The 115,343-nt window shown below is 73.6% G+C and carries 77 protein-coding genes, 2 pseudogenes and 1 riboswitch (1 of these 80 running past the window's edge); of the genes and pseudogenes, 40 read left to right on the top strand and 39 right to left on the bottom strand.

The window, feature by feature from the left end:
* Both ABFY07_RS23320 and ABFY07_RS23315 read right to left on the bottom strand, forming a co-directional pair.
* On the bottom strand, positions 1-1,363 hold the start of the coding sequence (locus ABFY07_RS23320) for a putative T7SS-secreted protein (protein ID WP_428836994.1). The gene continues 3,341 nt to the left of window position 1, outside the view; 1,363 of the gene's 4,704 nt are visible here — the first part of the coding sequence; its start codon is at positions 1,361-1,363; its stop codon lies off the left edge, out of view.
* Between the two features lie 115 nt (positions 1,364-1,478).
* Positions 1,479-1,967 (bottom strand): glutathione peroxidase, encoded by a 489-nt coding sequence (locus ABFY07_RS23315; RefSeq protein WP_346176351.1) that lies wholly within the window; start codon positions 1,965-1,967, stop codon positions 1,479-1,481.
* Between the two features lie 194 nt (positions 1,968-2,161).
* Between ABFY07_RS23315 and ABFY07_RS23310 the strand changes: the two genes are divergently transcribed.
* The 5 genes and pseudogenes from ABFY07_RS23310 to fxsT all read left to right on the top strand — a co-directional run bounded on the left by ABFY07_RS23310 (position 2,162) and on the right by fxsT (position 11,302).
* A complete protein-coding gene (locus tag ABFY07_RS23310; RefSeq protein WP_346176350.1) occupies positions 2,162-2,707 on the top strand; it encodes a hypothetical protein in 546 nt (181 codons plus the stop codon).
* A gap of 41 nt (positions 2,708-2,748) precedes the next feature.
* Positions 2,749-3,954: a phosphorylase family protein gene (locus tag ABFY07_RS23305; protein ID WP_346176349.1), complete on the top strand. Its 1,206-nt coding sequence runs from the start codon at positions 2,749-2,751 to the stop codon at positions 3,952-3,954.
* Positions 3,955-4,163: 209 nt separating this feature from the next.
* Positions 4,164-5,651, top strand: coding sequence for a VMAP-C domain-containing protein (locus ABFY07_RS23300; RefSeq protein ID WP_065966465.1), 1,488 nt, complete (start codon positions 4,164-4,166; stop codon positions 5,649-5,651).
* Positions 5,648-6,902 (top strand): annotated as a pseudogene (locus tag ABFY07_RS23295) (AAA family ATPase). Before ABFY07_RS23300 ends, ABFY07_RS23295 begins: the two are co-directional and overlap by 4 nt.
* On the top strand, positions 6,899-11,302 hold the full coding sequence (fxsT, locus tag ABFY07_RS23290; protein ID WP_346176347.1) for an FxSxx-COOH system tetratricopeptide repeat protein: 4,404 nt from the start codon (positions 6,899-6,901) through the stop codon (positions 11,300-11,302). The pseudogene ABFY07_RS23295 and the gene fxsT overlap by 4 nt, the downstream one beginning before the upstream one ends.
* A 15-nt stretch (positions 11,303-11,317) precedes the next feature.
* Here fxsT and ABFY07_RS23285 read toward each other — a convergent pair whose 3' ends face one another.
* Entirely contained in the window at positions 11,318-13,021 is a 1,704-nt protein-coding gene (locus ABFY07_RS23285; protein ID WP_346176346.1) for an HEXXH motif domain-containing protein, read from the bottom strand.
* A 671-nt stretch (positions 13,022-13,692) separates the two neighbouring features.
* Positions 13,693-14,415 (bottom strand): DUF4232 domain-containing protein, encoded by a 723-nt coding sequence (locus ABFY07_RS23280; RefSeq protein WP_346176345.1) that lies wholly within the window; start codon positions 14,413-14,415, stop codon positions 13,693-13,695.
* A gap of 365 nt (positions 14,416-14,780) precedes the next feature.
* A riboswitch (cyclic di-AMP (ydaO/yuaA leader) is annotated at positions 14,781-14,962 on the top strand.
* Positions 14,963-14,967: 5 nt separating this feature from the next.
* Here ABFY07_RS23280 and ABFY07_RS23275 point away from each other — a divergent pair.
* Complete coding sequence (locus ABFY07_RS23275; protein WP_346176344.1) at positions 14,968-16,275, top strand: transglycosylase family protein; 1,308 nt, start codon at positions 14,968-14,970, stop codon at positions 16,273-16,275.
* Positions 16,276-16,388: 113 nt separating this feature from the next.
* Here the strand turns inward: ABFY07_RS23275 and ABFY07_RS23270 are convergent, their stop codons facing one another.
* The gene (locus ABFY07_RS23270) at positions 16,389-16,658 is read right to left on the bottom strand and encodes a dsRBD fold-containing protein (RefSeq protein ID WP_065966461.1); all 270 of its coding nucleotides are present in this window, start codon (positions 16,656-16,658) and stop codon (positions 16,389-16,391) included.
* Positions 16,659-16,702: 44 nt separating this feature from the next.
* Positions 16,703-17,341, bottom strand: a pseudogene (locus tag ABFY07_RS23265) (phosphoribosyltransferase); the annotation flags it as partial.
* Positions 17,342-17,504: 163 nt separating this feature from the next.
* Here ABFY07_RS23265 and ABFY07_RS23260 point away from each other — a divergent pair.
* Together ABFY07_RS23260 and ABFY07_RS23255 are read left to right on the top strand one after the other, a co-directional pair.
* A complete protein-coding gene (locus tag ABFY07_RS23260; RefSeq protein ID WP_065966452.1) occupies positions 17,505-17,744 on the top strand; it encodes a hypothetical protein in 240 nt (79 codons plus the stop codon).
* Positions 17,741-18,499 carry a DUF72 domain-containing protein gene (locus ABFY07_RS23255; protein ID WP_346176343.1) on the top strand — a complete coding sequence of 253 codons (759 nt, stop codon included), beginning with the start codon at positions 17,741-17,743 and terminating at the stop codon, positions 18,497-18,499. The genes ABFY07_RS23260 and ABFY07_RS23255 overlap by 4 nt, the downstream gene beginning before the upstream one ends.
* A 15-nt stretch (positions 18,500-18,514) precedes the next feature.
* On the opposite strand, the gene ABFY07_RS23250 is transcribed toward ABFY07_RS23255, so the two are convergent.
* From ABFY07_RS23250 to ABFY07_RS23235, 4 genes are read right to left on the bottom strand one after another with little or no spacing between them, the layout of a single operon-like run.
* Complete coding sequence (locus ABFY07_RS23250) at positions 18,515-19,339, bottom strand: carbohydrate ABC transporter permease (RefSeq protein ID WP_346176342.1); 825 nt, start codon at positions 19,337-19,339, stop codon at positions 18,515-18,517.
* Entirely contained in the window at positions 19,336-20,244 is a 909-nt protein-coding gene (locus ABFY07_RS23245; protein ID WP_346176341.1) for a carbohydrate ABC transporter permease, read from the bottom strand. Before ABFY07_RS23245 ends, ABFY07_RS23250 begins: the two co-directional genes overlap by 4 nt.
* The gene (locus ABFY07_RS23240; RefSeq protein ID WP_346176340.1) at positions 20,241-21,671 is read right to left on the bottom strand and encodes an extracellular solute-binding protein; all 1,431 of its coding nucleotides are present in this window, start codon (positions 21,669-21,671) and stop codon (positions 20,241-20,243) included. Before ABFY07_RS23240 ends, ABFY07_RS23245 begins: the two co-directional genes overlap by 4 nt.
* A 41-nt stretch (positions 21,672-21,712) precedes the next feature.
* The gene (locus tag ABFY07_RS23235; RefSeq protein WP_428836993.1) at positions 21,713-22,843 is read right to left on the bottom strand and encodes a carbohydrate kinase family protein; all 1,131 of its coding nucleotides are present in this window, start codon (positions 22,841-22,843) and stop codon (positions 21,713-21,715) included.
* Positions 22,844-22,956: 113 nt separating this feature from the next.
* Here ABFY07_RS23235 and ABFY07_RS23230 point away from each other — a divergent pair, with 113 nt between their 5' ends.
* The 7 genes from ABFY07_RS23230 (at position 22,957) to ABFY07_RS23200 (ending at position 30,385) form a co-directional block, all read left to right on the top strand.
* On the top strand, positions 22,957-23,718 hold the full coding sequence (locus ABFY07_RS23230) for a DeoR/GlpR family DNA-binding transcription regulator (protein ID WP_065966447.1): 762 nt from the start codon (positions 22,957-22,959) through the stop codon (positions 23,716-23,718).
* Positions 23,715-25,067 carry a 6-phospho-beta-glucosidase gene (locus ABFY07_RS23225; protein ID WP_346176338.1) on the top strand — a complete coding sequence of 451 codons (1,353 nt, stop codon included), beginning with the start codon at positions 23,715-23,717 and terminating at the stop codon, positions 25,065-25,067. The genes ABFY07_RS23230 and ABFY07_RS23225 overlap by 4 nt, the downstream gene beginning before the upstream one ends.
* A gap of 284 nt (positions 25,068-25,351) precedes the next feature.
* Positions 25,352-26,113: a DeoR/GlpR family DNA-binding transcription regulator gene (locus tag ABFY07_RS23220; protein WP_065966445.1), complete on the top strand. Its 762-nt coding sequence runs from the start codon at positions 25,352-25,354 to the stop codon at positions 26,111-26,113.
* A 61-nt stretch (positions 26,114-26,174) separates the two neighbouring features.
* Positions 26,175-27,530 (top strand): ABC transporter substrate-binding protein, encoded by a 1,356-nt coding sequence (locus ABFY07_RS23215; protein WP_346176369.1) that lies wholly within the window; start codon positions 26,175-26,177, stop codon positions 27,528-27,530.
* Complete coding sequence (locus ABFY07_RS23210; protein ID WP_346176337.1) at positions 27,523-28,506, top strand: carbohydrate ABC transporter permease; 984 nt, start codon at positions 27,523-27,525, stop codon at positions 28,504-28,506. The genes ABFY07_RS23215 and ABFY07_RS23210 overlap by 8 nt, the downstream gene beginning before the upstream one ends.
* Positions 28,503-29,399 carry a carbohydrate ABC transporter permease gene (locus ABFY07_RS23205; protein WP_346176336.1) on the top strand — a complete coding sequence of 299 codons (897 nt, stop codon included), beginning with the start codon at positions 28,503-28,505 and terminating at the stop codon, positions 29,397-29,399. Before ABFY07_RS23210 ends, ABFY07_RS23205 begins: the two co-directional genes overlap by 4 nt.
* Entirely contained in the window at positions 29,396-30,385 is a 990-nt protein-coding gene (locus ABFY07_RS23200; RefSeq protein WP_346176335.1) for a zinc-dependent alcohol dehydrogenase family protein, read from the top strand. Before ABFY07_RS23205 ends, ABFY07_RS23200 begins: the two co-directional genes overlap by 4 nt.
* Positions 30,386-30,673: 288 nt before the next feature.
* On the opposite strand, the gene ABFY07_RS23195 is transcribed toward ABFY07_RS23200, so the two are convergent.
* The gene (locus ABFY07_RS23195; protein WP_346176334.1) at positions 30,674-31,441 is read right to left on the bottom strand and encodes an HpcH/HpaI aldolase family protein; all 768 of its coding nucleotides are present in this window, start codon (positions 31,439-31,441) and stop codon (positions 30,674-30,676) included.
* 233 nt (positions 31,442-31,674) lie between these two features.
* Here ABFY07_RS23195 and ABFY07_RS23190 point away from each other — a divergent pair, with 233 nt between their 5' ends.
* On the top strand, positions 31,675-32,505 hold the full coding sequence (locus tag ABFY07_RS23190; RefSeq protein ID WP_346176333.1) for a DeoR/GlpR family DNA-binding transcription regulator: 831 nt from the start codon (positions 31,675-31,677) through the stop codon (positions 32,503-32,505).
* Here the strand turns inward: ABFY07_RS23190 and ABFY07_RS23185 are convergent.
* From ABFY07_RS23185 to ABFY07_RS23175, 3 genes are read right to left on the bottom strand one after another with little or no spacing between them, the layout of a single operon-like run.
* Entirely contained in the window at positions 32,495-35,095 is a 2,601-nt protein-coding gene (locus ABFY07_RS23185; protein ID WP_346176332.1) for a family 78 glycoside hydrolase catalytic domain, read from the bottom strand. The genes ABFY07_RS23190 and ABFY07_RS23185 overlap by 11 nt on opposite strands.
* Positions 35,092-39,141 carry a hypothetical protein gene (locus ABFY07_RS23180; protein ID WP_346176331.1) on the bottom strand — a complete coding sequence of 1,350 codons (4,050 nt, stop codon included), beginning with the start codon at positions 39,139-39,141 and terminating at the stop codon, positions 35,092-35,094. Before ABFY07_RS23180 ends, ABFY07_RS23185 begins: the two co-directional genes overlap by 4 nt.
* Positions 39,138-40,442, bottom strand: coding sequence for an MFS transporter (locus ABFY07_RS23175; RefSeq protein WP_346176330.1), 1,305 nt, complete (start codon positions 40,440-40,442; stop codon positions 39,138-39,140). Before ABFY07_RS23175 ends, ABFY07_RS23180 begins: the two co-directional genes overlap by 4 nt.
* Before the next feature lie 259 nt (positions 40,443-40,701).
* Between ABFY07_RS23175 and ABFY07_RS23170 the strand changes: the two genes are divergently transcribed.
* Positions 40,702-41,763: a LacI family DNA-binding transcriptional regulator gene (locus ABFY07_RS23170; protein WP_346176329.1), complete on the top strand. Its 1,062-nt coding sequence runs from the start codon at positions 40,702-40,704 to the stop codon at positions 41,761-41,763.
* Positions 41,764-41,801: 38 nt separating this feature from the next.
* Here ABFY07_RS23170 and ABFY07_RS23165 read toward each other — a convergent pair whose 3' ends face one another.
* Positions 41,802-42,368: a snapalysin family zinc-dependent metalloprotease gene (locus tag ABFY07_RS23165; RefSeq protein ID WP_346176328.1), complete on the bottom strand. Its 567-nt coding sequence runs from the start codon at positions 42,366-42,368 to the stop codon at positions 41,802-41,804.
* 183 nt (positions 42,369-42,551) lie between these two features.
* On the opposite strand from ABFY07_RS23165, the gene recQ reads away from it, so the two are divergent.
* Positions 42,552-44,495: a DNA helicase RecQ gene (recQ, locus tag ABFY07_RS23160; protein WP_428836992.1), complete on the top strand. Its 1,944-nt coding sequence runs from the start codon at positions 42,552-42,554 to the stop codon at positions 44,493-44,495.
* A gap of 67 nt (positions 44,496-44,562) precedes the next feature.
* Here the strand turns inward: recQ and htpG are convergent, their stop codons facing one another.
* Positions 44,563-46,479: a molecular chaperone HtpG gene (gene htpG, locus ABFY07_RS23155; RefSeq protein ID WP_428836995.1), complete on the bottom strand. Its 1,917-nt coding sequence runs from the start codon at positions 46,477-46,479 to the stop codon at positions 44,563-44,565.
* A gap of 232 nt (positions 46,480-46,711) precedes the next feature.
* On the opposite strand from htpG, the gene ABFY07_RS23150 reads away from it, so the two are divergent.
* From ABFY07_RS23150 to ABFY07_RS23130, 5 genes are all read left to right on the top strand, one after another.
* Positions 46,712-46,852 (top strand): winged helix-turn-helix transcriptional regulator, encoded by a 141-nt coding sequence (locus ABFY07_RS23150; RefSeq protein WP_346176326.1) that lies wholly within the window; start codon positions 46,712-46,714, stop codon positions 46,850-46,852.
* Positions 46,853-46,980: 128 nt separating this feature from the next.
* Positions 46,981-47,955 (top strand): acetylxylan esterase, encoded by a 975-nt coding sequence (locus tag ABFY07_RS23145; protein ID WP_346176367.1) that lies wholly within the window; start codon positions 46,981-46,983, stop codon positions 47,953-47,955.
* 219 nt (positions 47,956-48,174) lie between these two features.
* A complete protein-coding gene (locus tag ABFY07_RS23140; RefSeq protein WP_174589100.1) occupies positions 48,175-48,651 on the top strand; it encodes an SPW repeat protein in 477 nt (158 codons plus the stop codon).
* A gap of 29 nt (positions 48,652-48,680) precedes the next feature.
* A complete protein-coding gene (locus ABFY07_RS23135; protein WP_170066603.1) occupies positions 48,681-48,836 on the top strand; it encodes a hypothetical protein in 156 nt (51 codons plus the stop codon).
* Positions 48,837-48,917: 81 nt separating this feature from the next.
* Positions 48,918-49,349, top strand: a complete 432-nt coding sequence (locus ABFY07_RS23130) for a TIGR03668 family PPOX class F420-dependent oxidoreductase (RefSeq protein WP_346176366.1) — start codon at positions 48,918-48,920, stop codon at positions 49,347-49,349.
* Between the two features lie 5 nt (positions 49,350-49,354).
* Here the strand turns inward: ABFY07_RS23130 and ABFY07_RS23125 are convergent, their stop codons facing one another.
* Positions 49,355-49,732 carry a DUF2267 domain-containing protein gene (locus ABFY07_RS23125; RefSeq protein ID WP_065966430.1) on the bottom strand — a complete coding sequence of 126 codons (378 nt, stop codon included), beginning with the start codon at positions 49,730-49,732 and terminating at the stop codon, positions 49,355-49,357.
* Positions 49,733-49,911: 179 nt separating this feature from the next.
* Here ABFY07_RS23125 and ABFY07_RS23120 point away from each other — a divergent pair, with 179 nt between their 5' ends.
* Positions 49,912-50,730 carry an HdeD family acid-resistance protein gene (locus ABFY07_RS23120; RefSeq protein WP_346176325.1) on the top strand — a complete coding sequence of 273 codons (819 nt, stop codon included), beginning with the start codon at positions 49,912-49,914 and terminating at the stop codon, positions 50,728-50,730.
* A 208-nt stretch (positions 50,731-50,938) separates the two neighbouring features.
* Here ABFY07_RS23120 and ABFY07_RS23115 read toward each other — a convergent pair whose 3' ends face one another.
* The 7 genes from ABFY07_RS23115 to ABFY07_RS23085 are packed head-to-tail and all read right to left on the bottom strand — an operon-like array spanning position 50,939 to position 59,186.
* Entirely contained in the window at positions 50,939-53,425 is a 2,487-nt protein-coding gene (locus ABFY07_RS23115; protein WP_346176324.1) for a SpoIIE family protein phosphatase, read from the bottom strand.
* Positions 53,426-53,477: 52 nt separating this feature from the next.
* Positions 53,478-54,263 (bottom strand): ABC transporter ATP-binding protein, encoded by a 786-nt coding sequence (locus tag ABFY07_RS23110; RefSeq protein ID WP_346176323.1) that lies wholly within the window; start codon positions 54,261-54,263, stop codon positions 53,478-53,480.
* The gene (locus ABFY07_RS23105; protein ID WP_346176322.1) at positions 54,260-55,060 is read right to left on the bottom strand and encodes an ATP-binding cassette domain-containing protein; all 801 of its coding nucleotides are present in this window, start codon (positions 55,058-55,060) and stop codon (positions 54,260-54,262) included. The genes ABFY07_RS23110 and ABFY07_RS23105 overlap by 4 nt, the downstream gene beginning before the upstream one ends.
* Entirely contained in the window at positions 55,057-55,911 is an 855-nt protein-coding gene (locus tag ABFY07_RS23100; RefSeq protein WP_346176321.1) for an ABC transporter permease, read from the bottom strand. The genes ABFY07_RS23105 and ABFY07_RS23100 overlap by 4 nt, the downstream gene beginning before the upstream one ends.
* Positions 55,908-56,873: an ABC transporter permease gene (locus tag ABFY07_RS23095; RefSeq protein WP_346176320.1), complete on the bottom strand. Its 966-nt coding sequence runs from the start codon at positions 56,871-56,873 to the stop codon at positions 55,908-55,910. Before ABFY07_RS23095 ends, ABFY07_RS23100 begins: the two co-directional genes overlap by 4 nt.
* Entirely contained in the window at positions 56,873-58,390 is a 1,518-nt protein-coding gene (locus tag ABFY07_RS23090; RefSeq protein ID WP_346176319.1) for an ABC transporter substrate-binding protein, read from the bottom strand. The genes ABFY07_RS23095 and ABFY07_RS23090 overlap by 1 nt, the downstream gene beginning before the upstream one ends.
* A gap of 55 nt (positions 58,391-58,445) precedes the next feature.
* Positions 58,446-59,186, bottom strand: a complete 741-nt coding sequence (locus tag ABFY07_RS23085) for a DUF1684 domain-containing protein (protein WP_065966423.1) — start codon at positions 59,184-59,186, stop codon at positions 58,446-58,448.
* A gap of 307 nt (positions 59,187-59,493) precedes the next feature.
* Here ABFY07_RS23085 and ABFY07_RS23080 point away from each other — a divergent pair, with 307 nt between their 5' ends.
* Both ABFY07_RS23080 and ABFY07_RS23075 read left to right on the top strand, forming a co-directional pair.
* Positions 59,494-60,675 carry an ROK family transcriptional regulator gene (locus ABFY07_RS23080; RefSeq protein WP_065966422.1) on the top strand — a complete coding sequence of 394 codons (1,182 nt, stop codon included), beginning with the start codon at positions 59,494-59,496 and terminating at the stop codon, positions 60,673-60,675.
* Positions 60,676-60,855: 180 nt separating this feature from the next.
* On the top strand, positions 60,856-61,863 hold the full coding sequence (locus tag ABFY07_RS23075) for a sugar phosphate isomerase/epimerase family protein (protein ID WP_346176318.1): 1,008 nt from the start codon (positions 60,856-60,858) through the stop codon (positions 61,861-61,863).
* Positions 61,864-61,995: 132 nt separating this feature from the next.
* Here ABFY07_RS23075 and ABFY07_RS23070 read toward each other — a convergent pair whose 3' ends face one another.
* The gene (locus ABFY07_RS23070; RefSeq protein ID WP_346176317.1) at positions 61,996-62,985 is read right to left on the bottom strand and encodes an extracellular catalytic domain type 1 short-chain-length polyhydroxyalkanoate depolymerase; all 990 of its coding nucleotides are present in this window, start codon (positions 62,983-62,985) and stop codon (positions 61,996-61,998) included.
* A gap of 27 nt (positions 62,986-63,012) precedes the next feature.
* Here ABFY07_RS23070 and ABFY07_RS23065 point away from each other — a divergent pair, with 27 nt between their 5' ends.
* Positions 63,013-64,170: a PucR family transcriptional regulator gene (locus ABFY07_RS23065; protein WP_346176316.1), complete on the top strand. Its 1,158-nt coding sequence runs from the start codon at positions 63,013-63,015 to the stop codon at positions 64,168-64,170.
* 37 nt (positions 64,171-64,207) lie between these two features.
* Here ABFY07_RS23065 and ABFY07_RS23060 read toward each other — a convergent pair whose 3' ends face one another.
* Together ABFY07_RS23060 and ABFY07_RS23055 are read right to left on the bottom strand one after the other, a co-directional pair.
* Positions 64,208-65,164, bottom strand: coding sequence for an alpha/beta hydrolase (locus ABFY07_RS23060; protein ID WP_065966415.1), 957 nt, complete (start codon positions 65,162-65,164; stop codon positions 64,208-64,210).
* A 183-nt stretch (positions 65,165-65,347) separates the two neighbouring features.
* Positions 65,348-67,351 carry a heavy metal translocating P-type ATPase gene (locus ABFY07_RS23055; protein WP_346176315.1) on the bottom strand — a complete coding sequence of 668 codons (2,004 nt, stop codon included), beginning with the start codon at positions 67,349-67,351 and terminating at the stop codon, positions 65,348-65,350.
* Positions 67,352-67,500: 149 nt separating this feature from the next.
* Here ABFY07_RS23055 and ABFY07_RS23050 point away from each other — a divergent pair, with 149 nt between their 5' ends.
* Positions 67,501-67,923, top strand: a complete 423-nt coding sequence (locus tag ABFY07_RS23050) for an ArsR/SmtB family transcription factor (protein ID WP_346176314.1) — start codon at positions 67,501-67,503, stop codon at positions 67,921-67,923.
* Positions 67,924-67,992: 69 nt separating this feature from the next.
* On the opposite strand, the gene ABFY07_RS23045 is transcribed toward ABFY07_RS23050, so the two are convergent.
* The 5 genes from ABFY07_RS23045 to ABFY07_RS23025 all read right to left on the bottom strand — a co-directional run bounded on the left by ABFY07_RS23045 (position 67,993) and on the right by ABFY07_RS23025 (position 75,645).
* Positions 67,993-70,059, bottom strand: a complete 2,067-nt coding sequence (locus tag ABFY07_RS23045) for an RICIN domain-containing protein (RefSeq protein WP_346176313.1) — start codon at positions 70,057-70,059, stop codon at positions 67,993-67,995.
* 75 nt (positions 70,060-70,134) lie between these two features.
* The gene (locus tag ABFY07_RS23040; protein ID WP_346176312.1) at positions 70,135-72,216 is read right to left on the bottom strand and encodes a beta-galactosidase; all 2,082 of its coding nucleotides are present in this window, start codon (positions 72,214-72,216) and stop codon (positions 70,135-70,137) included.
* Between the two features lie 54 nt (positions 72,217-72,270).
* Positions 72,271-73,617: an ABC transporter substrate-binding protein gene (locus tag ABFY07_RS23035; RefSeq protein WP_346176311.1), complete on the bottom strand. Its 1,347-nt coding sequence runs from the start codon at positions 73,615-73,617 to the stop codon at positions 72,271-72,273.
* A gap of 153 nt (positions 73,618-73,770) precedes the next feature.
* Positions 73,771-74,718, bottom strand: coding sequence for a carbohydrate ABC transporter permease (locus ABFY07_RS23030; RefSeq protein ID WP_346176310.1), 948 nt, complete (start codon positions 74,716-74,718; stop codon positions 73,771-73,773).
* A 3-nt stretch (positions 74,719-74,721) separates the two neighbouring features.
* Entirely contained in the window at positions 74,722-75,645 is a 924-nt protein-coding gene (locus tag ABFY07_RS23025) for a carbohydrate ABC transporter permease (RefSeq protein WP_346176309.1), read from the bottom strand.
* A gap of 297 nt (positions 75,646-75,942) precedes the next feature.
* Here ABFY07_RS23025 and ABFY07_RS23020 point away from each other — a divergent pair, with 297 nt between their 5' ends.
* The gene (locus ABFY07_RS23020; RefSeq protein WP_346176365.1) at positions 75,943-76,932 is read left to right on the top strand and encodes a LacI family DNA-binding transcriptional regulator; all 990 of its coding nucleotides are present in this window, start codon (positions 75,943-75,945) and stop codon (positions 76,930-76,932) included.
* Here the strand turns inward: ABFY07_RS23020 and ABFY07_RS23015 are convergent.
* Positions 76,929-78,551, bottom strand: a complete 1,623-nt coding sequence (locus tag ABFY07_RS23015) for an aminotransferase-like domain-containing protein (protein WP_346176308.1) — start codon at positions 78,549-78,551, stop codon at positions 76,929-76,931. The genes ABFY07_RS23020 and ABFY07_RS23015 overlap by 4 nt on opposite strands.
* Before the next feature lie 157 nt (positions 78,552-78,708).
* Between ABFY07_RS23015 and ABFY07_RS23010 the strand changes: the two genes are divergently transcribed.
* Genes ABFY07_RS23010 through ABFY07_RS23000 form a run of 3 tightly spaced genes read left to right on the top strand, consistent with a single transcriptional unit; the run spans position 78,709 to position 81,943 of the window.
* Entirely contained in the window at positions 78,709-80,199 is a 1,491-nt protein-coding gene (locus tag ABFY07_RS23010; RefSeq protein WP_346176307.1) for a four-carbon acid sugar kinase family protein, read from the top strand.
* Positions 80,196-81,257, top strand: coding sequence for a 4-hydroxythreonine-4-phosphate dehydrogenase PdxA (gene pdxA, locus ABFY07_RS23005; protein WP_346176306.1), 1,062 nt, complete (start codon positions 80,196-80,198; stop codon positions 81,255-81,257). Before ABFY07_RS23010 ends, pdxA begins: the two co-directional genes overlap by 4 nt.
* On the top strand, positions 81,254-81,943 hold the full coding sequence (locus ABFY07_RS23000; RefSeq protein ID WP_346176305.1) for a hypothetical protein: 690 nt from the start codon (positions 81,254-81,256) through the stop codon (positions 81,941-81,943). Before pdxA ends, ABFY07_RS23000 begins: the two co-directional genes overlap by 4 nt.
* A 203-nt stretch (positions 81,944-82,146) precedes the next feature.
* Here the strand turns inward: ABFY07_RS23000 and ABFY07_RS22995 are convergent, their stop codons facing one another.
* The 3 genes from ABFY07_RS22995 to ABFY07_RS22985 all read right to left on the bottom strand — a co-directional run bounded on the left by ABFY07_RS22995 (position 82,147) and on the right by ABFY07_RS22985 (position 100,725).
* On the bottom strand, positions 82,147-87,117 hold the full coding sequence (locus ABFY07_RS22995) for a beta-ketoacyl synthase N-terminal-like domain-containing protein (protein WP_346176304.1): 4,971 nt from the start codon (positions 87,115-87,117) through the stop codon (positions 82,147-82,149).
* On the bottom strand, positions 87,110-98,884 hold the full coding sequence (locus tag ABFY07_RS22990; protein ID WP_346176303.1) for an amino acid adenylation domain-containing protein: 11,775 nt from the start codon (positions 98,882-98,884) through the stop codon (positions 87,110-87,112). The genes ABFY07_RS22995 and ABFY07_RS22990 overlap by 8 nt, the downstream gene beginning before the upstream one ends.
* Positions 98,885-98,970: 86 nt before the next feature.
* Positions 98,971-100,725: an acyl-CoA dehydrogenase family protein gene (locus ABFY07_RS22985; RefSeq protein ID WP_346176302.1), complete on the bottom strand. Its 1,755-nt coding sequence runs from the start codon at positions 100,723-100,725 to the stop codon at positions 98,971-98,973.
* Positions 100,726-101,109: 384 nt separating this feature from the next.
* On the opposite strand from ABFY07_RS22985, the gene prcB reads away from it, so the two are divergent.
* Positions 101,110-101,952, top strand: coding sequence for a proteasome subunit beta (prcB, locus tag ABFY07_RS22980; RefSeq protein WP_346176301.1), 843 nt, complete (start codon positions 101,110-101,112; stop codon positions 101,950-101,952).
* Positions 101,953-102,013: 61 nt separating this feature from the next.
* The gene (locus tag ABFY07_RS22975) at positions 102,014-103,630 is read left to right on the top strand and encodes an FAD-binding oxidoreductase (protein ID WP_346176300.1); all 1,617 of its coding nucleotides are present in this window, start codon (positions 102,014-102,016) and stop codon (positions 103,628-103,630) included.
* A 34-nt stretch (positions 103,631-103,664) separates the two neighbouring features.
* Here the strand turns inward: ABFY07_RS22975 and ABFY07_RS22970 are convergent, their stop codons facing one another.
* Positions 103,665-103,946: a DUF1876 domain-containing protein gene (locus ABFY07_RS22970; protein WP_346176299.1), complete on the bottom strand. Its 282-nt coding sequence runs from the start codon at positions 103,944-103,946 to the stop codon at positions 103,665-103,667.
* A 363-nt stretch (positions 103,947-104,309) separates the two neighbouring features.
* Between ABFY07_RS22970 and ABFY07_RS22965 the strand changes: the two genes are divergently transcribed.
* The 5 genes from ABFY07_RS22965 to ABFY07_RS22945 all read left to right on the top strand — a co-directional run bounded on the left by ABFY07_RS22965 (position 104,310) and on the right by ABFY07_RS22945 (position 112,695).
* The gene (locus ABFY07_RS22965; protein WP_346176298.1) at positions 104,310-108,524 is read left to right on the top strand and encodes an FtsK/SpoIIIE domain-containing protein; all 4,215 of its coding nucleotides are present in this window, start codon (positions 104,310-104,312) and stop codon (positions 108,522-108,524) included.
* A gap of 123 nt (positions 108,525-108,647) precedes the next feature.
* Entirely contained in the window at positions 108,648-108,944 is a 297-nt protein-coding gene (locus tag ABFY07_RS22960) for a hypothetical protein (RefSeq protein ID WP_346176297.1), read from the top strand.
* 12 nt (positions 108,945-108,956) lie between these two features.
* The gene (locus ABFY07_RS22955) at positions 108,957-110,507 is read left to right on the top strand and encodes a hypothetical protein (RefSeq protein WP_346176296.1); all 1,551 of its coding nucleotides are present in this window, start codon (positions 108,957-108,959) and stop codon (positions 110,505-110,507) included.
* Between the two features lie 97 nt (positions 110,508-110,604).
* Entirely contained in the window at positions 110,605-110,886 is a 282-nt protein-coding gene (locus ABFY07_RS22950; protein ID WP_065966382.1) for a hypothetical protein, read from the top strand.
* A gap of 45 nt (positions 110,887-110,931) precedes the next feature.
* Positions 110,932-112,695: a protein kinase domain-containing protein gene (locus ABFY07_RS22945; protein WP_346176295.1), complete on the top strand. Its 1,764-nt coding sequence runs from the start codon at positions 110,932-110,934 to the stop codon at positions 112,693-112,695.
* Between the two features lie 64 nt (positions 112,696-112,759).
* Here ABFY07_RS22945 and ABFY07_RS22940 read toward each other — a convergent pair whose 3' ends face one another.
* Positions 112,760-113,425 (bottom strand): helix-turn-helix domain-containing protein, encoded by a 666-nt coding sequence (locus ABFY07_RS22940; RefSeq protein ID WP_346176364.1) that lies wholly within the window; start codon positions 113,423-113,425, stop codon positions 112,760-112,762.
* Between the two features lie 525 nt (positions 113,426-113,950).
* Positions 113,951-114,925: an AraC-like ligand-binding domain-containing protein gene (locus ABFY07_RS22935; protein ID WP_346176294.1), complete on the bottom strand. Its 975-nt coding sequence runs from the start codon at positions 114,923-114,925 to the stop codon at positions 113,951-113,953.
* A 153-nt stretch (positions 114,926-115,078) separates the two neighbouring features.
* Here ABFY07_RS22935 and ABFY07_RS22930 point away from each other — a divergent pair.
* Positions 115,079-115,343 (top strand): putative T7SS-secreted protein (locus ABFY07_RS22930; protein ID WP_346176293.1); only part of this gene is annotated, 265 nt, incomplete at its 3' end.

Genomic DNA, 115,343 nt, shown 5'->3' with positions numbered 1-115,343 from the left:
GGATCTCCAGGCGCTGGTCGGCCGTGCTGGACCACGAGGGGCCGAACCACCGCCCGGCGCGGTAGCCGGACTCGGCCCTGCGCCGGAACACCAGCGGCAGCAGGCCGGGCAGGGACACATCGGTCTGCGGGAGGTACATCTTCCCGGTGGCCAGGTCCACCGGGTCGGTGCCCCCGGTGGTCTTGGCGGAGTCGGGCACGCTGTGCGCCGCGGCGCCGTCCTTCCTGAGCTGCGCGTGGCCGCCGAACTTCCACTTCCAGCCGCTGGGCTTCCAGCCCCGGCCCGGTGCCCGCTCGGCGAGCTTGGCGAGGTCCTTGCCGGCGGTGGCGAGCGACCGGACGCCGCCGAGCCCCTTGGTGCCGACCAGTTCGGGCACCAGCCGGCCCAGGCCCTCCGCGGGGTCCTTCTCGAAGGACTGCCACATGGCCTTGAGCGCGGGGGCCGGGTCGTTCGCCATCCGGAGCAGGCCGGCGGCGGTGTCGTTGAGGCGCGTGGCGTATTCGGCGGGGTGGGTGAGGTTGTAGGGGTCCAGGGCGTTCATGGAGCGGGCGAAGTCCACCAGCCCCGCCGTGCCCTTGACCACGCCGCCGAGGACGTGGCTCCCGTCCAGCCGCAGCCCCTCCACCCCGTCCGCCACCCGGCGGAGGTAGGAGGGCTCGCGCGGGGCCTTGTCGCGCGCCGCCGCCACCGCCCGCTGGGCGGCGAGGTGCGCCACATCCCGCTGCCGGCGCGCCTCGCCGAGGATCTCCTCGGCCGCCTCGATGTCGGCGCGGCCCGGGTCGTGGCCGGAGGACGCCGCGCCGCGGTGGGCGGCGCGGGCCCCGTCGGACGCCTTCCGGCCCCTGCGGTAGGTGCGGACGGCCTCGTCGGCCTGCTTCTGGGCCCACTCCACCGTCTCGGCGAACTCGCGCAGCGCCGCGGCCGCCACTCCGCAGGCGTCGGCCGCCACGAACCACTTCTTCGGCTCGGCGGCCACCCGCCCGGCGAAGGCGGCGGCGGACCGTCCTCTCAGTGCGTCGAGGGCCTCGGGGCCGACCCCCTGGAGCCCCTTGCCGACGTCGTTGAAGGCGTTCTCGAAGGTGGTCAGGTGGTCGGCCGTGGACCGCAGCCTGGCGGGGTTCCCGTGGACGAGGTGCGCCGGGTCGTCGGTCCGGTCAAGACCCATCTCCGCCACGTCCGCGCCCAGCGCGTTCGCGGCCGAGTCGGTGGTGCGCCGGACCCAGTCGGCCCCGCCGTCCCACCCCATGTCGTCCAGCCGCTCGGCGGTGAAGTCGCCGGCCCCGTCGACCGCTTCGCCGAGGTGCTCCACCTGGTCCCCGACGAAGCGCCGCACCGGGTCAGGTATGAAATCCCCGAGTCCCACCGCGTGTACCCCCGTACGTGTGCTGGTGCCGCGGCGAGCCTACTGGCGCCGCGGGCCACCGGGAGCGTGCGGGCCACGGGTTTGAGGAGGTTCTGAGGAAAGCGCGTACGCGGCGTCAGCGGGGCAGCTGCGCCTCGATCCCCGCGACGACCTCCGCGGCCTCCGGCTCGGTCCGCGGCCGGAACCTGGCGACCACCTCGCCGCGCGGCGAGACCAGGAACTTCTCGAAGTTCCACTGGATGTCGCCCGCCTCGCCCGAGGCGTCCTCGGCCTTCGTCAGCTCGGCGTACAGCGGATGCCGCCCCTCGCCGTTGACCTCGATCTTCTCCATGAGCGGGAAGGAGACGCCGTAGGTGGTGGAGCAGAAGGTCCGGATCTCCTCGGCGGTGCCGGGCTCCTGGCCGGCGAACTGGTTGCAGGGGAAGCCCAGCACGGTGAAGCCGCGCTCGGCGTAGCGCTGCTGCAGCCGCTCCAGGCCCTCGTACTGCGGGGTCAGCCCGCACTTGGAGGCCACGTTGACCAGCAGCAGTGCCTTGTCCTGGTGGGCGCCGAGGGTGGTGGGCTCGCCGGAGAGGGTGTGCAGGGGGATGTCGTACAGGCTCATCGGGCAACTCGCCTTCGTCGTTCCGTCAGTGTCCGTTCGGATGCCCCGTCGGGTGTCCCGCCGGCGGTCCGTCGGCGGTCCCGCCGGTGTTCCGCGGGTGCTCGGCAAATCTACGCGTTTCCATCGCCCCGTCCGCGGTTACTCTCCGCCTGGCGGGTGCTCACGGCACGGGAGCCCGCCCGAAGGGGGGACGTGTGGCACGGGACGAGGAAGCCGTCGTCGGCAGGCTGCTCATCGTGGAGTACGAACAGGTGAAGGAGGAGCAGCGGGCGCGCATCGGCTTCCGGGACAATCTGCTCTACGCCACGCTCGCCTCGATGGCGGCCATCATCACCTTCTCGCTGCAGGGCGGCGGCCGCCCGGAGCTGCTTCTGCTGCTGCCGCCGGCCTCGGTGCTGCTGGGCTGGACCTACCTCGTCAACGACGAGAAGATCTCGGCCATCGGCCGTTACGTGCGCCAGGACCTGGGCCCGCGGCTGGCCGCGCTCGTCCCCGAGCGGCCCCGGGTCTTCGGATGGGAGACGGCCCACCGCGACGACCACCGCCGGATCTCCCGGAAGCGGCTGCAACTCGCGGCCGACCTGATGCTGTTCACCGTGGCGCCGGTCGCCGCGCTGGTCGTCTACTGGACCTCCGGCCCGGCCCGGTGGCCGCTCATGACGGTCTCGGTGGCCGAAACCCTGCTGATCGCCGTGTTGGCGGCACAGATCGTGGTGTACGCGGATCTGCACCGGCCCTGACACGATGGGATCGCTCCAGCCGGACGCGTACCTAGGGGGAGATGGTGTGGTCTGAGGAGGGCGGGTGGCCGGCCGGGGCCGCCGGGCGGGCGGAGGTGGTCATCCTCACCGCGCTCGAGGTGGAGTACCGGGCCGTGCGGGCGCACCTGGAGGAGGTGCGCACGGCGTGGGCCGAGCGTGGCTCCCTGTTCGAGGTGGGGGTCTTCCGCGGCGGTGACGGCGGCCGGTCCGTGGCGATCCATATGACGGGCCCGGGGAATCCGGGCGCGGCGGTGCTGGTGGAGCGGGCCGCCGCGCTGTTCTCCCCCCGGGCCCTGCTGTTCGTCGGGGTGGCCGGCGGCCGCAAGGACGTGGGCCTGGGGGATGTCGTGGCCGCGGACGCGGTGTACGACTACGAGACCGGCAAGGACACCGAGGACGGCTTCCTCCCCCGCCAGAAGACCCATCAGTCGGCCTACGGGCTGGTGCAGCTGGCCCGGCTGGTCGCGGCGGCGGACGAGTGGCAGCGGGGGATCCGCCCCGCCGGGGGCGACGCCGCGCCGCGCCCGCGGGCCCATGTCAAGCCGATCGCGGCGGGCGGCCGGGTGGTGGCGCACCAGCGCTCGGACGTCGGCCGCCGGCTGGCGGCCGGGGCGGGCGACGCGGTGGCGGTCGACATGGAGGGGTTCGGGTTCCTGGCCGGGGCGTACGTCAACCGGCAGGTCGACGCCCTGGTGATCCGGGGGATCTCCGATCTGCTCGCCGACAAGGACGAGGCACACGACGAGCGGTGGCAGCCGGTCGCCTCCCGGCACGCGGCGGCGTTCGCCTTCGAGCTGCTGCGGCACCTTCCCCGGAATGCCCCGGCCGCCTCCGCCGCCCTCGCCGAACCCGCCGCCTCCGCCGCCCTCGCCGTGCCTCCCGAACCCGCGGCCCCCGCCGAACCCGCGGCCCCCGCCGCCCCTGCCCGCCGCGCCGCGTCCGGGAGGCTGTCGATCCGGGAACTGGGCGCGCTGGCGGATCTGTTGCTCGCCGTCCCGGGCCTGGCCTCCCCCGCCCGCTGGCAGCTGCTCCTCGACGAGCTGCCGGCCGTCGGCACGCAGGTGGCCAGGCAGTCGGCGAGCCGGGCGGAGGCGCTGGCCCTGCTGCGCGCCTGCGAGGCGTACGGCGCGTGGGGAGAACTGGCGGACGCCCTGGCCATGATCGCGCCGGAGGCCCCGGCCACGGCGGAACTGACCGCGCGGCTGGCGCTGCTCGACCCGGGCTGATCCCGGGCGGCGGCCGCACGGCCGGGCAGCGCTCGACGCCGGCCGCCGCCGTGTGATGGGCATGACTCTCGTGTCTCACGGGGTGTCAGCTGGGGTGGGCGGGGCATACAAGTGGTCCGGAGCCCGCGCCCGGCGGCGCCCGCCTGTGGCAGGGTCTCCGGCGTAGATCACCGGCGGCGGGGACCGGTGATGGGCGGGGGAGGTCATGCATGGCGGCCACGGGGGAAGGCGGCCTGAAATCGGTCAACCATCTCGTCACGGCGCTCAAGGAGTTCCGGTGTCTGATCGACCCGGACTCCCGTGCGCTGTGTCTGGAACTGGTCGCCAGGGAGCTGGAGTCGGAGCTGCCGGTCCGCAACCACCGGGTGACCAACCACTTCCTGGTGGAGCTGGCCCGGGAGTGCCTGGACAACGCGCGCGTGATGCGGGCGCTGCGCGAGTCCCTGGAAATCCTCTCGCCGGGCGCGCCGGCCATGGAGCGGCTCGACTCGGCCATGGAGCAGATGACGGCCCGTCCGGCGCTGCCGCCGGACGCGACGGACCGGCTGCGCTCGCTGCTGGAGGGGCTGGAGGTGGCGCATCTGGCACGGCTGTGCCGGGGCGCGGCGGGGCCGCTGCAGGAGGTGCCGCCGGTCACCGGCCCGTGGGACGCCTTCGAGACCCTGGCCCGGATGAACGCGCGGCCGGACGGGCTGACGCCGGGCCTGGCCCTGGTCGAGTACCTGGCCGCGTCGGCCCGGCCGCTGGAGCTGGCGGACCGCCTGCGGAGCTGGGCGGACGAGCAGGCGCGCGAGCTGTCGCTGACCTCGGAGCTGAGGTCGCTGCGGCAGCAGGTGGGGCACGCCGCCCTCGCCGAGTCGGTCGACGCGTACCTGGTCATCCAGCTGTTGCCGCAGGACGAGCCCGGCCGGTACGAGCTGTCCTCGTGGCACGCCTACGACCCGACGGGCTGGTATCCGGTCCGCGGCCCGGTCAGCAAGGTCACGGCCGCCACGGCCGAGCGCGCCGTGCAGGACCTGGTGCACGAGGCCGCCGTGGAGTGGGAGGACGCGCGCTGTATCCACCTGGAGTTCGTGCTGGGCGCCGAGGACCTGGATCTGCCGGTGCACCTGTGGCGCCATGAGCTGGACAGCGACTTCGCCACCCCGCTGTGTTCGAGCTACCCGGTGGTCGTACGGAGCCTGGAGCGGAGCCAGACCAGGCGGTGGTACGGGGCCTGGAAGAAGCGGTGGCAGACCTTCCGCTCGCAGCCGGAGCGGTCCCGGCAGCTGGTGGTGGACGGGCCGGATCCGGACAGTCCGCGCTCGGGTGACCCGAGCGCCCTGGTGGCCCGGCTCAACACCGACCAGCATGTGTTCGCCCTGGTGCTGAACGCGCCGCCGGGCGCGAGCCTGGAGGGCCGCCGGCAGGCCTCGGCGGCCTGGCGGGCGGGCATTCCCGTGGTCGTGTGGGACCGGCGTCATCCGCGGGATCCGGACCTGGTCCATCAGTTGAGACAAAAACCCGTGGAGGCCAGCGGGGATCTGGCACGGCTCCGCGATGCCGTGAAAGAGTTGCGGATGGAGGCCCAAGCCATCGGGTCCGCCGAGCGCGAGCAACACCTTGGACAGCACGTCATGATCGTTTGGGACGATCCGACCCGTCCCGTGGAGACACAGGGGCGAGCGGCGGGGCCGGACGAGGGGGGCAGTCGATGACCGACGCAGGGCCGAGGCGTCACAACGGACACGCCAACGGTGATGCGGGCCCCGGCGCCCGACTCGGCCCGCCGTCGGGCGGCATACCCCGGCCCTGGTGGATCTATTCAGGGCACCGGAAGGCCGCTGCACGACGTCAGTCTGGAAGAGATCCTTCCGCCGCCGCCTCCCTGGCGCACCTTCAACGGCTTCTCCCCGGGGCCCGCGGACGGGTCCGAGGCCGGAGCGCGGGCGCTGTCCGACGCGGGGTTACCGGCCGAGGGGTTATCGGCCGGCGGCGCGTCGGGCCACGGGTCGCCGGAGGGCGACGAGGCGCCGACCGAGCCGCCCGCCCCGCCCGAGGACGAGCAGGACGCCGCCCGGCGGCTCGGCGCCGCGCCCCTGGGCATGCGGTCGGACCCCGAGGAGGCCGACGTCGTCAACGCGGCGCTCATTCTGCGCCGCCCCCTTCTGGTGACCGGCCGCCCGGGCACGGGCAAGTCCACGCTGGCGTACCGCATCAGCAGGGAGCTGGGCCTCGGCCGGGTGCTGCGCTGGCCGATCACCACCCGTACGACCCTGCGGTCGGGCCTGTACGACTACGACGCGGTCGGCCGCGTGCACGCCGCGGCGGCCGGACAGGCGGCGGACCCGGAATTCGGGGGACGCCAGGAACCCGGCCCGGAGGACATCGGGGACTTTCTCCAACTCGGCCCGCTGGGCACGGCGATGCTGCCGCACCGGCTGCCCCGCGTCCTGCTCATCGACGAATTCGACAAAAGCGATATCGATCTGCCCAATGACCTCCTCGACATCTTCGAGGCCGGCGAATACACCATTCCCGAGCTGGTGCGCATCCGCAGCCGCCGACCCGCCGTCCGGGTCCTCACGGACGACCCGGACCGCAGCGCCGTCATCGCCTCCGGGCGGGTGCGCTGCCGCGCGTTCCCGGTCGTCGTCATCACCAGCAACGACGAGCGGGAATTCCCGCCCGCTTTCCTGCGCCGATGTCTGCAGCTGCGGCTGCCCGACCCGGACACCGACCGGCTCGCCGCGATCGTGGCCGCGCACCTGGGCCGGGCGGACGATCCGCGCGCCCTGGAACTCATCCAGATGTTCGTGGAGCGCAGCCGGCTCGAAGGCGGCCTGGCGGCCGACCAGTTACTCAACGCGGTGTACCTGGTGACGTCCCAGGCCCGCGTGCCGGGCCCCGACTGGGAGGAGCTGCTGCACGCCATCTGGCACCGCTTGGACGCAGCAGGCCCGACATGACACAGGACCCGGGCGACAGGTCCTCCGAGCGCGGCAGGCCGGACCTGGACTGGCAGCAGATCGCCGACTCGTTATGGCTCGCGGTCTGCCGGGCGGAGACCGATCCCGGGGCCGGCCGCCCCGCCCCCGCACCGCCCTCCGCCGAGTCCACCGCCGAGGCACCGCCCCGCGCCCCGGACCCGCCGCCGGGATCGCCGCAGGAGGCGGAGGAGGACGAGGAGCCCGAGCCCGAGGGCGAACTGGTCCTGGTCGCGCCGCGCCATGTCGAGCTGGTCGGCCTCCCGGCCCCGCCCGGCGAGACCTTCGGCCAGGCGGTGGCCACCGATGTCGCCGTGCCCCTCCCCCGGCCGGCCGCCGTCTCCCCGCCGACCGCCGAGCGCGCCCTGTCCCGGGCGCTGCGGCCGCTCAAGCGCACCTCGCCCTCGCCGGTCCACACGGAGGTGGACGAGGAGGCCACGGCCGAGCGCGCCGCCCGCGAGCGGCTCTGGCTGCCCAGGTGCGTACCGGTGCCGGAGCGCTGGATGGACGTGGTCGTGGTCGTGGACTGCAGCAGCTCCATGGTGGTGTGGCGGCAGACGGCCCGCCGGCTCGTCACCGTCCTGGAGCGCACCGGCGCCTTCCGTACGGTGCGGGTGCGCCGCGTCAACGCCGACCGCCCGCTCCCGGCGGAACCGGCGGGGCGCCGCGAGGGGGCCGGGCGGGGCGGCGCGCGCTCGCCGGTGGACGGCATCCCGCCGCGCGGCAGGCGGGCCGTCCTGGTCCTGACCGACGGCATCGGCACGGCGTGGGGGGACGAGACCGGCAAGCGGGCGCTGGCCCGCTGGGCGCGGCAGGCCACGGTCGCCGTGGTGCACGTGCTCAACCAGGGCCGCTGGCACCACACCGGGATCGCCCCCGAGCGGGTGCGGGTGCGGGTGCCCGAACCGGGCGCGCCCAACGGCACCTGGCGAAGCGGCGACGGCGCCCCCTGGCCCGGGGGCGAGCCGCCGGTGCCGGTGCTGGAGCTCGAGGCGCGGTGGCTGGGCCGCTGGGCGCGGCTGGTGACCCAGCCGTCGGCGCACGGCCGGGACACGCTGGCGCTGCTGCCGGGGGTGCCGGCCGAGCGCTGGGAGCGGGAACCCGAGCCCACCGCCCGGGACCGGGTGTTCCGGTTCCGGGCCACCGCGTCGCCCAGGGCGTTCCGGCTCGCCTCGCGGCTGGCGGCCGCGCCGCTGAACATCCCGGTGATGGAATTCGTCCAGGGCATGCACGAGCCGCAGGGCAGCCCCGGCGAGCTGGCCGAGATCCTGCTGGGCGGACTGCTGCGCAAGGTCGGGTCGGCGGACCCGATGGACGAGACCGGGATCGGCTACGAGTTCCACGACGGGGTGCGGGAGTTGCTGCTCTCGGCCGGGATGCGCGACGAGTCGCTGTACGTCCTGCGCAGCGTCCTGGACCGGCTGGGCCACCGCTGGAAGCCGCTGCACGTGCTGCGGGACGCCCTCAGCCATCCCTCGGGAACCCTGCCCGAGCTGCCGGAGACCGAGCGGCTGCTGCCGTACATGCGCGTCCAGGAGCAGGTCTACAAGGCGCTCTCGGGGCCCTATCTGGAGGGCGCGCGGACCTTCCGCGCACGCGTGCTCGCACAGCAGGCGCTCGGCCGCTCGGGCGAACGCCGCCACGATCCCGTTGAAGACCCGCCGAATGGGGGAAGTTCGAACCCCGAGGTTGCCGTGACTGACTCCACAATGTCCCGAGGTTCCCGTACCGACCCGTCCTCCCCGAAGGACGATTCATCACCCCCGTCGGCGCACGGCGCGCCGGGCGCGGCGGGTGAGCACCCGAGAGGAAGTTTTGTGCCCGTGACCGCTGCCCGGTCCCTGCCCGCCGTGGAGGAGCGCCGCGCCGGGGATCCCCCGGCCATCTGGGGGAACGTACCGCCCCGGAACAACAACTTCACCGGGCGACAGACGTTGCTCGACACCTTGCACGAGCGTCTGAGCAGCGAGGGCACCGCCGCCGTGCTCCCGGAGGCCCTGCACGGGCTCGGCGGGGTGGGCAAGTCGCAGATCGCCCTGGAGTACGTGCACCAGCACGCCTCCGACTACGACGCGGTGTGGTGGATCCCGGCGGAGCGCCCGGAGCAGATCCGCCAGGCGCTGGTGCAGCTGGCCGACCGGCTGGGCCTGCAGGTCGGCATGGAGACGAACGTCGCGGTGCCGAGCGTGCTGGAGGCGCTGCGCACCGGCCGCCCCTGCCGCGACTGGCTCCTGGTGTTCGACAACGCCGAGGAGCTGGAGACGGTCCGCCCCTTCTTCCCCACCGGCGGCCCGGGCCGGATCCTGGTCACCTCCCGGAACGCCCAGTGGTCGCGGGCCGCCCGCACGGTCGAGGTGGACGTCTTCGACCGGGAGGAGAGCATCGAGCTGCTGCGGCGCCGGGGCCCGGAACTGCCGGACGAGCAGGCGGACCGGGTGGCCGAGGCGCTGGGCGACCTGCCGCTGGCCATCGAGCAGGCGGCCGCCTGGCTCACCGAGACCGGCATGCCGGTCGACGAGTACCTCCACGTCTTCGAGGACGAGCGGGCCGATGTCAGCACCCGGCGCGCCGAGTTGCTGGCCCAGGGCGTCCCGGTCGACTACCCGGAGCCGGTCGCGGCGGCGTGGAACATGTCGCTGCGCCGGCTCGCGGAGCACCATCCCGGGGCCCTGCAGCTGCTCCAGGTGTGCTCCTTCTTCGCCCCGGAGCCCATCTCGCGGCGGCTGTTCTCCGGGGTCCGAGGGGTCTCCCTCTCCCCCGAACTGTCGGAGGTGCTGCAGGACCCGATCAAGCTCGGTCATGCGATCCGTGAGATCAACCGCTACGCGCTGATCAAGATCAATCACCGGAACAACACCATCGAGATGCACCGGCTGGTCCAGGCGGTGCTGGTGGGCCAGATGTCCCCCCAGCAGCAGGCGGACATGCGGCACAGCGCCCATGTGTTGCTCGCCTACGGCGACCCGAACGACGTCGCCCCCGTCAACTGGCCGCGCTACGCGGACCTTTTGTCCCACGTCCGCGCCTCCCGGGCGCTGGAGTGCGACGACAAATGGGTGCGGCAGATGGTGCGCAACCTGATCAGGTTCCTGTTCGTCTGGGGAGACCACCAAGGTGCCAGCGAGTTCGGCAGTCAGGTGGTCGAGGCCTGGCGCCAGTCCCTGGGCGAGGACAGCCTGGAGACGCTGTCCGCGTCCCGGACCCTCGGCCACGCCATGACCTCGCTCGGCCACTACGAGGAGGCCCGGGAGCTCAACGCCAGGATCCTGGAGCTGCTGCGGGCCCACCCCCAGGCGGGCGAGAACCACGAGGACACCATCGCGACCATGGGAGCGGTGGCGAACAGCGCCCGGCTCCAGGGGGACTACGCCAAGTCCGTCGAGTTGGAGAAGGACCGGTGGACCAGGGCTCTCCGGGTTTTCGGTGAGGAGGACCCGTACACCGTCGGCGCCGCGAACGACTACGGTCTGGCGCTCCGCGCCGTCGGCGACTTCGCGCTCGCCCAGGAGATCCACCAGTCCGCGCGCGACACCGCGGCCATCGTCCTCGGGGAGGACTCCCTCACCACGATCCTGCTCGCCACCCACCTGTCCAGTGACGTCCGCGGCAACGGCCAGTACCACGCCGCCCGTGCCATGCAGGAGGAGACCTTCGCGCGCGCACTGCGCACCGTGCCACCCAACGCCCCCGTATTCGTCAACGCGATGCGCACCCTGGCCGTGGCCCGTCGCAAGGCGGGCGATCACGAGGGGGCGATCGAGCTGACCCGGCAGGCCCTGGAGAGCTACCGGCTGCGCTATGTCGAGCCCAACCTCGACATCACCACGGCGGAGATGAACCTCTCCATGGATCTGCGCCAGAACGCCGACCTGGCGGGCGCCCGGGAGCTCGGCAGGAAGTCCCTGGAGGACCTGCGGGTCATCCTCGGCCCCCGGCACCCCTACACGTCGAGCGCGGCGACCAACCTGGCCGTCACGCTCCGACTGCTGGGCGAGACCGAGGAGGCGCTGGCGCTCAACAAGGAGACGCTGCCGGTCTTCGTCGAGACGCTCGGGGCCGCCCATCCATCGACCCTCGCCTGCGCCATCAACCTGGCCAGCGATCTGTACACGCTGGCGGACTACGAGGAGGCGCACAGCCTGGACAGCGAGAGTCTCGCCGTCTGCCGGGAGCGGCTGGGCGAGGACCACCCCACCACGCTGGCGTGCGCGGTCAACCTGTCGGCGGACCTGCGGGCCCTGGGCGAGAGCCGGTCGGCCGAGGAGCTGCACAACGACGCCATGGAGCGGTTCCGCCGGGTGCTTGGCACCCAGCACCCGGCCACCATCGCGGCGGCCCGGGGCATCCGCGCGGACTGCGACCTGGAGGCGTACACGTTCTGACGGGACGCCCCGCGTTCAGCGGCGAGTCCCGATCCAGCGCGCGAGAGCGACCGGGTCGGGACCTCCGCCGACCGGGCCGCTCAGCGCCCGGTGCACCGCGAGCACCACTTCCGGGCAGTCCAGCAGCGCCTCCTTGGCCGGGCCCGCGGGCAGGGTCAGGGCGAGCCCTGACCAGGCGGGGAGGTCGTCGGGGCGCTCGGTGAGACGGTCGTGGTAGCCGCGCAGCGCGGCCGCGGTGTCACCGGCGGCCCAGTCGAGGTCGGCCCTCAGCGGGGCGACCGTGCCGTCGAACGGGTGCTCCTCGGGGTTCTTCCGGAGCAGGGCGAAGTCCTCCGGGTCGCGCAGACGCAGCCGGATCAGGGCCGGGCGCGCCGACGCCGCCGTCCGGCACGCCCGCAGCACGGTCGCGGGAAGGACGTCCGGCGCGGGCCGGCCCAGCCGCCACGCCTTCGCCCACTGCTCGGTCCGCTCGGGGTCCGGTCGCAGATGATGCAGCCGGTAGAGCAGCCGGTGATCGAGGTTGAGGTCCTCGGCCGCGCGCAGCGGACCCTCCGGCACGGGCTCTATGAGCCACGCGGCCAGCCGGCCCTCGATCCCCCGCACAAATCGGTCGCCCAGGGCGGTGAGTTCCGCATGTGCCTGGAGCGTCCGCAGCCCGCGCGAAGTCTGCGCGCGCCGCAGCGCGAACTCGAAGTCCGAGACGGCCCGTACCCTCTCGTCCGCCACCACCTGCCGGTGGGCCTGCCAGAAGGCTGTGACACCCAAGAAGGCGTAGACGCCGTGCAGCAGACCGCGCAGCGGCCGGGGATCCGCGCGCCAGGGCGCGTAGTGGTTCTCCTCCATGCCGCCGTGCATCAGAGGCACCAGGTCCAGCAGAGCGCTCAATTTGATGTGCTGGGCCTCATGGATCAGCGAGGCGGCGAGGGTGGCCGAATCGGTCGGAGGGTTCAGCAGCACACAGCCGCAGGCCTCGGGCGACGACGCGCTGAACGGTTCCGCGCGAGCGGGATATCGCACGGGAACGACGGAGACCAGACAGCCAGCGACCCCCGCCGGATCCACGTTGCTCTGCCGGGCGACGAGTGCCCAGGCGCTGTCGAAGTGGTCCTGCCACCGCCGTAGCTCCGGCGCGCTCAACCGCGCGGGTGCGGCGGGCCGCAGAAAGTCCCGGTAGGGGTCGAGGTCGTCCAGGTACGGCGAGCAGGGATGATCGGGGTGCCGACCGTGCAGCCGTCTCAGTGGGTGCCAGCCCTCGGCGTCCCGGGTGAGGTCGGAAGGCAGCGGCACCGTGTGCGAGCCGGCCCGTACGGCTCGGCCGGCCGCGTGGTCGGCGACGATCTCCGCGACGGGGGAGTCGTGGCCCGGGAGGTCGGCGAAGCCCAGGGCGGGCAGCATCACCCCGCCGTCCCGGACTCCGACCGCGATCCGGAAGTCGATCCCCGCGAGCAGGGCCGCCGAGGCGGCCACGGTGTGCAGATAGCCGGTCTCCAGCCACAGCGGGACCTCGTCGGCCGCCTCCTCGGCGACGCCGCGCAGCCTGCGCAGACAGCGGCTGAGCCAGGCGCCGGCCTGGGGGTGCAGCAGCAGGCGCGCGACGCTCGACGGGCTGCGCCGCTCGGCCCGGATCAGCAGCCGCCACGCCTCGCGCGGCGCGGGCAGCGGGCCCGGCACCTGGGGGTGGGTGGAGGCGAGCTGGGTCAACGCGCGTAGCAGCAGCATGAGACGGCTGCGCTGACCCGCCCGTAACTCGGCGATCGCGGCCGCTCCCCCACCGCCGTGTGCCAATTCCCCGAAGCAGGCCGCGGACAGCCGGTGGTGACGGCTCTCCGGGGGGGTGGCCGGCGGCGGGCCGCGGTGCGGGGCCGGGAGCGGGGAGGGAGGGCCGGCTGAATAGTCCGCCGGCATGAACGCCTTTCTCGGTGGGGTGAATTCCGTCGGGCCACCCCCGGATTCCATCAACAGTCCGATGAGGACGCGGCGGCGGTCGCGAGTGTCGGCGGGGACTGTACGCGTTCGAGCAACCGCCGGGTCGCGAGGGTGAACTCCTGACCGTCGCCCAGTTCTTCAAGCGTCGTTTCCGAGAGGTCCACCAACTCCGTCTCGACCCCGGTCGCCGCTCGCTCCATGACATCGTCCCCCTCTGGACACTCCGTGCCGGCTCAGGCGAGGCCCCTTCACATGGTGGCCCACCCGATAATGATTGCGGAAGGGCGAAAGGGGCCAGTGGGTGTCGGGCCCATCAAGATTTTCGGCCACCTGGGGGCGTCATCTGGCCGCGCTTCCCGGCCAATTCATTTCCGGCGCGTCGGGCCGGGCGCGGGGAGGCCGGGCGCGGGGAGGCCGGGCGCGGGGAGGGGGCAGCGGGCCCGCGCCCGGCCGGGGGTGCCGGGTCAGGGCCGGGAGCCCGGTTCGACGGCGGTGACTTCGAATACGCCGCCGCAGACCTGGAAGGAGCGCGCCGAGGTCTTCATGGAGCCGTAGGAGTCCGGCGGGTAGACGCGAATTTCGGACGCGGTCCGCCAGCAGGGCTTGTCGGACACGCCTTTGTTCAGGGTGTGCAGACTCGCGTAGGCGCTGCCGCCGGGTTTCAGGACGACCGTGGGTCCCGCCGCCCCGCGGCGCTTGGCGGGTTCGCCGATAGCGGTGCCGGGGCCGTCGAGCAGCGATACGCCGGGAAAGCCGGTCAGGGTGCAACTGGCGTCACCGGTATTGGTGAAGGCCAGGGGGACATAGACATTGCCCGCGCCGATATCCGCCCGGCCGGTGGACAGGTTCAGCCGGTCCTTCGAGCAGATGCGGCGGGCGGCGGGGGCGGCGGACGCGGCCTCGGTGGCGACGGACGGCTCGGCCGCCTTCGGCGCCTTCGTGGCGGCCCGGTCGGTCGAGGCGGGAGCGGCCTTGTCGTCCCGGCCTCCGCCGGGCGGGGCGGTGGGGTGCCGGGGGGCGCTCGCGGCCGAGCTGGGAGCGTCGGCCGAGCCGGGTGGCGCCGGCGCCCCGGACTTCGTATCGGCGCCGCAGGCCGTGACGGTGGCCAGCGCGCCGACGAGCAGTGCGGATACGGATAAGGCCGACGGCCGACGCCTCGTGGGCGCCCCGCCGTTCCGCTGTGCCATGGACAACCTCCTGTAGGTCGGGCATCCGGCGGCTCATCTGCCACCACGCCGAGTGCCCCGGCAGCCCCCGTCCATTCCCCTTCGGGCTCCCCTTCCCCCCATGAGCACCCTTATGTCCCCCACGGCATTAATCGCATAGCGGCGGTGATTCGGCATTGCGGATGCCCCGCCGCGATCACCGTCACAATCGCCCCGTCCGAAGCACGGTGACGCGGATCGCGGTGCATCGCCGGCCTGATCGATTTCCGGCCACAGGTCCGTCGAGACCTTGTCGTGACCAAAACGATGTGTTTACTGTGCCGCACCCGCCGGATTCCGTGCGGGGGCCTCCTCCGCCGGAGCGCCGAGTCCTGCCGTGGCGGAGGAGTGACACGACGACCTGTCACGGCAGGAGCGGGGGAACCAGGAAGGCGCCGGGCCACGCCACGTCGGGCGGCACGGCTAGGGGTGAAGCCACGTCACGGTGCCGGGGGCACCGAGCAAGGCGCGGCCGGGCAACTCCCGCCCGAACCCGACAGCTCACCTCGCAGGCGTCAGGAGAGGATGAGCTCAATGGCTGCACGCGGACGTCACCGCAGGCCCCGGCCCCGCCGCGTCTCCCGCGCCTCCCTCGCGTTCACCGCGGGCGGCGCCGGCGTCGCGCTGCCCCTCATAGGCGTCGGCCAGGCGAACGCCGCCTCCGTCGACACCTGGGACAAGGTGGCGGAGTGCGAGTCCACCGACAACTGGAGCATCAACACGGGGAACGGCTACTACGGCGGCCTGCAGTTCTCCCAGTCCACCTGGGAGGCGTTCGGCGGGACGGCCTACGCGGCGCGGGCCGATCTGGCCACCAAGGCCCAGCAGATAGCCGTCGCCGAGAAGGTGCTCGACGCCCAGGGCCCCGGCGCCTGGCCGGTCTGCTCGGTCAAGGCGGGCCTGACCCGCGGCGGTCAGCCCGCGGACGTCTCCCCCGGCACCGCGGCCTCCAAGGCCGCGCCCAGGACCACCCCGAAAGCCGCCCCGAAGGCCACCGCCGCACCGAAGGCCGCCCCCAGGACCGGCACCGAGGCCGCCGACCGGAGCGCGGCCGCCGCGGGGCGCTCCGGCTCCTCGTACACCGTGGTGAGCGGCGACACGCTGTCCCGGATCGCCGACGCGCGGGACGTGGACGGCGGCTGGCAGCGGCTCTACGACGCCAACCGCCGGGTCATCGGCGGCGACCCGGACCTGATCCACCCCGGCCAGAAGCTCACCCTCGACGCGAGCCGGGCCCCGGCCGGGCAGGCCCACCAGACCCGGCCGCGGGCCGGGCAGCCGGACCGGGCCGAGCAGACCGAGCAGGCCGCGCAGCGGGCCAAGCAGGCGGAGCGGGCCAGGCAGCGGGCCGAGCAGGCGGCTCAGCAGCGGGCGGAGCAGGCGCGGAAGGCGCGCGAGCGGGCCGGGCAGTCGGGCTCGTCGGCGCACTCCTCGTCGTCCTTCACCACGCCGGTCGCCGGCCATGCCATCGGCACCGCCTGGGGCGTCCCGGGCAGCCACTGGTCAAGCGGCCACCACACCGGCGTGGACTTCCCCGTGGCCACCGGCACCCAGGTGCGGGCGGTGGGCTCGGCGGAGGTGGTGGCCGCGGGCTGGGGTGGCGCGTACGGCTACCAGGTAGTGCTCCGCCACCCCGACGGCATGTACACCCAGTACGCGCACCTGTCCTCGCTGTCCGTCCACGTCGGCCAGAAGGTGAGCGGCGGCCACCAGATCGGCAGATCCGGGGCGACCGGCAACGTGACCGGCCCGCACGTCCACTTCGAGGTGCGCACCGGCCCCGACTACGGCTCGGACGTCAACCCGCTCGCCTATCTGCGGTCCAAGGGCGTCCAGATCTGAGGGTGTTCGAGGGTGATCCTCTGAGGGGCGTCTCCGAGGGGCGTCTCCGAGGGGGCGTCCCGTACGAACGGAACGGTGCTCTGCCGCGGCCCGATGGCCGCGGCAGGCCCGCCCTACATCACCAGATGTGCCTTCGCGTGCGTGACCTCCTCGATGTCGCCGCCCGCCTTCGAGATCAGCCGGTGAGCGAGGTTGTTCAGCGCCCGCGCCGCCGCGATCTCCTCGCCGACCCGCGGCTGTGCCGGGTCGTCGGGGTTCCGGTTCGCCCGGCCCTGAGCCAGCATCTCGGTCCCGTCGTGCATCCTCAGCCGGACGACCGCTTCGGTCAGCGGGCCGAGCTCACGAAATTCCATTTCGATGTCGCATCCCACGATCGTCTCCATCGCGGTCATCACCTCCTGCGTCACTTACCAGGATGCGCCTCACCTGGCATTCCGGGCGACCGGGACAGCAGGTCGACGACCTCCGCGTCGCTGGTCTGGGAGAAGTCCTCGTACCACTCGCCGACCGCCGAGAACTCCGCCGGGGTGGACAGGCACACCACGTCGTCCGCGTCCTGCCGCAGCGCCTCGGCGGCGTCCGGCGGCGCGACCGGGACGGCGAGGACCACCCGGGCGGCTCCCTGGGCCCGGGCGACCCGGCAGGCGGCCCGGGCCGTGGCGCCGGTGGCGATCCCGTCGTCCACGACGATCACCGTCCGGCCGCCGACCGCGACCCGCGGCCGACCGCGCCGGAACCGCCGCGCCTGCCGGGTCAGCTCCTCCTGCTCGTCACGCTCCACCTCCGCCAGCTCCTCCTCGCGCGCCCGGCTCATCCGCACGATCGCGTCGTGCACCACGCGCACCCCGCCCTCGCCGATGGCGCCGAAGCCCAGCTCGCGGTGGAAGGGGACGCCGAGCTTGCGCACGATGATCACGTCCAGGGGGGCCTCGAGCTCCCGCGCGACCTCGAAGCCCACCGGCACCCCGCCGCGCGGCAGCCCGAGCACCACCGGGTCCTCGTCGGCCAGCGGCCGCAGCCGGGCGGCCAGGCGCCGCCCGGCGTCCGCGCGGTCGACGAAGATCATGATCACCCCCAGCGCAGGAGACCGGACCGAAGAGCCGGCCGCCCGTCGCCTCGCCCGGCCCCCTTACGAATCAATCCGAGAATGCGCCCGTCCGCAAACCGGCGGGGACCCGGTCGGCCCCGCCGGCGCGCGCGAGTGGGCGGGGGCGGCCCACCCTGGAGCCATGGAGAACGCCACGGATCCGAGCGAGTCCGGCCATCTCGTCTTCGTGGACTCGTACGACGCGGACAGCAGATACCGGCGGGTCTGGCTGCGGGGGCTGGGCTGGGAGCCGATGGAGCGGGAGGAGTTCGAGCCGCGGGTGCGCCGCCTGTTCCCGGACATCGACCTGGACGACCCCGGGCAGGTCCACTGGGTCGACCGGCCCGGCCAGTGGCCGCCCTGGCACCCGGGCGAAGCATGACCGTCCTGGTCGGCACCTCGGGGTGGCAGTACAAGGACTGGCGCGAGGTCCTGTATCCGGCCGGCTGCCCGCAGCGGCTGTGGCTGGAGGAGTACGCCCGGGGCTTCGCCACGGTCGAGTCCAACAACGCCTTCTACCGGCTGCCCAGCCGCGAGCAGTTCGCCGCCTGGCGGGACCGCACCCCCGACGGGTTCGTGATGGCCCTCAAGGCCAGCCGCTTCCTCACCCACATCAAGCGGCTGCGCGACCCCGAGGAGCCGGTCGGGCGGCTGATGTCGCACGCCGAGGGCCTCGGGGACCGGCTGGGCCCGGTGCTGCTGCAGCTGCCGCCCACCCTGCGCGCCGACAGCGGGCTGCTGGACGCCGCCCTGGGCTGCTTCCCCTCCGGGACCCGGGTGGCCGTGGAGCCCCGTCACGACTCGTGGTGGACCGACGGGGTCCGGAAGGTGCTGGAGCGGCGCGGGGCGGCGCTGTGCTGGGCGGACGCCGGCTCCCGGCCGGTGACCCCGCTGTGGCGCACGGCCGGGTGGGGCTATCTGCGCTTCCACCACGGGCTGGCCCGCCCCGCGCCGCGCTACGGCCGCCAGGCGCTGGCCGCCTGGGCGCGCCGGGTGGCGGACGCGTGGCCGGAGGGCGCCGAGGTCTACGCGTACTTCAACAACGACCCGGGCGGCGCGGCCGTACGCGACGCGGTGGTCTTCGCCCGGGCCGTGGACCGGCTCGGCCGCCGGGTCAGCCGCACGCCCTCCCTGTGACCCTCCGCGCCACCCCTACTCCTTGACCGCGCCGCCGAGCATGCCCTCGATGAAGCGGCGCTGCAGAGCCACATAGACCACGACCACCGGAAGCGCGATGAGCACCGAGGCCGCCGCGAGCAGCGCCGCGTCGGAGCTGTGCTGCCCCTGGAAGAAGGCGAGCCCCAGCGGGACCGTGCGGTGCGCCTCGCCGCTGACCATGACCAGCGCCATCAGGAACTCGTTCCAGGTCCACATGAAGGTGATGACGACCATGGTGGAGATGGCCGGGCGGCCCATGGGGACCAGGACCCGCCACAGCGTGGTCCAGCTGTTCGCGCCGTCGATCCGGGCCGCCTCGATCACCGCCCGGGCGCTGCCCCGGAAGTAGGTCCGCATCCAGAAGACGCCGAAGGCGAGGGACTGCGCGGTCTGCGGCAGGATCAGCGCCCAGTAGGTGTCGGTGAGCTCGGCGTACCGCAGGTCGAAGTAGAGCGGTACGACCAGCGCCTCCTGCGGCAGCGTCAGGCCGATCACGAACAGGTAGAACAGCACCGTGGAGCCGGGGAAGCGCATCACCCCGAAGGCGTACGCGGCCAGGACGGCCAGCACGGTGGTGGCCGCCACCACGGCCGCGGTCACCAGGACCGAGTTGCCGAGGTAGGTGCCGAAGTGGCCGCGGTTCCAGGCGTCGGCGAAGTTGCTCCAGTGGAGTCCGCCCTCGGGCAGCGAGAAGCCGGTGTGCAGGGAGTCCTGCGAGCCGAAGGCGGTGGAGAGGATGCCGATGACCGGGGTGAGCGCGATGACGGAGAAGAGGGCGAGGATGCCGTAGGTGACAGTGCGTTCGAGGCGTGTGGTCATGACCGCCGCCCTTCCACGAGCCGGGAGACCGTGACGGTCAGGACGAAGATCAGGACGGTGAGGGCCACCCCCACGGCGGCCGCCGAGCCGACCTGGTTGGTCTCGAAGGCCCGGTGGTAGACCTCGTAGGCGGGCACGGACGTGGTGTTTCCGGGGCCGCCGCTGGTGGTGATGTAGATGAGGTCGAAGTTGCGCAGCCCCGCCACGATGGTGAGGGTCAGCGCGACGGCGATCTGCGGCCGCAGTCCGGGCAGGGTGACGGAGAAGAACTCCCGCACCGGCCCGGCGCCGTCCATCCGGGCGGCCTCGTACAGCTCGCGCGGGATGCGCTGGGCGCCCGCCAGGAAGAGGACCATGCACAGCCCGGTGCCGACCCAGGTGCCGACCACGCCGACGGCGGGCAGGGCCCAGTCGTAGTCGCCGAGCCAGGGGCGGGCGAGCGAGCCGAGGCCGACCGCGCGGAGCACGTCGTTGAGCAGCCCGTCCGGGGCGAGGATCGAGCGCCAGGCGACGCCGACCACGACCAGCGCGAGGACCTGCGGCAGGAAGAGGACCGTGCGGAAGAAGGTCATGCCGCGGACCCGGGCGCGGGACAGCGCGGCGGCCAGCAGCAGGCCGATGGCCACCGGCAGGGCCGAGTAGAAGACGAGGAGCAGCAGCGCGTGGGCGAAGGGGGCGCGCAGCGCGGGGTCGGTGAACAGGTCGCGGTAGTTGTCGAAGCCCGCGGAGGTGGCGACGGTCAGGCCGTCCCAGTGCACGAACGACAGCCAGACCGACTGCCCGAAGGGGTACAGCAGGAAGGCGGCGTACAGCAGGAGGGCGGGCAGGATGTAGAGGTAGCCGATGGCGCGCGGCTCGCCCGGCGCCCGCCGGCGCCCTCCCGCGGTGTTCGGGAGGCGCTTCATCGGGGCTCCGCCGGGGCGGGGGTGGCCGCGTGGCGCTCGCGCTGTTTCTTCATGAAGGCGCCGTAGTCCTTCTGCAGGGTGGCGGCGAACGCCTCGGGCGAGGTCTTGCCGCTGATGACGCCCTGGAGCCCGGCGGTGATGGTGTCGAAGAAGGTGGGGGTGGAGTAGTCGAGGTAGGGGACCAGCCCGTCGGCGGCGCTCAGCCGCTTCCACCCGGCGATCATCTGGCCGTCCACGGTGTCCGGCTTCACCCGCTCGGCGGCCGCTCCGGGCACCGCGGGCAGCACGCCGTGGGCGGTCATGACGTCGGCGGCGTGTTCGTCGGTGATGAAGTCGAGGTAGGCGGCGGCGACTTCGGGGTGCTTGGAGCGGGAGGTGATGGACCAGGCGAGGCCCTGGCCGCCGGTGGTGACGGGGGCGGCGCCGGCCGAGGCCGGGGGTGGCGTCATCATGCCGAGCTTGTCGCCCATGGCCTTCTTCAGGTCGGCCAGCTGCCAGGTGCCGGTCAGCAGATAGCCGCCGTCGCCGGAGGAGAACTTCTTGGCGGCGTCGTCGTAGCCGAGTCCGTTGGCGCCCTTGGGGAGGTAGCCGCGCTTGGTCCAGTCGGCGAGGGTGGCCGCCGCGTCCTTGGTGGCGGCGGTGTCGAAGCCCGAGCCGCGGCCGAGGACGGTGTCGCGGGCCTCGGCGCCGGCGAGCTGGTCCTGCAGCACGCCGAAGGTGTGGATGGCCGGGTACTTGTCGAGGTTTCCGAACTGGATGGGCTGTGCGCCGCGGTCCTTGAGGCGGGCGAGGCTCTCGGTGAACTCGCCCCAGGTCCTGGGCGGCTGGACCCCGGCCTTCGCCAGCACGTCCTTGTTGTAGTAGAGGCCGATGTACTCACCCGTCTGGGATATGCCGTACAGCCGGCCGGTGCCGAAGTCGGTGCCGTCGGCGGAGACCCGGTTGAGGTTGAGCAGGGTGTTGGGGTAGCGGGTGTTCCAGGCGTAGATGCCGGCGTAGTCGTCGAGCGGGGCGAGCAGCCCGGCCCGGACGAAGGACACCATGTCCGGGTAGCCCTGGTTGGCCTGGATGACATCGGGCGGGTTGTTGCCGGAGACGGCGAGCTTCAGGGTGGTCTTGAGGTCGTTGAAGCTGCGCGCCACCCGCTTGATGGTCACATTGGGGTACTTGCGGTGGAACTCCTTGTTGAGCTGCTCCAGTTCCCCGTTGGTGCCGCCCCGGATCTCCTGGTCCCAGACCGTGAGGGTGACCTTCCCCGCCTTGGCCGGGTCCGGTACGGCGGTGGCGGGGCCGCCGCCGGGGCCGTAGGCCATCGAGCCGTCGGTGCCGGGCACACAGGCCGTGGCCAGCAGGGCGAGCCCGGCGGCGAGCAGGGCGGGCACGGCTCGGCGGCGTATGCCGCGCGAGCCGGTACGGGGACGTCCCATCAAGGTCTCCTTCAGGCGTATCGGTGGACTCGCGGGCATCGTCACACGCCCCGGAAGCCGATGGTGGGCAGCGCCCGCAGGCGCGGCCACTCGCGCACCCCGGCCGGAATCAGCTCGTCCAGGAACCGGTAGCGGCGCACGAGTTCGCCGCAGTCCGCGCCGTCCTCGGCCTGTCGCGCGGTCAGCGCCCACCAGGCCGCCACCTCCGCCCAGCCGGGGGCGGCCAGCGAGCCGCCGAAGTGCTGGACCGAGAGGGCGGCGGTGAGGTTGGCGAAGGCCAGCCGGTCGGCGAGCGGCCAGCCCGCGAGGGTGCCGGTCATGAAGCCCGCGACGAAGACGTCACCGGCTCCGGTCGGGTCGAGGGCGGCCACGTGCAGCCCGGGCACCTCGGCGCTCTCCCCGGTGAGCGAGTCGATGGCCACGGCGCCCTCGGCGCCCTTGGTGACCACCGCGATGGGCACCAGGTCGGCCAGCGCGCGCACGGCCTGCTCGGGGGTGTCGGTGCGGGTGTAGCGCTGGGCCTCGGCCGCGTTGGGCAGGAAGGCGTGGGCGTGGGCGAGGTCGGGCAGCGCGGCGAGGTCCCAGCGGCCGGAGTCGTCCCAGCCGACGTCGGCGAAGACGTGGCTGCCCTGCGTGTGGGCCCGGCGCACCCAGTCGTCCTGCCGACCCGGCTCGAAGGAGGCCACGCAGGCGCGGGCGGGCGGCGGGGCGGCGGGGCCGGCGGGCGGCGGGGCCGGGTGCTCGTGGGTCACCATGGTGCGCTCGCCGTCGTAGGCCATGGAGACGGTGACCGGTGAGTGCCAGCCGGGCAGGCGCCGGGAGTGGCTGAGGTCGACGCCCTCGCCGGTGGCCAGGGACTCCCAGCAGTAGTCGCCGTACACGTCGGCGCCGAAGGCCGCGGCGAGGGTGGTGTGGAGGCCCAGGCGGGCGAGGGCGGTGGCCATGTTGGCGATGCCGCCGGGGCTGGAGCCCATGCCGCGGGCCCAGGTCTCGGTGCCGCGCACGGGGGCGTGGTCGAGGCCGGTGAAGATGATGTCGAGGAACACCGTGCCGGTGAGATAGACGTCGTGCTCGGGGTCTCCGGGGGCTCGCAGGGCGGCCAGCGGGTCTATGGAATCTGCGGTTCCGGCAGTGCTCACCGGCGCGCCCTTCCTGTGGGTCGTGCTGTTCATGTCGATCTGTTCATGTCGATCTGCGTGAGCGACACCTTGCATGGCCCGAGCGCCGATTGCAAGAGGTCGATCACACTCGCGCAAACCCGCTCACGTGGAGTAGGTTTGCCGCCATGTTGCGAGAGACCCGGCACGAGAAGCTGCTGAGCATCCTCGGCGAGGAGGGCGTGCTGCCCATCGGGGAGATCGCCAAGAGGCTCGGGGTCAGCGAGGCCACCGCCCGCCGGGACCTGACCGAGCTGGGCCGCGCCGGCCGGCTCACCCGGGTCTACGGCGGCGCGGTGGCCACCTCGCGCCCGGACGACGAGCGGCCCTTCAGCGAGGTGGAGGTGGACGACCTCGCCGACAAGACGGCCGTCGCCCGCCGGGCCGCCCGGCTGGTCGCCGACGGGGACGTGGTGCTGCTGGACATCGGCACCACCACGCTCCAGCTCGCCAAGCTGCTGCGGGGCCGCCCGGTCACCGTCGTCACCAGCAATCTCGCCGTCTACGAGGAGCTGCGCGACGACCCCGAGGTGACCTTGATCCTGCTGGGCGGGCAGGTGCGCAGCAACTACCGGTCCATGGTCGGCTTCCTCACCGAGTCCAACATCCGCCAGCTGCACGTCGGCCGGCTCTTCCTCGGCGCCAGCGGGGTGCTGCCCGACGGGAGCGTGCTGGACAGCACGCATGTGGAGGTGCCGGTCAAGCGCGCCATGCTCGCCTCGACCCGCGAGGTGGTGCTGCTGGTCACCGCCCGGAAGTTCCCCGGCGACACCGGGCTCGCCCGGATCTGCGGGCCGCAGCAGATCGACACCCTGATCACCAACAAGACATCAGACCCGGCGACCCTCGAGGTGTTCCGCGAGGCCGGTGTGGAGGTAGTGACCGTATGAGGCTGACTGTGCTGGGCGGCGGCGGATTCCGTATGCCGCTGGTGTACCGGGCCCTGCTGGAGGACACCGGGGACGACGCCGGGCGCTGCACCGAGCTGGTCCTGTTCGACACCGACCGCGGCCGGCTGGACGCGATCGGCGCGGTGCTGGCCGAGCAGGCCGCGGGCCGCCCCACCGCCCCCGCCGTGCGGGCCACCACCGACCTCGACGAGGCGCTGCGCGGCGCCGACTTCGTCTTCTCCGCCATCCGCGTCGGCGGCCTGGCGGGCCGGGCGCGCGACGAGCGCGTACCGCTGGCCGAGGGCGTCCTCGGCCAGGAGACCGTCGGCGCGGGCGGGGTGCTGTACGGGCTGCGCACCCTGCCGGTGGCCCTGGAGATCGCCGAGCGGATCGCCGCCGTGGCCCCCGACGCCTGGGTCATCAACTTCACCAACCCGGCCGGGATGGTCACCGAGGCCATGCAGCGGGTGCTCGGCGACCGGGTGATCGGCATCTGCGACTCCCCGGTCGGGCTGTGCCGCCGCGCCGCGCGGGCGCTGGGCGCCGACCCGGGCCGGGCCGCTTACGACTACGTGGGCCTCAACCACCTCGGCTGGCTGCGCGGGGTGATCGTGGACGGACGGGACCGGCTGCCCGAGCTGCTGGACGACGCCACGGCCCTGGAGTCCTTCGAGGAGGGCAAGCTCTTCGGGGCGCGGTGGCTGCGGGCGCTGGGCGCCCTGCCCAACGAGTATCTGCACTACTACTACTTCAACCGGGAGGCGGTGACCTCCATCCGCAGCGCCCCCGCCACCCGCGGTGAGTTCCTCCGCGACCAGCAGGCCGGCTTCTACGAGCGGGCCGCGGCGGCGGGGCGGTCCGGCGGGACCGGGGCGCTGGAGCTGTGGGAGCGGACCCGCCTGGAGCGCGAGGCCACGTACATGGCCGAGAGCCGGGAGGCCAGCGGCGGCTGGCAGCGCGACACGTGCGACCTGGACGGCGGCGGCTACGACCGGATCGCGCTGGCCATCATGCGCGCCATCGCCCGCGACGAGCGCGCCACGCTGATCCTCAACGTCCGCAACCGCACCGCGGTCCCCGGCCTGGACGCGGACGCCGTGGTGGAGGTCCCCTGCCTGGTCGACGCGGGCGGCGCCCGGCCACTGGCCGCCGGCGCGGTGGCGCCGGACCAGCTCGGGCTGATGCTCTCGCTCAAGGCCGTGGAGCGCGCCACGATCGCGGCGGCGACCAGCCGCGGCCCCGCCGCCCGCGCCCAGGCGCTGCGCGCCCTCGCCCTCCACCCCCTGGTCGACTCGGTCAACGTCGCCGACCGCATCCTCGACGCCTCGGGAGCGCTCCCCACCCCATAGCACATGCCCGAACGGGCTTTCCCCAGTCTTCCAGGTACTCCGAACGCGCCCGGTCGGGCGCCGTTCGTGCCCTCTTCACAGAAACGGGCGACGAACGGGCCCGACGGGCGCGTATTCGGTCATCCCCGTACTTCGCCGATCCTCGCCGCAGCCCCGTCGACCAGGCACGACGACGCCCCCGCTCCGGGCACATCCGGGCACGATCCACCCGGTGCCGGCCCTGGCTTCCCCGTTGCGGGTTTGTAAAACTGCCACGCAAGACAGCAGCAGGCAGGAGGTGCGGGGTGGACGCGGAGGAACGTCGTCGGGAGATCCTCGACGCGGCCCGGCGTGCGGGGTCCGTGGACGTCGGCAAGCTCGCCGCGGACCTCGGGGTCTCCAAGGAGACCGTGCGGCGCGACCTGCGGGTGCTCGAGGACCACGGGCTGGTGCGGCGCACCCACGGCGGCGCCTACCCGGTGGAGAGCGCCGGCTTCGAGACCACCCTCGCCTTCCGGACCACCATGCACGTCCCGGAGAAGTCCCGCATCGCCGCGGCCGCCGCCGAGCTGCTCGGCGACGCCGAGACGGTGTTCATCGACGAGGGCTTCACCCCCCAGCTGATCGCGGAGGCCCTGCCCCGCGACCGTCCGCTGACCGTGATCACCGCCTCGCTGGCGGCCGCCGGCGGCCTGGCCACCCGCGAGAACACCACCGTGCTGCTCCTGGGCGGCCGGGTCCGCGGCGGCACCATGGCCACCGTCGACCACTGGGCCACCCATATGCTCTCGGGCTTCGTCATAGACCTGGCGTTCATCGGCGCCAACGGCATATCCCGCCAGTACGGGCTCACCACGCCCGACCCGGCGGTCAGCGAGGTCAAGGCGCGGGTGGTCAAGGTGTCCCGGCGGAAGGTGTTCTCCGGGGTGCACAACAAGTTCGGGGCCGTCAGCTTCTGCCGGTTCGCCGATGTGTCGGACTTCGAGACCATCGTGACGGACACCGGGCTCCCGCTGACCGAGGCCAATCGCTACTCGCTGCTCGGCCCGCAGATCATCCGCGTCTGAGGCCCCCTTCCCTTCTCGCTCCACCTCAGTTTTTTCGGCTGTTCCTCCGATTGGACCCGTGATGCCCATCCTGACACTTCGTGCTGCCCGGATACCGGTCGTGGCCCTGGCCGCGGGGGCGCTCCTCGCCGGGTGCGCCGGTATGGGGGGCGGTGGTTCCGGCGGCAAGACCATCAACGTGCTGATGGTCAACAACCCGCAGATGATGGATCTGCAGAAGCTCACCGCCAAGCACTTCACCAAGGAAACGGGCATCCGGGTCAACTTCACGGTGCTGCCCGAGAACGATGTCCGCGACAAGATCAGCCAGGACTTCTCCAACCAGGCCGGGCAGTACGACGTCGCCACCATCAGCAACTTCGAGGTGCCCTTCTACGCCAAGAACGGCTGGCTGCTGCCGCTGGACGACCATGTCGCCGACGACCGGGCCTTCGACCAGAAGGACATCCTGCCCTCGATGCGGGAGTCGCTGACCGCCGACGACGGCAAGCTGTACGCCGAGCCCTTCTACGGCGAGTCGTCCTTCCTGATGTACCGCAAGGACGTCTTCGCCGAGAAACACCTCACCATGCCCAAGCGTCCCACCTGGCGCCAGGTCGCCGAACTCGCGGCCGAGGTGGACGGCGCCCGCAAGGGGATGCGGGGGATCTGTCTGCGCGGGCTGCCCGGCTGGGGCGAGCTGATGGCCCCGCTCACCACGGTGGTCAACACCTTCGGCGGCACCTGGTTCACCAAGGACTGGAAGGCGCGGCTCACCTCCCCCGAGTTCACCGAGGCCACGAACTTCTACGTGGACCTGGTGCGGAAGCACGGCGAGTCCGGCGCGGCCCAGTCGGGCTTCGCCGAGTGCCTCAACAACCTCACCCAGGGCAAGACCGCCATGTGGTACGACGCCACCTCCGCCGCCGGCTCGCTGGAGAGCGCCAAGTCCCCCGTACGGGGCAAGATCGGCTACGTCCAGGCGCCGGTGGAGAAGACCAAGAGCTCCGGCTGGCTCTACACCTGGGCGTGGGGGGTGCAGAAGGCGTCCCGCAACACCGACAACGCGTGGAAGTTCGTCTCCTGGGCCTCCAGCAAGAAGTACGAGGAGCTGGTCGGCCGGACGCTGGGCTGGTCCAACGTGCCCGCGGGCAAACGGGCCTCCACCTACGCCAACCCGGAGTACCGCAAGGCCGCCGGCACCTTCTCCGAGGTCACCCGCCGCTCCATCACCAGTGCCGACCCACGCGACCCGGGGGTGCAGCCGCGGCCGACCATCGGCATCCAGTTCGTCGACATCCCGGAGTTCTCCGACCTCGGGACCAAGGTCGCCCAGGAGATCAGCGCCGCCATCGCCGGAAAACAGTCCGTCGACTCGGCACTGGAGAAGTCGCAGAAGCTGGCCGAGAAGGTGGGCGAGGAGTACCAAGATGACTGATTCCGTGGCAACGACGCCCGTACGCAGCGGACCGCCCCCCGCCGTGGCCGCGCCCGCCCGACGCGCCCCCAAGAAGCCGGGGGCGGCCCGGGCCTGGGCCCCGCGGGCACCCCTGATGCCCGCCCTGATCTTCCTCATCCTGGTCACCCAGCTGCCGTTCGTGGCGACCTTGGTGATCTCCCTCTTCGACTGGAACTCGCTCAAGCCCGACGAGCGGAAGTTCACCGGCCTGTCCAACTACACCTCGGTGGCGAGCGACGAGGGGCTGCGCGAGTCGATCCTCACCACCGTGCTGCTCACCGCCACCGTGGTGATCGTGAGCGTGGTCCTCGGGCTGCTGCTGGCCCTGCTGATGGACCGGAAGTTCCGCGGCCGGGGGCTGGTGCGCACCATGCTCATCGCCCCGTTCCTGCTGGTCCCCGTGGCGTCCGCGCTGCTGTGGAAACACGCGCTCTACAACCCGGAGTACGGGCTGTTCAACGGCGTGCTCAGCTGGCTGGGCGAGCTGTTCGGCGTGGACAGCCCGCCGCAGCCGGACTGGATCTCCGACATGCCGATGTTCGCGGTGGAGGCCTCGCTGGTGTGGCAGTGGACGCCGTTCATGATGCTCATCCTGCTGGCCGGGCTGCAGAGCCGCCCCCTGGACATGATCGAGGCGGCGCGTCTGGACGGGGCGAGCAGTTGGCAGATCTTCCGCTTCCTGACCCTGCCGCACCTGCGGCGCTATCTGGAGCTGGGCACCCTGCTGGGGTCGATCTACATCGTCCAGAACTTCGACGCGGTGTTCACCATCACCCGCGGCGGCCTCGACACCGCCAACCTCCCGTACACCATCTACGAGACCTTCTACAACGCCCACGAGTACGGGAAGGCATCCGCCGCGGGCGTGCTGGTGGTGATCGGCACGATCGTCATCGCCACCTTCGCGCTGCGCGTGGTGTCGTCCCTGTTCCGTGAGGAGGTGTCCCGCGCATGACCTCCTTGACCACGCCGGCCGCGCCGACCGCCCCGGTGTCCGTGTCCGCCACCCCGCCGGGCGCCCGCCGGGCGCGGCGCCGCGGCGCCGCGCTGGGCCTGCTGGCCTGGCTGGTCGGCATCCTGTTCGTGCTGCCGGTCGTCTGGATGGCGCTGACCTCGTTCCACTCCGAGGCCGACGCCGCCACCAACCCGCCGTCCCTGACCGCCCCGCTCACCCTGGACGGCTACCGGGAGTTCTTCGGGGTGAACGGCGGGGCCGACCCCTGGCCGCCACTGCTCAACTCGCTGGGCGCGAGCCTGTTCTCCACGGCCTTCGTGCTGGTGCTGGCCCTGCCGGCCGCGTACGCGCTGTCGATCCGGCGGGTGCGCAAGTGGACGGATGTGATGTTCTTCTTCCTGTCCACCAAGATGCTGCCGGTGGTGGCCGGGCTGCTGCCGGTGTACCTGTTCGCCAAGAACACCGGTTTCCTGGACAACATCTGGCTGCTGGTCATCCTCTACACCTCGATGAACCTGCCGATCGCGGTGTGGATGATGCAGTCGTTCCTCTCCGACATCCCGGTGGCCCTCATCGAGGCGGCCCAGATGGACGGGGCCCGGCTGCCGACCATCCTGGCCCGGGTCGTCGCCCCGATCGCCGCGCCGGGCATCGCCGCCACCTCGCTGATCTGTTTCATCTTCAGCTGGAACGAGTTGCTGTTCGCCAATGTGCTCACCGGCGTGGTCGCGCAGACCGCACCGGCCTTCCTGACCGGCTTCGTCACCAGTCAGGGGTTGTTCCTGGCACAGGTGTGCGCGGCCTCGATGGTCATTTCCCTGCCGGTGCTGGCCGCCGGTTTCGCCGCCCAGGACAAGCTGGTCCAGGGCCTGTCGCTAGGAGCAGTCAAATGAGGGCCGCCGTCATCGAAGCCCCCGGCAAGGTCACCGTCACCACCGTCCCGGACCCGGCCCCCGGGCCGCGCGAGGTGGTGGTGGACGTGGCGGCCTGCGGGCTGTGCGGCACCGATCTGCACATCCTTCAGGGCGAGTTCGCCCCCACACTGCCGATCGTCCCCGGGCACGAGTTCGCCGGGGAGGTCGTCGGCGTCGGCAGCGAGGTCACCGAGGTGGCGGTGGGCGACAAGGTCGCCGTGGACCCCTCCCTGTACTGCCACGAGTGCCGCTACTGCCGTATCGGGCGGGGCAATCTGTGCGACCGCTGGAACGCCATCGGGGTCAGCGTGCCCGGCGGCGCCGCGGAGTTCGCCGTCGCGCCGGTGGCCAACTGCGTGCGGCTGCCGGAGCACGTGGACGTCGCGGACGCGGCGCTGATCGAACCGCTGTCCTGTGCGGTGCGCGGCTATGACGTGCTGGGCAGCCGGCTGGGCAACGAGGTGCTGATCTACGGGTCGGGCACCATGGGCCTGATGATGCTGGAGCTGGCCAAGCGGACCGGGGCGGCGAGCGTCGACGTGCTGGACGTCAACCCCGAGCGGCTGGCCACCGCACAGCTGCTCGGCTGCAGCCGGGCCGCCGCCTCGGCCGACGAGCTGGACCAGCCGCGCGGCTGGGACGTGGTGATCGACGCGACGGGCAACCAGGCCGCGATCCAGGACGGGCTGGGCCGCGTCGCCAAGGCGGGCACGTTCCTGCAGTTCGGCGTCTCCGACTACGCCACCAAGGCGGTCATCGAGCCGTACAAGATCTACAACCAGGAGATCACGATCACCGGCTCCATGGCCGTGCTGCACAGCTATGAACGCGCGGCCGAGCTGTTCGCCACCGGGGTGCTCGACCCGAAGGTCTTCATCAGCGACCGGCTGCCGCTGGAGCAGTACCCGCAGGCGCTCGAGCGGTTCCGCTCGGGCATCGGCCGGAAGATCGTCGTCGAGCCCTGAGACCGGGCTCGAACCCCGGGACCGGAACCACCCCCCGTACCGATGTGCGTGGTTGACGGCCCGAGCCCGGCGACCCCAGGCTTGGGCCGTACTGATCACGTGCTGATCACGTACTGACTCACGTACGGAGCACCGGGGAGGAGGGGGCGTGGGATGGGCGCGGCCGGCGCGCACCGCATGGAGGCGGGCGCCGCGCGATGTGCTCACCAGGTCCCCGAACGGCCCTGCGGCCCCGGTACTTCAGCCGGCTGGCGGACCGGGCCACCCACCACCCGGGCTGGGGAGCCGTCAGCCGCGGGCGTCGCGGAGGTGGGCGGCCGCGGCCTGCTCCAGGTGGACCAGGTCGCTGCTGACCGTGGCGAAGGTGAAGCCCTGGGCCAGCCGCTTGGCGGCCGTGACGCCGTCCGGGCAGTGGATGCCGGCCGCGATGCCCGCGGACTTCGCCGCCTCGGCCACCGTGGCGAGCGCCGCGTCGAACGCCTCGGCGACCGAGGGGTCGGTCGAGGTGCGCCCGCCGAGCGCGATGGTGAGGTCGGAGGGGCCGATGTAGACGCCGTCGAGCCCCTCGGTCGCGCAGATCTCCGCGGTGTTGCCGAGCGCCTGGGCGGTCTCGATCATCACCACGCAGGCGACCTGCTCGTTGGCCTCGGCCGGGGTCGGTCCCACCCGCAGCCCCGAGCGCATCGGGCCGTAGCTGCGGACGCCGTGCGGGGGGTAGCGGCAGGCGCGCACCGCGGCGGCCGCCTCCTCGGCGGTGTTGACCAGCGGCACGATGACACCGCGGGCGCCGGCGTCGAGGGCCTGGCCGATCCAGAACCCGTCGTTGGCGGGGACCCGCACCATGCCGGCGCAGGCGCCGCGCGCGTCGATGGCGGTCATCGCGCCGAGGGTGCCCTTGTAGTCGAGCAGGCCGTGCTGGGCGTCCACGCAAACGTAGTCGTAGCCGAGGCCGGCCAGGCGCTCGGTGCCGACCGGGTTGTCGAGGACCACCCAGTAGCCGAGGATCCGCTCGCGTGCGCGCAGCCGGGCCGCGAAGTCGGCGGGGGAGGTTGTCATGGTCTCAGTCTCTCCGGTCGGGGTCGGGGGCGCGCTCTCCGCCTGCATCTGATCTCCCCACCCAGTGCGTGTTATGAGCGACACGCTCGCATGATTGCGCGTAACACGCAAGTATTTGGGCCATCACAGCGAGAGAAGGGCGCGGAATGCGCAGAATGCTAAGGTAACCCGCCCGTTCGGCTGACGAGACGGTCGGGCGAGTGAGTCCTCAAAAAGGGGAGGGGACGGCAGGCATGAGTCCGGCACGTATCGGCACATCCCGCACGACGGCCGAGCCGAGGGGGGCACAGGACCGCAGAAGGCTGCGGGCCCGGGATCGCCGGGCGCTGATCGCGCGCATGGTCCAGACCGACGGGGCCGTGGTCGTGGAGGAGCTGGCCCGCTCCCTGGACGTCACCCCGTCCACGATCCGCCGGGATCTGGCCCTGCTCACCGAGCAGGGCACCATCGCCCGCACCTACGGCGGCGCGATGGTCGCGGGCCACCCGGCCGAACCGACGCTCGGCCAGCGCAGCGGACTGGCCGTCGCCGAGAAGGACCGCATCGGGCGCTGGGCGGCCGCGCGGATCGGGCAGGGGGACACCGTCATCCTGGACGCCGGCACCACCACCGGCCGGCTCGCCCACCATCTGCGCGGCCGCACCGAACTGACGGTCATCACCAGCGGACTGACCGCCCTGCGGGAGCTGGCCGAGGCGGACGGCATCGAGCTGATCACGCTGGCCGGGACGCTGCGCCACGTCAGCCAGGGATTCGTCGGCCCGCTCGCCGAGCTGACCCTGACCCGGCTCACCGCGGACAAGGTGTTCCTGGGCGCCGACGGCCTCGACGCGAAGCTCGGCATCTGCGAGGCCAGCCTCCAGCAGACGGCGCTCAAGGAGCTGATGGCCCAGCGCGGCGGGCAGGTGTACGTGCTGGCCGACAGCAGCAAGCTCGGTCAGACGCCCTTCACGGCCTGGGCCCCGCTGACCGGCGCCTGGACGCTGGTCACCGACAGCGGCGCCACCGACGACCAGCTCGCGCCCTTCCGAACCCTGCCCGACGTCGAGGTGGTCACCGTGTGAAGGTGTGCCTCCCCGAGCCCACCTCGAAGGGCCGGTCGTCGCCCGGCAACCGCACCTCGGCCCGGGTGTTCGGCGGCACCAGCGCCTCGACGACCAGCCGCTCGCCCTCGTACCGCCAGCCCGCCTCGGCCCGCCCGTACGGGGTGAGATGGGCGGCCCCGGCGTGGCGGAGCCCACCGCCGGGGACGGGCGCGATCCGCAGCCGCCGCCAGCCGGGGGCGGCCGGGGCCAGTCCGGCCACGGTGCGGTGCAGCCAGTCGGCGACCGCGCCGAGGGCGTAGTGGTTGAAGGAGGTCATCTCGCCCGGGTTGACGGTGCCGTCGGGCAGCATGGAGTCCCAGCGCTCCCAGATGGTGGTCGCGCCCATGGTGACCGGGTACAGCCAGGAGGGGCAGCCCCGCTCCAGCAGCATCCGGTAGGCGAGTTCCGGCTCACCGGCCTCGCACAGCGCGTCGCAGATCAGCGGGGTGCCCGCGAATCCCGTGGCGATCCGGAAGTCCGCCTCCCGTACGATGGCGGCCAGCCGCTCCCCGGCCCCCGCCCGCCGGCGCTCGGTGGGCAGCAGCGCGAAGCACAGCGCCAGCGCGTAGGCGGTCTGCGCGTCGGAGGACAGCCGCCCGGCCGGGGTCACGAACCGCTCGCCGAAGGCCGCCCGCGCCTCCTTCGCCAGCGCCTCGTAGCGCCGCGCGTCGTCGTCCTCGCCCAGCAGCCGGGCGGTCCGCGCCAGCACCTCGGCCGAGCGCGCCAGGTAGGCGCCCGCCACCAGATCCCCGTCGGTCCGCGCGGCCTCCGGGCTCTCCGGCGGCGCCGCCGGGTCCAGCCAGTCGCCCAGGTGGCGCTGGTGCCACACGCCGCCGCCCTCGCGCGCGTACCGGGCGGCGGTCTCCACCCAGCCGCGCATGCTCGGGTACTGGTCGCGCAGCACGCCCAGGTCGCCGAAGCGCTGGTGGAGCACCCACGGCAGCAGCACCGCGACATCGGCCCACACCGCCTGGGCCCGGGGGAAGTCGCCGAGGTCCCCGGGGAGGATGTCGGGCACCACCAGCGGCGGCACCCGCTCGGGGTGGGTCAGCTGCTCGGCGGCCAGGTCGCGCAGCCAGCCGGCGAGCATGCCGGAGCAGTCGTACAGGAAGGTGGCGGTCGGCGCGAACACCTGGATGTCGCCGGTCCAGCCCAGGCGTTCGTCGCGCTGCGGGCAGTCGGTGGGGATGTCCAGGAAGTTGCCGCGCATGCTCCACACGACGTTCTCGTGGAGCCGCTCCACCAGCGGCTCGGAGCAGGAGAACCAGCCGGTGCGCGCCATGTCGGTGTGCAGGACGACGGCGCGGACGTCGGCCGGGTCCAGCGGCCCGGGCCAGCCGGTGACCTCGGCGTAGCGGAAGCCGTGGAAGGTGAACCGCGGCTCGTAGGTCTCGGGGCCCCCGCCGCGCAGGGTGTAGACGTCGGTGGCCTTCGCCTCGCGCAGCGGCCGCACTCCCAGCTCCCCGCCTTCCAGCACCTCGGCGTGGCGCAGGGTGACGGTGTGCCCGGCCGGGCCGCTGACGGTGATGCGCAGCCGCCCCACCAGGTTCTGGCCGAAGTCCAGGACGGTACGGCCGGACGGCGTGGTGATGACCTCGACCGGGGCCACGGTCCGCACCCGGCGCACCGGCGGGCCGGTCGGCGCGACCAGCTCCCCGGCCGGCGGGGCGGTGTGCCGCACCGGGCCCCAGCCGGTGGTGTCGTGTCCGGGGCGGGACCAGCCGTCGCGCTCCAGGCGGGCGTCGTACACCTCGCCGTCGTAGATCTCCGAGCGCAGCAGGGGCCCGGTGGCCGCCCGCCAGTTCGTGTCGGTGGCCACGGTCTCCCGCGCCCCGTCCGCGTAGCGGATCTCCAGCTGCGCCAGCAGGGCGGTCTCCTCGCCCCAGATGGCACGCCGCCCGCCCCCGAAGCCGATGCGGCCCGCGTACCAGCCCTCCCCCAGCAGCGCGCCGACGGTGTTCGGGCCCTCGCGCAGCAGGGCGGTCACGTCGAAGGTCTGGTAGCGCAGCCGGTGGGCGTACGAGGTCCAGCCCGGCGCCAGGACGTGGTCGCCCACCCGCGCCCCGTTGAGCTCGGCCTCGTAGACCCCGCAGGCGGTGATGTACAGCCGCGCCGAGGCCACCGCGCCGCGGGCGGTGAACTCTCGGCGCAGCAGGGCGACCGGCCCCGGGGCGCCGGGGGCCGCGGTGTCCTTCGGCCGGTCGGGGGTGACGGGGCGGGCCGTCCAGTCGTCGGGCCGCAGCAGCCCCGCCTCCGCGTGGGCGGGCTCGGACCACGCGGAGGGCCCGTCGCCGCCGCTGCCCCAGACCCGCACCCGCACCGCCACCCGCTGCCGGGAGCGCAGCGCCGGGCCCGGCCAGGGGATGAGCACGCTGTCCGCGGACTCCACCCGCCCGGGCGCGGCCAGTTCGGTGCCGTCCTCGGCGAACACCCGCAGCTCGTAGGCGGTCTGTTGCCAGTCCTCGGCCTCGGTCTCGGTGCGCCAGCTCAGCCGGGGCTCGGCCTCGCCGATGCCCAGCGGCTCCCGGTGGTGTTCGAAGACCGGTGTGGTGACCTGCACGGGCTTCATTCCTTTACGAGTCGGAGTCGTACCGGGCCGAACAGGCCCGTCCGTACCTGGCCGGCCGCGACCGCGCGGGTCGGCGAGGCGTCGTCGAGATATCCGGCGAGCGTGCCGCTCACGACGATCTCGATGTCGTTGTCGCCCGCCTTCAGGGCGTCGGTGACCTCGACCGTCCACGGCCCCCACACCCGGCGGCCGGCCAGGGCACCGTTGACGTGGATCTCGGCGGTGCCGCGGACCTCCCCCAGGTCGAGCAGGGTCCGCCCGGCCGGGGGCCGCGGCAGGTGGACGGTGGTGCGGTAGCGGACCCGTCCGCCCAGGGCGCGCAGGCCGAGCTCCTCCCAGGGGACGAGGTCCACCGGGGCCTCGGTGACCTCGGCCTCGATCGCCGCGTCGAGCAGCGCGCCGCCCCGGCGGCCGTCCACCGCGACCACCTCCAGCAGCACCGGGGTGGCGGCGGCCAGCGGGGCGGGCAGCCGCACCCGGCCCTCGCGGTCCGTGGCGTACCTCCGGCCCTCGATCTCGACCGTGACGTCGAGCGGGGTGGGGACGCGCAGCGCGACGGTGCCGAGCGGGGCGGGGAAGCGCAGCCGCTCCACCCGCTCGGGGCCGGGCGCCAGGTCGGGCACGAGGGGTTCGACGACATCGCCGGGGGCGGCGGCCGGCTCCAGCCAGTGGGCGCCGGGCAGCGGGTGGGGACGGGCCCAGGAACACACCCAGCGCGGGTCGCGGCCCCCGCTCGCGGTGCGCCGCCGCAGCGGTACGGGCGCGCCGTCGCGGCTCGCCCGCCAGTCGCCGCTGCCGCTGAGCCAGCCGGGGCCGCCGCGCGCCGGCGGGGCCGAGTCCAGGGCCGCCCCGGTCGGGGTGGTGCCGGCGTCGGTGACCCGCAGGGTGAGGGTGTTCTCGCCGACGCGCAGCAGCTCGCCGAGGTCGTACGGGTGGACGCGGATGTCGCGGTGGCCGGGGTACGGGCTGAAGTCGCCCTGGCGGCCCACCTCGACGCCGTTGACCAGGACGGCGCAGGCGCCGTCGGCGGCGACCTGGACGACCGGGTCGTCCGGGAGGCGGTCCAGGCGCGCCCGCAGCGTCAGCTCGTGGGTGCGTCCCGGCACCGAGCCGTCCCCGGCCTCGATCCACTCCGGGCGGCGGAAGGCGTCCGGGTCGCGGACCACCGCGAAGGACGCGCGCACCGGCCCGTCCTCGACGGCCGTCAGCTCGATCTCGAGGGCGACGGTGCGGCCGCGGGCGGAGGCGGGCAGCGCGCTGAAGGTGCGGTAGCCCTCCCCCTCCAGGGGCAGCTCCGCCCCGTCGAGCAGCACCCGGCGCGCCGCGCCCGCGCCCACCGCGAGGTGCAGCCCCTCGCGGTCGGGGATGGTCAGATGGGTACGGACGGCCACCCGGCCGCCGGCCGGGACGGCCCGCCAGTCCAGGAACTCCTCGGGGACGTAGCCCTTGGGGCCCAGCCGCTCGTCGTGCAGCGGGTCGTCGGGGATGCCCCGGGACAGCGACCACCTGGCGGGCCGCCACTGGTCCGAGTCGGGGCCCTGGACCAGCGCGAACGGGCCGAACCCGGCGGTGACGGGCCGCCACCGGGCGCCGTCGGGGCCGTCACCCGGGTCCAGGTGCTCCAGGCGCCAGACCTCGATGGGCAGCACTCCGGTGCGGTGGGCCGCCGCGAGGTCCCCGTCGCTGTTGTCGAGGGTGGAGGTGGCGAGCCCGCGCCAGGGGCCCGGCAGCGGGATGGTCTCCCGGGCCGGGCCGAGGGGGGCGCGGGTCGGCTCGGGCAGCTCCTCGGCGAGCACCACGAGCGCCACCGCGCCGTCCTCGAACGCCACCTCGATCAGCCAGGCCCCGTCGGGCGCCCGGGTCACGGCCAGTTCGGTGCGGTCGCCGGTGCCCGGGTCCCAGCGCTGGGCGCGCGGCCGGGCCGGGCCCTCGACGCGGACCCGGGCCGTGCGGCCGTCGGCGGGGACGAAGTCGTAGCCGGCGGTGCGCAGTTGCTCCCAGTACCGCTCCCAGGAGAAGCCCTCGGTGGGCCAGTCGCCCATGGGGAAGCCGACGATCGGCGCCCTGGTGCCGGTGGTGTCGTCGTGGGCGGTCAGGGCGAGGATCAGCGCGTCGCGGTGGCGGCGGAGCAGGTACGGAGCGTCGGCGGTGATCCGCAGCGGGCCGCGGGCCACCGCCTCGGGCACCTGCTCGGCGCGCTCGACGACGGTGATCAGGCCGCGCGCGACGGCGTCGGCGAACAGCCGCGCGGCGTCGGGGCCGTCGGTGGCCGGGTCATCGGTGTCGGGACCGCCGGGGAACAGTTCGGGCGCGCGGGCCACGCACACCACGCGGCCGCCCGCCGTGGCGAAGCGGACCAGGGTGCGGGCCGCCGCGGCGCCCAGCGCCCGCGGCCCGGGCAGCACCACGGTGCGGTAGCGCTCGTGGCCGATGACCAGGGCGGCGCCCGTCTCGTCGGCGGTCACCTCGCCCCCGGCGAGCGTGTTCTCGTCGAAGGTGTCGTGGTCGAGGCCCGCGCGCTCCAGCACCCCGCGGCGCTCGGCGAACCAGCAGTTGACGCCGTTGAGCTCGTGGTAGAGGCGGCCGGCCTCCGTGGCCGGGGCGAGCGGGCCGTCCAGCGTGAGATACGCCTGCGCGGTGGTGGTCGGCGACAGCAGCACGGTGTCGCACACATGGCCGCCCTCGGTCAGCACGGAGCACAGCCGCGCCACGGCGGTGGCGAACACGTGGTACGAGGACCAGTACGGCTGGCGCCAGCAGGTGGACGGCGGCGCCCACTCCCACCAGCCGCCGACGGTGCTGTAGTAGACGGCGTGCGGGTCGTACAGGGTGGCGCCCCGGCGCAGGAAGGGCGCGAGCCAGTCGTAGGTCTCCTCCAGCGTGCCGCCCCAGCCGGAGGAGTGGAACGCCTCGATCCAGGTGCGGCCGTGGCCCAGCGCGTGCGCCATCGAGCTGTGGACCTTGGCGTCGCCCCAGTGGTCGCTGCCCGGCGCCCCGTATCCGGCGTGGGTGCCCTGGTAGTCGCCGTAGACCCGGACACCGCCCACCGGGTCGCCCTCGCGGGCCGGTGAGGGCTGGTCGAAGCCGCAGACCAGGCCGTGCCGGGCGAAGAACGCCTCCTGCGGGTCGAAGAAGGCCCGGCGGCCCAGCCGGGCGCGGTGCTCGTGGTAGTCGCGGCGCACCCGCGCCGCGTGCGGGTCCCCGCCCTCCCACAGCGCCCACAGCTCGGGTACCAGGTCGTAGCCGTACGCCTGGGCGAAGGTCCCGGCGAAGTCGCGGCCCCAGGTGGGCAGGGCGGGCAGCTCGTCCTGGAAGAAGCCGCCGATGGCGCGGCCGAACCACTTTCCGACGTGCCGCTCGAGCGTGCCGTGCACCCGGTCCAGCAGCGCCGCGCAGGCGGCCTCGCCGAAGTAGTCGAAGCCGCTGACGCCGCTGTGCACCAGGGTGAGTTCGGCGGGGCCGCCGCTCCAGCGGGCCGCGCCGCCGACGACGGGCACGGCGACCCGCCCGGCCGGGCCGCCGCCGTCCCGTGGCGCGCCGCCGTCCCGGGCGCCGCCGTCCCGTGAAGCACCGGCGCCCCGGGCGGGGACGGCGTACGCGGCGAGCGGGGTGTGCCCCGTGGGGGGCCGCACCACCGTCTCGCCGTCGCCCGCGACCACCCTCGTGCGGTGGAGGGCGAGCCCGGCGAACTCCGGGTGCTCGGCGGTCAGCCGGCCCTGGAAGTTGGCGCCCGAGAACCCGATCTGGTCGTACATCCACAGGCTGAAGCCCAGCTCCTCGGCGTCCGCGCAGACCCCGTCGAGCAACCGCAGCCACTCCTCGCTCAGATACGGCGGGTCGTCCGCCAGCGAGCCGAAGGTCGGGCCGGTGGGCGCGAGGCACATCACCACGGCCTGCCGGATGCCCTGGGAGGTCAGCTCCGCCATCTGGCGGCGCAGCCGGTCCCGGGTGACCTTGGCGCCGCTCCACCACCAGATCGGCAGCGGCCCGTACTCGGGGGCGGGGTCGGTGAAGCGGGCCAGGAGCTCGCGGGCGCCGTCGGTCACGCCGCCGCCCGGCGCTCGGCCTCGATGCGGTCCAGGGACTTCCCGGCCGTGTCCGGCATGAAGAAGTAGCCGAGGCCGCCGCTGATGACCAGGAACGCGGTCAGCAGGGCCGCGATGGCGGTGATCCCGGTGTCGGCGAGGTGGGGCACGAAGTAGCTCCAGACGCCCAGGCAGGTGCGCGCCGCGCCGAAGGTGAAGCCCTGGGCGGTGCCGCGCAGCATGGTCGGGAAGAGTTCCTGGCTGAACGTCTTGTAGACCGCCTCACCGGCCAGCGAGGCCCCGACACCGAACAGGAAGGTGTTCAGCAGGATCGTCGGCACGGTGAAGGGGAACCACAGGAACAGCGCGTAGGCGATGATCTGCATCACCGCGCCGACGGCCCACAGCATCCGGCGGGTGCGGTGGTCGCGGTCGGTCAGCGGCATGAACACCAGGACGGTCGCGGCGATGCCGACGCCGAACCCGGCGCAGGACAGCGCCACGCTGGTGCCCTGGCCCCCGGCGCCCAGGTTCTTGACCATGTACGGGGTGAACAGGCCCGCCGTGCCGGCGGCCAGGTTCCAGAAGAGGTAGAAGCTCCCGGTCCACAGCAGCGCCTTCAGGTGCGGTCCGCGGAACAGCTCCCGCACCCCGGCCGTGGCGGCCGCGCCCTTGCTCGCCGCGGCCTTCCACACCGCCGACTCGGTCATGCCACGGCGCAGCGCCCAGGTGATCAGCGCGACCACGAACAGATGGAGGAAGACGATGCGGATGCCCAGCAGGTCGAGCGGGGAGAGCGCGAGCGCGAGCAGGAGCACGATCATCGGCCCGATGTTCCAGGCGACCTGGGTGAAGCCGAGCAACTTGCCCCGGGCCCTGGCCGGCGAGAACTCCCCCACCAGGGCGAGCGAGGTCGGCACGTCGGCGCCCACGGCCACGCCCACCACGAAGGTGCCGATGAACAGCATCGCCGGGTTGACGGCGAGCGCGATGCACAGGATCGCGGCCGCGTAGATCAACAGGTCCCACTGGTAGATCCGCTTGCGGCCGAGCTTGTCGCCGAGCCGGCCGCCGATGAAGGCGCCGACCGCCGCGCCGATGGCGTTGGGCCCGATCGCGGCGAGCGCTCCGACGCCCGTGACGCCCGAGTCGCTGAGGCCCAGTTCGTCCTGGAAGAGGGCCAGGCCCGCGCCCAGGGCCACGATCGACCCCGCGTCCAGGTACGAGGCCATGCCGGCCAGGACCGACCACTTCCACTGCTGACGGCTGACGGTGCCCTCGGCTTCGGCCGAGGAGTCCTGGGTGGCTTGATGCATGGTCATCCGGTCGCTCCCGTCCTCATTGACATGCCCCGGAGTCCCGACTCGGAGAGAGGTTCGCACGAAACGTTCGCGAGAAACGTGGAACGGTCTCCGAATTGAAACGACTCAAAGGTGGGCCGAGGGAGCTACGAGGGTCAAGTCACGGGCGCATAACAATGAGATCCGCGTGGCGCCGGGGCCGACGGCGACCGCGCTCTTCGACGGCGTACAGTGCGGACCGTAGACCGTTTCACGAGACAGTTACCCGGAAGGCAGCTCCATGGCCCCCACGAGCGACCGGCGACGCCGCGTGACGATCACCGATGTCGCGCGGCACGCCGGTGTCTCGAAGTCAGCCGTGTCCAAGGTGCTGCGCAACGCCTACGGGGTGAGCCCCGCGATGCGCGAGCGGGTGAGCGCGGCCATGGCCGAACTCGACTACCGCCCGCACGCGGCCGCCCGCGGCATGCGCGGCCGTACCTACACGATCGGCGTCCTGCTGGACAACATCCGCAACGCCTTCTTCGCGGACATCCTCGACGGGGTCAACACCGAGCTGCGCGACGGCGACTACCAGGTGCTGATCGGCGCCGCCGGCTTCGCGGAGGAGGACCAGACCAAGCTGGCCCGGGCCCTGGTGGACCGCCAGATGGACGGGCTGATCCTCATCGGGCCGGGCTTTCCGCGCGCCGAGGTGCTGCGGACGGCGGCCACCGTGCCCACGGTGGTGATCGGCCACCACGACGTGGCGGAGGAACACGACTCGGTCGTCGACGCCGACGCCCTGGGCGCGGGTCTGGTGGTCGACCACCTGGTCGGGCTCGGCCACCGCCGGATCGCCCTGACCTCCACCGCCGGCAACCGGGGCAGCGGCTGGACGGGCACCCCGGAGCGGGTCCAGCGCCGCGGCTACCACGAGGCGATGCGCCGCCACGGCCTCGGGGACCTGGCGCGGGTCGCCATGACCGCCTTCTCCGAGGAGGGCGGCTACCGGGCCGGGATGGAGCTGCTGAGCTCGGCGGAGCGGCCCACCGCCGTCTTCGCGGGGGCGGACGTGGCCGCCATGGGCGTCTTCCGGGCCGCGCGCGAGCTGGGGCTGCGGATCCCCGAGGACTTCTCGCTGGTCGGCTACAACAACACCGCCGTCGCCGCGCTCGCCCCCGTCCGGCTGACCAGCGTCGACCAGGCGGGCGGCCTGATGGGCGCGACGGCGGCGCGGCTGCTGCTGGAGCGCGTCGAGGGCCGCACCCGGTCCGTCCTGATGACCGTCTCCCCCACCCTGGTTCACCGCGACACCACGGGCCCGCCGCCGCCCGAGCCCGCCGAGCCGCCCGGCGGATGAGCCGGGCGGCCCGGGCGCTCACGGCCCCGCGCCGTGCATCAGTCCACGAAGAGCAGGTCACGCGTGGCGGCCGTGCCCGTGAGGGCGGTGGCGAAGTTGTCCTCGACCTCCGCCTTCTCGGCCGCGTTGGGGTTGGGGTTGACGCAGGAGACGCCGGCCGTGGAGCCGGACATCAGGCTGGAACAGGGGCCGGGCTTCATGTCCGGCAGGCCCAGGATGTGGCCCAGCTCGTGGGACGAGATGCGCACGGTGTTGTAGCCCTGGTCGACGGCCTGGCGGCCGAAGTAGATCGTGCCGCTGCCCAGGCTCGTCGTGGCGGTGCGCGGCCAGCCGTCGTCCGCGATGATGCGGATGTTGGCCCGCTGGCCCGTGGCGACCGGCTTCAGCTGCACGTTGGCCACGCTGGTGTTCCAGATCCCGGCGCCCTTGGTGACGGCGTCCTTGAACTCCGCCGCCTGGGACGCGTCGTACGTCAGCACCCGCGCGGCGACGGCGTGCGGCTGCGCCGCTCCGGGCGCGGGCGCCGCCACCGCCTGGCCGCCCGCCAGGGCGAGCACCGCGACCGCGACGGCGGGTAATGCGCGCAGGGCCTTGCTGGATCTCACGATCGGCCTCCTCGTGGGGTAAGGGCTGAATCGATGTGCGGCTCCGCCGCGGGTTCTTGACGCGAGCATGACCAATCTGCCCGCCTCAGGGCCACACTGCCCACTCACAGCCCTCCCCAACCGACCCCTTCGGGTGGCCGTCCCACGGCACGATCCACCCCTTCGGCCTACTAGACTCGCCGGGTGGCTCTCCCCGAGAACGATCCCCTCACGAACGGTGACCTCACGAACGGTGACCTCGGCGACCCGGGCACCGTCGATCCGGACCCAAGAGACGCCGGCGGTGCGAGCGACGCGCTGCGCGTCCTGCGCCGGGTCTTCGGCTACGACTCGTTCCGGGGCGAGCAGCAGGAGATCATCGACCATGTCGTGGCCGGCGGCGACGCGCTGGTCCTGATGCCGACCGGCGGCGGCAAGTCGCTGTGCTACCAGATCCCCGCGCTGGTCCGTAAGGGCGTCGGCGTCGTCGTCTCGCCGCTCATCGCGCTGATGCAGGACCAGGTCGACGCGCTGCGGGCGCTCGGCGTACGGGCCGGGTTCCTCAACTCCACCCAGGACCTGGACGAGCGGCGGCTGGTGGAGGCGGAGTTCCTCGCGGGCGAGCTGGACCTGCTCTACCTGGCGCCGGAGCGGCTGCGGGTGGAGTCCACCCTCGCGCTGCTGGGCCGGGGCTCGATCTCGCTGTTCGCCATCGACGAGGCCCACTGCGTGGCCCAGTGGGGACACGACTTCCGGCCCGACTACCTCGCGCTGTCCGAGCTGCACGAGCGCTGGCCCGACGTGCCGCGCATCGCGCTGACGGCCACGGCCACCGAGGCCACCCACGCCGAGATCGCCTCGCGGCTGAAGCTGCAGGACGCCCGCCACTTCGTGGCGAGCTTCGACCGGCCGAACATCCAGTACCGCATCGCGCCCAAGAACGACCCCAAGCGGCAGCTCCTGGAGCTGCTGCGCACCGAGCACCCGGGGGACGCGGGCATCGTCTACTGCCTGTCGCGGGCCTCGGTCGAGAAGACCGCCGAGTTCCTGGTGAAGAACGGGATCGACGCGCTCCCGTACCACGCGGGTCTGGACGCGGGGACCCGGGCCGAGCACCAGGCGCGGTTCCTGCGGGAGGACGGGCTGGTCATGGTCGCGACGATCGCGTTCGGCATGGGCATCGACAAGCCCGACGTCCGGTTCGTCGCCCATCTGGACCTGCCCAAGTCGGTCGAGGGCTACTACCAGGAGACGGGCCGGGCCGGGCGGGACGGGCTGCCCTCCACCGCCTGGCTGGCCTACGGTCTGCAGGACGTCGTACAGCAGCGCAAGATGATCGACGGCTCGGAGGGCGACGCGGCCCACCGCCGCCGTCTCGCCGCGCACCTGGACGCGATGCTGGCGCTGTGCGAGACGGTCGAGTGCCGCCGGGTGGGGCTGCTCGCCTACTTCGGGCAGCGGAGCACCCCGTGCGGCAACTGCGACACCTGCCTGACGCCCCCGGAGGCGTGGGACGGCACCGTCGCCGCGCAGAAGCTGCTGTCGACGGTGGTGCGGCTCAAGCGGGAGCGCAACCAGAAGTTCGGCGCCGGCCAGGTGATCGATATCCTGCTCGGCAAGAAGACCGCCAAGGTGATCCAGTTCGACCACGACGCCCTGTCGGTGTTCGGGATCGGCAGCGAGCTGCGCGAGGCCGAATGGCGGGGCGTGGTGCGCCAGTTGCTCGCCCAGGGGCTGCTCGCGGTGGAGGGCGACTACGGCACGCTGGTGCTCTCCGAGGCCAGCGCCGAGGTGCTGGGCGGGCGGCGCCAGGTGATGCTGCGGCGCGAGCCGGAGCGGGCGCCGCGGGCCGCCAAGGCGGGGTCCTCCGGCTCGTCCGCCAAGTCGGGCCGCGCCACCGCCCCCGTGGACCTGCCGCCCGAGGCGGTACCGGTGTTCGAGGCGCTGCGCGCCTGGCGCGCGGCCACCGCCAAGGAGCAGGGCGTCCCCGCGTATGTGATCTTCCATGACGCGACGCTGCGCCAGATCGCCACGCTGTCCCCCGGCACCCTGGCGGAGCTGGGCACGGTCAGCGGCGTCGGCGAGAACAAGCTGGCCAAGTACGGGCAGCAGATCCTGGACACGCTCGCGCAGGCGCCCGCGGAGTGACACCCGCGCGGGGCGGGGCGGCGCCCGCCCCGCCCGCGCGCGGTGTCCGTGCGACGGCGCTACCGCGTCACAGCGTGTGCTGCAGCCGGTCCGCCATCAGCTTGATGAAGCGCGCCGGGTCGCCGAGCTCGCCGCCCTCGGCGAGGACCGCCATGCCGTGGATGAGTTCGGCCGTCTCCGCCAGCCCCGCCGCGTCCGGGTCCGCGCTGTGGGCCTCGCGCAACCCGGTCACCAGCGGGTGGGTGGGGTTGAGCTCGAGGATGCGCTTGATCTGGGGCATGTCCTGGCCCATGGCGCGGAACATGTTCTCCAGCTGCGGCGTGACGTCATGGGTGTCGCCGACGACACAGGCGGGCGAGGTGGTGAGCCGGGAGGACAGCCGCACCTCCTTCACCTGCTCGCTGAGGGTCGTCGTCATCCAGGACAGCAGCTCGGCGAAGTCCTTCTTCCGCTGCTCGCGCTCGGCCTCGCCCTCCTTCTTCTCCTCCTCGGTGTCGAGGTCCACCTGCCCCTTGGCGATCGACTGGAACTGCTTGTCGTCGAACTCCGGCACGGAGCCGACCCACATCTCGTCGATCGGGTCGGTGAGCAGCAGCACCTCGTAGCCCTTCTCCCGGAAGGCCTCCATGTGCGGGGAGCTCTCGATGATGGAGCGCGACTCGCCCGTCATGTAGTAGATGTGCTGCTGCCCGTCCTTCATGCGGTCCAGGTACTGCCGCAGGGTCGTGGGCCGCTCCGGGTCTTGGGTCGAGGCGAAGGAGGAGATCTCCAGGATCGCGTCCCGGTTCTCGAAGTCGTCCAGCAGCCCTTCCTTGACGGCGCGGCCGAACTCCTTCCAGAACGTCGCGTAGCCCTCGGCGTTCTCGGACATCATGTCCTTGACCGTCGACAGCACCTTCTTGACCAGGCGCCGGCGCATCAGCTGGATCTGGCGGTCCTGCTGGAGGGTCTCGCGGGACACGTTCAGCGAGAGGTCCTGCGCGTCGACCACGCCCTTGACGAAGCGCAGATACTCCGGCATGAGCTCTTCGCAGTCGTCCATGATGAAGACGCGCTTGACGTAGAGCTGCACACCGCGCTTGCGCTCCCGCATGAACAGGTCGAGCGGCGCCTGGGACGGGATGAACAGCAGCGCCTGGTACTCGAAGGTTCCTTCCGCCTGCATGCGGATGGTCTCGAGCGGGTTGTTCCAGTCGTGGCTGATGTGCTTGTAGAACTCGTGGTACTCGTCGTCGGAGACCTCGTCCCTGGAGCGCGCCCACAGGGCCTTCATCGAGTTGAGCGTCTCCAGCCGCGGCTCGTCCCCGGCCTTCTCCCCGGCCTCGTCCTCGGACTTGTCCGCCTCCGCCTCCGCGTCCGTGGTCGCGTTCGCGTCCGCGTCCGTGGACTCGGTGGCCATGCGGATGGGCCAGGTGATGAAGTCGGAGTACCGCTTGACGATCTCCTTGATCTTCCACGGCGAGGTGTAGTCGAAGAGGGAGTCCTCGGTGTCCTCCGGCTTGAGCCGCAGGATGACGGAGGTGCCCTGGGGCGCCTCGTCCAGCTCCTCGATGGTGTAGGTGCCCTCACCCGTGGACTCCCAGCGGGTGCCCCGGGTCTCCGTGGCGTGGCGGGTCACCAGGGTGACCTGGTCGGCCACCATGAAGCCGGAGTAGAAGCCGACGCCGAACTGCCCGATCAGGTCCTGCGAAGCGGCGGCGTCCTTCGACTCCTTCAGCTCGCGCAGGAACTCGGCGGTGCCGGACTTGGCTATGGTGCCGATGAGCCCGACCACCTCGTCGTGGGTCATGCCGATGCCGTTGTCGCGCACGGTCAGCGTGCGGTGCTCCTTGTCGACCTCGATCTCGATGTGGAGATCGGAGGTGTCCGCCCGCAGCTCGGTGCCGCGCAGCGCCTCCAGCCGCAACTTGTCCAACGCGTCGGAGGCGTTGGAGATCAGCTCCCGCAGGAAGACGTCCTTGTTGGAGTAAATGGAGTGGATCATCAACTGCAGGAGCTGGCGCGCCTCGACCTGAAACTCGAACGTCTCGGCCTGTGTGTTCACATGCTTCCTTTCACGAGGGAGTACCTGACGTCAGCTTAGAGGGGGTCGCCCGCCCGGTGCCGGAAACCGGCATGCTGGCCCCGATGAACACGGATCCCGTCATACTCGACGACATCGACCGCGGTCTGGTGCACCCCCTGCAGATCGACAGCCGGGCGCCGCCTACAGCCGCGTGGACCATCCGACTGCGGTGCACCCGAGCTACGCCGAACTCGCGGCCGCCACGGGCTGGTCCGACTCCACCGTCCGGCGCCGGCTGCTCGCGCTGCGCCGGGCCGGGGTCAAGCGGGCCGGGGCGCCGCTGCCGATCTGACCACCCCTTGTCAGGGGGTTTGGCGCGATGGTTTCCTGCACAGGCTTGCGTCGTTGCAGGATTGAGTCGTTTCAAGCGTTCGTTTCAAGCGTCCGCTGTTCCGCGTGTCCGAAAGGGAGCTGGAGCGCATGGCCCTGTTCGACCTTCCGCTCGAGGAGTTGCGCCGCTACCGGCCGCGCGTCGCGGAGCCCGAGGACTTCGACCGGTTCTGGGAGAAGACCCTCGCCGAGGCCCGCGACCACGAGCTGAACGCCGCCTTCGAGCCCGTCGCCACGGCGCTCACCGGGGTGGCGGTGTACGACGTCACCTTCGCGGGGTTCGGCGGCCATCCGGTCAAGGGCTGGTTCCTCCACCCGGCCGGGGCCCGGGAGCCGCTGCCCGTCGTGGTCGAGTACATCGGCTACGGCGGCGGGCGCGGGCTGCCGCACACCCATCTGCTGTGGCCGGTCGCGGGTTTCGCCCACTTCGTGATGGACACCCGCGGCCAGGGCAGCGGCTGGTCCGGCGGCGACACCCCGGATCCGGTCGGCTCCGGGCCCGCGTACCCCGGGTTCATGACCAGGGGGATCGAGAACCCGGAGGACTACTACTACCGGCGGGTGTTCACCGACGCCGTGCGCGCGGTGGAGGCGGCCCGCTCCCACCCGCTCGCCGACCCCGCCCGCACCGCGGTCGTGGGCACCAGCCAGGGCGGGGGCATCGCGCTGGCCGTGGGCGGTCTGGTGCCGGACCTGGCCGCGATCGCCCCCGATGTGCCCTTCCTGTGCCACTTCGAGCGGGCGGCGACGCTGACCGACCGCGATCCGTACCGGGAGATCGGCAAGTACCTCAGGACCCACATCGGCCGGGACGAGCGGATCTTCCGTACGCTCTCCTACTTCGACGGCGTCCACTTCGCCGCCCGGGGGCGGGCGCCGGCGCTCTTCTCGACCGCGCTGGAGGACCAGACCTGCCCGCCGTCCACGGTGTTCGCCGCGTACAACGCCTACGCGGGCGAGGACAAGCGCATCGAGGTCTACTCCTTCAACGACCACGAGGGCGGCGGGCCGGCCCATCAGGAGGTCCAGCTGGACTGGCTGCCCCCGAGGCTGCGGTCCGCGTGACGGTGACACCCTCCGGGCCCAGGCGCTCGGCCAGGTCGTAGGCGTCGACGTAGACGTGCAGACGCGCCGTGGTGCCGCCGTACGCCCCGGGGCCGCGCAGCGCGGCGAGCGTTGCCGGATTCGCGGCATCTCGCGAAGTTTCTGGGTTTTCGCGCGATACCGGACCCCATATCGGGCACTCGGGGGGTCGGAGAGAATTGACCGCAGGAGGCGAAAACGATGGAACCGACCCATGCGACCATCGAGTCCCATCCGGACATCCTGCAAATGCGGGAACGCCACACCTGGGCGGAACAGGCGGCGACCAGGCCCCTGGCCCAGGCCGTCGAGGCGATGTGCCTGATCACCGGTCTGTACCTTGCCGCGTCCCCCTGGATCGCGGGCTTCAACGGCATGATGACCCTGGCCGTCACCAATCTGATCGTCGGGATCGCCTACGCCCTGCTCACGGGCGGCTTCGGCCATGCCTATGAGCGCACGCACGGCATGGCCTGGGCCGCCGTGCTGCTGGGCGTGTGGACCATCATCGCGCCGTGGGTGGTCTCGGGGAGCGTCGCCACCACCCGCACCATCATCAGCAATGTCGTCGTCGGCGCCGTCGCCGTCGTGCTCGCGCTCGTCGCCTGCTCGTACGCGACCAAGGCCGCCCGGGGCGGGGGCGGCGGCCGGGGCCCGGCCGCTCGTACGGGGCGGTGACGGCCCGGAAACCGAACGGAGCGTTCCCAATGAGCGAGCCCTACCGCACCACCCCGTCCCAGGCGGAAGGCGAGCGCGACAACGAGACCCCGGGCCGCGCCGACCACCCCGATGTGCCGGTGTCGACCCCCTCACAGGCGGAGGGGGAGCGTGAAGAGGAAGAGGAGGAAGAGAAGAAGCGGTAGCGGCACACCCGGGCGCCGGGCATCCGGCCCGGCGTGTGCTGCCGTGTCACCATGGCCTCACGCCGCCGTGCCACCACCATCATGCCCACCATGACGAGCGCCTGGGCGCGGGAGCGTTTCGCGCGCGCCAGGGTCGCCCGGCTGGCCACCGTGGCCGCCGGGGGGCGGCCGCATCTGGTGCCGGTGGTCTTCGCGGTGTCCGGCGACACGGTGGTGACGGCGGTCGACCACAAACCCAAGCGGTCGGCGCGGCTGACCCGGCTGGACAACATCCGGGCCCACCCCGCCGTATGCCTGCTGGTGGACGCCTACGCCGAGGACTGGGACCTGCTGTGGTGGGCGCGGGCCGACGGCACGGCCCGGGTGCTGTCGCCGGCGGACGCCTCGGCCACCTCGGCGGGATATGCGCGGCTGCTGGTCGGCAAGTATCCGGCGCAGTACGGGGAGCGGCCGCCGTCAGGGCCGGTGGTGGAGGTCACGGTGGGCCGGTGGAGCGGCTGGCGGGCCGCCTGAGAGCGTCAGCCGGCCGGCTCGGCCATCCTCGCGAAACCGCTGCCGAGCTGGGACATCGCGTGGTCGAACTCCTCCCGCGAGATGGCCTCCCGCAGGGTCCGCAGCACCGCGCGGACACCCCGGTCCGCCTCGGACTCGGACAGTCCGGTGCGCCCGCGCACCCGGTGGACCGACTCCTCGGGCTCGAAGAGCCGCACCTCCCCCTGTCCCCGGAGGAGCGCTTCCCGAAGCGGCTCGGGAAGTTCCCGGGCGAGGTCGCGGGCCTCGCCGTCGGTCAGCCGCAGTGCCAGGGTCTCCAGGGTGGCGCGGGTGAGATCGGCCGCCTCCTGCCTGGACAACCGCGCCCGGTCGGCCACCGCCTGGAAGAACTCCCTCTCGTCCATGCGGGTCTCCTTCTCGCTCACACCTCGCTCGGACGTCGCTCACACCCCACCTTGCCACGCGCCCCCACCGGGTGCGAGGCACCGTGTCATCAGGCGAAGAGGCACGCGCGGGGAGAGGATGGTGGTGTCGGGTACGGCCATCTGTTCCATCACACGTTTCCCTCGAGGAGGTGGACGGCATGAGCTTCTCCTCCGACACCCCACACGAACCCGAACCACACCGTTCCGAAGAACACCGTCCGGAACAACCCCGTCCCGAGGAACACGCCCCCGGGCAGGCGCGTCGGGAACACCACGCCGCCGAACCGCCCGGTGCCGGACAGCCCGCTACCGAGCCGTTCGGTGCCCCGCGGCGCGGCGAGCGGCCCTCGGGCCCCGAGTCCCCGTTCGCCGGTCCCCTGGGCATGCTGTCCGACGCCGCCTGGCAGGTCATGGTGACCGCGGGCGTGGTCGCGATCGTGCTCGGGGTCATCGTGCTGGCGTGGCCCGGGACCACCCTGGCGGTGCTCGGCGCCCTGTTCGGCGCCTATCTGCTGATCAGCGGGATCTTCCAGCTCGCGGGGGCCTTCGCCGCCCATGTGCCCGGGCACTTGCGGGTGCTGAGCTTCGTGAGCGGCGGACTCGCCGTACTGCTCGGCCTGCTCTGTCTGCGGGGGCCGGCGCAGTCGGTCCTGCTGCTCGCCCTGTGGATCGGATTCTCCTGGCTGCTGCGGGGCGTCATGCTCACCGCCGCGGCCATCTCCCATGAGCAGCTCCCGGCCCGCGGGTGGCAGATCTTCTTCGGCATCATCAGCATCCTGGCCGGCATCATCCTGATCGTCGCGCCCTTCGGCTCCATCGCCGCGCTCACGGCGGTGGCCGGCATCTGGCTGCTGGCGCTGGGCGTGATCGAGGTCATCCACGGCATCCAGCTGCGGATGCAACTCGGCCATCACCCTCCGCGCACAGCGGAACACCGTGCGCACTTCCGGCACTTCCGGCCGCACCCCCAGCCGTAGGCCGCCGCGGCGGCCTACGGCCGGCCCCCGCGCCCGGCGTGGTGATCCGCGACTCGGCGGCCCCGCCGGCGCACGTCAGGGCGTGACGCCGAGGGAGCCGCTGGGCCCGGAGCGGGACTTGACGAGGGAGGGCACCTGGGCGGCGGGGTCCGGGGTGGAGGGGTAGTACACCTCCGGGGGGGAGTACGCCTTCGGTGCGGGCCGGGGGTCAGCCGGCCGCCATGCCCTCCCCCAGGGCCGCGGCGAGGGCGGCGGCGTGGGGCTCGAAGGGCTGCTCGGCCCAGACGGTCTTGCCCTCGGGGGTGTAGCGGGTGCCCCAGTCCTGGACGACGTGGGCGACGAGGAACAGGCCGCGGCCGCCCTCGTCCGTCGTGCCGGCCCGGCGCAGATGCGGGGAGGTGCTGCTGTGGTCGGAGACCTCGCAGATCAGGGCGCGCTCGCGGATCAGGCGCAGCCGAATCGGCGGGGAGCCGTACCGCACGGCGTTGGTGACCAGTTCGCTGACGACCAGTTCGGCGGTGAAGGCGAGTTCGTCCAGGCCCCACTCGCCCAGGGTGGCGAGGGCCCAGGCGCGGGCGTCGGAGACGGCGGCCGGGTCGCGGGGGACCTCCCGGGAGGCCACCTGCCCGGCGCCGAGGGCGCGGGTGCGGGCCAGCAGCAGGGCCACGTCGTCGTCCGGCGGGTTGACCGGCAGGGTCTCCATGACCCGCTCGCACAGAGCTTCGACGGGCCGGTGCGGCCCGGCCAGCGCGGCGCACAGCCGTTCGATCCCGGCGTCGGCGTCGAGCCCGTGGGCGGCGATGAGGCCGTTGGTGTACAGGACGAGCGCACTGCCCTCGTCCAACGTGAGCTCGGTGGACTCGAAGGGCAGGTTTCCCACGCCCAGGGGCGGGCCGCTGGGCAGCTCGAGCACATGGACGGGCCCGCCGGGGGCGGCCACCAGCGGCGGCGGGTGTCCCGCCCGGGCCAGGGTGCAGCGCCGGCTGACCGGGTCGTAGACCGCGTACAGGCAGGTGGCGCCGACGACCCCGGCCTCGGCGCCGCCGTGGCCCTCCGACTCCGTGAGCCGTCCGATCAGGCCGTCGAGGTGGGCCAGCAGCTCGTCGGGGGCCAGGTCGAGGCCGGCGAGCGTCTGCACGGCGGTGCGCAGCCTGCCCATGGTGGCGGCGGCGTGGATGCCGTGTCCGACGACGTCCCCGACGACCAGCCCGACCCGCGCCCCGGACAGCGGGATCACATCGAACCAGTCGCCGCCGACGCCGGCCTTCGCGTCGGCGGGCAGGTAGAGCGAGGCCGCCTCCACCGCGGTCTGCTCGGGAGCCCCCTGCGGCAGCAGATCGCGCTGCAGGGTCAGGGCGGCGTTGTGCTCGCGGGTGAATCGGCGGGCGTTGTCCACCGCGACGGCCACCCGGGAGGTCAGCTCGGTGGCCAGCGCCAGGTCGGTGTCCTGGAACGGCTGGGGGCGCGGCCCGCGCCAGAAGAGGGCCGCCCCCAGGTGGCTGCCCCGGGCCCGCAGCGGCACGGCCATCAGCGAGTGGAAGCCCGCCTCCCGCATCCGGGCGATCGGTTCGGGGCCCGGCGCCCCGCCGTCGCCGGGGTGCGGGTCCAGCCGCGCCACCAGGCGCGGCCGGCCGGTGTGCAGCGCCCGCGCGACGGGTGAGGTGGCGGGGTGTGCGGCGGTCTGCCCCACCTCGACCGGGGTGGCCGGCGAGCCGTCGCCCACGGACCGCAGCCCGGCCCGGCGCAGCACCGCCGCCCCCGTACGGGGATCCGGCGCCGGCTGCGGCTCGTCGCCCCGGAACACCGCGTCGAGCAGATCGACGGTGACGAGGTCGGCGAACTCGGGCACGGCCACGTCGGCGAGGTCCTGGGCGGTCTGTGCCACGTCCAGCGTCCGGCCGATGCGCTCGCCGGCCTGGTCCAGCAGGTCCAGCCGGCGCTTGGCCAGATAGCGGTCGGTGATGTCGTTGGCCATGGTGCACAGGCCCAGCGGGTTCCCCGCGGCGGCGTCCAGCCGGAAGACGGAGGCCAGCAGGGCCTGCTCCTGGCCGGCTTTCCAGGGCGGTTGGTACACGTACTCGCGGCCGAGGAGCGGGACGCCGGTGTCCAGCACCGTCCGCAGCTCCGCCTCCACGGCCTCGATGTCGATCCCGGGGAGCATCTCGGCCAGCGAGCGTCCCAGCCACTTGTCGGCCGGGATGCCGCTGGCGCGTGCCGTCGCCGCGTTCACCCAGACGTAGCGCAGATCGCTGTTCAGCACGGCCATGCCCATGGGCGAGAGCGCGAACATCCGCTCGATCACCGATCCGCTCGCGCCCCACCACGGCACCCCCTCCGTGCCGACGGCGCTCACCACCCACCGTGCGGCGCCCTCGCCGTCGGTGACGGCGTTGATCCGCACCCCCAGGTTCACGCGGCGCCCTTCCCGGGTCACCGCGGGCACCAGCCCGGCCCAGCCGCCCTCGTCCCTGGTCCACTCCAGCGCGGCGACGACGCCCCGCGCGTCCGGCGCCACGGCGAGCAGCTTTCCCACCGGGGCGCCGAGCACGTCGGCGGCGGTGAAGCCCAGCAGCCTGGTGGCCGGGGCGCTCCAGCCGGTGACGAGCCCGTGCCCGTCCAGCAGGGCCGTGGCGGTCTCGGCCGTGCCGAAGGGTATCCCTGCCGCTGTGACCTGCGATTCCTCGGTGTTCGCCATCGTTTTCGCCAGTCCTGCCCCCGGCTCCCCACGGTACTCCGCGGGCGGCTCCTCAGCCGGGCAGGCGCGGCACGCTGTCCACGAGGCGGCGGGTGTACGGGTGCGCGGGGTCGCCCAGCACCCGGGCGGTGTCGCCCTGTTCGACGACGCGCCCGCGCTCCAGCACGGCGGTGCGCTCGCACAGGGAGGCGACCACCGACAGGTCGTGGGAGACCATGACGAGCGTCAGTCCACGCTCCTGTTTCAACTCGGCCAGCAGGTCGACGATTTTGACCCGGGTGGTGACGTCGAGGGCGCTGACGGGTTCGTCGGCGAGCAGCACCCGTGGCTCGCACACGGTCGCACGGGCGATGGCGATGCGCTGGCGCTGGCCGCCGGAGAACTCGTGCGGGTAGCGCCGCGCGGCGTCGGCGGGCAGCCCGACCCGCTCCAGCGCCTCGGCCACCTTGGGCGCCGCCGTACGCCTGTCGGCGATGCCGAGGGAGCGCAGGGGCTCGGCCACGATGGCGCCCACCCGGCGGCGCGGGTCGAGGGAGGAGTACGGGTCCTGGAACACGCACTGCACGCCGCGCCGGAAGCGGCGCATCTGCTCGCGGTCCCGGAGGGCGAGCGGCTCGCCGTCGAAGCGCACGGTGCCGGCGGTGGGCCGGGCGAGGCCCAGCAGCAGGCGCAGCAGGGTCGTCTTGCCGGCGCCCGACTCGCCGACCAGGGCGAGGCTGTGTCCGGCCCGGACGGTGAGGGACACGTCCCGGACGACGGGGGCGGCGCTCCCCCGGTAGCTCAGCGCGACGTCGTCCAGTTCGAGGACGGGGGTCGTGGTTTCCGAGGCGGGGGTCATGGCGCGCTCCTCAGGTCCAGGGCGGACTCCAGCCGTCGCGCGCTGGTCACCAGCGCCTTGGTGTACTCCTCGCGCGGAGCCCGGACGAGTTGCTCCACGGTGCCCTCCTCCACGGCACGGCCGTCCTTCATGACCAGGGCGCGGTCGGTGACCTTGGCGACGACCGCCAGGTCGTGGCTGACGAACAGGACCGCCATCTCGCGCTCGCGCACCAGGGTGTCGATCAGGGCGAGCATCTCGGCCTGCACGGACACGTCGAGGGCGGTGGTGGGCTCGTCCGCGATGAGCAGCTTGGGCTCGCAGGCCAGGGCCATGGCCAGGGCGACGCGCTGGCGCTGGCCGCCGGAGATCTCGTGCGGGAAGGCGCGGGCGATGCGGTCGGGCTCGGGCAGCCGCACCTGTTCCAGGGCCTCGGCGACGGCCCGCTTCAGCGCGCCGCCGGCCAGGCGGCGCCTTCTGCGGAGCGGTTCGGCGAGCTGCCGGCCCACCCGCATGAGAGGGTCCAGGGCGGTCAGCGGCTCCTGGAAGACGATGGCGGCGTCCCGGCCGCGTACGGTCGTGAGCCGTTTCTCGGTCGCGCCCACGATCTGGGTGCCGGCCAGTTCGATGCTGCCGGTGGCGGTCATGCCCTCGGGCAGCAGTCCGAGGACGGCGAGGGTGGTGAGCGACTTGCCGGAGCCGGACTCGCCGATGACGCCGAGCCGTTCGCCGGGGCCGACGGTCAGCGAGAGGTCGTCCACGAGGGTGCGCCCGTCGGCGGTGCGGACGGTGAGGCCGCGTATGTCCAGGAGGGTCATGCGCGCCTCCGCCGGGTGGCCGGGTCGAGGGTGTCGCGCAGGCCGTCGGCGACGAGGTTGACGCCGATGACGAGCAGCACGAGCAGGATGCCGGGGGCGAGGGCGCCCGCCGGGGCGGTGGTGAAGGTGGCCTGCGCCTCCTGGAGCATGCGGCCCCACGAGGCGTTCGGCGGCGGGGCGCCCAGGCCCAGGTAGGACAGCCCGGCCTCGGCCAGCACGGCGAGGCCGAACTGGAGCGCCAGGTTGACCACCAGGGTGGGCCAGATGTTGGGCAGCACGTGTCCGGCCACGATGCGGGGCCAGGAGGTGCCGGAGGTGCGGGCGGCGGTGATGTAGTCCTGGGCCAGGACCCGCTTGACCAGGATGCGCACCAGGCGGGCCACGACGGCGCTCTGCGCGAGGCCGATCGCCAGCACGGCCGAGCCGAGGGTGGCCGAGCGGGCGGCGACGATCAGCATGGCGAGCAGCAGGGTCGGGAAGGCGATCAGGATGTCGAGGAACGCGGAGAGCGTGTCGTCGAGCCAGCCCTGGGCGAAGGCGCTCAGCACGCCGAGGGTGACGCCGATGACGGCCGCGACGAGCACGGACCCGAGTCCGGCCTCGACGGCGATCCGGGAGCCGGTCATCGCCTGGGTGAACAGGTCGCGGCCGAGCTTGTCGGTGCCCAGGAGGTGGTCGGCGGCGGGGCCGGTGAGCCGTCCGCCGGAGGTGTCGTCGGCGGCGTACGGGAGCCAGACCAGGGACACGAGGGCGAGCAGGGCGATCAGCCCGGCCAGGACGCAGCCGGCGATCAGGGTGTAGGACCGGTTGGGCCGGTTGGGCCGGTCGGCCGGGGAGGTGCGGCGCTTCATCGGGGGCCTCCGGAGAGCCTGTTCCGCAGCCGCGGGTCGACGATGCGCTGCACGAGGTCGGCGGCGAAGCCGATCAGCAGCACCGCGAGCGTGGACACGAACAGCACGCCCTGGATGACCGGGTAGTCGTGCTGGGCGATGCCGGTCGCGAGCATCGAGCCCAGGCCCGGCAGCGCGAACACCGACTCCACGACGACCGCGCCGAGCAGGGTGGACGCCAGCTCGATGCCGAGGATGGAGATCACGGGTACGGAGGCGTTGCGCAGCCCGTGCCGCCACATGGCCCGCCCGAACGAGGAGCCGAGGGCGCGGGCGGTGCGCAGGTAGTCGCTGTTCAGGACGTCGAGGGTGGCCGACCGGACGTACCGGGTCAGCGAGGCGCCCATGACCAGCGCGATGGTGACGACGGGCAGCGCGAGGGAGCGGACGGCCTCGGTGGGCGCCGCCCAGCCCTCCTGGGGGAAGCCTCCGGCGGGCAGCCATCCGGCGTTCAGCGAGAAGACGGCGATGAGGATCATGCCGAGCCAGAACACCGGGACGGCGATGCCCAGTTGGGACACCCCGCTGAGCAGCGCGCCGTACCAGGTCCGCCTCTTGTACGCGGCGACGAACCCGGCCGGCACGGCGATGAGCACCGCCAGGACGAACGCGGCGAGGGTCAGCGGGAGCGTGACGTCGAGCCGCGAGGACACCTCGGGCCCGACCGGCAGGGAGCTGACGAAGGAGGTGCCGAGGTCGCCCGTGGCCAGCTGCCCGATCCAGTGGGTGAACTGCTCGGGCAGCGGCCGGTCGGAGCCGATGGAGTGGCGTGCCGCCGCGATCTGCTCGGGTCCGGCACCCACCGAGGTGAGCGCGTTGGCGGGGTCCCCGGGCAGCATGCGCAGCAGCACGAACAGCACCACGCTCGCGAGCGCCAGCGACACCAGCAGGAAGGCGAGGCGGCGCAGCAGATACCGCGCCATCAGCCCTTCTTGATGTCGTAGGCGAAGAACTGCGAGTTGAGGCCGTTGACCGGGTAGCCGGACACCTTGCTGCTCGCCACGACGATCTGCGGGTACAGGTACAGCCAGTCGCTGGCGGCGTCCTCGGCGGTCTTGCGGTTGACCTTCTTCAGCAGCTCGGTCTGCTGCCGCGTGGTGGCCGCGGCCTCGGCCTGCTCCACCCACCTGGTGACCTGCTTGTTGTCATAGCCCCAGTAGAAGTCGGGGTTGCCGTACCAGACCAGGTCGCGGTCGTTGACGTGTTCCTGGAGCGTGGCCGTGAAGTCGTGGTTCTTGTAGACCTTGGTGTACCACTCGTCCGGCGTGATGGTGTGGATCTTGACGGTGATGCCGACCTTGGCGAGCTGCGACTTGATGAAGGTGGCCGCGGTGGGGTGCGGGTCGTAGTTGGGGGTGTCGAGGGTGAAGGTGAAGCCGTGCTGGTAGCCGGCCTCCTTCAGGAGCTTCTTCGCCCGGGCGGTGTCATACGCGTTGACCTTGGTGAGGTCCTCGTACCAGGGGTCGGTGGGCGGCACCATCGAGCCGATGAGCTTGCCGTAGCCGCCCCAGACGGAGTCCAGCAGCTTCTTGTCGTCGATGGCGGCGGACACCGCCTGGCGGACCCTGACGTCGGTGAACGGCTTGGCCTTGTCGTTGAAGGCGAGCAGCAGCTTGGTGGTCGAGTCGCCGTCGTTGACCTTGTAGTTCTGGTTGTTCTTGAACTGGTCGAGGGCGTCGGGCGACTGCTCGCTGGTGACGACGTCCACGGCGTTGGTCAGCAGCGCGTTGTTCAGCGCCGTGGCGTTCTTGTAGTAGTGGAAGACGACGTGCTTGTTGGCGGCCGCACGGCCCCAGTAGCCGGCGAAGCGGTCGAGGCTGAGGGCCGAGCCGCGGGTCCACTTGTCCAGCCGGTAGGGGCCGGTGCCGTCCTCGGCGGTCTTCAGGCCCTTGGCGTCGGAGTTGACGATCCAGACGTAGGAGAGGTTGTAGACGAAGGAGATCGACCGCTTCGAGAGGGTGACCTTCACGGTCTTCGCGTCGGGCGTCGCGATGTCCTTGATGACCTCGAGGTTGCTCTTGCGCGCGGACTGCGAGTCCGGCGCGATCACCTTCTCCAGGCTGTACTTGACGTCCTCGCTGGTGAGCTTCTTGCCGCTGTGGAACGTCACGCCGTCACGCAGGGTGAAGGTGTAGGTGAGCCCGTCGCCGCTGACCTTGTAGTCGCGGGCGAGCAGCTTCTCCACCTTCCCGGCGTCGGTGAGCTTGAACAGCCCCTCGTACACATTGCCGTTGAGCGCCTCGGTGACGCCCTGGCCGCCGCCCGCGGTGTTGTCGAGGTTCTGCGGCTCGTAGAGCGAGCCGATGTTGACGGTGGCGTTCTTGTCGTACGCCCCGCCCGCGGCACCGCCGCCGCCCGCGCCCCCGCCGCAGGCGGTGAGGGTCAGGGCGAGGGTGGCGGCCGCGGCGGCGCCGTACAGGGAGGTCTTCTTGATGCTCATGGAGGTGGTACGCCTTTTTCTGCGGGATGTGCTGCGCGGCGTGGCCGCGGGGGGATCAGTGCTGTGCGGGGAAGCCGTCGCGGAAGACCGGAAGCCGCTCGCCTGCTTCGACGGGCAGGTGGAGGCGGTTCTGCCGCGGCGGCATCGGACAGTTGTACTGGTCGGAGAATCCGCAGGGCGGCACGAAGGCGCGGTTGAAGTCCAGGCGGACCCGGTCCGGGTCGGCGGTGCGCTCCACGAAGAGGAAGCGTCCGGCGCCGTAGGTGGTGTCGCCGTTGGTGGGGTCGCCGAAGACCAGCAGCAGGGTGCCGTCGTCGTCGAAGGCGCTGAGGGTGTAGGCGCGGCCGTCCACGGTGAGGCTGATGTCGCCCGGTACGACCAGGTCGCGGGTGCCGCCGTTGTCCCGGATGTGCTCGAAGGCGACCCGGCGGGCGCCCGGCACCGGGTGGTAGGCGGCCTCCAGGACCCAGGCCGGGTCGTACGGGAAGACGTCGATGCGCTCGAAGTGGCGGATGGCCGCCGACCGGGCGTCCCAGAACCGCAGCCCGTGCTCCGGCTCACCGGTGACCAGGTCGGTGCGGGTGAGGCTGGTCACGGTCACCTGCTCGGGGGCCTCCGCGCGGGCCGCGTCGAGGTCGGGGCGCTCGCCGGCCGGGAGCCAGCGGGTCTCGACGAGGGCGAGGTTCCCGGTCGGGGAGGTGACCGCCCGCCGCCGCTCGGCGCGCCAGGCCTCCCAGGCCGCGGCGGGGTCGGCGGTCGGCTGATCCGGGATGGTGTGGGACACGGCGTGGCTCATTCGCGTAGACGATCACAGGCTGTCACGCCTCGATGGTCACGCTGCGTGAGAAACACCCAAAGAGCTTTCTTTATCTTTCATAAGTACGCCTAATGTCAAGTTTGCGCCGCATGCCGAGACGGCCGGCGACGACTCGCGACGGCCCGGTCGGCGCCCCACGCTGCGCCTGGGCTTTGTCCTGCCGCAGGAGAAAGTCTGCGGTGATTGCGGCGCAAGTTCTTCCCAGAGCCGACAAGCACTGCTACGTTCCCGGGGAAAGCCCGGTCAGTGGCATGCCGATGACGGCGGGAGGGGCAGCGTGAGGCGCATGACGGCACGACCCGCGAACGCCCATCAGGCGCGTCTGCTCCGCCTGCTGCGCGACGGCGGTCCCACCTCCCGGGCCCAGCTGGGTGACCGGATGGATCTCTCGCGCTCCAGGCTGGCCGTCGAGGTCGACCGGCTGCTCGACACCGGGCTGGTGATCGCCGACGGGCTCGCCGCCTCCCGGGGCGGGCGCCGCTCGCACAACATCCGGCTCTCGCCCGCGCTGCGCTTCCTCGGCGTGGACATCGGCGCCACCTCGGTCGACGTCGCCGTGACCAACGCCGAGCTGGAAGTGCTCGGCCACCTCACCCAGCCCATGGATGTGCGCGAGGGGCCGGTCGCGGTCTTCGAGCAGGTCCTGGCGATGGCCGCGAAGCTCAGGGCCTCCGGCCCGGCCGAGGGGTTCGACGGGGCGGGGATCGGGGTCCCGGGCCCGGTGCGCTTCCCCGAGGGGGTGCCGGTCGCGCCGCCGATCATGCCCGGGTGGGACGGCTTCCCCGTACGGGAGGCGCTCAGCCAGGAGCTGGGCTGCCCCGTCATGGTGGACAACGACGTGAACCTGATGGCGATGGGAGAGCAACAGGCGGGGGTGGCGCGCTCCGCGAAGGACTTCCTCTGCGTCAAGATCGGCACCGGCATCGGCTGCGGCATCGTGGTCGGGGGCGAGGTCTACCGGGGGACGACCGGCAGCGCGGGCGACATCGGCCACATCCAGGCCGAGCCCGACGGCCGGCCGTGCGCCTGCGGCAACCGCGGCTGCCTGGAGGCCTACTTCGGCGGCGCGGCGCTGGCCCGCGACGCCGAGGCGGCGGTGCGGGAGGGCCGGTCCGCCGAGCTCGCCGCCCGGCTGGAGGCCGCGGGGAGGCTGGCCGCCACCGATGTCGCCGCCGCCGCGGCGGCGGGGGACGCCGCCGCGCTGGACCTCATCCGCGAGGGCGGCACCCGCACCGGCCAGGTCCTGGCCTCCCTCGTCAGCTTCTTCAACCCCGGCCTGGTGGTGATCGGCGGCGGGGTGACCGGCCTCGGCCACACCCTCCTCGCCGCCATCCGCACCCAGGTCTACCGCCAGTCCCTGCCGCTGGCCACCGGCAACCTCCCCATCGTGCTCGGGGAACTCGGCCCCGTCGCCGGGGTCACCGGGGCGGCCCGCCTGATCAGCGACCACCTCTTCTCGCCGGCCTGACCCGGCACACCGCGCCACGCCCACCCGCCGAAACCCACACCTCGTACACCCGCCACGCCCACCCGCCGGCCCCCACACCACACACCCCCGCCGCTCCGCGCTCAGCCCTGCGCCGCGGTGGAGGAGAGCGCCGCGAAGAACTGCGTCTACACACCCGTCCCCCTATGAGGAGGCCCCCGGATGCCCCGATCCTTCACGCTCTTCACCGGACAGTGGGCCGATCTGCCGCTGGAGGAGGTCTGCCGGCTGGCCCGCGACTTCGGCTACGACGGTCTTGAACTCGCCTGCTGGGGCGACCACTTCGAGGTGGACCGGGCGCTCGCCGAGCCCGGCTATCTGGACGGCCGGCGGCGGCTGCTGGAGAAGTACGGGCTGCGGTGCTGGGCCGTCTCCAACCATCTGGTGGGCCAGGCCGTCTGCGACTCCCCCATCGACGAGCGGCACCAGGCCATCGTGCCGGGGCGGATCTGGGGCGACGGCGACCCGGAGGGGGTGCGGCGGCGGGCGGCGGCCGAGATGGCGGACACCGCGCGGGCCGCGGCCGCCTTCGGGGTCCGAACCGTCGTCGGCTTCACCGGCTCGTCCATCTGGCACCTGGTGGCGATGTTCCCGCCGGTGCCGCCGCACATGATCGAGCGCGGCTACGCGGACTTCGCCGAGCGGTGGAACCCGATCCTGGACGTCTTCGACGCGGAGGGCGTGCGCTTCGCCCACGAGGTGCACCCGAGCGAGATCGCGTACGACTACTGGACCACCCACCGCGCGCTGGAGGCGGTCGGCCACCGCGCCGCCTTCGGACTCAACTTCGACCCCAGCCATTTCGTCTGGCAGGACCTGGACCCGGTCGGCTTCCTGTGGGACTTCCGGGACCGGATCTACCACGTGGACTGCAAGGAGGCGCGCAAGCGGCTGGACGGCCGCAACGGCCGGCTCGGCTCGCACCTGCCCTGGGGCGATCCGCGGCGCGGCTGGGACTTCGTCTCGGCCGGGCACGGGGACGTGCCGTGGGAGGACGTGTTCCGGATGCTGCGCTCCATCGGCTACGAGGGGCCGGTGTCGGTGGAGTGGGAGGACGCCGGGATGGACCGGCTGCAGGGCGCGCCCGAGGCGCTGAGGCGGCTGAAGGCGTACGACTTCGAGCCGCCGACGGCCTCCTTCGACGCGGCCTTCGGCAGCGGGGAGGGGTGAGGGAGCCACGGGGGCCGGGAGGGGGAGGGCCGCCCGTGCACACCGCACGGGCGGCCCCGCGGGGCGCCTGGCCAGGGACCTCACTGTGCCCGGCCGTTCAGGGACCTCACTGTGCCCGGCCGTTCAGGGACCTCACTGTGCCTGGCCGTTCAGGCCGAAGAAGGTGATGGCCCGGGCCGCCATGCCGGGGAGCGGGAGGTTGTGCGTCCCGCCCTGGATGCTGATGGCCTCGACGGGGGCCCGGTCGCCGGTGCCGCCGTAGCGGGTGCGGGTCCAGTTGGTCTGCGGACGGTCCGTGCTCGCGGGCGTCTGGCTCAGCCCGAGGACGTTGGTCCACTGCTTGATCTCCTCGCCGAAGTTCGGATAGCGCAGCACGGTGTCCTCGGTGCCGTGCCACAGCTGCATCCTCGGCCGGGCGCCCTGGTATCCGGGGTAGGCGGCGCGGGCCAGGTCGCCCCACGCCTGCGGGGTCTTGATGATGGTGCCGTTGGCACACGCGGTGTTCCAGGAGGACCCGTCGGTGGTGGCGAAGCAGCCGAAGGGCACGCCCGAGAACGCGGCGCCCGCCTTGAACACGTCCGGGTAGTCGCCGAGCAGCACGTTGGTCATCATGGCGCCGGAGGAGGCCCCGGTGACATAGACCCGGTTGGGGTCCGCGTTGTTGTGCTGGAGGACGTAGCGGACCATCGAGACGATGCCCACCGGGTCGCTGCCGCCGTCGCGCCGCAGGGCCTGCGGCGAGGAGACGTCGAAGCAGGAGCCGCTGCGGGTGGCGGAGGGGTAGACGACGATGAAGCCGTAGCGGTCGGCCAGGGAGGCGAACTCGGTGCCGGAGTAGAAGGCGGGGCCGGAGCCCGTGCAGTAGTGCACCGCGACGAGGACGGCGGGCCGCGCCGCGACGTTGTTCGGCACGTACTGGTACATCCTGAGGTTGCTCGGGTTGCTGCCGAATCCGGTCACCTCGGTGAGGGTGGCGGCGGCCGCGGGGGTCGGCGCCAGCAGGAGCAGCGACGCCAGCAGCGGCAGGACGCCGCCGAGTAACGCGGCGGCCAGCGACCTGGGTGTCCTGCGGCGCCTGCCGGCCGTGCTCGCGGTTCCCGCCGGCGCGGGGGTGTTGGTCATGTACCTGTCCTTCCTAGACTGGTGGCTGTGAAGGGCTTGCTGCTGCGGCTCTCGGCGCTCGACGCGGATGCCGCCACCGCGGTGCGCGTGATCGCCCACTTCGAGGCGCTGCTGGGCGGTGGCGCGCTGGACGCGACGTCGCTGGCCCGGTCCACCGCCGGGCTCGCGGAGTGCGCGGCGGGCCTGGAGCTGCCCGACGGCCGCGGGGCCCGCTGCGGGCCGGACGGGACCGCCCTCCCGGGCGAGCCGGGGGCCGTCTCCCAGCGGGCGGAGCTCGGCCCGTCCGGGCGGGTCTGGCTGGAGCGCCCGGGGCGGCCGGGGCCGTTCGACGAGCTGATCCTGGAGTGGATGGCCATCGCCGCGCGGACGCTGTGCGGCGGCCCCGCACGGACGCTGGTGTCCCCCGCGCCCGACGCGGCCGATCCCGCGCTGGTGGAGCTGGTGCTGTCCGCGCACGAGTCCGACCACGACCGCGCCCGCGCGCTGCGGCTGCTGGGCCTGGCACCCGAATTGCCGCTGCGGATGGTGGCGGTGCGCGGCGACCCGTCCGTGGACCCGGGGCTCGGCGCGGTCGCGTTGCTCGGCCACGCCGGGCTCGACGCCGTCGTCCGCGTCGCCGGGACGGGCCCGTGGGGCACCGCCTTGGTGCAGCCGCCGGCCGGGGCGGCCGGCTCGCCCGCCGCCGCGCTGCGGGCCGCGATGGCCGACCCCCTCCGCGGCCCCGGGGTGCCGCGCGAGGCGGCGCGCCGGCTGCGGGTCGGCGTCGGCGGCCTGGTCCCCGCACCCGCCGCCCGCGACTCCTGGGCCCAGGCGTGCACCGCGCTGCGGTTCGCGGTGGCGGGCACACCGCGGGAGGCGGTGGCCGACCATGACGCGCTGGGCCCGGTGGCGCTGCTGGCCGACATCCCGGCGGAGCGGCTGGGCGCGCTGCCCGAGGCGCGGCGGCTGGAGGCGCTGGCCGCCCAGCGGAACGGGCGGCTCGCCATCGCCGCGCTGGCCGCCTTCTGCCGCACCGGATCGCTGCGCCGGGCCGCCGCGGAGCTGCATCTGCACCACAGCTCGGTGGCCGCGCGGCTGGCGCAGGCCGAGGCGGTGCTGGGATGGCGGCTGCGCGACCCCGAACACCGCTTCCGCGCCCAACTCGCGCTGTACGCAAGGCGCTTGTCCGAGGCCGCCGACGTCTGAGGAAGGTCCGGCTCGGGAGGCCGAGGTTCCGGGGCGCTCATCGCGCGAGCGCCCGCCGCAGGACGGTGACCGTCTCGTCTCTCATCCGCCGCACCACCCCGGCGTACTCCACGGCCGCCGCGCCGTGGAAGGTGCCCGGGAAGAGGTGCAGCTCGGTGGCCACACCGGCGGCCAGCAGGGCGCGCGCGTAGTCGACGCCCTCGTCGCGCAGCGGGTCGTACGCCATCACCGCCACATAGGCGGGCGGCAGTCCCCTCAGACCGTCCGCCCCGGCCCGGGCGGGGGCCGCGTACGGCGACACCCCCTCGCCGCCGGCCACCCCGGCTCCCAGGTACGCCTCCCAGGTGTGCCGGGCCAGGTGGCGGGTCCACACGGGCGTGTCGGTGAAGGCCCGCGCGCTCGGCGTGTCCACCCGGTCGTCGAGCGCGGGGCTGCCCAGGTACTGGAAGCGGATCCCGGGACCGCCGCGGTCGCGGGCGAGCATGGTCAGGGCGGTGGCCATGCCCGCCCCGGAGCTGTCGCCGAGCACCGCGATCCGGTCGGCCGCGACGTCCAGCCCGGCGTCGCCCTCGGCCAGCAGGCACAGCCCGGCGTAGCAGTCCTCCAGGCCGGCGGGGAAGGGGTGTTCGGGCGCCAGCCGGTAGTCGGGCGAGACCACGACGGCGTCGAGCCGGCGGCACAGCCACAGGTTGAAGGCGTGGTCCACGTCCGGGGAGCCCACCACGAAGCCGCCGCCGTGGAGGCTGTAGACGGCGGGCAGCGGCCCGGCGGCGCCCTCCGGCCGGTAGGTGCGCAGCGGCACGTCCGGCGCGCCCCGCGGTCCGGGCGCCACCACCTCGCCGACCGCCACCCCCGCGCCGTCCACGGCCGCGACCCGCTCGGCGACCTCGCGCGCCTGCGCGGCCCGCGCGGCGGCCGGGTCGGAGAGGTCCACCGGCGGGATCAGGGCCGCGGCCGCCGCGAGTTCGGGGTCGAGCGGATAGTCGTAGCGCATGTCCCACACCGTGCCACGGGGTGTCCGCGCGGGTCATCAGACAGGCGTCGGGACAACGGGCGTGCTCGTCCGACGTGCGCGCGGCCGCGTGCGGGGCGTCGGCGCGGGGGTGCTTACGGGGCGTCGGCGCGGGCGTTTACGCGGCGTCGGCGCGGGCGTTTACGGCGGTGTCCGCGCGGCCGTTCACGGGGCGTCGGCGGGACGGGCCCGCCGCCAGGCCGTCTCGGCCAGCAGGCGCAGCCCGTTGAGACCGACGATGACGGTCGAGCCCTCGTGTCCGGCGACGCCCAGCGGCAGCGGGAGGGTGCCGAGCAGGTCCCAGGCGACCAGGACGGCGATGAAGGCGCCGGCGATGACCAGGTTCTGCGCGACCAGCCGGCGGGCGGCGCGGGACAGGCCCACGACGGTGGGGACGGCGGCGAGTTCGTCGCGCACCACCACGGCGTCGGCGGTCTCCAGGGCCAGGTCGGAGCCGGCCCTGCCCATCGCGACGCCGGTGTCCGCGGCCGCGAGGGCGGGGGCGTCGTTGACGCCGTCGCCGACGACCAGCACATGGTGTCCGGCCGCCTGGAGCTCCCGCACGGCGGTCACCTTGTCCTGCGGGAGCAGCCCCGCGCGCACGTCCGTGATGCCGGTGTCGGCGGCCAGCCGGCGTGCGGCGGGCTCGTTGTCCCCGGTGACCAGCACCGGGGCGGCGTCGGTCAGGGCGGTCAGGGCCGCGACGGTCCCGGCGGCGTCGGGGCGGAGGCGGTCGGCCACGCCCAGCACGCCGACCGGGACGCCATCGGCCAGGACGACCACGGCGGTGCGGCCCGCGCCCTCCAGCTCGGCCACCGCGTCCCGCGCGGCGTCTCGCCGTGTGGCATCGGCCGGCGCCGCGGGCCCGTCCAGCAGCCGGGCCGGGGCGCCGACGCGTACGACGCGGCCCCCCACCGTGGCGGTGACGCCGAGGCCCGGGGCGGAGGCGAAGTCCTCGGCGTCCGGCAGCGGGAGGCTCCGGGCGCGGGCGGCGGCGACGATCGCGCGGGCCAGCGGGTGCTCACTCGGGTGCTCGGCCGCCGCGGCCAAGGTGAGCAGCTCCCGCTCGGACAGCCCGGGAAGCCCGGGGCCGGACAGCGGGCGCAGCTCGGTCAGCCGGGGGGTGCCCTCGGTGAGGGTGCCGGTCTTGTCCAGGGCGACGGCGTCCACCTGGCCGAGACGCTCCATGACCACCGCCGACTTCACCAGTACGCCGTGGCGGCCGGCGTTGGCCATGGCGGACAGCAGCGGCGGCATGGTGGCCAGGACCACCGCGCACGGCGAGGCCACGATCATGAAGGTCATCGCGCGCAGCAGCGTGGCCCGCAGCTCCTCGCCGAGCGCGAGGGGGATCGCGAACAGCGCGAGCGTGGCGGCCACCATGGCGATCGAGTAGCGCTGCTCGACCTTCTCGATGAACAGCTGCGTGGGGGCCTTGGTCTCGGCGGCCTCCTCGACCAGCTTCACGATCCGGGCGATCACCGAGTCCGCGGGGTCGCGCTCCACGCGGACCCGCAGCGCGCCGGTGCCGTTGACCGTGCCGGCGAACACCTCGTCCCCGGCCCGCTTGGCGACCGGCAGCGGCTCGCCGGTGATGGTGGCCTGGTCGACGTCGCTCTCCCCGTCCAGGACCCGGCCGTCGGCGCCGATCCGGTCCCCGGGGCGGACCAGGATCACCTCGCCCACGGCCAGCGCGTCGGCGGGGACGGTCTCCTCCCCGCCGCCGGCCGTCAGCCGGGTGGCGGTGGCCGGGGCGAGGTCGAGCAGTCCGCGCACCGAGTCCGCGGTGCGCGCGGTGGCGAGGGCCTCCAGGGCCCCGGAGGTGGCGAAGATGACGATCAGCAGCGCGCCGTCCAGGACCTGCCCGATCGCGGCGGCGCCCAGGGCGGCCACCACCATCAGCAGGTCCACGTCGAGGGTCCTGTCCTTCAGCGCCTTCAGCCCGGCCCACCCCGGCTCCCAGCCCCCGGTGACGTAGGTGGCCGCGTACAGCGGGCCCCAGGCCCAGGCCGGGGCGCCGAGCAGGTCCGCGGGCAGCGCGACCAGGAACAGCGCCAGCGCCGCGAGCGCCCAGCGCGCCTCGGGCAGCGCCAGGACGCGGGTGCGCCTGGGGGGCGCGGCGGCGGGCCGCACGGGTGGCGGGGCGGTCTCGGTCAGGGTGGAGGCCATGACGACGGGAGTCCTTCACGGGAGGAGTTCGGGGCGGAGTGCGGGACGGGTTCGGGAGTCGGGGACGAGTCGGGGAGGGGTGCGGACCCTCTCCACCGTACAGGAACACATGAACATGCGTTCATGCTTGGGGTCCGTAGGATGGGGCCATGGGCCACGGAGCGAGCACCCCCGACAGCGGCGCGACCCCGCCGCGCACCCGCCTGACCGCGGAGAACGCGCCCCAGGTCGCCACGACCCTCCAGGCGCTGTCCACCCCGTCCCGGCTGCTGATCCTGGCCCGCCTGCGCGAAGGCCCCTGCGCGGCGACCGAGCTGGCCACCGCCGTCGGCATGGAGCAGTCCGCCTGCTCCCACCAGCTGCGGCTGCTGCGCAACCTCGGCCTGGTCACCGGCACCCGGCAGGGCCGCTCGGTGGTCTACGCGCTGCACGACAACCACGTGGCCGCCCTCCTCGACCAGGCCCTCTACCACGTCGAACACCTCCGCCTCGGCCTGACCGACGCCCCTGCCGAAGCCGCCGAGCCCGCCGCCGCGTACGGAGACCCGGCGGCGCTCACCCCGCGCACATGACGCTGCCCCTGCCACGGTCGGACCGTGGCAGGGGCAGCGGTGCCGGAGCGGCGGGGGCCGAGTGCGGCGCTAGCCGGCCGAGCCGGAGCGGCCGGCCGTCACATCGGTCACCTTCCAGCGCTGATTGGCCCCGGAGTTCGGCTGCCAGACGGAGACGGCGGCCCCGTCGTGGGTGGCCTGTCCCGAGACCTCCAGGAGGGCGCCGGTGGCGGCGTTGACCAGGGTCCAGGTGGAGTCACCGGTCGTCGACATGATCCACTGGGTGGCCTTGTCGCGGGCGCCCCGGTCGGCTTCGAGAACCGCGGCGCCGTCACGGACCGCGAGGCGCTTGCCGTCCACGGGGTTGGTGAACACGTACCGCTGCCGGTTGCCCTCGCCGCTGATCTGGCGGAGTTGCCACTGCTGGGCGGCGTCCGCGGCGTCGGCGGACGCGGTCTTTATGACCAGGCCGGTGCCGCCGTCGGCGACGGTGAGCGCCTTGCCGCTCTGGGCGCCGGTCAGCCGGTAGGTGTGGCCCTCGCGCAGCAGCGGGGCGTCCTTCGCGGTGCCGGAGACCCCGCTGACGAGGAAGGAGGTCACCGACTGCGCCGGCACGGTGAAGGTGGCGCGCCGGTCGGCGACCGCGATCGGCCGGTGCTTGACGAGCTTGCCGTCGGCGCTGGTCACCACGGGGGTGACGGTGGCCCCGCGGGCGACCTTCGCGAACTTGGACAGGTCGAGGGTGACGGCGCGCTCGGCGGTGGTGCTGTTGACGTGGACGACGGTGGCGGCGTCGCCCCGCCGGGAGACGGCGGCGGCGCTGGAGGTGTCGTCCACCTTCACCAGCCGGTCGCCGGGCTTGATGTAGTGGGTGAAGTTCCTGGCGGTGTCGAACTTGGTGTTGGTACGGATCGGGCAGGTGCTCAGGGTGTCCCGGGAGGTGCAGCTGAAGGGGATCTGGATGCTGCCCCAGTTGCCGCCCTTGGCGGACTCCCCGCCCGGCTTCATGTTGTCGTAGTCCTCGACGGGCTGCCAGAAGACCCAGGCCCGGGGCTCGAGTTCGCGCAGGTCGTCGACGATGTGCTGGGCCATTCCGAGGCCGGGCCGCATGTCCTGGAAGTTCTGGCCGTCGCCCCAGTCGCCCTCGACCTCGCTCATCCACAGCGGCTTGTCCGCCGCCTTGGCCAGGTCGCGCACGGTGGTGCGGCCGCCGGTGCCGTAGGTGTGCACGTTCATCTGCCCGACCAGGTCACGCACCGCTTGCGGGTAGGTGTTCCAGTTCCGGGCGAAGGTGGTGGGGTTGGTCTCGTCCATCGCCGAGATCCTGGCGCCGGTCCTGGCCTTCTTCAGGGCCGGGGCCAGCGCGAGGATCACCTTCTGCTGGAGTTCGGGGCCGATGTGGGCCCCTTCCTGGCGGCCGCCGACCGGCTGTCCGTCGGCTCCCAGGCGGGTGCTCCAGTAGTTGGTGTTGGGTTCGTTGAACGGGTCGACGGTGTCGACCTTGATGTGGTGCGCCTTCTCCAGCCGCTTGGTGGCACCCGCCAGGTAGGCGGCGAAGTCGTCGACGGAGTCGGCCTTGAGCTGGTCCGCGGTGGCGTCGAAGCCGCCGGAGACATAGCCGCTGGTGGTCATGAACCAGGGCGGCGAGTTGCTGAACGTCTCCCAGTGGTCGATGTCGCCCTTGATCCGGTCCACCCACCAGCGCTGGTTCGCGTCGGCGTCCGGGTTCCAGTCGGCGGGATCGTCGGCGCTCCACCAGTCGGTGTCCTCGCGGGTGGTGCCCTCGGGCGCCTTCCACCAGCCGGGGACCGCCCCTCCGGCGCGGAGGTAGTCCTTGACGTCGGGGGCGTTGCCGCCGCCGATGTTGTAGCGGGCGATGTTGAGGGCGAGGCCGTCGTCGTCGAAGAGGAGCGAGGCGAGCTTCTGGCGTATCTCCTCGGGGTAGCCGCCGGTGACGTTGGCGAACCACACCAGGCTGGTGCCCCAGCCCTCGAACTTCTGCTGCTGGTAGGAGGGGTCGGGCCGGACGGTCACGGCCTGGATCTGCTCCTGGGCCTCCGCCTGCGGGGACGGGGCGGTGATCAGGGCGGCGCCCGTGGCCAGGGCTGTGATGCCGATGGTCCCCAGGAGCCGTCTGGTGCGGGTACGGCGTGCCAACGTGTGCTCCCAACTCTTCGGTGGTCGCTTCGGTGGTCCGGCACGGCCGGCGGCCGTGCCGGGTGGGGGGTGGGGTCAGGAGGCGGGCTGTCGCACCACGGCGACCTCCCGCGGCCGCAGGGTGAGCGAGCCGTCCGCGGCGGAGGTGCCGCCGGCCAGCGGCTCCCCGGCCACGCCGGACAGGCTCACCTGCTCGTCGGTGCGGTTGACGAGGAACAGATAGCGGCCGTCGGCGTCGCGGCGGGCCGCCGTCTCGACCCGTCCGCGCGCCTCGGCGGGCAGGTCGCTGTGGACGTCGGCCGCCGCCAGCAGGTCCGGCAGGAGACGGGCGAGGCCGTCGGCGCCCAGCCGGGTGGAGACGTACGCGGCCGAGCCCTGGCCCACCGGGCGGCGGGTGACGGCGGGGCGGCCGGCGTAGGCGCCGGTGCGGTAGTGGGCGAGGGCGTCCACGTCCGGCCCGGTGACGGTGATCCGGTCGGTCCACAGGGTGCCGGTGGCCGGGCCACCCGCGCCGCCGAAGCCGAAGCCGACGCCGTCCAGTTCGACGGTGTCGTCGGCGAGCAGCGGGCCGAACTCCTCGATGCGGATGCCCAGCAGCTCGCGCAGGGCCCCGGGGTAGCCGCCCAGCCAGACGTGGTCGTTCTCGTCGACGACCCCGGAGAAGTAGGTGGTGACCAGGTGCCCGCCCGTCTCGACGTAGCGCGTGAGCTCCTTGGCCAGCGGCCCGGGGACCACGTGCAGCACGGGCGCGATCACCAGCCGGTAGGCGCCGAGGTCGGCGCGGGTGGTGACGACATCGGCGCGGATGCCGAGCGCGAGGAGGGCGGAGTACCAGTCGAGGGCCTCTTGCCGGTAGTTGAGGCGGGAGCTGGGGTGCGAGTCCTGCTCGCTGGCCCACCACGACTCCCAGTCGTACACGATCGCGACCGGCGCCGGTTCGCGCTCGGACCCGGCGACCGGCGCCAGCGCCCGGAGGGTGGCGCCCAGCTCGGTCACCGCGCGGAAGACCTCGCTGTCGGCCCCGGCGTGCGGCACCATCGCCGAGTGGTACTTCTCGGCCCCGGCCGCCGACTGCCGCCACTGGAAGAAGCAGACCGCGTCGGCGCCGTGCGCCACGTGCAGCAGCGAGTCGCGCGCGAGGTCCCCCGGGCGCTTGGCAACGTTGACCGGCTGCCAGTTGACCGCGCTGGTGGAGTGCTCCATGAGGAACCACGGCCGCCCGCCGGCGATGCCGCTGGTGAGGTTGGCGGAGAAGGACAGCTCGTCGCGGTCCTGGGGGCCGGGGTGGACGTAGTGGTCGTTGGAGACGAAGTCGATCTCGTCGGCCCAGTCGGGGTAGTTCATCCCCTTGGTCTCGCCCATGACCATGAAGTTGGTGGTGACCGGCACGCCGGGGGTGATCTCGCGCAGGACGTCCCGCTCCGCGCGCAGGTACTCCTTCAGCGCGTCGGAGGAGAAGCGCTTGAAGTCCAGCTGCTGCGTGGGGTTGGGGTGGGAGGCGGCCAGCCGGGGCGGCAGGATCTGTTCCCAGTCGCTGTAGCGCTGGGACCAGAAGGCGGTGCCCCAGGCGTGGTTGAGGGCGTCCAGGGTCTCGTAGCGCGCCCGCAGCCAGCCGCGGAAGGCGCGGGCCGCGTCGTCGGAGTAGTCGTAGATGTTGTGGCAGCCCAGTTCGTTGGACACGTGCCAGGCCACCAGGGCGGGGTGGTCGGCGTAGCGCCGGGCCATCTCGGTGACCAGGCGCAGCGCGTGTTCACGGAAGACGGGCGAGGTGGGGCGCCAGTGCTGCCGCGCCCCCGGCCACACCGTCTCGCCGGAGGCGGTCACCGGGAGGATCTCCGGGTGGGCCGTGGTGAGCCAGGGCGGCGGGGACGCGGTGGCGGTGGCCAGGTCGACCCCGATGCCGCCCGCGTGCAGCAGGTCCATGACCTCGTCGAGCCAGCCGAAGTCCCACCGGTCCCGGGCCGGCTGGATGCGGGCCCAGGAGAAGATCGCCACGGAGACGATGTTGACGCCGGCCCGGCGCATCAGCCGGATGTCCTCCTCCCACACCTCGCGCGGCCACTGCTCGGGGTTGTAGTCGGCGCCGAACGCGAGGCGGGGGGTGGCGGGGTCACCGTCCGACCCGTGCGGAAGCCGGGACAGGAGGGTGGAGATCATGGTGGTCCTTCCGGTGTACCGCACGGGGCGGCGCGGGGTTCGTGCGGTGGTGCTCTACTGCGAGACGGTGAAGCCCTGCTCCTCGCCGTACTTGACGGAGGCGTCCTGCCAGGCCTTCAGCCCCTTGGCGAGCGGGGTGTTCGAGACGTAGGCCTTGCCGACGCTGTCGTTGAAGATCCGGTTGGCGTACACCTGATAGGGCAGGTACGACCAGCCCCGGCCGACGTCGGCGGCCGAGTCGGCGAAGATCTTGTTGGCCTTCTGCCCGCCGAAGTACGGGAACTCGGTGTCCTGGAACGCCTTGGACTGCAGGTCCTTGGTGGTGGCCGGGAAGGCGCCGCCCTTGAGGCGGGTCTGCACGCCCTTGCCCGCGTTGGCGTACTCGACGAAGGCGTAGGCGAGTTCCTTGTTCTTGCCCGCGGCGGGCAGGGCCAGCGAGCTGCCGCCGTTCTCCGCGGTGGTCTTGTCGCCCTTGGTCCACTGCGGCAGCGGGGCCACGCGCCAGTCGCCGGAGGCGTTCTTGACGCCGGAGACGAAGTTGGCGGGCATCCAGGCGCCGGTGACCAGGGTGGCGATGTCGCCGTTGCCCAGCCCTCTGTACCAGTCGTCGGTCCAGCTGGTGACGGGCGCCAGCAGCTTCTCGTCGATGAGCTTCTGCCAGGTCTTGGTGTAGGTGGCGGCGCCCTTGTCGGAGAAGTCGATCCCCACCTTGGTGCCGTCGTCCGAGACCTTGTACGGGCGCGAGCCGGCCTGCCACAGCAGGCTGGTGGTCATGCCCGCCTCGCCGGTGTCGCTGGTGATGTACGCCTTGGGGTCGGCCTTGTGCAGCTTGCGCGCCGCCTCGACGTACTCGTCCCAGGTCGTGGGCACGGCGATCTTGTACTTGTCGAAGACCTTCTTGTTGTAGAAGAGCGCCATCGGGCCGGAGTCCATGGGCAGGGCGTAGACGGCGTCGCCTGTCTTCACCGAGTTCCACGGGCCGGGCGAGTAGGTCTTGGCGAGCTTGTCGGCGCCGAAGCCCGACAGATTGTCCAGGGACTTGGTCAGCGCGAACTGGCCGAGCGCGTAGTACTCGATCTGCGCGACATCGGGGACGCCCTTCTTCGCCGCCATGGCGTTCTGGAGGGCGGTGTACTGGTCCTTGTTGGTGCCCGCGTTGACGAGGTTGACGTGGACCTTGGGGTGGTCCCTCTCGAAGTCCTTGACGACCTGCTTGAGCGTGGGCTCCCAGGCCCAGACCGTGATGGAGCCGCCCTTCTTCAGGGCCGCCTGGATGTCTCCGGCGGACACCTTCTTGTCACCGGAGCCGCCGTCGTCGGAGCCGCCGCAGGCGGTGGCTCCCAGGGCGAGGGCGCAGACGAGGCCGATGCCGCGCAGCAGGCGGCGGGTGTTGTTGGGCATGGAGGTGCTTCCACTTCTTCGTGGTGGGGTGAGGGTTGTTCGAGGGTCGTTCCTCGACGCCGGTTGTTCCTCGACGCCGGTTGTTCCTCGACGCCGGTTGTTCCTTGGCGCCGGTTGTTCCTTGGCGCTGGTCCGGTTGTTCCTTGGCGCTGGTTATTCCTTGACGCTTCCGGCGGCGAGGCCGGACTGCCAGTACTTCTGGAGCAGCAGGAAGGCGGCGATCAGGGGGAGGATGGTGATCAGCGAGCCGGTGATCACCAGGTTGAAGACGGGTTGGCCACCGGCCGTCTGCGCCTGGGCGTTCCAGCTGTTCAGCCCGAGGGTCAGCGGATACCAGTCCGGGTCCTTGAGCATGATCAGCGGCAGGAAGTAGTTGTTCCAGGTGGCGACCATCGTGAACAGCAGGACGGTCACGATGCCCGGCGCCAGCAGCGGCAGGCTCACCCGGAAGAAGGTGCGCAGCTCGCCCGCCCCGTCGATGCGGGCGGCCTCCAGCAGCTCGGTGGGGATGGCCTCGGTGGCGAAGACCCACATCAGATACAGGCCGAAGGGCGAGATGAGCGAGGGGAGGATCACCGCCCAGGGGGTGTTGGTGAGCCCCATCTTGCTGAACATCAGGAAGGTGGGGACCGCCAGGGCGGTGGTGGGCACGGCCACGGCGCCGATGACGACGGCGAAGACGGCGCGCTTGCCGGGGAAGGTGAACTTCGCCAGGGCGTAGCCACCCAGGACGGCGAGGAAGGTGGCGCCGCCGGCGCCGAGCACCACGTACAGCAGGGTGTTCCGCAGCCAGCGGACGAAGGCCCCGTCGTTGTAGGTGAAGGTTTCACGGATGTTGTCCCACAGGGCGAAGTGGTCGCCGAACCACAGCCCGGGCGAGTCGGCGAGGCCTTCCTGGGTCTTGGTGGAGCTGATGACCAGCCATATCAGCGGCACCAGGGAGTACACCAGGACCAGGCCGGTGAGCCCGGTCAGCAGCACGCTGCGGCGGGGGCGGCGCCGGTCGGCGGCCCTGCGGGGGGTGCGCAGCCGGGGCGCGTGGCCGGGCGGGCCGGGCGGCGTGGGCGTGGGCTTGGAAGCGGTGGTGGCGGGGCTGGTCATGATTCACGCTCCCTTGCGCATGCCGCGCAGCTGGACGACATAGGCGACGACCATGGTGATCAGCCCCATGACGATGGCGACCGTCGCGGAGTAGTTGTGCCGCTGGCCGTCGAAGGACAGCGTGTAGGTGAAGTAGTTGGGGGTGTAGTCGGTGGTGATCGCGTTCGGCGCCAGGGGCTTGAGGATGCTCGGCTCGTTGAACAGCTGGAAGCTGCCGATGATCGAGAAGATGGTCGCGATGACGAGGGCGCCGCGGATCGCGGGGAGTTTGATGGCCGTGATGACGCGGAGCTGTCCGGCGCCGTCGATCTCCGCCGCCTCGTACAGGGAGTGCGGGATCACCCGCAGCGCCGAGTAGAAGATCAGCATGTTGTAGCCGACGAACTCCCAGGTGACGATGTTGCCGATCGACGCCAGGATCAGGTCGGGCGAGAGCGGGTCGGGCAGTTCGACGCCGAAGGCGTCGTTGATGTCCCCCACCAGGCCGAAGCGGGTGCCGTACATGAAGGCCCACATGAGGGTGGCCACCACGGCGGGCACCGCGTAGGGCAGGAAGATCGAGATCCGGAAGAAGTTCTTGCCGTACAGCCGTCCGCTGTCCAGGGCGAGCGCGACCAGCAGAGCGATGCCCAGCATGATCGGCACCTGGACCAGCAGGAACAGCCCCACGCGGGTCACACCGGCCCAGAACTGGTCGTCCTGGAGGGCCTGCTGGTAGTTGTCGAGACCCACGAAGGTGTTGCCACCGATCAGCCTGTCCCGGAAGAGGCTGAGGTAGATCGAATAGCCGATGGGGGCCAGGAAGACAAGGGCGAAGACCACCACGAAGGGGCCGACGAACCCCCACCCCGTCCAGGACCGGCGGTCCCGTTTCAGTGAAGGCCGTGCGGTGCGGTCCACGGCCGCCGGCGGTTGCAGCGTCGTCATTGCGTTCCTCGTTCGTCCCTCTCGGGCCCGCGGCCCGGCGCCCACGCGATGTTCACGTAAACACCGCGCCCGACAAAAGGCCTTGATGGGTGTTATGTTTACGTAAACATCCGGTGGCGGCATGTCTACACTGCCCGAATGTCGACGGTCAAGGGTCACCGTCCGAAGAAACCGCGAATCTGCGGGCGAGAGGGGGCATGGGTGGATAAAGCGGACAGTAGCGCCTCGGCGAGCACACCACGGACACGGCGGGTGCGGGCCGGGGCCCGCGCCGACCGACGGGTCCAGCGCGCCTCCATGGCGGACGTCGCCCGCCTGGCCGGCGTCTCCTCCCAGACCGTCTCCCGGGTCTCCAACGGCTACTCCGGCGTGACCGAGGAGACCAGGCGGCAGGTGCTGGCCGCGATGAAGGAGCTCGGCTACCGGCCCAACAGCGCCGCCCGGGCGCTCAAGCGCGGCGAGTTCCGCACCATCGGCGTCATCACCTTCTCCCTCGCCACCACGGGCAATGTGCGCACCCTCGAGGCGATCGCCACCTCCGCGGCCCAGGAGGGCTACGCCGTCACGCTCCTGCCCGTGGCGGTCCCCACCCAGGACGAGGTGCGCGGGGCCTTCTCCCGCCTGGGCGAACTCGCCGTCGACGCCGTCATCGTCATCATGGAGGTGCACCTGCTCGACGCGGCCACCGTCTCGCTGCCGCCGGGCGTCCAGGTGGTGGTGGCCGACTCGGACGCCGGCGACCGCTACAGCGTGGTCGACACCGACCAGGCGGGCGGGACCCGCGCCGCCGTACGCCACCTGCTCGACCTCGGCCACCGCACGGTGTGGCACCTGGCCGGCCCCGAGGAGTCCTTCGCCGCGCAGCGCCGGGCCGACGCCTGGCGCGCCACCCTCACCGACGCGGACCGCACCCCGCCGCCGCTGGTACGGGGCGACTGGTCGGCGGAGTCCGGCTACCGGGCCGGCCTGCGCCTGGCCGAAGAGGCCGACTGCACGGCGGTGTTCGCCGCCAACGACCAGATGGCGCTGGGACTGCTGCGCGCCCTGCACGAGCGCGGCCGGAAGGTGCCCGAGGACGTCAGCGTCATCGGCTTCGACGACATCCCCGAGGCCGGCTCCTTCCTGCCTCCCCTGACCACCGTCCACCAGGACTTCGCCGAGGTGGGGCGGCGCTGTGTCGAGGGGGTGCTCAGGCAGATGCGCGAGGACGTGACGGAGCCCGGCACCACGCTGGTCCCCACCCGCCTCGTCCTGCGCGGCAGCACGGCGCCACCGCGGTTGGGCTAGTCGTACCGGGCGCCGGGCGGCGCCGGCGCGGCGATGCGGGCCGCCACCCGGGCCAGGGTGGCGGGGGCCACGCCCGCGTAGTCGAGCAGCAGGCCCGTCGCGGCCGGGGGTCCATGGCCGTAGGCGCTGAGCCGGTCGACGAGGATCCCGTCCCGCAGCAGCTCCTCGGCCCACTCGGCCTCGGCCCGGGCGTCCGCGGTGGCCAGCAGCACATGCAGCCCGCCGTCCAGCCCGCGCACCGGCAGCAGGGGGGCCGCCTCCCGCAGCGCCGCCCGCTGTTCGGCCACCAGCGCGCGGGCCCGCCGCAGCTGACGGGTGAGCTCGCCGGTGGTGAGCAGTTCGGCGACGGCCTGCTGGACGGGCAGGCTGGGGTACGAGTCGGTCTCCCCGCGCAGCCTCGCCACCGCGGCCGCCAGGGGGCGCGGCGCCACCAGGTGCCCCGTCCGCAGCGACGGCGCCAGCAACCGCGAGAGGGAGCCGACATAAGCGACGACACCATGGTCGTCCGAGGCGGCCAGGGCGGGCGGGCCGGCCGCGGTGAACTCGCCGCCGTAGTCGTCCTCGACCAGCAGCGCGCCCTGCTCGCGCGCCCAGGACAGCAGGTCCCGACGCCGGTCGGCCGACAGCGGGGCGGTGGTCGGGAACTGGTGGGCGGGGGTGAGCAGCAGCATCCGCGGCGGCGGATCCAGGCCCCGCACCACCTCCACGCGGATCCCGTCGCCGTCCACCGGGACCGGCAGCACGACGGCGCCGCGCTCGCGGGCCATGCGGGCGAACGGCGGATAGCCGGGGTCCTCGACGGCGACCCGGTCGCCCGGCCGGATCACCGCCCGCAGCAGCAGCCCGAGCGCCTCGGCGGCGCCGCTGGTCACCACCACATCGGCGGGCGCGGCGGCCACGCCCCGGCCGGCCACCAGGTAGTCGGTGAGCGCCGCGCGCAGCCGGCGGTCCCCGGCCGGGTCCCCGTAGCCGCTCGGCAGCCGCCGCTGGGCCGCCGCCTGCCACGCCCGGCGCCAGACCACCGTGGGCAGCACCGCCGCCGGGCGGGCGCGCAGCCGCAGGTCGAGGACCGGCTCCGGGCCGCCCGGCCCCTCGGGCGCCGGCGTCAGCCGTTCCAGCCAGGGCGCGGTCTCCGGCACCGGCCGGGCCCGGCGCGGCCGGCCGTCGGCGCGTACGTAGCTGCCGCTGCCGTGCCGCCCGGTGGCCAGGCCACGTTCGGCGAGCACGGCGTAGACGGCGAGCACCACATTGCGCGAGACATCGGCGGCGGTGGCCAGCGCCCGGGAGGACGGCAGCCGGGTGCCCGGGGCCAGCCGTCCGCCCTCGACCGCGGCCGCCAGCAGGCGGACCAGACAGTCGGCCAGGCTCTCCTCCCCGTCCCGGGGCAGCGGCAGCGGGATGCCGGCGGCCACCACCGACTCCAGGCCCCGCTCGGCGCGGACCCGCCCGCGCTCGGCGGCGCCCCGGCCGCGCCCGTGACCTCCCGCCGGGGCGGCGCGCCCCGGGGCGTGCTCCCGGCCCGGCAGGCCGTTCGCATGTGTCGCGAGTGGCTGGTCGGTGTGCGGCTCGTGCGCGTGCGGCGGGTCGGTGTGCGGCTGGTCCGCGTGTGGCTTCAGCACGGCCTCCGAGTGAGTGGTCCGCGAGGTCCGGGGCGAAGTGGCCCTGTCGCAGCGTACCGGCCCGGCCGAGACTGAACGCGCCACCGCACCCGCCACCCGGCGCCCGGCGCCCCGCGGCCAAGGTCCCGACACGGCACCAGCACAGAACGGACACCGCATGACGAGCACGACGCCCGACCCCTCGACCTCCGCGCCACCGGGCCCCCGGTTCGTCGTGCTGGCCGACGATCTGACCAGCGCGGCCGAGGCGGCCGGCCACCTCGCCGACACCGGGCGCGCCGCCTCGGTCGTCCTGGACCTCGACGACCCGTCCGCCACCGACGGCGACTCATGGCCGTGTGTCGACCTCGACAGCCGCCACCTGCCACCGGACGAGGCCGCCCTCCGCCACCGGCGCGCCACCACGCGGCTGCTCACCCCGGCCCGGAGCCACCCGCTCGGCATCTACAAGACGATGGACAGCTCCCTGCGCGGCAACTGGCCCGCCGAACTGGCCGCCGTCATGCGGGCGTCCGGCCGCTCCGTGGCCGTGGTGGCGCCCGCCTGCCCCGCGTACGGCCGGCACACGGTGGGCGGCCACCAGTACGCCGGCGGCGTGCCGGTGCACCGGGGGCCGGCCGGGCGGGACCCGGTGCGGCCCGTGGCGGACTCCTCGGTGCTCGCCCCGCTGTCCGGGGAGGGGTTGCGCGTCACCGCCGTCGCGCCCACCGCCGACGCCCTGGCCGCGGGCCTGGCCGCCGCCCTCGCCTCCCCCGCGCCACCGGCCGGGGACACCACGCCGGGGCGGGCCCTCGTGGTGGACGCCGCCACCAACGAGGACCTGGACCGGATCGCCGCGGCGGTGGCCGGACACCTGGGCGAGGTGGTGCTGTGCGGCAGCCCCGGCCTGTGGGAGGCGGTGGTCCCGCCCGGCCCGGGCCGGGCCCCCGCGCCCGCCCCCGTGACCGGGCCCGTGGCCGCCTCCGTGACCGGGTCCGCGGCCGGGGCCGGGGCCGCCTCCTTGGCCGGGGCCGCGCCCGCCCCCGTGACCGGGCCCGTGGCCGCCTCCGTGACCGGGCCCGTGGCCGCCTCCGTGGCCGCCTCCGTGGCCGGGTCCGCGCCCGCCCCCGTGACCGGGCCCGTGGCCGGGGCCGTGGCCGGGGCCGCCTCCGTGGCCGGGCCCGACGGGCGGGCGCTCGTCCTTGTCGGCAGCCGCCACCCCACCACCCGGGAACAGCTCGACCGGCTCGGCGAGGACGGCGTCCCCGTCCTCGCCACCACCGACCTCGCGGGCCGGCCCGACCCGGCCGGACACCTCACCCGGCTCCTCGGCACCCACTCCGCCGTCGCGCTCACCACCCCCGAGGCCCTGGCGGACGGCCCCGAGGCCGCGGCCCGGCACCTGCGGGAGCTGGCCTCCCTCGGGGCCGCCTGCGCCCGCGCCCTGCCCGGCCTCGGGCTCGTGCTGAGCGGCGGGGACACCGCGCGCGAGGTCTGCGAAGTCCTCGGCGCCCCCGCCCTCCACGCGGTCGGCACCCTCGCCCCGGGCATCCCGCTCGGCGTCCTGAGCGGCGCCCGCCCCCACCCCGTCATCAGCAAGGCCGGCGGCTTCGGCGATCCGGAGACCCTGATAGCCGCCGTCGCCGCACTCACCCGGAGGACCGCATGACGTCCACACAGGTGTCCGCCGCACCGGGCCGGCCACGACTCGCCGTCACCATGGGCGACCCGGCGGGCATCGGACCCGAGATCACCGCCGCCGCCCTCGCCGGCATCCGGGCGCGGGACCAGGACGCCGACATCGTCGTGGTCGGCGACGCCGCCCGGCTGCGGCAGGCCGCCCGGCTGCTGGGCCTGACGCCGGCCGTCGAGACCGTCGAGACCGTCGAGGACCCCGGGGCGGGTGCGGGTGCGGGTGCGGAAGGTGCCGTACGGGTGCTGCAGACCGGCGGCCCCACCGACCACCTGTCCTTCGGCCAGGTGTCCGCCGACGCCGGCCGTGCTTCGTACGGTTACGTCGAGACCGCCGTACGCCTCGCGCTGGACGGCAGGCTCGACGGCATCGTCACCGCCCCGATCCACAAGGAGGCCTGGCATGCGGCGGGCATCGCCCACCCCGACCACACCTCCACCCTGGCCGCGCTCACCGGCGCCCCGCGCCACGCCATGATGCTGGCCAACAACGAGCTGCGGACCGTGCTCGTCACCACCCATCTGCCCCTGGCCAAGGCGCTCACCGAGATCACCGCCGAGCGGGTCCTGGGCATCGTCGAACTCGCCCACGACGAGCTGCGCGCCCTCGGCATCACCTCGCCCCGTATCGCGGTCGCCGGGGTCAACCCGCACGCGGGCGAGGGCGGCCTGTTCGGCGACGAGGAGGCCCTGGCCATCCGCCCCGCCGTCGAGGCGGCCCGAGCCGTGGGCATCGACGCCTCCGGGCCGCATCCGCCGGACACCGTCTTCATGCGCGCCCGCCGCGGCGAGTTCGACATCGTGGTCGCCCAGTACCACGACCAAGGGCTCATCCCCGTCAAGCTGCTCGGCATCGAGGAGGGCGTCAACGCCACCCTGGGCCTGCCCTTCGTCCGCACCAGCGTCGACCACGGCACCGCCTTCGACCTCGCCGGGACCGGCCGCGCCGACGCGGGGAGCCTCCGCTACGCCATCCGCAGCGCGCTCGACCTCGAACGCGCCCGGCGCGGGCAGTCCGGCGGGAGGGCGCGATGACCGCCGGCCTGGAGTTCGTCTTCATGCTCACCCGCGACGACCGCACCGTCGCCGACGCCCACGCCGTGCTGGACCGGGTCGGCGACGTCGGGCTGCGCCACATCGGGTTCAAGGACGTCGGCCTGCCCCTCGGGGAGCTGCGCGCCCTCGCCGACCGCGTCCACGAGCTCGGCGCCCGCTCGTACCTGGAAGTCGTCAGCGTCGACGCCGCCGACGAACTGCGCAGCCTGGAGGCCGCGGTGGGCCTCGGCGTGGACGTGGTCCTCGGCGGCACCCACGTCGCCGAGGGCGTCAGGGTGCTGGACGGCGCGCCCGTCGAGTACTGGCCGTTCCCCGGCCGCGTCGAGGGCCACCCCAGCGTGCTGCGCGGGACCGCCGCCGACGTCGTGGCGAGCGCCCGGCGGCTCGCCGGGACGCCGGGGGTGCACGGCCTCGACCTGCTCGCCTACCGATTCGGGGGCGACGCCGCCGCCCTGACCGCCGCCGTGGTCGCCGCCGTCGATGTGCCGGTCCTGGCCGCGGGCAGCGTCGACCGGGTGGCACGGATCTCCGCGCTGCGGGACGCCGGCGTCTGGGGCTTCACGGCCGGAACCGCCGTGCTGGACGGCGGCTTCCGCGTCGACGCCGCCTCGCGCGACGTGGCGGACCTGGTGCGGGCCGTGCTCGGGGCGAGCCGCCTGCCCTAGGGTCTGTCGTCAAAGGGGGCGTCCGGCCGCGAGCGGCGTCTGGTGCGGTGCCTCGCAAGGCGGAGCGTCGCCCTCGTACTGGGCGTACTTGGGCGATGCGACAACGCGGCGAGGTGCCGTGCCAGGCGTCGGGAGCAGGGCGCCCCCTTTGACGACAGACCCTAGCCCGGGCACCCGCTCGGCGGCGGGCGCCCGGGTGGCGGTCAGCGCTCCGGGCCGTCCAGGGCCCGGCGCACCTGGTGCGCCAGGGCCGAGGCGTGCGGCTCGGCCAGCAGCGTCCAGTGCCGGCCCGAGCAGGGCAGCACGGTCAGCCCGCCGGGGTGCAGGGCGCTCAGCGAGGCGCGCAGCCGCGCCTCGGTGCGGTGGGTGAGCCCGGCCTTGAACAGCACCGTACGGCAGGACACCGGCCTCGGCCGGTAGCGCAGCATGGCCCGCAGATAGGCCCGGAAGACCCTGCTCACCCCGGGCACCGACCGCACCGCCCGGCCCGCGGGCCCGACCTGGAGCGCGACCAGCGCCTGGTGCCACAGGCCCGCGGCGAGGTGCTGGGGGGCGGACCCCAGGGGGCGGCCGCCGCTGTCCGGCGCGAAGCCGTCCAGGAACAGCAGCAGTTCGACCCGCTCGCCGGCCCGCTCCAGCCGCGCCGCCATCTCATGGGCCACCAGCCCGCCCACCGACCAGCCGCCCAGCGCGTACGGTCCGTTCGGCCGCACCGCGCGCAGCACCCGGATGTGGTGGTCGGCCAGGTCCTCGACCCGGTCGGGGGTGGGCGCGCCGCCCAGCAGCCCCGGGGCGTCGATCCCGTACACGGGGCGGTCCCCGCCGAGGGCCCGGGCGAACTCCCGGTAGCACAGCGCGCTTCCGGCGGCGGGGGCGGCGAGGAAGAGGGGCACGCCCGGGCCGCCCTCCTGGAAGCGGACCAGTTCCCGGGGGGCCGCGGGGACGCTCACCGGTCGCGCGCCCCCGGCCCTCTGCACGGTGTCGGCGTTGTCGGTGCTGCCGGCCCTTTCGCCGTGCTCGGCCAGCGCGACCAGGCTGCCGAAGGTGGGCCGTTCCAGGAACTCCGCCAGGGGGACGGCGATCCGGAGCTCCTCGTGGATACGGCCGCGCAGCCGTACGGCCATGAGCGAGTCACCGCCCAGGGCGAAGAAGTCGTCCTCGTCGCGCGCCGAGGACGTGCCCAGCAGTCGCGTCCAGACGGCGGCCAGCGCCGCGCGGCCGCCGTCCGGCGCCGCGGCCCGGGCGGGGGCGGAGGCGGGGGCCGGGACCCCGGCCCGGGTTACCGCCTGTGGGGGTTCCGGGGCCGGGTGGGGGCCGTCGGGCGTGGCCGCCGCTTCCTCGACCGAGGCCAGCAGGACCGCGTGGTCCGCCGGGGGCCGCTCCACCACCGCGACCTCGGAGAACCCGGCGTCGCGGAGCGCCCGCCGCCACCCGTCGGCGGGCAGGTGGACGGAGTCGGCGCGCAGGTCGTCGGCGAAGCCCCACCAGCCGGGCGCCAGGCCCCACATGAAGTGGGTCCACAGCGCCACCCGCGTCACCTCGACCGCCCCCAGCCAGCCGCCCGAGGCCAGCAGCCCCCTGAGCCGGCGCAGCGTCGCGGGCAGGTCGGGCACCACATGGAGGGCGTTGTAGGCGAGTACGACGTCGAAGCCGGCGGCGGGGAAGCCCTGGGGGCCGGGGTCCCGCGCGAGGTCGAGCCGAGCGCACCGCACCTGCCGCCAGGCCGGGCCGGCCGCGCGCTCCCTGGCCCGGCTCAGGGCCAGGGAGCTGATGTCGGTGAAGGTGTAGAGGTCCTGGGGGTGGGCCGGCCAGGACTCCAGGACGCGTCCGGTGAGTTCGCCGCTTCCGCCGCCGACCTCGAGCACGCGCAGCGGACGGTCCGCCCGGCCCGGGCCCCGGGCGGCGGCCACGGCGGCGGCGAGCTGGTCCAGGCAGGGCCCCGCGTCCGCGACATCGACCGAGTTGTCCGTCAGGCAGGCGCGCAGGAACGTGTCGTCGCCGTCCGGATAGAGCACGGAGACGGGCTCGCGGCGGCCGGCCAGCACCTCCGGATAGGCGTCCGCGCAGTGGTCGAGCATCCGGCGCAGGCCGCGCACCTCCTCGAGACCCGAGGGGTCGAGCGCGGCGCGCAGCCGCTCCTCGATGTCGTCGGGGACCAGCAGTCGGCCGCCGCCCCGGGCCACGTCCGTGCCGCCCGCCGTGTCCGTCGCGTGTTCGGTGAGGAAGCCGTGTTCGGTCATGGCCCGGACCACCAGCCGGGCCGGTCCGGTCAGCTTCCCGCCCCCGGCCAGGCGGTCCGTCAAGTCCCGGGCGGACACCGCGTCGCCGGGCCCGAGGCGGCCGATCCGCAGGCCGAGCCGGGTGGCCAGGGCCGCGGTGTACGCGTCGAGGCGGCGCACCAGGCCGGGCCGCTGGGGCAGGGTGGGGCGGTCCGCGGGCGGCGGGTCGGGCAGCGCGTCGGCGATCCGCCGCGCGGTGGCCTGGTGCGGGGCGGGCGGCGCGGTCGGAGTCGGGGCCGGGGCCGGCGTCGGGCCCGTCGCCGTGGGGACGTGGCCGGCGGGCCGGTCGGTGCCGGTGCCGCAGGGCCGGGAGTCGAGGGGGTGGGGCGGCAGCGAGCAGCGCTGCCGGGACTCCCCCGCGAACTGCCCGACCTCGACGTCCAGTCCGGCCTCCCAGAGCCTGCCGACCGCTTCGAGGACCCGCGCTTCGGCGTCGTCCGTCGCGCCGTCGAGCAGGGGGACCGTGGTGGGCCGCCCGGCGTGGCCGGGGTGGTCGCGCACCGCCCGGCTCATGGAGGCGCCCGGGCCGAGTTCGACGAACACCTCGGCGCCGCCCGACAGCAGGGTGTCCAGGCCCTGCCGCAGGCGCACGGTGCCGGTCAGCTGGGCGGCCCAGTAGTCGGCCGACGCCACCTCGTCGGGGGTGGCCCAGCCGCCGGTGACATTGGACACCAGGGGTACCCGCGGCGCCCTGGCCGTCACCCGCGCCACGCGGGTGCGCAGCGCGGCGGCGGCCGGTGCCATCCGCGCGGAGTGGAAGGCCCTGCGGGTCTCCAGCACCCGGGTGGGCAGGCCGTCCAGCCGCTCGGCGAGCCGCCCGACCGCTTCGGGCGAGCCGGAGATGACCAGGCGGTCATGGCCGTCCACGGCGAGCGTGGGCCGGGGTTCCGGCAGCCCGGCCAGCGCCTCGGCGACGGCCTCGCGGGCGCCGTCCCGTACCAGCTCGACGGCGAGCATCCGGCCGGGGGCGGTGTCCCGGGTGGCCAGCGCCCGGGTGTGCACGAGCTCCAGCGCGTCGGGCAGTTCCCACACCCCGGCGGCGAGGGCGGCGGCGTACTCGCCGATGCTGTTGCCCATCACGGCGGTGGGCCGGATGTCCCAGCCGGCCAGGGTGCGGGTGAGGGCGTGTCCGACGGCGAACAGCCCGAGTTGCTGGTGGACCGGGTCGTGGTACCAGTCCGCTGGTGTCCCCGGGCGCAGCAGTGCCGACAGGTCCGTGCCGGCCTCCCGCAGGGCCCAGGCGCGCACCTCGTCGAAGGCCTCGGCGAACGCGGGGAGGACGGCGTACGCCCCGGCGGCGGCTCCGCCCGGGCGCAGGGTGCCCTGCCCGGGGTACAGAAACGCCACGCCGGCGGAGCCCACCGACTCCACCGCCTCCGCCGAGCCGTCCGTCCCGGGCTCTTCGAGCGCTTCGGCGGCCCGTTCCACGTCGCGGGCGACGACGGTGGCGCGGTGGGCGTACCGGCGGCGGCCGTCGGCCAGGGTGCGCGCCACCTCGTCCAGCGGCGGGGCCGGGGTGTCCCGCAGCCGCCGGGCCAGGTCGGTGCGGGCGCGCCGCAGCGCCTCGGGGGACGCGGCGGACAGCGCCAGCAGCCGGGGCCCGCGCGCGCCCGCGCGGGTGGGGCGCGGTGTCGGGGCGGCCTCCAGGACGGCGTGCGCGTTGGTGCCGCCGACGCCGAAGGAGCTCACCCCGGCGAGTGCCGGGCGGCCCTCGGGCCAGGGGCCGTGGCGGTCGGCGACGGTGAACGGGGTGGTGTCGAGTTTCATCAGCGGGTTGGGCCGCCGGAAGTGCGCGGTCGGCACCAGCTCCCGGTGCCACAGGGTCAGCGCCGTCTTGATCAGGCCGCTGACGCCGGAGGCCGAGCCGGTGTGCCCGATGTTTCCCTTGACCGCGCCCAGGGCGCAGGAGGCGACCGCGTCCGTGGTGGCGCGGAAGGCGGCGGTGAGCGCGGCCACTTCGACCGGGTCGCCCAGCCGGGTGGCGGTGCCGTGTGCCTCGACATAGCCGATGTCCGCCGGGTCCACGTCGGCCCGGCCGAGGGCCGCCAGGATGACATCGCGCTGTCCGCCCGGCGAGGGCGCGGTGAATCCGGCCTTGTCTCCCCCGTCGTTGTTGATCGCGGTGCCGCGGATGACGGCCACCACGCGGTCCCCGTCGCGCAGCGCGTCCTCCAGCCGGCGCAGCACCACCACGCCCGCGCCCGAGCTGGAGACGGTGCCGGCGGCGTCGGCGTCGAAGGGACGGCAGTGTCCGTCGGGCGACAGGATCCCGCCCTCCTCGTACACATGGCCGGTCACCTGCGGGAAGAAGAGCCCCACCCCGCCCGCGAGGGCGGCGTCGCACTCGTATCCGAGCAGGCTCTGCACGGCCTGGTGCACCGCGACCAGCGAGGTGGAGCAGGCGGTCTGCACGGTCAGCGCGGGCCCGGTGAGCCGGAGTTTGTACGCGGCCCGGGTGGCGAGGAAGTCCTTGTCGCGGCCGAGTGTCTGGGCGACGAGCTCCTCCTGTGAGGAGCCCAGGGGCACGGCGTCGCAACCCGCGAACACCCCGATGGGGCCGGGGAAGCGGTGCGGGTCCATGGCCGCGTCGTCCAGCGCGGTGCTCGCGCACTCCAGGAACACCCGCTGCTGCGGGTCGATGCCCCGGGCCTCGCCGAGGCTGTAGCCGAAGAACGACCAGTCGAACCGGTCGGCGCCGGCCACCACGCCGCGCGCGGCCACGAAGTCCGGCCGCTCCGCGAGCCGTCGGTCGATCCCCGCCGCGGCGAGCTGGTCGGGGGTGAAGCGGGAGACGGTGTCCCGGCCGGCCACCAGGTTGTCCCAGAACGCGCGGACGTCCCCGGCGCCCGGCAGCCGACAGGCCATGCCGATGATGGCCACGGCGTCCTCATGCATCGTCGTCCTCCTTCCGGCCGGTGGCCGGGCGCCGGTCGCGCTGTCTGGCCCGGCGTCCCTTCCGGGCCCGCTCCTTGAAGTCCTCCGCCGCCGACACGGCGTGTTCGCGCTCGTCCGGCCCGCCGATCGCCCGGGCCATGGCGTGGACGGTGGCGTGTTCGAAGAGCCGCTGGACGGGCAGTTCGATGCCGAAGGCGCGTTCCAGCCGGCGCTGGAGGGTGGCCAGGCGCAGCGAGTCGCCGCCCAGGTCGAAGAAGTTGTCGTGCACGCCGACGGTGTCGACGCCCAGCACCTCGCGCCACAGGGCGGCGACCCGCCGCTCTCGGTCGTCCTGGGGGGCCACGGCCGGTGCCGCGCCCACCAGGTCCTCGCGCCCGGGCCGGGGCAGGGCCGCGTAGTCCACCTTGCCGTGGGGGGTCAGTGGCAGCTCGTCGAGCCAGACCAGCGCGTCGGGGACCAGCGGGGGCGGCAGCGTCTCGCGCAGCGCGCCGAGCACCGTCGCGGTCGCGGTGCCGGGATCGGTGTCGCCGTCGCCGTGGCCGTCGTCGCCGTCGCCGCCGGGCACCGCGTACGCCACCAGGCGGGCGGACGCGGCCTCGAAGGCGCGCACGGCGGCCCGGGCGACCAGCGGGTGCGCGGCGAGCCGGGCCTCGATCTCCTCCGGCTCGATGCGGTGTCCGCGGACCTTGAGCTGCCGGTCCGCCCGGCCGAGGAACTCCAGGGTGCCGTCGGGCAGCCAGCGCCCCAGGTCCCCGGTGCGGTAGACGGGTCCCGGTGCGCCCTCGGGGCCGTCGGGGAGGAACTTCTCCGCGGTCGGCCCGGGGCGTCGCCAGTAGCCGAGGGCCACGCCGGCGCCCCCGACGACGATCTCGCCGGTGGCGCCGACGGGGCAGCGCCGGCCCTGCTCGTCCACCACGTGCACCCGGACCCCGGCGGCCGGGCGGCCCACGCGCCCCGGGCGGAAGTCCGGGTCCCCGGGGGCGAGTACGTGGGCGGTCGCGGTGACGGTCGCCTCGGTCGGCCCGTAGCAGTTGACCAGCCCGTACGGCAGGCCGGGCGGCGGGGCGGAGCCGAGCGCCGCCCCGCCGTAGACCAGCCGGCGCAGCGTCCGGGGCGGCTCGCCGTGCGCCCAGAGGGTTTCGGCGAGGGCCGCCGGGAGGACGGCGACGGTCACCTGGTGGGCGTCCAGCCACCGGGACACCTCGCCGGGAAACACGGTGCCGGGGTGCGGGACGAGCGTCGCGCCCGCGCCCAGGGTGGGCCAGATCTCGGAGACGGCCGCGTCGAAGCCGACGTTGACGAGCTGGCCGACCCGGTCGGCCGGCCCCAGGGCGAGCAGGTCGGCGAACCACAGGGCGTGCTGGGCGAGCCCCGCGTGGCGGACGACGACGCCCTTGGGCAGTCCGGTGGAGCCCGAGGTGTAGACGATGTACCCGGGGTCGTCGGCGCCGGGCGGCTCCGCTGCGGCGGCGGGCGTGTCGCCGCCGGCCGCGCCCCGGGTGACATCGAGCACGGTGACGGTGTCCGCCACCGCGTCCGGCAGGGGGTGGCCGCCGTCGGTGAGGACCACGCGCGCGCCGAGGTCTTCGAGGAGGTACGCGATGCGCGCGGGCGGGTATCCGGGGTCGATCGGGCAGTACGCGCGACCGGCGTACCAGGCCGCCAGCATCGCCACCACCAGCTCGGGCCCCCGGTCGAGCAGCACGGCCACCGGCTCCGGGCCGTCCGGAGGCGCGGAGCGCCCGGTGTCCGCAGACCGCCCCGTGTCCGCGGGCCGCTCGATGTCCGCAGACCGCTCGGTGTCCGCCGGCCGCTCGGTGTCCGCCGGTCGCTCGACGGGTGCCGATGGCTCGGTGCCTGCCGCTCGCTTGATGCGAGCGGCGAGCCGGCGGGCCCTGGCGTCCAGTTCCGCGTAGCCGATCGGGCCCTCGGGGGTGTCGATGGCGGTGGCGTCCGGTGTCGCCCTCACCCGCGCGGCGATCAGCTCCGGCAACGTGGTGGGCGGCGCGGCGGCCGGGCCTTCCTCGAGGGCGGCGACCGCGGCGCGCTCGTCGGCGCCCAGGCGGGGCAGCGCGGCCAGCGGGCGGTCGGGCCGGTCCACGAGATCGGCCAGCACGGCCGCGGTCAGGGCGGCGAGGCGTTCGGCCTCCGCGCGGCCGACGCGGTCGCCGCGGTAGGCCAGCAGGCCCCGCAAACTGCCGTTCTGTTCCTGGAAGGACACGGTCACGGCGCCCTTGGCGGCCCAGTCGGCGCCCTCGCCGCTCAGCGGGAACCGCCGCAGGGGGTGGCCGCCGAGCGACGGGGCCCGGGTCTCGGGGACGACGGGGGTCAGGGCGAGGTCGACGTACGGGGTGACGCCGTAGCGGCGTTCGGGATTGAGCGCGGCGACCACCTGGTCGAACGGCACATGCTGATCCTCCAACGCCTCCAGCACCCGCTCCCGCGTCCCCCGCAACAACCCCGCCACCGTCGTGCCCCCGTCCACCACCGACCGGATCACCACCGTGTTCGTACACGGCCCCACCACCGAACCGAACCGCTCACCCCCACGATTCGCCACCGGACACCCGAACGTCACATCCCGCTCACCACTCCACCGATGCAACGCCCCCGCGAAAGCCGCCGCCACCGCCATGAACCACGACACGTTCTCCCGCTCCGACACCCCACGCAACCCCTCCAACACACCCACCCCCAACGGCACCTCCACCACCCCCGACGGCTCCACACCCCCCGACCCCGGCCACGACACATAGGCCGGCGCACCCGCCAACCGCCCACACCACCGCTCCACCCCCGCACGACCCGCCACCGACACCGCCGACTCCGCCTGCTCCCGCACGAACTCCCGGTACTGGACCGCTTCCGCGCCGGGCTCCGCGCCCTCGTACGCGGCGCTCAGGTCCTGTACGAGGGGCACCAGCGAGGGGCCGTCGCACACGAGGTGGTGCAGGCACAGCAGGAACAGCTGCCCCTGCTCGCCCAGGTCGATCAGGGCGGGCCGCAGCAGCCGGCCCGAGGCGAGGTCGAAGGGGGTGCCGGCGATCTCGCGCACCGCCTCCCGCCACCGCGCCTCCTGGTCGGCCGGAGGCTGTCCCGACAGGTCCACCTCCTCCAGGGGCGGCGCCCAGGGTTCCCCGATCCGCTGCCACAGCCGCCCGCCGCGCTCCACGAAGCCGGTGCGCAGCGCCTCGTGGCGCGCCACGACGGCGGCCAGGGCCCGGCGCAGCCGCCCGGGGTCCAGGCGCCCGCCGCGCACCCGCCACACCAGGGGCATCGCATAGCGGTCGGGGCCGGAGGAGAGCCGCTGGTCCAGGGCGATGCGGCGCTGGAAGTCCGAGGCGGGCACCAGCTCCCCGTCCGCCGCGGGCTCCGCCCGCGGTCCGTCCTGGGAGGTGTCCGGGGCCGGGAGGCGGTGTCCGCGCTCGGCGAGCGCCTCGTCGACACGGTCCGCCAGGTCCTTCAGCCGCGGGTTCTCGAACACCGTGCGCACCGGCAGGTCCACGCCGAAGCGCGTCGAGACCTGGGACAGCAGGGTGGCGGCCAGCAGGGAGTGTCCGCCCGCCTCGAAGAAGGAGGTGTCCGCGAAGATCTCCGGTACGGGCAGCAGCTCGCCCCACAGCAGCGCAAGGGCCCTGGCCGTCTCGGTGCGCGGGGCGCTGCCGGCCCCGTCGGTGAGGACGGTGCTCGCGGCGGCCAGCTCGGCGAGGTCCACCTTGCCGTTCACCGACAGGGGGATGCGGTCCGCCACCTTGAAGACCGAGGGCACCATGTACTCGGGCAGCCGCTCGGCGAGCCGGGCGCGCAGCTCGCCCGCGCCGGGCACCGTGGCGGGGCACCAGACGTGGGCCACCAGTCGATCGGGGTCCGCCTCGTCCACGGTGACGACGGCCTGCGCCACGTCCGGGTGTCCGGTCAGGCAGCTCTCGACCTCGGCCGGCTCGATGCGATAGCCGCGCACCTGGAGTTGGTCGTCCATCCGGCCCAGGTACTCCAGGGTGCCGTCGGGCAGATAGCGGCCCAGGTCCCCGCTGCGGTAGAGGCGGCCGGATCCGTACGGGTCGGGCACGAACCGCTCGCGCTCCAGCTCCGGCCGTCCCACGTATCCGGCCGCCACTCCCTCCCCGCCGACGCAGATCTCTCCCACCGCGCCGGCCGGCAGCAGCCGGTGGCGCCCGGCGGTGAGGTGCGGGTCCAGGAGGCGGACGGTGGTGGTCGGGAGGGGTGTGCCGATGGGGCTGCGGTCGGCCGCGATGTCCTCGGGGGTGATGGTGCGGGCGGTGACGTGCACGGTGGTCTCGGTGATCCCGTACATGTTGACCACCTCGGTGCCGGGGTGCGCGGCGGGCCAGTGGCCGAGGGTGGCGGGGGCGAACCTGGCCCCGCCGAGGATGACGTACCGCAGGCTCGCCATGCGCCGCTCCTCGGTGTCCGTGACCCGGACGAGCTGCGCGAACATGCCCGGGGTCTGGTTGAGGACGGTGACCCGGTGGCGGCGGACCAGCTCCGCGAGGCCGCGCGGGTCGCGCAGCTCGGGGCCGTCCGGCAGCACGAGCCGCCCGCCGTGGACCAGGCAGCCGAAGATCTCCCAGACGGAGAAGTCGAAGGCGTACGAGTGGGCGAGGACCCACACGTCCTCGGGCCCGAAGCGGAACGGCAGGCGGTCGCCCGTCACCAGGCGCACCACGTTGCGGTGGGTGACCCGCACGCCCTTCGGCCGGCCGGTGGTGCCGGAGGTGTAGACGATGTAGGCGAGGTCGTCCGGGGCGGGTTCGGGCAGGGGTTCCCGGTCCGGGGACACGGCGGTGAGGTCGAGGTCGAGGTCGCCGAGGCGTACGGTCCGTCCCGCGAAGCCGGGGTCTGCGGTGTCGGGGTCAGCGGTGTCGGGGTCGGCGGGTGCGGGGTCAGCGGTGTCGGGATCGTCCGTGAGCAGCAGGGTCGCCGCGCTGTCGTCGAGGATGAAGGCCGCGCGGTCCGCGGGGGCCGCCGGGTCGATCGGGACGTACGCCGCCCCGGCCAGCAGGACGGCCAGGACGGCCTCGACCTGCGCCGGCCCGCGCCGGAGGCGCAGCCCGACGGTGTCGCCGGGCCGTACGCCCAGGTCGGCGAGGGCGTGGGCGAGCCGCTCGGCGCGCTCGGCCAACTGCCGGTAGGTGAGCGTGCCGCCCCCGCCGGGCCGTTCGCCGACCAGGGCCACCCGGTCCGGCTGCCGCGCCGCGCGCTCGCTCACCAGGCGGGAGAGCGTGGTGTGCGGGTAGTCGGCGGCGGTGTCGTTCCACTCCTCGATCTGGCGGCGGCGCTCGGTGTCCGTGAGCGGTTCGAAGGCGCCGAGGGGGGTGCCGGGCCGGGTGACCGCGTCCCGCAGCAGGCGCCGCCAGTGCTCGGCGAACAGCCGCATCCGGTCCGGGTCGTAGTACAGGCCGTTGAACACCAGCCGCCCGTCGGCGCCACCGCCGCCGACATCCCGCAGTGTCAGGATCAGATCGCATTTGCCCAGGCCCGCCAGGGGCGTGGGCGGCCCGCCGGCGGGCGCGTCGCGGTCGAGGTCGAACACCACGTCGAAGAGGGCGGTGCGGCTCATGTCCTTGGGCGGGGCGACCCGGCGCGCCACCTCGTCGAACGGGGCGAGACCGCAGGCGCGCACCTCCCTCAGGCCCGCCTCGCAGGCCCGCGCCCAGGACGCGAAGGACTGGTCGTGGCCGCCGCGCAGGCGCAGCGGCAGGAAGTCGTCCACCGGGCCCACCACGTGGGCCGTGGCGGTGTCGCGGCGCGGGTTCGCCACGCCCACGGTGAGATCGGTCTGCCCCGAGTACCACATCAGCACGGCGGTGTACGCGGCGAGCAGCACGGCCTCGGTGCCGACGCCCTCGCGCCGGGCGAACCCGGCGAGGCCCGTGTCCTCCGGGACGGCGACCGGCAGGGAGTGTTCCTCGTAGACGTGGACGGCGGCCCTGGGGCGGTCCTCGGGCAGCCGCAGGGCGCCGCTGCCGCCGTCCAGCAGCTCGGCGAGGCGGGCCGTCTGCCGCTCCTGGGCGTCGGTGTCCCGCGCCTGCCACCACTGGACGAACGAGGTCGGCGCGGGCGGCAGTTGGCCACCGGCCAGCAGGGTCCGGATCTCGCGGCCGACGGTCCGCAGCGAGGCCCGGTCGGCCACCGCGAGATGCGCGACGAGCACCAGGGCGCACCCGTCGGCGCCGTCCGGGCCCTGCGGGGCGACCGCGGCCCGGAACAGCGGCCCCTCGGCCAGGTGGAAGGGGCGGCGCAGCCAGGCGGCGATCCCCTGGGGGCCGGTGTCCGGCAGGGTGGCGCACTCGACGGGCAGCCGCTCGTGGACGCGCTGGGCGCAGGTCCCGCCGGAGAGCCGAACCGTGGTGCGCAGCGCCGGGTGGCGGTCCATGACCGCCGCGACCGCCCGGCACAGCTCGGCCTCCCCGGGGGTGGTGTCCAGGGTGAGCAGCTGGGACACGTTGTGGTAGACGGGCGCGTCCTCGTAGACCGTGCCGCGCTCGAAGTGTTCGACGAAGGCCATGCGCTGCTGGTGCGGCGTGGCCGGGTACTCCTGGTACGGCGCCGCCTGCTCCGCGCGCGGGGCGCACTCGGCGTAGGCCCGTTCGAGGTCCCGCAGGAAGACCGGTTCTGAACCGATGTCCCACACCAGGTGGTGCAGGCAGCACATCAGCAGCTGGTCCCGGCCGTCCTTCTCCAGGTCCACCAGCATGACGCGCAGCAGCCGGCCCGAGGCGATGTCGAACGGCTCCTGAGCGAGGGCCTCGAGCGCCGCGCGGGCGTCGGCCATCCGGTGCTCGGCGGTGGCGCCCTCGGCGACATGGTGCGCCACCTCAGGGATCCACGGGTCGCCGACGACCTGCCGCGGTCTGCCGTCCCGCTCCCGTTCGACGAAGCGGGTGCGCAGCGCCTCGTGCCGGGCCACGACCCGGCCGAGCGCGGTGCTCAGGGCGGCCGGGTCGAGGCCGCCGCGGACCCGCCAGGCCAGCGGGACGTTGTAGAAGGAGCCGGTGCCGCGCAGCCGCTCGTCCAGCCAGATCCGCTCCTGGAAGCCGGACACGGGGAAGGATCCGTCGGCCTCCCCGATGTCCCCCTCCCCGGTGTCTCCCTCCCCGGTTTTCGCCTCGGCGGTTTTCGCCTCGGCGGCGGGTGGCGCGGGGGCGCGGCGCTCGTCGAGCTCCCGGGCGAGGGACGTGAGGCGCGGGTTCTCGAAGACGGTGCGCAGGGAGATCTCCACGCCGAGCCGGGCCGCGACGCGCGAGACCAGGCGGGTGGCGAGGAGGGAGTGGCCGCCCAGCGCGAAGAAGTCGGGGTGCGCGGCCGGATCGACCTCGGTCCGCAGCAGGTCGGCCCAGATGGCGGCGAGTTCCCGCTCGGTGGCGGTGACCTGGGTCGCGGTGGCCTCGGCGCCGGAGACCTCGGCGCCGGGCTCCGGCGTGGCCGTGGCCGTGACGGGGGCCGGCGGAAGTTCGGCGCGGTTCACCTTGCCGTTGACGGACAGCGGCAGGTGGTCGAGGACCATGTACGCGGACGGGGTCATGTAGTCGGGCAGCTGCCGCTGGGCATACGCCTCGACGGCCGCGGCCAGTCGCGGATGGCGCTCGGGCCGGATCGGCTGGTTGGTGAACACCTCCGCCGGGGTGCTCGCGGCGGGTGTCCTGCGTCTGGGGTAGACGTCGGCGACGAAGTCCGGGGCCGTGGGCCCGGCGCTCGCGGGGAGCGCCGCGGGGTCCAGGAACAGCACGTCGAGGCTGCCGTCCGCCGCGTTGTCCGCCCAGGTGAGGACGGTGCGCAGCCCGAGGCCGCGGCCCAGCGCGGCGAAGTCCTCGGGGTCGGGGACACCGTCGTCCGGGACACCGTCGTCGCGGACACCGTCGTCGGGGAGCGTGTCGCGGACGCCGTCGAGGGCGTCGCGGGCCGCGGCCACTCCGGTACCCGCGCACACCTCGTGTTCCGCCCGCAGCAGCGGGAGCACCCTCGCGTTGGGCACGCCCGCGACCCGCAGCGCGGCCGGCTGCTTGTCACGCAGCCAGCGGCCCACATCGGACAGGCCGGCCACGTCGTGGCCCCAGCGGGCCACCGTGGCGTCGGCGCACGAGTACGGCTCGGCGCCGGCGGACGCCTTGCGCAGCACGGCCTCGTAGCGGAACTGGGTGAGCTCGTTGTGCGCGCGGCCGCGCTTGACCCGTACGTCCACACCGGCGACCTCGGGCAGCGCGCCCAGGTGCTCGGTGAAGAACTCGGGCTCCACGAGGAGTTCCTTCTCGTGGAGCATCGCCCGCTCCACCGTGCGCTTGAGCCCGGCGAGGTCTCCGGGCGCGCCGTCGTCACCGGGGTCGCGCCGCAGTTCGACTCCGGTGCGGAACTCCCGCAGCAGCCGCTTGGGCCGTACGTCCCCGACGAAGAGGTGTCCGCCGGGCGTCAGCGTGCCCAGGGCACCGCGCAGCGCCGCGGACAGATAGGCGGCGCTCGGCAGGTACTGCACCACCGAGTTGACGACGACGCAGTCGAAGTGGTCCAGGGGGATGCCGGACAGGTCGCGGGCCTCGCGCCGCAGCAGCCTTACCCGGCCCGCGAGCCGATCGTCCTCGCGTACGCCCGCCCCGAGCCGGGAGACGGCGCGCTCGGAGAAGTCGGTGGCCCAGTACTCGGCGCAGTGCGGGGCCAGCCGGGCCAGGAGCAGTCCGCTGCCGGCCCCGATCTCCAGGACGCGGCGCGGGCGCAGCGCGAGGATCCGGGCGACGGTGCGGTCACGCCACTCCCGCATCTCGTGGCGCGGAAGGGGCGTGCCGTGGTAGCTGTCCATCCAGCCGCCGAAGTCCTCGCCGAGCGCGGCCCGGTCGCCCTCCCGGTACATGTCCTCGTAGATGTCCTGCCACTCGCGGACACGCTCGCGCTCACCCGTGTCGCGCCCGGCCGCCTCCGGCTCGTGCGTGTCCCGCCCGGCCGCGCCCCGCTCCGCCGCGCCCCGCTCCGCCGCGCCCCGCTCCGCCGAGTCCCGCTCCGCCGCGCCCCGCTCCGCCGAGTCCCGCTCCGCCGAGTCCCGCTCCGCCGCGGGCAGGAGGTAGGCCACCAGGCGCTTCGCGCCGCCGGGGGCCGGCTGGGGGACCACCACGGCCCGGGCCACATCGGGGTGGCGCTCCAGGCTCAGCTCGATGTCGTGCGGCTCGACCCTGAAGCCGCGGATCTTCACCTGGTCGTCGGCGCGGCCGAGGAAGGCGAGGGTGCCGTCGGAGGCCAGCCGCACCAGGTCACCGGTGCGGTACATGCGGCCGGGGTGGAAGGGGTTGTCGCGGAAGCGCTCGCGGGTGGCCTCGGGGCGGTTGACGTAGCCGGACGACACGTGCGCGCCGCCCACCCACAGCTCGCCCGGCGCGCCCTGGGGCACGGGGCGCCCCTCCGCGTCCAGCACGTACAGGGTGGTGTTGTCCATCGCCCGCCCGATGGGGACCGGGCCGCGCGGTGGCCGGGTCATGCGGTGGCGGGTGGCGAACGTCGTGGTCTCGGTGGGCCCGTAGCCGTTGACGACGACGATGCCGGGGCAGGCGTCGAACACCCGGGCCACGGCCGTCGGGGACACCACGTCGCCGCCGGTCCACACCTCGCGCAGGCCGCGCAGGCAGTCCGGCTCCTCCTCGGCCAGCGCGGCGAAGAGCCCGGCGGTCAGCCATGCCGCGGTCACGCCGCGGCGCGCGACCGCCGTGCGCAGCGTGGCGGGCAGCAGGGCCCCCGGCGGGGCCACGCAGACCCGTCCCCCGGACAGCAGGGGGACCCACAGTTCGTACAGCACGGCGTCGAAGGCGTGCGGCGAGTGCCACAGGACCCGCTGGTGCGCGCCGCCGGACCAGCAGCGGTCGTAGGCGAGGGAGACGATGTTGCGGTGGGTGAGCTGGACGCCGGAGGGCACTCCGGTCGAGCCGGAGGTGTACATCACGCAGGCCGGCGCGTCCTGGGCCACCGGCTCGTCCGGCGCCGGCGGCACGGGGGGTGCGGTCCGTTCCAGCTCGGCCACATCGGCCACGGGCCGGCCGCCGGCGGCGTGTTCGCGCACCAGGGGCAGCTCGCGGGTGGCGCCGTCCACGAGCAGCAGGTCGCCGTCGGCCTCGGAGATCAGCGTGCGCAGGCGCGCGGGGGGCTGCCGCTCGTCCAAGGGCACGTAGGGGGCGCCGTTCTTGACGAGGGCGAGCAGGGTGACCAGGAGTTCCACGGACCGCTCCATGAACACCAGGACGGTGGCGCCGGAGCGGGCGCCGCGCTCGCGCAGCAGCCCGGCGAGCCGGTCGGACCGCGTGTCCAGCTCCCGGTAGCTCAGCTCGGTGTCGCCGCCGGCCACGGCCACCGCGTCCGGGGTCCGGGCCGCCTGCCGCCGGAACAGCTCGCCCAGCGACGCCTCGGGGAGCGGCCGGGGCGCCTCGTTCCAGGTGTCGAGGAGCCGGCCGCGCTCGCGGGGGCCGGTGCACTCGGCGCTCGCCACCGGGCGGTGGACGGTGTCGGGGCCGAGCCCGTGCAGCAGGGTGGTCAGGCGCTCGTGGTGGTCGGCGAGCGCGGCGTCGTCGCAGCGGTCGGGGTGCACGTCCAGGGTGAGCCGCAGGTCCTCGCCACCGGTCTGCTGGTAGCAGCACAGGGTGAGGTCCTCGGTCGGCATGACGGAGAGGTTGTGCAGCGTCCCCGAGGCGCCGCCGAAGTCGGCCGTGCCCAGCGGCGGTATCAGGTTGACCAGGGGCCCGGCGGAGCGTCTGCGCTCGGGCCAGCCGAGTTCCCGGCGCAGGTCCTCGCTGCGGTAGCGGTGGTGGGCCATCGCCTGGGCCACGGCCTCGTGGGTGTCGGCGAGGAGCCGCGACCAGGTGGTGTCGGCGGTGACGCTCAGCCGCAGCGGCAGGACGTCGGACATCATCCCGGGGAACCGCTCGGATCCGGGGGTGGCGCGGCTGCGGCTGCCCAGGCCCACCACGATGTCCTCACGGCCCGTCATACGGGCGGTGTAGGCGGCCATGGTGGCGATCAGGGCGCGGGGGAAGTTGGTGCCCGCCTCCCGGGCGGCCGCGCGCAGGGCCCGGTGCCGTGCGGCGGGCAGGGTGAAGGCCAGCCGGCGCACCTCGTGCGCGGCCACGGCCGCCCCGCTCCCCTCGGTCAGGTCGAGGGGTTCCGGGCGGTCGGCGAAGCGGTCGAGCCAGTAGGCCCGGTCGGCGGCGAACCGGTCCGAGGCGCGGTAGTCGGCCACCTCGGCCAGGGCGTCGCCGAGGCTCTGGAACCGCGCCGGGGGGACCGGGCCGCCCGTGCTCAGCGCGCGGTACACCTCGGCGACCCGGTGCGTGATCAGGTTGAAGGCGTGGCCGTCGGTGACGGCGTGGTGGTAGCGCTGCGCCCATAAAGTGCGTCCGGGGGCGACTTCCAGGACCGCGAAGTCGGCGACGTGGCCGGCCTCCAGGTCGAAGGGGACGCGCAGGAATTGCCGCAGCCAGGTGTGCGCCGCGGCCAGGGGCTCGGGCTCGCCGGTCAGGTCGTGCACGGGGATGTCCGGCGCGGTGGGTGGCAGCGGGATCTGACGCGGTGGGTCGGACCGGCCGTCGAAGCGGACGTGCAGTCCGTCCACCTCCACGACCACGCGTCCGATGGCGTCGAGGAGCAGACCGGTGTCCACCGCTCCTTGGATGTCGAGGTACTGCAGACAGTTGTAGGCGGGGCTGGCCGGATCCAGGCTCCGGGCGTACCAGATGCCGGACTGGGACGGGGACAGGGGGTGGGACGGACGGGCAGCCATGACTGTTCCTGCTTCCTCTTCCTGCGCGCGCCGGGGTGCGGGTGCCTGGGCCTGCGTGCCCTGGTGGGGAGGTTTACGACCCGTCTTTACGACCCGTCGGGGACGATGTCGTCGAGCAGCCCGCCGTGGCCGTCTCCGGTGACCCACCGCCGGGCCACCCGCCCGGTGTCGGGCCGCTCCTCCTCCCGCGCCTCGCGGGCGTACCCGGCGATCCGGCGCAGGGCCCCGGTGCAGTAGATGTCGGCCAGGTCCTGCGCCTCGGTGTCGTGTTCCCCGGCGCGCCGGGCGGCCCGCGCGAGGACCAGGCTCGCGGCCATGGCCTCGGTGGCCCAGCGGGCGACCGCGATCAGCGTGTGCTCCTGCGCGAACAGCGCCTCGTCGTCCGGGTAGGTCTCGGCCAGCCGGGCGCAGCAGTCGCGGAACTCCTCCACGGCCTGGTGCAGTCGGTCCAGGTGGCGCTGGTTGCGCGGGGTGAGCGCGGCGGCCAGCCGCTGCCGCGCCCCGGCGGCCTGCCGGGCCCCCTCGCCGTCGTCGAGGGCGTCCGCGCGGTGGTAGGAGAAGATCGCCAGCTTGGAGAGCCAGTAGTCCAGCTGGAAGTCCACGCCGCCGGAGATCCGCAGGTTGCGGGCGTCGCGGAAGGAGCGCTCCAGGGGTACGGGCGGGGCGCCGCGCCGGGCCTTGCTGGCCGCCGTCTCATAGCCCTCCGCGGCGTAGAGCGACATGGTGCGGTCCACGACGCCCCAGCACAGCAGGGAGCACAGGTTCTTGGCCACGGCCTGCTCGAAGAGCGGGTTGAGGCCGGCGTCCTCGCACAGCAGGCTCCACTCGGCGACGGCCTCGAGCGCGAAGGTGTCGGCGAGGGACTGGCCGATGAGGTGCTGGATCTCCTCGTACTCGGCCAGCGGGACACCGTCCACGCGGCGCCGCACCGCGAATTCGCGGGACCACTGCAGGCACAGCTTGGAGATGGCCAGGGACGGCGCGGCGATGAGGTACATCCGGCCCAGGATCGCCAGCCCGCCGGCCTGGGCGGTGATCCGTACGTCGTGGGCGCTGGGCTTCTCCACGAAGACGTGGTCCCGGGGCACGCGCACCCGGTCGAGGGTGAACCCCCCGTTGGGGAAGCCCTTGATGCCCATGAACTCGTGCTCGGCCGACCGCCGCACCCCGGGCGCGTCCGGGTCGACGACCACGAGCCGGCGTATCTCCCGGCCGTCCTCCTGGACGGTGGCGACCACCCCGAGCAGTTCCGCGAAGGGCGCGTTGCCGCTGAATACCTTCTCGCCGCTGACGAGGTAGGCGTGCCCGTCCTCGGTGGGAACCGCGACGGTCTCCCGCCGGTGATTGGCCGCGCCGGAGGGTTCCGTATCGGCGAAGCTGGATATCAGCCCGCGCGCGACCCGCTCGGTGAGCATGTCGCGTAACGGGCCTTCGGGAAGAAGCCGGAGCAGCGGGGCGAAGCCGATGGAATTCTGTACCGCGACCACCAGGCCGAGCGGAAGCGACCAGCTGGAAATGGCCTGAACGACGCGAAAGGTATTGAGATCGGACAGTTCGAGGCCGCCGACCTCCCGTGGGCTCTGGAGTTTCACGTAACTGCTCTCCCGCAGCCGTTTGACGGCTTCCCGGGGCAGTTCCCCCGTTTTCTCCACAAGGGCGGGGTCGACCAAGCCACGGGCGAACTCCTTGGCATCCGCGACAAGCGCGTCGCCCTGTTTGCGGTCGCTCTCCGGCTGCGCCGGAAACGGATGCACGAGGTCCAGTCGGAGCGCGCCGCGGAGGATCTCCTCCAGGAAGCTGGTTCTTCCCGGCACGTTCATGGCGTTGAGCGGACGAGACATGAGGCATCCCTTCTGGCAAAAGGCATGATCAAGCCATCGCGCGGGCGCGCGCTCGGCGACGGATCACAAGGAAGAGGAAAGGGGGAAACGGATCGCAGAACCGGACAGGGGTGCGCGTCGGGAACCGGAGCGGGTGGGCGAAGCTCAGCCCGGTGCTCCCCCACGTGCCGGACTTCGGAAATCACCCACACCCTCGTACGGCCGGGTGCCCGAGGTCAACACCTCGGGGGTGGCAGCCAAATGCCAGATTCTCTCCAACGCCCCTCATCAGGCGGTGTTTTTCGACCACGGCCCGGCGTGACTCTCTTCATGGATTGCCCGGGGCGGGGGTGGGGTAATGTGCGGCAAGCAGGAGCCGCCGACGCCTCTCGGGAAGGAACGCGCATGACCTTCGACTCGCGAAACGGCGCTCTGCCACCCGCATTCCTGTCCCGCGAGACCTCCTCGTTCATGGATTTCCTCAGCGCGCAGGCTCCTCATCTGCTGCCCGCCGGGCGTCATCTGCCGCCCGCGCGGGGCGACTTCCAGGCGCCCCACGGCACGACCGTCATCGCGGCGACCTATGCGGACGGCGTGCTGGTGGCCGGCGACCGGCGCGTCACCTCGGGCAATCTCATCGCGCACCGTGAATACGACAAGGTGTTCCCGGCCGATGAACACTCCGCCGTCGCCATCGCTGGCACCGCGGGCCTGGCGGTGGAACTCGTCAGGCTCCTGCAACTGGAACTCCAGCACCACGAGAAAATAGAAGGCACGCCCCTGTCCCTGGACGGCAAAGCCAATCGGCTCACCAAGATGGTCCGGGACAATCTCGGCATGGCGATGCAGGGCATGGCGGTGGTTCCGCTCTTCGCCGGCTATGACCTGAACAAGGGCCGGGGCCGCGTCTTCTCCTATGACGTCACCGGCAACCGCTCGGAGGAGTCGGGCTTCGCCACCACCGGCTCGGGCTCGGTCCACGCCCGCGGCTCGCTGAAGAAGCTCTACCGGGAGGGCATGCCGGAGGGCGACATCGTCACCGCCGTCGTCCAGGCGCTGTACGACGCGGCGGACGAGGACTCGGCCACGGGCGGCCCCGACCTGACCCGGCGGCTGTTCCCCCTCGTCGCCCTCGTCACCGAGGACGGGTACCGGCGGCTTGGCCAGGAGGAGGTCGCCGCGGTCGCGCGGGCCGTCGTCGAAGGGCGTCACACGGCGCCCGACGGGCCGCGGGCACCGGTTCTCTAGAGCACCCCGCCCACGCACACCACCCCCACCCCTCCACCGAGCCTCCCGAGGAGAGATGACCATGTCCGGGGTCAACCGCCGTCAACTGCTGCGGGGCGCCACCGTCGCCGCGTCCGGGGTCGTCGGGGGCTTATCCCTCCAGACCCCCGCCGGCGCCGCCGAGGGCACCGGGCGGGCGGACTGCGCGCCCCCGCTCGGCCCGGTCAAGGCCGGCCCCGACGATTCGCGCTACACGTATCTGGTGCGGCGCGGCCAGAAGCGCTGGGTGGGCACCCCGGACCAGGTGTGGGTCGTCGGCTCGACCGAGCAGGTGGTGGCCGCGGTCCAGGAGGCGGTGGACTCCGGCCGGCGGGTGGCGGTGCGCAGTGGCGGACACTGCGCGGAGGGGTGGGTGGACGACCCGGCCGTGCGGGTGCTCATCGACATGTCCGGGATGACGCAGGTCGGGTACGACCCGGCGCGGCGCGCCTTCGCGGTGGAGCCCGGCGCCACCCTGGGCGAGGTCTACCGGCGGCTGGTGCTCGGCTGGGGGGTGACGATCCCGGCCGGGTGGTGTCCCGGTGTCGGGGCGGGCGGCCACATCTGCGGGGGCGGCTACGGTGTGCTGTCCCGGGCCATGGGGCTGGTGGTGGACCACCTCTACGCGGTCGAGGTGGTGGTGGTCGACGCGGACGGCAGGGCGCGGGCGGTGGTGGCCACGCGTGAGGCGTCCGACCCCAACCGCGAGCTGTGGTGGGGCCACACCGGGGGCGGCGGTGGGAACTTCGGCGTGGTGACCCGCTATTGGCTGCGCACACCGGGCGCGGAGGGCACCGACCCGGGGCAGTTGCTGCCGCGGGCGCCCAAGAGCGCGATCGCCTTCTCCGCCCAGTGGCCGTGGCAGGCCCTGGACCTGGACAAGACCAAGTTCACCCGGCTGATCCGCAACCACATGGACTGGTGCGAGCGCAACAGCGCGGTCGGCGCCCCCGCCACCCGGCTGTACGCCGACCTGACGGTGGGCCGCAAGGCCAACGACCTCAACCTGGCCAGCGGGCAGGTGTTCGGAGCCGACGCCGCCGACCTGCTGGAGGACTATCTGGGCGCCGTCGGCGCCGGGGTGGGCGCCCCGGTCAACGTGGTGAAGACCGAGCAGCCGTGGCTGGCGGCGGCGCTGGGCGGCCCGAACTCCGACAGCTACCGGCTCAAGATCAAGTCGGGCTATCTGCGCAAGGGCTTCTCCGACGCCCAGCTCTCCGCGATCTACGAGAACCTGACCCGCGAGCAGGACCCGACCCTGCTCTTCGGCTCGGTGGGCATCGCCAGCTACGGCGGGCGGATCGGCGCGGTGGCCCCCGACGCCACCGCCTTCCCGCACCGGGACGCGGTGATGCGCGTCCAGTACACGGCGGCGTGGGCCGCCGCCGACCGGGACGCCGCCCAGGTCGACTGGTTGCGCAGGCTGTACCGCGAGTTCTACGCCGACACCCACGGGGTGCCGGACCCGAAGGACGGCGCCTACATCAACTACCCGGACGACGACCTGGCCGACCCCGCCGTGAACACCTCGGGCGTCCCCTGGTCCACGCTGTATTTCAAGGACAACTACCCGAGGCTGCGGAAGGTCAAGGCCGCCTGGGACCCGAAGAACATCTTCAGCCACACTCTGGGCATCGAGCCTCCGAAGGCCGCCCCATGACCGGGCGCTGACCGGCCGCCGCGCGCCCGCCGTTTCACTGGGTCAGATGCAGCGGGTGTGACGTGCGACCGGAGGCCGCGTCGATCTCGCCGTGTGCCTTGTCGAGCAGTTTCGTCGCCAGTTCGTTGAGCGCCCGGGCGCCCGCGATCTCCTCGCCGACCCGCGGCTGGTTGGAGTCGGCGGGGGCCCGGCTGGCGGAGCCGTGGCCCCGTACCTCGCTCCCGTCGGCGAGCCGGACCAGGGCGGCGGCGCGGGTGTGGCGGCTGTCCTCGTCAAACTCCAATTCGACATGCCAACCCACGGTGGACTGTGGCATGACGATCACCTCCGGACTGTGCCTGCGCGTATCCACTCCCAGCGTGCATCCATTCCCCGTGCCCGCACCACCTGGCCCGGTACGCCGCGGCCCGTAGGCCCTTGCGTGACGCGCACACCCCGCGTGACGACGGCGGCGGGGCGTCGCGCGATCAGGCGGCGGAGATCAGGTGGCGATCACCCACCCGGCACGACCCCGCCGACGCGAGGACACGCGAATCCCGAGGCCGCGGCGGGGGCGCGGCGTGCGGGCATTGCGCGCTCGGTCAACGATTCTGCACCCGGTGTCAATGCCTGACGGCCCGGTCTGCGGCAGACTCGACGCGCCCCTTCGTCCCCTGACCCACCCTGGAGGGACTGCGCGGTGCGGATCGTCTACGCCGACGGCGAGACCGAGCGGGAGATGGAACTGCGCGTCGGCCGGCCGAACGCCACGCTGGCCGATCTCGCCGCGGCCCTGGACATCCCCGCGAGCGGCCTGAGCGTCGACGGGCGGACGGCCCCGCCGGAGACGGGGCTGGCCGAGTCCGGTCTCGCCCATGGATCGCGGGTGGCCCGCGCCGGCTGGGGCTCCGCCGGCGCGCCACGCGTGGCGGCGGCCGTGCTGCGGGTGGTCGGCGGGCTGGAGGCCGGGCGGAGCATTCCGCTGCGGGTGGGCAGGACGGTCATCGGCCGGGGCGCCGAGGCGGATGTGCGGGTCGTGGCCACGGGGGTGTCGCGGCTGCACGCCGCGCTTGAGGTGTCAGCCGACGGGCAGGCGCACATCACCGACCTCGGCTCGGCCAACGGCACCGACGTGTCCGGCGAACGGATCTCCAAGGCCGCCCGGGTCCAGCCGGACGACCTGGTCTCGCTGGGCGGCGAGGTGCTGCTGCGCGTCCTGCCGCCGGACCGCCTCGGCCCCGTGCAGCGGGTCAACCCCGTCCGCGAGGTGGGGCCCGGCGGCACTCTGCCGTTCAACCGCGCGCCGCGCGGCGGCAGGCCGGCCGAGCCGCCGCGGCTCGCCGCCCCCTCGCCGCCGCCGCGCGCCAACAAGGCCCCGTTCTCCATCTCCAGCATGCTCGGCCCGCTCGTCCTCGCCGGGGTGATCGTCGCCCTCACCCACGACGTCCGCTACGCGGCCATCGCGGCGCTCACCCCCCTGATGTTCGTGGGCAACTTCGCCGAGGAGCGCCTGCGGGGCCGGGTCGGCTTCCGGCGCGGGATGCGGGACCACGCCGCCCGGGTCGAACAGTTCGAGGAGACCGTGGCCGCGCGCCACGCGTCCGAGATCCGTCACCGCCGGGCCGCCCACCCCGACCCCGCGGAGGTGGTCCACCGGGCGACCGCGCCGGGGGTCGCCCTGTGGGAGCGGCGCCCCGGCGCGCCGGACTTCCTCAAGGCGGTGGTGGGCACCGCCGATCTCCCCTGGGCCCCGCCCCTGGACACCGACTCCGCGGGGCCCGCCCCGGAGGTGGCGGACATCCTGGCGGCACGGTGTGTGCTGCCGCAGGTGCCGGTGGTGGTCGGGGTGTCCGCGGGCGAGGCGGTGGGGTTCGAGGGGGACCGGCGGGCGGCCCTCGCCGTCGCCCGCTCCCTGCTGTGCCAGGCGGTGGTGGGCAGCGGGCCGGCGGATGTGACGCTCGCGGTGTTCGTGGACCCGGAGCGGCTGGCCGACTGGGACTGGACGAAGTGGCTGCCGCACGGCGCGGATCCGCAGTCGGGGACCACACGGCTGGTGGCGGCCGGACCGGAGCAGGCGGACACGCTGGCCCGCGCCCTGCGCGCCGCCGCGCCCAGGCGTACGGAGGACAACGCCGGACCGGTGCTGCTGGTGGTCGTGGACGGCGCCACCCTGCTGGAGGGCCGGCCCTGCCCGCTGCGGGACCTGCTCGCCGACCGGACCCTGCGCTGCGGCGCCCTGGTGCTCACCACCCGGCTGCCCGCCCTGTGCACCTCGGTGGTCACCGCCGCGTCCGACGGCCGGGGGCGGGTGCGCGATGTGGCCTCCGACGAGGTGGTGCCGGACGTGCTGCTGAACGGCATGCCGGACACCGGGGCGCGTGCCACCGCCCGGGCGCTGGCCCGTTTCGAGGACCCGGAGCTGCGGGTGGAGGGCGCCGGGCTGCCGGACCGTATCTCCCTGCTGCCGCTGCTGGACCTGGCCGCCGTCTCGGGGGCCGAGGTCGGCGAGCGGTGGCGCAGGCGCGTCCCCGACCTGCGGGTGCGGGCCGTGCTCGGGGTCAGCGAGCGGGATCTGTTCACCGTGGACCTGGACGACGACGGGCCGCACGCGCTGATCGCCGGGACCACCGGTTCCGGCAAGAGCGAGCTGCTGCGCACCCTCATCGCGAGCATGGCCACCGACGCCGACCCCGAGCACCTGACCTTCGCGCTGGTGGACTACAAGGGCGGCGGCGCCCTGGACGAGTGCGCCGAATTCCCGCACACCGTCGGCCTGGTCACCGACCTCGACGAACAGCTCAGCGAGCGCGCCCTGCGCTGTCTGGACGCCGAGCTGCGCCACCGCGAGCGCCTGCTGCGCGAGGTGGGCCTCGGCCACATACGCGACTACCAGCGGATGCGCGACACCGCCCGCCCCGACATGGAGCCGATGCCCCGGCTCGCCGTGGTGATCGACGAGTTCGCCACCCTGGTCAAGGCGCTGCCGGACTTCGTCGACTCGCTGGTGAGCATCGCCCAGCGCGGCCGCACCCTCGGCGTCCACCTGATCATGGCCACCCAACGGCCCGCCGGCTCGGTCAACGACGCCATCAAGAACAACGTCAAACTGCGCATCGCCCTGCGCCTGGAGTCCACCGGGGACTCGCAGGACGTCATCGACAACCCGGCGGCGGCCGGGATCGGCACCCGCCAGTGGGGCCGCGCCTACTACCGGCTCAGCGCCCGGGAGGTGCTGCCCGTGCAGACCGCGCTGTCCACCGGCGTCACCCCCAAGGCCGCGGTGACCGCCCCGGTGACCCTCGCCCCGTTCGTCCTGGGCATGCCGGTGCTGACCGCGGCCACCGACGGCACGGAGGGCGAGACCGATCTGCGGCGGCTGGTCATGGCCGCGCGGCACGCCGCCGACCTGGCCGGATTCGCCGCGCCCCGGCGGCCCTGGCCCGATCCGCTGCCCGACGTCGTCCACCGCGCGGATCTTCCCCCGGTCGCCGACCAGGGCCTGCACACCGAGGCCGCCGGGCTGCCCGCCTGGGCGCTCGCCGACGACCCCGACCGCCAGCGGCAGTACCCCGTCGGCTGGGACCCGGCCGCCGGAAACCTGCTGATCTACGGGGGCGGCGGCTCGGGCACCTCCACCGCGCTGGCCGCGCTCGCCCTGGCCACGGCCGGCTCCAGTCCACCCGACCGGCTCCACCTCTTCGCCCTCGACCTGGGCGCGGGCGACCTGGCCCCGCTGGCCGCCCTCCCGCACACCGGCGCCCACATCGGGTCGGCCGAGCGGGAGCGCCAAGTGCGGCTGATCAAGCTGCTGCGCCGGGAGCTCGACGAGCGCAAGGCCCGCGGGCCCGCGGGAGCTCCCGACTGGCTGGTGCTGCTGGACAACCTCGGGGCCCTCCTGTCGGACCTCGACAAGGACGTGGCGGGCATGAACCTGATCGACGAGCTCGCCCGGGTCTACGCCGACGGCCCGGCCGTCGGCATCCGCTTCGCGGTCAGCGCCGACCGCTCGGGCGCCGTGCCGTCGGCCTGGTCCGCCCTGACCCAGACCAAGCTGCTGCTGCGGCTGGCGGACCCCGGCGAGTACGGATACTTCGACGTGCCGCGGGGCGCGGTCCCCGCCCCCGTACCCGGTCGGGCGGTCGTGGCCGCCAACCGGCAGGTGATCCAGATCGGCTGGCCGGGCGAGGACCTGACGGCGGCCGTCGCCGAGACCGCCGCCCGCTGGGCCGGGGCCGCACGCTCCGCGCCGGAGGTCGGGCTGCTGCCCACCGAGGTCCCGGCCACCGCCCTCACCGCCCCGGCCCGGACCGCCGCGGACCCCTGGTGGCTCCCCGTCGGCCTGGACTCCGACACCCTCGGCTGCGCCGGACTCCGGCTGTACGAGCGCGAGCACGCGCTGATCGCCGGGCCCCAGCGGTCCGGCCGCAGCACGGCGCTGTGCACCGTCGCCCGCCTCGTGGCGGCCTCCGCCGACGCCCCGCCCGCGCTCGTCGGCTTCGCCCCCCGCCGCTCCCCGCTGCGGGACCTGCCCGGGCTGACCGCGCTGGCCACCACGTACGACGACCTGGAGCAGGCCCTCCTGGCCCTCCCCCTCGACCGGTCCGCGCTGCTGCTGGCCGACGACGCCGACACGGTCGACGACGAGCGCGGCCTCCTCGAACAGTGGCTCTCCTCCCCCGCCGCCGGCCACCATCTGATCGCCGCGGGCCGCGCCGACGCCCTGCGCCGCGCCTACGGCCACTGGACCCAACGCGCCCGCGACAGCCGCTGCGGCGTCCTCCTGTCCCCCGACCACGACCTCGACGGCGACCTCCTGGGCACCGAACTGCCCCGCTACGACCGCATGGAGCCGCTGCCGGGGCGGGGCTACCTCGTGGTGGACGGGATCGCGACGGGGGTGCAGGTCGCCAACTGACCCACGGGCGTGTGCATATGCCGCATTGCACGGAAGGCACATGGACTGTGCGCCCGAGGTCAATGACACGGCGCACCCCCGAGCGGAGAATTCTCGCGTGAACCACACAGGGGGAACCGACTGATGCCACCGAAGTACGACTTCGCCGTCGCCGCTCGGCTCAGTCAGCAGCTTTCCCAGCTCGTCGAGAAACTGGACTGGTTCATCTGGCTGCGCAACGGCCAGCGTCACACCCTCTTCGGCAGTCCGCACAGCGACAACTGGCAGGGCGCGAAACGCGATCGCTTCGAAACCGACTTCCAGCGCCAGCAGAAGGCGCTCACCGCGCTCAAGGAAGCGGCCCTCAGATACCAGTCGCAGGTGAACAGCGCGACCACCGCGGCGCGCGCTGCCGAAAAGGCCGAGAAGACCAAGCATTAGGTGCAAGGCGACATGACCACCGTCTCCGCGATTCCCGAGTACCTCGCCAGGTACTCCGATGTGTGCACCCAGGGTGCCGAGCAGCTCCAGACCTGGGTGCGCAACGTGCTGACGCCGTCTCTCATGGCATATGAGAACGGCGGTGGGCCCTGCGTCGCCGAGGCCATTGACGCGAATGTCGCCAGGCAGGTGGCGGCCGCGTATGACACCGACCGGGACGTGAGGACCGTCGGCCAGGCGTTCCTGCGCGCAGGAGGTGTGCTCGTACGGAGGCCGAACCAGCCGATCCGTGCCCACGAGAAAACCGTCGACGCGACCTTCGAGAAACTGCGGACCGAGGCCCTGCACCAGGCACGGATCAACGCCGGGGCCGCACTCGCCAAGCGCCTGATGGACGCCCAGCCGGTCAAGGTCTCCGGCATCGTCAGGGAACTCGCCGAGCACGGCAACGACCCGTACTTCAGCGCGGGGTTCTACAACAACCTGGACGAGCGGCACATCGAGACCGCCATGGCGCTCGGGGGCATTCCGGCACTCGTGAGCGCCTATTCGAGCGGCGTGCTGGACAAGAAGGTCTGCGACAGCGTCAACACTCGGCTCGCCCGGCCCGTCCCCACCGTCCGCTTCGCCGTGAACCTGGAAGACCACTACCTGACCGCGGCCCAGAAGACGCAGTTCCTCGACAGCGTCGCGGCCAACCCGGTGGCGGCCCGTAACTTCGCGAGCTCCCTGAGTCAGGGTCAATTGCGGGATCTCTTCGAGGGACCGATGTCGAAGGACCCGCTGTGGCGGGGCAAACTGGTCGGCGTCCTCTCCTCCGGCATACCGACATGGCCGGGCGGCGCGCAGCCTCCCAGCGACTCCACGGATCTCTCCTACGAGCTCTGGTTCGCGGGCCACCTTCCGTACCCGTCCGTGGACCCCGACGGCAGCACATACTCCCGGGAGCAGGACGCCGTCCTGAGCTGGGTGGAGCTGAACCGGGACATCATCCTGCGGGAAGCGAAGCGGCGGAACATCGACCCGAAAGCCATCGTGGCCGCCATCGCATGGGAAGGGATCGTGAACAACTGGCAGCCCTTTCCCTCACCGATTCCCCCCAATGTGCCGCCGCCCTTCGGCCGGCACGCGATCGGACCGGGCAAGGTCCATATCGACACCTCGGTCGTCAAACAGATCGAGGAACGCGGATACCTCCCCCGCAGGGGGCTGTTCGAGCGTGAGGCGATCCTGGCCACGCCGAAAGGCTCGATCGAGTACATCGCGGCGATCATGGGCGCCATGGCCGATGTCACGGACCGGGACGGCAAGCACGGGAGCATCCGCAACAGGCCCGACATTCTCTCGGACCTGTTCCAGGGACGAGACTTGGAGGACTGGGAAAAGCGCCTGAGCGAAAAGCCGCCGGGCGAACCGTTCAGGCCCGGAAACGACATGGGCAAGTGGACCGCGCGGAACGGGAGCTTCCTGAACGACGCCCTGCGCTTGTGGGACGGGCAGCAGCCCACGCAGCCGCCTCCGGTACGCGTGCCCGGCACCAGCCCGAGACCTCCACTGTGGTGACCCGCCGCGGGCGCCACTCCCCAAGACACCCCCGCCGGAGATCAGTCATCTGATCGACGGCCCGAGAAACAGCCGACATCACAGGAGAAAGATCATCATGGCAGGCACCGTAAAGGTCGACGACGCCGCACACGCCGCGAGCCGCAAGTTCCTCAGCATCATCGACGGCGGCTTCCAGCAGTCCATCAGCCAGCTCTCCGCCGCCGGGAACATCCTGAGCGACCAGAGCCACTGGGACGGCAAGCACGCCGCCGAGTTCCGCTCCGCCTGGAGCGGCGCCCAGGCGGACCTGAACAAGATCAAGCAGTCCCTGGACGAGTTCCAGAGGAAGTTCGACGCGGTTCTGAAGAACATCTCCCAGGCCGGCGGCAACGGCTGAGCCGGACCCGGGAGCGCCACAGCAGGAACTCCGTGAGGAAACCCCATGTCTGACAGGGATCCGGCCCACCCCTGGACCGGAGAGCTGAACACCTCCGATCTCGAACGCCTCGGCGCGGAGCCGCTGCGGCGGTCGGATCCGGTGGCGATCGGGCCGTACCGGGTGCTCGCGCGCCTGGGTGGCGGCGGGATGGGCCGGCTGTACCTCGGGCGGGAAGCGGGCGTGGACGCGGAGGGGGCGGCCACGTACGGGGCCCGGGCGCTGGTGGCCGTCAAGGTCATCCGGCCGGAGCACGCCGAGGACCCGAGGTTCCGGCGCCGGTTCGAGCGCGAGGTGGAGGTCGTACGGAGGGTCCACGGGAAGTACACCGCCGGGCTGCTCGGTTCGGGCTTCGACGAGGAGGAGCGCCTGTGGATGGCGACCGCCTACGTCCCGGGGCCGAGCCTCGACGACGCGGTGCGCCGCTTCGGGCCGCTGCCCGCGCCGGTGGTGTGGCGGCTGGCGGGGGAGATCGGGGAGGCCCTCGCCACGCTCGCCGCCGCGGGGATCGTCCACCGCGATCTCAAGCCGTCCAATGTGCTGCTGGGCGCGGACGGGGCGCGGGTCATCGACTTCGGGGTGGCCCACACCACCGACGCGAGCGTGCTCACCATGACCGGCCAGCACGTGGGCACCCCGGCGTTCATGTCCCCCGAGCAGGCGGACGGCCGGGAGGCGGGCACCGCGTCGGACGTCTTCTCGCTGGGCTCGGTGCTGGCACACGCCACGACCGGCAGAACACCGTTCGGCGAGGGGTCCACGGCCGATGTCATCCATCGCGTGGTCTACTCACCGCCGAGCGAAGACGTGCTGGCCAGGGTGGCGGAGTCCGACCAGGCCCTCGCGGAGCTGATCGGCCGGTGCCTGGACAAGGACGCGGCGGGGCGGCCGAGTCCGCAGGAGGTCGTGGACGCGGCCCGGCGGCACACGCCGGCGCCGGAGTGGCCCGCGGCCCTCGCGGAGCTGATCCGTGCCCGCTCCGAGTGGAGCGGGCACGCCGCCGCGGTGTCGCCCATGGACCAGCTGACGATCCTGCGCCGCGGCGCGCCGGAGCGCACGCTGAAGCCGGCGGAGCGCAAGAGCCGCCGTGGTCTGGTGCTGGCGGCGGCCGCGGCGGTCGTGGCGGTGACCGTCGGCGTGGTGGCCTTCGCCGTCCCGGGCATGGGCTCCTCCGACGACGGCAGGAAGAACGTGGCCGCGACCGCGTCCAAGCCCGCGCAGCACCCACACGCCTCGAAGTCCCCCGTGGCGAAGCACTCGCCGAAGCCGTCGCCGGAAACGACGTCGGCCTCCGCCGACCCCGTGACCCCCCCGGCCGCCGGCGGCGGTGGCGGCGACGGTGGCGACGGTAACAGCGGGGACGGGGACGGAGGCGGCGGCAACGGCGGCGGAGGCGGAGGCGGAGGCGGAGGCGGAGGCTCCGCGGAGACCCAGCCCCCCGCCAGCCCGAACCCCCCGGCCGGCAGCGCCACGGCCGCCCCGGACCCTCCCCAGCAGACGCAGCCTCCGCCCAGGACCTCACCGCCGAAGCCGTGGAAGTCCTGCCGCTACTACTCCGGTATCGCGCTCACCCAGTACGGCGACAAGGGCAACCGCGTCCGCCAGGTGCAGTGCATCCTCAAGGCCCGCAAGTACGACATCGGCCCCGGCGGCGTGGACGGGCAGTTCGGCCCCGACACGCGGGCGGCGGTCAAGCTGTTCCAGCGCTATCACCACCTCCACGTGGACGGCATCGTGGGAGAGGACACCTGGCCGGCGCTCCGCGCCTGACCGCAAACGCCATGGCCGGGCCGGCGGTCCCACGCCGGCCCGGCCTCGGCACCACCGGCGACCGCTACCGGGCCCCCGCGGGCACTCCCTCGCGCCTCCGGTATTCGCCGGGCGTGATCCCGTACTCCTTCTTGAAGGCGCGGTTGAACACGGCCGCGTCATGGAAGCCCCAGCGCGCCCGGATCACGGCCATGCTCTGCCCGGCGAGGCACGGGTCGGTCAGATCGGCCCGACAGCGCTCCAGCCGCCGCTGCCGGACGAACCCACCGACCGTCTGCCCGTCCTGCCGGAACAGATGGTGCAGATAGCGGACCGAGATGTGGTGCGCCGCGGCGATCGCCTTCGGCGACAGGTCGGGGTCGCCGAGATGGCGTTCGACGTACGACCTGATCTCGCCCAGGAGCACCATCCGGCGCGGCTGCGGTGCCGCGTCGTCCCGCGGGTCGGTGACGCTGCTGAGGAAGGCCACCGCCAGGTCGACCGCGGCGCGCCCCAGCCAGGCCGCCTGCCGGGTCTCCACCGTCGCGGCCGGCCCTGCCAGCCCCTCCAGGAACCGTGCGAGGAGGGCCGCCGGGCCCGCCTCCGAGGGCACCGGCCGCGCCACCAGGCCGCGCAGCGCCTGGTGCGGCACCGACAGTGCGGTCCCCGGCAGGTGCAGGACCAGCGCCCGGGGCGGCCGGGCCCGGTCGGCCGCCACCGGGGCGAACGGCTCGCCGGGGTCCCACAGCACCAAGTGGCCGGGGTCGAGGCGGGTGGCGCCTGGGGCTGGGCCCAGCGTCAGCGGCCCGTCGGAGACCAGGACCAGCCGCCACGTCTGCGGATCGCCGCTCCGGGCGGATCTCCGGGCCCCCGGCGTCGCGGGCGCGGGTGGAACGGGCGCAGCGAAGGGAGTGCGCGGAGCGGATGGAATGGGCGCAGCGGATGGAATGGGCGGAGCGGGACAGCGCAGGACGGTCAGCCGTACGGACCCCAGCTCCAGCTCGGCGCGCGGCGACGCCCCACCGCGGTCGCCCGTCGCGAAGGTCGTCGCGAAGGCCGCTGAGAAGGCCGTCGACTCTCGTGAGCACAGAAGCGATGGCAATGTAATGGTGTTACCTCTCCCCGTATTTCTCCCCCGCGGGGGAAGCGGGCCCGGGGCTCCGGCCGCATCGGCCCCGTCACCCGACCGACGAGTCTGCCGGGGCGGGCGCGGACATGTCCTTAGCACTCAGCGCCAGCCGCTTGGCGCTGGACGCCAATCGCGCCGCTCCCCCGGCTACCGCCGGGAGGTGCCCTGGGCGAGGTGCCGGAAGTCCTTGGGCGGCATCCCGTAGGCCGCGCGGAAGGCGCGGGTGAAGTCGGCCGGCCGGGGGAAGCCCCACCGGGCGGCGATCGCGTGGACGGGCCGGGTACGCAGCCCCGGGTCGGCCAGGTCGCGGCGGGCCCGTTCCAGCCGCTGCCGGCGGATGTAGGCGGAGACCGTGGTGTCCTGGCGGTGGAAGAGGCGGTGCAGGGAGCGGACGGAGATGTGGTGGGCCGCCGCGATCCGCCCGGGTGTCAGTTCCGGGTCGGTCAGATGCTGGTGGATGTAGCGGTGGACGCGCATGGCGAGGGCGTGCTGGAAGGTCTCGGGCGGCTCCTGATCAGCGAGCAGGTGGGCGAGCAGGGCGCCGGCCAACTCCAGCGCGACGACGCCCAGTCGCGCGGAGTCCGAGGATCCGTAGGACGTGGTGTCGGTGGCCAGGCCGGTGAGGAAGTCGATGAACAGGGCGCCCATCCCGGATCGCCCCGGCACCCTCAGGGCGGACCGCTCGTCGGCGAGGCCGGCGGGCCGCCGCAGCAGCGCCCGCGGGATCAGCATCTCCGCGGCCGAGACCGTGCCGCCTTCCGCGCCCAGGAGGCCCCGGTACGGGTGCGAGCTGCCGATCATCACCAGTTCGCCCTGTCCGACCAGGGTCTCCCGGTCGTCCTGGACGACCCCCATGTGCCCGCGCAGGGGCACCGAGAGGTAGTAGATCTCGGGGTCGGACCTGCGGATCAGCGCCGGGGTCCGGGCGGAGTCCAGGGGCGGGCAGGAGAACGTCGTGACCTGGAGGACACCGAGGTCAAGCAGGCGCATGGTGCCATGGAAGTCGGCCGTGTGGTCCGTACGGATCTCGTGGGGCGAATGGCTCTCGAACGCCAGGTCGCGCCACCTCTCGAACCGGTCCTCCACGGGCAGTTCCTCGCCCCGGAACACTGTCTCGATCACTGCTGGTCTCCCCCTTGTTCTGTTGGTCCCGACCGTCCTGACGGCTGACGGCCCGGCCTCACTCATAGTGAGTCTGGACGGCGAACGGGCGCCCTGAACAGAGCCGGTACTCTCATCCGGAATGCCGTGGTCCTGGTACGGGGGTGTAGGCGCATGGGGCTCGGAGATTTCGTTCCGGATGGTGTCGAGGACTGGGTCGAGGACCGGGTCGAGGATGTCGGTGGGGCGATCGACGACGCGGGGGACTGGACGGCGGACCGGCTGGATGACGTCGGCTGGGAGAGCGGTGCGGACTGGGTCCGGGACAAGTCCGACTCGGCGGCGAACGCGCTGGGGGCGGCCGTCGATGAGATGCAGCTGGGGGAGAGTGAGGATCCAAAGAAGCTGATCCATGGCAGTCCGTCCAAGCTGCGGTCGA

This window comes from Streptomyces sparsogenes subsp. cuspidosporus (assembly GCF_039532705.1).
GTDB lineage: Bacteria > Actinomycetota > Actinomycetes > Streptomycetales > Streptomycetaceae > Streptomyces > Streptomyces sparsogenes.
Note: the sequence above shows the minus strand (reverse complement) of the source record. Positions and strands in the feature narration are given on the sequence as shown.

Bases quoted from the DNA above. Each gene is read 5' to 3' on its own strand.
- ABFY07_RS23250 (WP_346176342.1), bottom strand. From the start codon at position 19,339: ATGACCACACGCCTCGAACGCACTGTCACCTACGGCATCCTCGCCCTC.
- ABFY07_RS23140 (WP_174589100.1), top strand. From the start codon at position 48,175: ATGGAACCGACCCATGCGACCATCGAGTCCCATCCGGACATCCTGCAA.
- ABFY07_RS23260 (WP_065966452.1), top strand. From the start codon at position 17,505: ATGGAGAACGCCACGGATCCGAGCGAGTCCGGCCATCTCGTCTTCGTG.
- ABFY07_RS23095 (WP_346176320.1), bottom strand. From the start codon at position 56,873: ATGGCGCGGTATCTGCTGCGCCGCCTCGCCTTCCTGCTGGTGTCGCTG.
- fxsT (WP_346176347.1), top strand. From the start codon at position 6,899: ATGACACAGGACCCGGGCGACAGGTCCTCCGAGCGCGGCAGGCCGGAC.
- ABFY07_RS23100 (WP_346176321.1), bottom strand. From the start codon at position 55,911: ATGAAGCGCCGCACCTCCCCGGCCGACCGGCCCAACCGGCCCAACCGG.
- ABFY07_RS23235 (WP_428836993.1), bottom strand. From the start codon at position 22,843: ATGAACAGCACGACCCACAGGAAGGGCGCGCCGGTGAGCACTGCCGGA.
- ABFY07_RS23270 (WP_065966461.1), bottom strand. From the start codon at position 16,658: ATGGAGACGATCGTGGGATGCGACATCGAAATGGAATTTCGTGAGCTC.
- ABFY07_RS23210 (WP_346176337.1), top strand. From the start codon at position 27,523: ATGACTGATTCCGTGGCAACGACGCCCGTACGCAGCGGACCGCCCCCC.
- ABFY07_RS23020 (WP_346176365.1), top strand. From the start codon at position 75,943: ATGGCGGACGTCGCCCGCCTGGCCGGCGTCTCCTCCCAGACCGTCTCC.
- ABFY07_RS23200 (WP_346176335.1), top strand. From the start codon at position 29,396: ATGAGGGCCGCCGTCATCGAAGCCCCCGGCAAGGTCACCGTCACCACC.
- ABFY07_RS23285 (WP_346176346.1), bottom strand. From the start codon at position 13,021: ATGCTGCTGCTACGCGCGTTGACCCAGCTCGCCTCCACCCACCCCCAG.
- ABFY07_RS23305 (WP_346176349.1), top strand. From the start codon at position 2,749: ATGGTGTGGTCTGAGGAGGGCGGGTGGCCGGCCGGGGCCGCCGGGCGG.
- htpG (WP_428836995.1), bottom strand. From the start codon at position 46,479: ATGATCCACTCCATTTACTCCAACAAGGACGTCTTCCTGCGGGAGCTG.
- ABFY07_RS23315 (WP_346176351.1), bottom strand. From the start codon at position 1,967: ATGAGCCTGTACGACATCCCCCTGCACACCCTCTCCGGCGAGCCCACC.
- ABFY07_RS23255 (WP_346176343.1), top strand. From the start codon at position 17,741: ATGACCGTCCTGGTCGGCACCTCGGGGTGGCAGTACAAGGACTGGCGC.
- ABFY07_RS22970 (WP_346176299.1), bottom strand. From the start codon at position 103,946: ATGCCACAGTCCACCGTGGGTTGGCATGTCGAATTGGAGTTTGACGAG.
- ABFY07_RS22975 (WP_346176300.1), top strand. From the start codon at position 102,014: ATGTCCGGGGTCAACCGCCGTCAACTGCTGCGGGGCGCCACCGTCGCC.
- ABFY07_RS23170 (WP_346176329.1), top strand. From the start codon at position 40,702: ATGGCCCCCACGAGCGACCGGCGACGCCGCGTGACGATCACCGATGTC.
- ABFY07_RS23035 (WP_346176311.1), bottom strand. From the start codon at position 73,617: ATGCCCAACAACACCCGCCGCCTGCTGCGCGGCATCGGCCTCGTCTGC.
- ABFY07_RS23075 (WP_346176318.1), top strand. From the start codon at position 60,856: ATGCCCCGATCCTTCACGCTCTTCACCGGACAGTGGGCCGATCTGCCG.
- ABFY07_RS23000 (WP_346176305.1), top strand. From the start codon at position 81,254: ATGACCGCCGGCCTGGAGTTCGTCTTCATGCTCACCCGCGACGACCGC.
- ABFY07_RS23275 (WP_346176344.1), top strand. From the start codon at position 14,968: ATGGCTGCACGCGGACGTCACCGCAGGCCCCGGCCCCGCCGCGTCTCC.
- ABFY07_RS23245 (WP_346176341.1), bottom strand. From the start codon at position 20,244: ATGAAGCGCCTCCCGAACACCGCGGGAGGGCGCCGGCGGGCGCCGGGC.
- ABFY07_RS23145 (WP_346176367.1), top strand. From the start codon at position 46,981: ATGGCCCTGTTCGACCTTCCGCTCGAGGAGTTGCGCCGCTACCGGCCG.
- ABFY07_RS23205 (WP_346176336.1), top strand. From the start codon at position 28,503: ATGACCTCCTTGACCACGCCGGCCGCGCCGACCGCCCCGGTGTCCGTG.
- ABFY07_RS23135 (WP_170066603.1), top strand. From the start codon at position 48,681: ATGAGCGAGCCCTACCGCACCACCCCGTCCCAGGCGGAAGGCGAGCGC.
- ABFY07_RS23175 (WP_346176330.1), bottom strand. From the start codon at position 40,442: ATGACCATGCATCAAGCCACCCAGGACTCCTCGGCCGAAGCCGAGGGC.
- ABFY07_RS23090 (WP_346176319.1), bottom strand. From the start codon at position 58,390: ATGAGCATCAAGAAGACCTCCCTGTACGGCGCCGCCGCGGCCGCCACC.
- ABFY07_RS23115 (WP_346176324.1), bottom strand. From the start codon at position 53,425: ATGGCGAACACCGAGGAATCGCAGGTCACAGCGGCAGGGATACCCTTC.
- ABFY07_RS22995 (WP_346176304.1), bottom strand. From the start codon at position 87,117: ATGCATGAGGACGCCGTGGCCATCATCGGCATGGCCTGTCGGCTGCCG.
- ABFY07_RS23070 (WP_346176317.1), bottom strand. From the start codon at position 62,985: ATGACCAACACCCCCGCGCCGGCGGGAACCGCGAGCACGGCCGGCAGG.
- ABFY07_RS22960 (WP_346176297.1), top strand. From the start codon at position 108,648: ATGCCACCGAAGTACGACTTCGCCGTCGCCGCTCGGCTCAGTCAGCAG.
- ABFY07_RS23010 (WP_346176307.1), top strand. From the start codon at position 78,709: ATGACGAGCACGACGCCCGACCCCTCGACCTCCGCGCCACCGGGCCCC.
- ABFY07_RS22955 (WP_346176296.1), top strand. From the start codon at position 108,957: ATGACCACCGTCTCCGCGATTCCCGAGTACCTCGCCAGGTACTCCGAT.
- ABFY07_RS22985 (WP_346176302.1), bottom strand. From the start codon at position 100,725: ATGTCTCGTCCGCTCAACGCCATGAACGTGCCGGGAAGAACCAGCTTC.
- ABFY07_RS23110 (WP_346176323.1), bottom strand. From the start codon at position 54,263: ATGACCCCCGCCTCGGAAACCACGACCCCCGTCCTCGAACTGGACGAC.
- ABFY07_RS23300 (WP_065966465.1), top strand. From the start codon at position 4,164: ATGGCGGCCACGGGGGAAGGCGGCCTGAAATCGGTCAACCATCTCGTC.
- ABFY07_RS23030 (WP_346176310.1), bottom strand. From the start codon at position 74,718: ATGACCAGCCCCGCCACCACCGCTTCCAAGCCCACGCCCACGCCGCCC.
- ABFY07_RS22990 (WP_346176303.1), bottom strand. From the start codon at position 98,884: ATGGCTGCCCGTCCGTCCCACCCCCTGTCCCCGTCCCAGTCCGGCATC.
- ABFY07_RS22950 (WP_065966382.1), top strand. From the start codon at position 110,605: ATGGCAGGCACCGTAAAGGTCGACGACGCCGCACACGCCGCGAGCCGC.
- ABFY07_RS23280 (WP_346176345.1), bottom strand. From the start codon at position 14,415: ATGGCACAGCGGAACGGCGGGGCGCCCACGAGGCGTCGGCCGTCGGCC.
- ABFY07_RS23055 (WP_346176315.1), bottom strand. From the start codon at position 67,351: ATGGCCTCCACCCTGACCGAGACCGCCCCGCCACCCGTGCGGCCCGCC.
- ABFY07_RS23225 (WP_346176338.1), top strand. From the start codon at position 23,715: ATGAGGCTGACTGTGCTGGGCGGCGGCGGATTCCGTATGCCGCTGGTG.
- ABFY07_RS23125 (WP_065966430.1), bottom strand. From the start codon at position 49,732: ATGGACGAGAGGGAGTTCTTCCAGGCGGTGGCCGACCGGGCGCGGTTG.
- pdxA (WP_346176306.1), top strand. From the start codon at position 80,196: ATGACGTCCACACAGGTGTCCGCCGCACCGGGCCGGCCACGACTCGCC.
- ABFY07_RS23060 (WP_065966415.1), bottom strand. From the start codon at position 65,164: ATGCGCTACGACTATCCGCTCGACCCCGAACTCGCGGCGGCCGCGGCC.
- ABFY07_RS23105 (WP_346176322.1), bottom strand. From the start codon at position 55,060: ATGACCCTCCTGGACATACGCGGCCTCACCGTCCGCACCGCCGACGGG.
- ABFY07_RS22945 (WP_346176295.1), top strand. From the start codon at position 110,932: ATGTCTGACAGGGATCCGGCCCACCCCTGGACCGGAGAGCTGAACACC.
- ABFY07_RS23025 (WP_346176309.1), bottom strand. From the start codon at position 75,645: ATGACGACGCTGCAACCGCCGGCGGCCGTGGACCGCACCGCACGGCCT.
- ABFY07_RS23040 (WP_346176312.1), bottom strand. From the start codon at position 72,216: ATGATCTCCACCCTCCTGTCCCGGCTTCCGCACGGGTCGGACGGTGAC.
- ABFY07_RS23120 (WP_346176325.1), top strand. From the start codon at position 49,912: ATGAGCTTCTCCTCCGACACCCCACACGAACCCGAACCACACCGTTCC.
- ABFY07_RS23050 (WP_346176314.1), top strand. From the start codon at position 67,501: ATGGGCCACGGAGCGAGCACCCCCGACAGCGGCGCGACCCCGCCGCGC.
- ABFY07_RS23085 (WP_065966423.1), bottom strand. From the start codon at position 59,186: ATGAGCCACGCCGTGTCCCACACCATCCCGGATCAGCCGACCGCCGAC.
- ABFY07_RS23080 (WP_065966422.1), top strand. From the start codon at position 59,494: ATGACGGCACGACCCGCGAACGCCCATCAGGCGCGTCTGCTCCGCCTG.
- prcB (WP_346176301.1), top strand. From the start codon at position 101,110: ATGACCTTCGACTCGCGAAACGGCGCTCTGCCACCCGCATTCCTGTCC.
- ABFY07_RS23195 (WP_346176334.1), bottom strand. From the start codon at position 31,441: ATGACAACCTCCCCCGCCGACTTCGCGGCCCGGCTGCGCGCACGCGAG.
- ABFY07_RS23185 (WP_346176332.1), bottom strand. From the start codon at position 35,095: ATGAAGCCCGTGCAGGTCACCACACCGGTCTTCGAACACCACCGGGAG.
- ABFY07_RS23215 (WP_346176369.1), top strand. From the start codon at position 26,175: ATGCCCATCCTGACACTTCGTGCTGCCCGGATACCGGTCGTGGCCCTG.
- ABFY07_RS23230 (WP_065966447.1), top strand. From the start codon at position 22,957: ATGTTGCGAGAGACCCGGCACGAGAAGCTGCTGAGCATCCTCGGCGAG.
- ABFY07_RS23130 (WP_346176366.1), top strand. From the start codon at position 48,918: ATGCCCACCATGACGAGCGCCTGGGCGCGGGAGCGTTTCGCGCGCGCC.
- ABFY07_RS23240 (WP_346176340.1), bottom strand. From the start codon at position 21,671: ATGGGACGTCCCCGTACCGGCTCGCGCGGCATACGCCGCCGAGCCGTG.
- ABFY07_RS23190 (WP_346176333.1), top strand. From the start codon at position 31,675: ATGAGTCCGGCACGTATCGGCACATCCCGCACGACGGCCGAGCCGAGG.